General features: G+C 67.6%; 95 protein-coding genes, 1 tRNA gene, 1 other RNA gene and 2 pseudogenes. 44 read left to right on the plus strand and 55 right to left on the minus strand.

The window, feature by feature from the left end:
• From ACFV4K_RS00580 to ACFV4K_RS00630, 11 genes are all read right to left on the minus strand, one after another.
• Positions 1-123: glycerate kinase (locus tag ACFV4K_RS00580; RefSeq protein ID WP_379271047.1), on the minus strand; the 123-nt coding region annotated here is incomplete at its 3' end.
• Between the two features lie 9 nt (positions 124-132).
• Positions 133-1,911 carry a glyoxylate carboligase gene (gcl, locus tag ACFV4K_RS00585; RefSeq protein ID WP_379270905.1) on the minus strand — a complete coding sequence of 593 codons (1,779 nt, stop codon included), beginning with the start codon at positions 1,909-1,911 and terminating at the stop codon, positions 133-135.
• 2 nt (positions 1,912-1,913) lie between these two features.
• Entirely contained in the window at positions 1,914-2,879 is a 966-nt protein-coding gene (locus ACFV4K_RS00590) for a 2-hydroxy-3-oxopropionate reductase (protein WP_379270907.1), read from the minus strand.
• The gene (locus ACFV4K_RS00595) at positions 2,846-3,667 is read right to left on the minus strand and encodes a hydroxypyruvate isomerase family protein (protein WP_379270908.1); all 822 of its coding nucleotides are present in this window, start codon (positions 3,665-3,667) and stop codon (positions 2,846-2,848) included. The genes ACFV4K_RS00590 and ACFV4K_RS00595 overlap by 34 nt, the downstream gene beginning before the upstream one ends.
• A gap of 182 nt (positions 3,668-3,849) precedes the next feature.
• Complete coding sequence (locus tag ACFV4K_RS00600) at positions 3,850-5,256, minus strand: nucleobase:cation symporter-2 family protein (protein WP_379270910.1); 1,407 nt, start codon at positions 5,254-5,256, stop codon at positions 3,850-3,852.
• 46 nt (positions 5,257-5,302) lie between these two features.
• The gene (gene pucL, locus ACFV4K_RS00605; RefSeq protein WP_379270912.1) at positions 5,303-6,208 is read right to left on the minus strand and encodes a factor-independent urate hydroxylase; all 906 of its coding nucleotides are present in this window, start codon (positions 6,206-6,208) and stop codon (positions 5,303-5,305) included.
• Positions 6,209-6,215: 7 nt separating this feature from the next.
• Positions 6,216-6,551, minus strand: a complete 336-nt coding sequence (gene uraH / locus ACFV4K_RS00610) for a hydroxyisourate hydrolase (protein WP_379270913.1) — start codon at positions 6,549-6,551, stop codon at positions 6,216-6,218.
• Positions 6,548-7,045, minus strand: a complete 498-nt coding sequence (gene uraD / locus ACFV4K_RS00615; RefSeq protein ID WP_379270915.1) for a 2-oxo-4-hydroxy-4-carboxy-5-ureidoimidazoline decarboxylase — start codon at positions 7,043-7,045, stop codon at positions 6,548-6,550. Before uraD ends, uraH begins: the two co-directional genes overlap by 4 nt.
• Positions 7,046-7,173: 128 nt before the next feature.
• Positions 7,174-7,302, minus strand: a complete 129-nt coding sequence (locus ACFV4K_RS00620) for a hypothetical protein (RefSeq protein WP_379270917.1) — start codon at positions 7,300-7,302, stop codon at positions 7,174-7,176.
• Positions 7,303-7,322: 20 nt separating this feature from the next.
• Complete coding sequence (locus ACFV4K_RS00625; RefSeq protein ID WP_357278960.1) at positions 7,323-7,712, minus strand: helix-turn-helix domain-containing protein; 390 nt, start codon at positions 7,710-7,712, stop codon at positions 7,323-7,325.
• On the minus strand, positions 7,705-7,944 hold the full coding sequence (locus ACFV4K_RS00630; RefSeq protein WP_213559929.1) for a thiamine-binding protein: 240 nt from the start codon (positions 7,942-7,944) through the stop codon (positions 7,705-7,707). Before ACFV4K_RS00630 ends, ACFV4K_RS00625 begins: the two co-directional genes overlap by 8 nt.
• A 49-nt stretch (positions 7,945-7,993) precedes the next feature.
• Between ACFV4K_RS00630 and ACFV4K_RS00635 the strand changes: the two genes are divergently transcribed.
• Positions 7,994-8,758 (plus strand): IclR family transcriptional regulator, encoded by a 765-nt coding sequence (locus ACFV4K_RS00635; protein ID WP_379270919.1) that lies wholly within the window; start codon positions 7,994-7,996, stop codon positions 8,756-8,758.
• A 47-nt stretch (positions 8,759-8,805) separates the two neighbouring features.
• Here the strand turns inward: ACFV4K_RS00635 and ACFV4K_RS00640 are convergent, their stop codons facing one another.
• Positions 8,806-9,225, minus strand: a complete 420-nt coding sequence (locus ACFV4K_RS00640) for a hypothetical protein (protein WP_379270921.1) — start codon at positions 9,223-9,225, stop codon at positions 8,806-8,808.
• A gap of 125 nt (positions 9,226-9,350) precedes the next feature.
• Here ACFV4K_RS00640 and ACFV4K_RS00645 point away from each other — a divergent pair, with 125 nt between their 5' ends.
• Both ACFV4K_RS00645 and ACFV4K_RS00650 read left to right on the plus strand, forming a co-directional pair.
• Positions 9,351-9,749, plus strand: coding sequence for a CD225/dispanin family protein (locus ACFV4K_RS00645; protein ID WP_379270922.1), 399 nt, complete (start codon positions 9,351-9,353; stop codon positions 9,747-9,749).
• A 133-nt stretch (positions 9,750-9,882) separates the two neighbouring features.
• Positions 9,883-10,518 carry a hypothetical protein gene (locus ACFV4K_RS00650; RefSeq protein WP_379270923.1) on the plus strand — a complete coding sequence of 212 codons (636 nt, stop codon included), beginning with the start codon at positions 9,883-9,885 and terminating at the stop codon, positions 10,516-10,518.
• A 179-nt stretch (positions 10,519-10,697) separates the two neighbouring features.
• Here the strand turns inward: ACFV4K_RS00650 and ACFV4K_RS00655 are convergent.
• Positions 10,698-10,793: pseudogene (locus tag ACFV4K_RS00655) on the minus strand (hypothetical protein); the annotation flags it as partial.
• 216 nt (positions 10,794-11,009) lie between these two features.
• Between ACFV4K_RS00655 and ACFV4K_RS00660 the strand changes: the two are divergent.
• Positions 11,010-11,537, plus strand: coding sequence for a phenolic acid decarboxylase (locus ACFV4K_RS00660; RefSeq protein ID WP_379270924.1), 528 nt, complete (start codon positions 11,010-11,012; stop codon positions 11,535-11,537).
• Between the two features lie 84 nt (positions 11,538-11,621).
• Entirely contained in the window at positions 11,622-12,311 is a 690-nt protein-coding gene (locus ACFV4K_RS00665; RefSeq protein ID WP_379270925.1) for a DUF899 domain-containing protein, read from the plus strand.
• 323 nt (positions 12,312-12,634) lie between these two features.
• On the opposite strand, the gene ACFV4K_RS00670 is transcribed toward ACFV4K_RS00665, so the two are convergent.
• A complete protein-coding gene (locus ACFV4K_RS00670) occupies positions 12,635-13,630 on the minus strand; it encodes an alpha/beta hydrolase (protein ID WP_379270926.1) in 996 nt (331 codons plus the stop codon).
• Positions 13,631-13,986: 356 nt separating this feature from the next.
• Positions 13,987-14,637, minus strand: a complete 651-nt coding sequence (locus tag ACFV4K_RS00675) for a fasciclin domain-containing protein (RefSeq protein WP_379270928.1) — start codon at positions 14,635-14,637, stop codon at positions 13,987-13,989.
• Positions 14,638-15,146: 509 nt separating this feature from the next.
• On the opposite strand from ACFV4K_RS00675, the gene ACFV4K_RS00680 reads away from it, so the two are divergent.
• Complete coding sequence (locus ACFV4K_RS00680) at positions 15,147-17,309, plus strand: MMPL family transporter (protein ID WP_379271049.1); 2,163 nt, start codon at positions 15,147-15,149, stop codon at positions 17,307-17,309.
• A 534-nt stretch (positions 17,310-17,843) separates the two neighbouring features.
• Here the strand turns inward: ACFV4K_RS00680 and ssrA are convergent.
• Both ssrA and smpB read right to left on the minus strand, forming a co-directional pair.
• Positions 17,844-18,216: a transfer-messenger RNA gene (gene ssrA, locus ACFV4K_RS00685) on the minus strand.
• 103 nt (positions 18,217-18,319) lie between these two features.
• The gene (gene smpB / locus ACFV4K_RS00690; protein ID WP_040860814.1) at positions 18,320-18,796 is read right to left on the minus strand and encodes an SsrA-binding protein SmpB; all 477 of its coding nucleotides are present in this window, start codon (positions 18,794-18,796) and stop codon (positions 18,320-18,322) included.
• A 170-nt stretch (positions 18,797-18,966) separates the two neighbouring features.
• Between smpB and ACFV4K_RS00695 the strand changes: the two genes are divergently transcribed.
• Positions 18,967-19,251 (plus strand): putative quinol monooxygenase, encoded by a 285-nt coding sequence (locus tag ACFV4K_RS00695; RefSeq protein ID WP_379270929.1) that lies wholly within the window; start codon positions 18,967-18,969, stop codon positions 19,249-19,251.
• A gap of 40 nt (positions 19,252-19,291) precedes the next feature.
• Here the strand turns inward: ACFV4K_RS00695 and ACFV4K_RS00700 are convergent, their stop codons facing one another.
• The 10 genes and pseudogenes from ACFV4K_RS00700 to ACFV4K_RS00745 all read right to left on the minus strand — a co-directional run bounded on the left by ACFV4K_RS00700 (position 19,292) and on the right by ACFV4K_RS00745 (position 28,042).
• A complete protein-coding gene (locus ACFV4K_RS00700) occupies positions 19,292-19,969 on the minus strand; it encodes a slipin family protein (protein WP_379270930.1) in 678 nt (225 codons plus the stop codon).
• Between the two features lie 362 nt (positions 19,970-20,331).
• Positions 20,332-20,404: transfer RNA gene (locus tag ACFV4K_RS00705), tRNA-Glu, on the minus strand.
• A 115-nt stretch (positions 20,405-20,519) separates the two neighbouring features.
• Positions 20,520-20,828: a MazG nucleotide pyrophosphohydrolase domain-containing protein gene (locus ACFV4K_RS00710; protein ID WP_379270932.1), complete on the minus strand. Its 309-nt coding sequence runs from the start codon at positions 20,826-20,828 to the stop codon at positions 20,520-20,522.
• Positions 20,829-21,277: 449 nt separating this feature from the next.
• A pseudogene (recQ, locus tag ACFV4K_RS00715) lies at positions 21,278-23,125 on the minus strand (DNA helicase RecQ); the annotation flags it as partial.
• Between the two features lie 84 nt (positions 23,126-23,209).
• On the minus strand, positions 23,210-24,115 hold the full coding sequence (ftsX, locus tag ACFV4K_RS00720; RefSeq protein WP_379270933.1) for a permease-like cell division protein FtsX: 906 nt from the start codon (positions 24,113-24,115) through the stop codon (positions 23,210-23,212).
• On the minus strand, positions 24,115-24,804 hold the full coding sequence (ftsE, locus tag ACFV4K_RS00725) for a cell division ATP-binding protein FtsE (RefSeq protein WP_379094462.1): 690 nt from the start codon (positions 24,802-24,804) through the stop codon (positions 24,115-24,117). The genes ftsX and ftsE overlap by 1 nt, the downstream gene beginning before the upstream one ends.
• A 57-nt stretch (positions 24,805-24,861) precedes the next feature.
• A complete protein-coding gene (locus ACFV4K_RS00730; protein ID WP_379270935.1) occupies positions 24,862-25,038 on the minus strand; it encodes a hypothetical protein in 177 nt (58 codons plus the stop codon).
• Complete coding sequence (locus ACFV4K_RS00735) at positions 25,016-25,864, minus strand: mechanosensitive ion channel family protein (RefSeq protein WP_379270937.1); 849 nt, start codon at positions 25,862-25,864, stop codon at positions 25,016-25,018. The genes ACFV4K_RS00730 and ACFV4K_RS00735 overlap by 23 nt, the downstream gene beginning before the upstream one ends.
• A gap of 138 nt (positions 25,865-26,002) precedes the next feature.
• On the minus strand, positions 26,003-27,121 hold the full coding sequence (prfB, locus tag ACFV4K_RS00740; protein WP_379270938.1) for a peptide chain release factor 2: 1,119 nt from the start codon (positions 27,119-27,121) through the stop codon (positions 26,003-26,005).
• Between the two features lie 63 nt (positions 27,122-27,184).
• Entirely contained in the window at positions 27,185-28,042 is an 858-nt protein-coding gene (locus ACFV4K_RS00745; RefSeq protein ID WP_379270940.1) for a helix-turn-helix transcriptional regulator, read from the minus strand.
• 144 nt (positions 28,043-28,186) lie between these two features.
• On the opposite strand from ACFV4K_RS00745, the gene ACFV4K_RS00750 reads away from it, so the two are divergent.
• Positions 28,187-28,783, plus strand: coding sequence for an NADPH-dependent FMN reductase (locus ACFV4K_RS00750; protein WP_379270941.1), 597 nt, complete (start codon positions 28,187-28,189; stop codon positions 28,781-28,783).
• 116 nt (positions 28,784-28,899) lie between these two features.
• Complete coding sequence (hisN, locus tag ACFV4K_RS00755; protein WP_379270943.1) at positions 28,900-29,685, plus strand: histidinol-phosphatase; 786 nt, start codon at positions 28,900-28,902, stop codon at positions 29,683-29,685.
• Between the two features lie 113 nt (positions 29,686-29,798).
• Here the strand turns inward: hisN and ACFV4K_RS00760 are convergent, their stop codons facing one another.
• On the minus strand, positions 29,799-30,053 hold the full coding sequence (locus ACFV4K_RS00760) for a hypothetical protein (RefSeq protein ID WP_379270945.1): 255 nt from the start codon (positions 30,051-30,053) through the stop codon (positions 29,799-29,801).
• A 234-nt stretch (positions 30,054-30,287) separates the two neighbouring features.
• Here ACFV4K_RS00760 and ACFV4K_RS00765 point away from each other — a divergent pair, with 234 nt between their 5' ends.
• The 5 genes from ACFV4K_RS00765 (at position 30,288) to ACFV4K_RS00785 (ending at position 34,589) form a co-directional block, all read left to right on the plus strand.
• Positions 30,288-31,676, plus strand: coding sequence for an acyl-CoA dehydrogenase family protein (locus ACFV4K_RS00765; RefSeq protein WP_379270947.1), 1,389 nt, complete (start codon positions 30,288-30,290; stop codon positions 31,674-31,676).
• A 27-nt stretch (positions 31,677-31,703) separates the two neighbouring features.
• On the plus strand, positions 31,704-32,930 hold the full coding sequence (locus tag ACFV4K_RS00770) for an acyl-CoA dehydrogenase family protein (RefSeq protein ID WP_379270948.1): 1,227 nt from the start codon (positions 31,704-31,706) through the stop codon (positions 32,928-32,930).
• A gap of 111 nt (positions 32,931-33,041) precedes the next feature.
• Positions 33,042-33,164 carry a VOC family protein gene (locus tag ACFV4K_RS00775; protein WP_379270950.1) on the plus strand — a complete coding sequence of 41 codons (123 nt, stop codon included), beginning with the start codon at positions 33,042-33,044 and terminating at the stop codon, positions 33,162-33,164.
• Positions 33,165-33,222: 58 nt separating this feature from the next.
• A complete protein-coding gene (locus tag ACFV4K_RS00780) occupies positions 33,223-33,747 on the plus strand; it encodes an O-acetyl-ADP-ribose deacetylase (protein ID WP_379270952.1) in 525 nt (174 codons plus the stop codon).
• Between the two features lie 110 nt (positions 33,748-33,857).
• Complete coding sequence (locus ACFV4K_RS00785; protein WP_379270954.1) at positions 33,858-34,589, plus strand: YdcF family protein; 732 nt, start codon at positions 33,858-33,860, stop codon at positions 34,587-34,589.
• On the opposite strand, the gene ACFV4K_RS00790 is transcribed toward ACFV4K_RS00785, so the two are convergent.
• Positions 34,590-35,102 carry a hypothetical protein gene (locus ACFV4K_RS00790; RefSeq protein WP_379270956.1) on the minus strand — a complete coding sequence of 171 codons (513 nt, stop codon included), beginning with the start codon at positions 35,100-35,102 and terminating at the stop codon, positions 34,590-34,592.
• A gap of 221 nt (positions 35,103-35,323) precedes the next feature.
• Here ACFV4K_RS00790 and ACFV4K_RS00795 point away from each other — a divergent pair, with 221 nt between their 5' ends.
• Entirely contained in the window at positions 35,324-36,271 is a 948-nt protein-coding gene (locus tag ACFV4K_RS00795) for a serine hydrolase (protein ID WP_379270958.1), read from the plus strand.
• Positions 36,272-36,280: 9 nt separating this feature from the next.
• Here the strand turns inward: ACFV4K_RS00795 and ACFV4K_RS00800 are convergent, their stop codons facing one another.
• The gene (locus ACFV4K_RS00800; protein WP_379270960.1) at positions 36,281-36,706 is read right to left on the minus strand and encodes an SDR family oxidoreductase; all 426 of its coding nucleotides are present in this window, start codon (positions 36,704-36,706) and stop codon (positions 36,281-36,283) included.
• Between the two features lie 172 nt (positions 36,707-36,878).
• Entirely contained in the window at positions 36,879-37,673 is a 795-nt protein-coding gene (locus ACFV4K_RS00805) for a LuxR C-terminal-related transcriptional regulator (RefSeq protein WP_379270961.1), read from the minus strand.
• A gap of 99 nt (positions 37,674-37,772) precedes the next feature.
• Here ACFV4K_RS00805 and ACFV4K_RS00810 point away from each other — a divergent pair, with 99 nt between their 5' ends.
• The 6 genes from ACFV4K_RS00810 (at position 37,773) to ACFV4K_RS00835 (ending at position 45,673) form a co-directional block, all read left to right on the plus strand.
• On the plus strand, positions 37,773-38,609 hold the full coding sequence (locus ACFV4K_RS00810; protein ID WP_379270962.1) for an SDR family NAD(P)-dependent oxidoreductase: 837 nt from the start codon (positions 37,773-37,775) through the stop codon (positions 38,607-38,609).
• 349 nt (positions 38,610-38,958) lie between these two features.
• Positions 38,959-40,614: an acyl-CoA synthetase gene (locus ACFV4K_RS00815; RefSeq protein WP_379270963.1), complete on the plus strand. Its 1,656-nt coding sequence runs from the start codon at positions 38,959-38,961 to the stop codon at positions 40,612-40,614.
• A 227-nt stretch (positions 40,615-40,841) separates the two neighbouring features.
• Positions 40,842-42,497 carry an acyl-CoA synthetase gene (locus ACFV4K_RS00820; protein ID WP_379270965.1) on the plus strand — a complete coding sequence of 552 codons (1,656 nt, stop codon included), beginning with the start codon at positions 40,842-40,844 and terminating at the stop codon, positions 42,495-42,497.
• A gap of 75 nt (positions 42,498-42,572) precedes the next feature.
• Positions 42,573-43,148 carry a hypothetical protein gene (locus tag ACFV4K_RS00825; RefSeq protein ID WP_379270966.1) on the plus strand — a complete coding sequence of 192 codons (576 nt, stop codon included), beginning with the start codon at positions 42,573-42,575 and terminating at the stop codon, positions 43,146-43,148.
• 199 nt (positions 43,149-43,347) lie between these two features.
• Positions 43,348-44,820 carry a PepSY-associated TM helix domain-containing protein gene (locus ACFV4K_RS00830; RefSeq protein ID WP_379270968.1) on the plus strand — a complete coding sequence of 491 codons (1,473 nt, stop codon included), beginning with the start codon at positions 43,348-43,350 and terminating at the stop codon, positions 44,818-44,820.
• A gap of 133 nt (positions 44,821-44,953) precedes the next feature.
• The gene (locus ACFV4K_RS00835) at positions 44,954-45,673 is read left to right on the plus strand and encodes a hypothetical protein (protein WP_379270970.1); all 720 of its coding nucleotides are present in this window, start codon (positions 44,954-44,956) and stop codon (positions 45,671-45,673) included.
• A 122-nt stretch (positions 45,674-45,795) separates the two neighbouring features.
• On the opposite strand, the gene galK is transcribed toward ACFV4K_RS00835, so the two are convergent.
• Complete coding sequence (gene galK, locus ACFV4K_RS00840) at positions 45,796-46,899, minus strand: galactokinase (protein WP_379271051.1); 1,104 nt, start codon at positions 46,897-46,899, stop codon at positions 45,796-45,798.
• Between the two features lie 282 nt (positions 46,900-47,181).
• Here galK and ACFV4K_RS00845 point away from each other — a divergent pair, with 282 nt between their 5' ends.
• Positions 47,182-48,699 carry a diguanylate cyclase domain-containing protein gene (locus ACFV4K_RS00845; protein ID WP_379270972.1) on the plus strand — a complete coding sequence of 506 codons (1,518 nt, stop codon included), beginning with the start codon at positions 47,182-47,184 and terminating at the stop codon, positions 48,697-48,699.
• 115 nt (positions 48,700-48,814) lie between these two features.
• Here ACFV4K_RS00845 and ACFV4K_RS00850 read toward each other — a convergent pair whose 3' ends face one another.
• Together ACFV4K_RS00850 and ACFV4K_RS00855 are read right to left on the minus strand one after the other, a co-directional pair.
• Entirely contained in the window at positions 48,815-49,573 is a 759-nt protein-coding gene (locus ACFV4K_RS00850; RefSeq protein WP_379270973.1) for a DUF6319 family protein, read from the minus strand.
• Between the two features lie 240 nt (positions 49,574-49,813).
• On the minus strand, positions 49,814-50,191 hold the full coding sequence (locus ACFV4K_RS00855) for a hypothetical protein (RefSeq protein ID WP_379270975.1): 378 nt from the start codon (positions 50,189-50,191) through the stop codon (positions 49,814-49,816).
• 215 nt (positions 50,192-50,406) lie between these two features.
• On the opposite strand from ACFV4K_RS00855, the gene ACFV4K_RS00860 reads away from it, so the two are divergent.
• On the plus strand, positions 50,407-52,371 hold the full coding sequence (locus ACFV4K_RS00860; RefSeq protein ID WP_379270977.1) for a molybdopterin-dependent oxidoreductase: 1,965 nt from the start codon (positions 50,407-50,409) through the stop codon (positions 52,369-52,371).
• Positions 52,372-52,375: 4 nt separating this feature from the next.
• On the opposite strand, the gene ACFV4K_RS00865 is transcribed toward ACFV4K_RS00860, so the two are convergent.
• Positions 52,376-53,260: an SGNH/GDSL hydrolase family protein gene (locus ACFV4K_RS00865; protein WP_379270978.1), complete on the minus strand. Its 885-nt coding sequence runs from the start codon at positions 53,258-53,260 to the stop codon at positions 52,376-52,378.
• A 94-nt stretch (positions 53,261-53,354) separates the two neighbouring features.
• The gene (locus ACFV4K_RS00870; RefSeq protein ID WP_379270981.1) at positions 53,355-55,772 is read right to left on the minus strand and encodes an MFS transporter; all 2,418 of its coding nucleotides are present in this window, start codon (positions 55,770-55,772) and stop codon (positions 53,355-53,357) included.
• Between ACFV4K_RS00870 and ACFV4K_RS00875 the strand changes: the two genes are divergently transcribed.
• Entirely contained in the window at positions 55,765-55,980 is a 216-nt protein-coding gene (locus tag ACFV4K_RS00875) for a hypothetical protein (RefSeq protein ID WP_379270983.1), read from the plus strand. The two genes, ACFV4K_RS00870 and ACFV4K_RS00875, sit on opposite strands and share 8 nt — an antisense overlap.
• 54 nt (positions 55,981-56,034) lie before the next feature.
• On the opposite strand, the gene ACFV4K_RS00880 is transcribed toward ACFV4K_RS00875, so the two are convergent.
• Positions 56,035-56,694: a phosphate uptake regulator PhoU gene (locus ACFV4K_RS00880; RefSeq protein ID WP_379270984.1), complete on the minus strand. Its 660-nt coding sequence runs from the start codon at positions 56,692-56,694 to the stop codon at positions 56,035-56,037.
• A 177-nt stretch (positions 56,695-56,871) separates the two neighbouring features.
• Between ACFV4K_RS00880 and ACFV4K_RS00885 the strand changes: the two genes are divergently transcribed.
• Entirely contained in the window at positions 56,872-58,041 is a 1,170-nt protein-coding gene (locus ACFV4K_RS00885) for an AI-2E family transporter (RefSeq protein WP_379270986.1), read from the plus strand.
• Position 58,042: 1 nt separating this feature from the next.
• On the opposite strand, the gene ACFV4K_RS00890 is transcribed toward ACFV4K_RS00885, so the two are convergent.
• Positions 58,043-58,921, minus strand: a complete 879-nt coding sequence (locus ACFV4K_RS00890) for a DMT family transporter (protein WP_379270988.1) — start codon at positions 58,919-58,921, stop codon at positions 58,043-58,045.
• A gap of 454 nt (positions 58,922-59,375) precedes the next feature.
• On the opposite strand from ACFV4K_RS00890, the gene ACFV4K_RS00895 reads away from it, so the two are divergent.
• From ACFV4K_RS00895 to ACFV4K_RS00910, 4 genes are all read left to right on the plus strand, one after another.
• Complete coding sequence (locus ACFV4K_RS00895; protein WP_379270989.1) at positions 59,376-59,960, plus strand: esterase/lipase family protein; 585 nt, start codon at positions 59,376-59,378, stop codon at positions 59,958-59,960.
• Between the two features lie 560 nt (positions 59,961-60,520).
• Positions 60,521-61,432, plus strand: coding sequence for a helix-turn-helix domain-containing protein (locus tag ACFV4K_RS00900; RefSeq protein WP_379270991.1), 912 nt, complete (start codon positions 60,521-60,523; stop codon positions 61,430-61,432).
• 6 nt (positions 61,433-61,438) lie between these two features.
• Positions 61,439-61,663: a DUF397 domain-containing protein gene (locus ACFV4K_RS00905; protein ID WP_379270993.1), complete on the plus strand. Its 225-nt coding sequence runs from the start codon at positions 61,439-61,441 to the stop codon at positions 61,661-61,663.
• Positions 61,664-61,713: 50 nt separating this feature from the next.
• A complete protein-coding gene (locus ACFV4K_RS00910; RefSeq protein ID WP_379270995.1) occupies positions 61,714-62,223 on the plus strand; it encodes a hypothetical protein in 510 nt (169 codons plus the stop codon).
• Positions 62,224-62,246: 23 nt separating this feature from the next.
• Here ACFV4K_RS00910 and ACFV4K_RS00915 read toward each other — a convergent pair whose 3' ends face one another.
• A complete protein-coding gene (locus ACFV4K_RS00915; protein WP_379270996.1) occupies positions 62,247-62,405 on the minus strand; it encodes a hypothetical protein in 159 nt (52 codons plus the stop codon).
• A 796-nt stretch (positions 62,406-63,201) separates the two neighbouring features.
• Between ACFV4K_RS00915 and ACFV4K_RS00920 the strand changes: the two genes are divergently transcribed.
• Complete coding sequence (locus tag ACFV4K_RS00920) at positions 63,202-63,723, plus strand: DUF2199 domain-containing protein (protein WP_379270998.1); 522 nt, start codon at positions 63,202-63,204, stop codon at positions 63,721-63,723.
• A 123-nt stretch (positions 63,724-63,846) separates the two neighbouring features.
• Here the strand turns inward: ACFV4K_RS00920 and ACFV4K_RS00925 are convergent, their stop codons facing one another.
• Together ACFV4K_RS00925 and ACFV4K_RS00930 are read right to left on the minus strand one after the other, a co-directional pair.
• Positions 63,847-65,358, minus strand: coding sequence for a multicopper oxidase family protein (locus ACFV4K_RS00925; protein WP_379271000.1), 1,512 nt, complete (start codon positions 65,356-65,358; stop codon positions 63,847-63,849).
• A gap of 94 nt (positions 65,359-65,452) precedes the next feature.
• On the minus strand, positions 65,453-66,388 hold the full coding sequence (locus ACFV4K_RS00930; RefSeq protein ID WP_379271002.1) for a MerR family transcriptional regulator: 936 nt from the start codon (positions 66,386-66,388) through the stop codon (positions 65,453-65,455).
• A 107-nt stretch (positions 66,389-66,495) separates the two neighbouring features.
• Between ACFV4K_RS00930 and ACFV4K_RS00935 the strand changes: the two genes are divergently transcribed.
• From ACFV4K_RS00935 to ACFV4K_RS00945, 3 genes are all read left to right on the plus strand, one after another.
• Positions 66,496-67,131, plus strand: coding sequence for a TetR/AcrR family transcriptional regulator (locus tag ACFV4K_RS00935; RefSeq protein ID WP_379271004.1), 636 nt, complete (start codon positions 66,496-66,498; stop codon positions 67,129-67,131).
• A gap of 88 nt (positions 67,132-67,219) precedes the next feature.
• Complete coding sequence (locus ACFV4K_RS00940; protein ID WP_379271006.1) at positions 67,220-68,353, plus strand: phosphotransferase family protein; 1,134 nt, start codon at positions 67,220-67,222, stop codon at positions 68,351-68,353.
• Between the two features lie 48 nt (positions 68,354-68,401).
• Entirely contained in the window at positions 68,402-69,490 is a 1,089-nt protein-coding gene (locus ACFV4K_RS00945; RefSeq protein WP_379271008.1) for a TIGR03857 family LLM class F420-dependent oxidoreductase, read from the plus strand.
• 33 nt (positions 69,491-69,523) lie between these two features.
• Here ACFV4K_RS00945 and ACFV4K_RS00950 read toward each other — a convergent pair whose 3' ends face one another.
• Positions 69,524-70,837, minus strand: a complete 1,314-nt coding sequence (locus ACFV4K_RS00950) for a family 1 glycosylhydrolase (protein ID WP_379271010.1) — start codon at positions 70,835-70,837, stop codon at positions 69,524-69,526.
• A 125-nt stretch (positions 70,838-70,962) separates the two neighbouring features.
• Here ACFV4K_RS00950 and ACFV4K_RS00955 point away from each other — a divergent pair, with 125 nt between their 5' ends.
• A complete protein-coding gene (locus ACFV4K_RS00955; RefSeq protein WP_379271012.1) occupies positions 70,963-72,285 on the plus strand; it encodes a DUF2252 domain-containing protein in 1,323 nt (440 codons plus the stop codon).
• On the opposite strand, the gene ACFV4K_RS00960 is transcribed toward ACFV4K_RS00955, so the two are convergent.
• Both ACFV4K_RS00960 and hrpB read right to left on the minus strand, forming a co-directional pair.
• Positions 72,269-73,252 carry a zinc-binding alcohol dehydrogenase family protein gene (locus ACFV4K_RS00960; RefSeq protein ID WP_379271014.1) on the minus strand — a complete coding sequence of 328 codons (984 nt, stop codon included), beginning with the start codon at positions 73,250-73,252 and terminating at the stop codon, positions 72,269-72,271. The two genes, ACFV4K_RS00955 and ACFV4K_RS00960, sit on opposite strands and share 17 nt — an antisense overlap.
• Before the next feature lie 241 nt (positions 73,253-73,493).
• Entirely contained in the window at positions 73,494-75,974 is a 2,481-nt protein-coding gene (hrpB, locus tag ACFV4K_RS00965; protein ID WP_379271016.1) for an ATP-dependent helicase HrpB, read from the minus strand.
• Positions 75,975-76,119: 145 nt separating this feature from the next.
• On the opposite strand from hrpB, the gene ACFV4K_RS00970 reads away from it, so the two are divergent.
• Positions 76,120-77,679 (plus strand): DUF4185 domain-containing protein, encoded by a 1,560-nt coding sequence (locus ACFV4K_RS00970; RefSeq protein WP_379271017.1) that lies wholly within the window; start codon positions 76,120-76,122, stop codon positions 77,677-77,679.
• Positions 77,680-77,833: 154 nt separating this feature from the next.
• Positions 77,834-78,913, plus strand: coding sequence for a HoxN/HupN/NixA family nickel/cobalt transporter (locus ACFV4K_RS00975; RefSeq protein WP_379271018.1), 1,080 nt, complete (start codon positions 77,834-77,836; stop codon positions 78,911-78,913).
• Position 78,914: 1 nt separating this feature from the next.
• Here ACFV4K_RS00975 and ACFV4K_RS00980 read toward each other — a convergent pair whose 3' ends face one another.
• Positions 78,915-80,288 carry a cutinase family protein gene (locus ACFV4K_RS00980; protein ID WP_379271019.1) on the minus strand — a complete coding sequence of 458 codons (1,374 nt, stop codon included), beginning with the start codon at positions 80,286-80,288 and terminating at the stop codon, positions 78,915-78,917.
• 267 nt (positions 80,289-80,555) lie between these two features.
• On the opposite strand from ACFV4K_RS00980, the gene ACFV4K_RS00985 reads away from it, so the two are divergent.
• The gene (locus ACFV4K_RS00985; protein ID WP_379271021.1) at positions 80,556-81,110 is read left to right on the plus strand and encodes a DUF1772 domain-containing protein; all 555 of its coding nucleotides are present in this window, start codon (positions 80,556-80,558) and stop codon (positions 81,108-81,110) included.
• Between the two features lie 197 nt (positions 81,111-81,307).
• Here the strand turns inward: ACFV4K_RS00985 and ACFV4K_RS00990 are convergent, their stop codons facing one another.
• From ACFV4K_RS00990 to ACFV4K_RS01000, 3 genes are read right to left on the minus strand one after another with little or no spacing between them, the layout of a single operon-like run.
• Positions 81,308-81,478, minus strand: a complete 171-nt coding sequence (locus tag ACFV4K_RS00990; protein ID WP_379271023.1) for a methyltransferase domain-containing protein — start codon at positions 81,476-81,478, stop codon at positions 81,308-81,310.
• 23 nt (positions 81,479-81,501) lie between these two features.
• A complete protein-coding gene (locus ACFV4K_RS00995) occupies positions 81,502-81,744 on the minus strand; it encodes a class I SAM-dependent methyltransferase (protein ID WP_379271024.1) in 243 nt (80 codons plus the stop codon).
• A 1-nt stretch (position 81,745) separates the two neighbouring features.
• Positions 81,746-82,318, minus strand: a complete 573-nt coding sequence (locus tag ACFV4K_RS01000) for a TetR/AcrR family transcriptional regulator (protein WP_379271026.1) — start codon at positions 82,316-82,318, stop codon at positions 81,746-81,748.
• 164 nt (positions 82,319-82,482) lie between these two features.
• Between ACFV4K_RS01000 and ACFV4K_RS01005 the strand changes: the two genes are divergently transcribed.
• Positions 82,483-82,881 (plus strand): DUF6463 family protein, encoded by a 399-nt coding sequence (locus ACFV4K_RS01005; RefSeq protein ID WP_379271027.1) that lies wholly within the window; start codon positions 82,483-82,485, stop codon positions 82,879-82,881.
• 422 nt (positions 82,882-83,303) lie between these two features.
• On the opposite strand, the gene ACFV4K_RS01010 is transcribed toward ACFV4K_RS01005, so the two are convergent.
• The gene (locus ACFV4K_RS01010; protein ID WP_379271029.1) at positions 83,304-85,925 is read right to left on the minus strand and encodes a cation-translocating P-type ATPase; all 2,622 of its coding nucleotides are present in this window, start codon (positions 85,923-85,925) and stop codon (positions 83,304-83,306) included.
• A 214-nt stretch (positions 85,926-86,139) separates the two neighbouring features.
• Between ACFV4K_RS01010 and ACFV4K_RS01015 the strand changes: the two genes are divergently transcribed.
• The 3 genes from ACFV4K_RS01015 (at position 86,140) to ACFV4K_RS01025 (ending at position 89,612) form a co-directional block, all read left to right on the plus strand.
• The gene (locus tag ACFV4K_RS01015) at positions 86,140-86,907 is read left to right on the plus strand and encodes an ABC transporter ATP-binding protein (protein WP_379271030.1); all 768 of its coding nucleotides are present in this window, start codon (positions 86,140-86,142) and stop codon (positions 86,905-86,907) included.
• Entirely contained in the window at positions 86,904-89,249 is a 2,346-nt protein-coding gene (locus ACFV4K_RS01020) for an ABC transporter permease (RefSeq protein WP_379271031.1), read from the plus strand. The genes ACFV4K_RS01015 and ACFV4K_RS01020 overlap by 4 nt, the downstream gene beginning before the upstream one ends.
• Before the next feature lie 87 nt (positions 89,250-89,336).
• Positions 89,337-89,612 (plus strand): hypothetical protein, encoded by a 276-nt coding sequence (locus ACFV4K_RS01025; RefSeq protein ID WP_379271033.1) that lies wholly within the window; start codon positions 89,337-89,339, stop codon positions 89,610-89,612.
• A 39-nt stretch (positions 89,613-89,651) separates the two neighbouring features.
• On the opposite strand, the gene ACFV4K_RS01030 is transcribed toward ACFV4K_RS01025, so the two are convergent.
• Both ACFV4K_RS01030 and ACFV4K_RS01035 read right to left on the minus strand, forming a co-directional pair.
• Positions 89,652-91,292, minus strand: coding sequence for an ABC transporter permease subunit (locus tag ACFV4K_RS01030; protein ID WP_379271035.1), 1,641 nt, complete (start codon positions 91,290-91,292; stop codon positions 89,652-89,654).
• Entirely contained in the window at positions 91,252-92,196 is a 945-nt protein-coding gene (locus tag ACFV4K_RS01035) for an ATP-binding cassette domain-containing protein (RefSeq protein ID WP_379271037.1), read from the minus strand. The genes ACFV4K_RS01030 and ACFV4K_RS01035 overlap by 41 nt, the downstream gene beginning before the upstream one ends.
• A gap of 966 nt (positions 92,197-93,162) precedes the next feature.
• On the opposite strand from ACFV4K_RS01035, the gene ACFV4K_RS01040 reads away from it, so the two are divergent.
• Entirely contained in the window at positions 93,163-93,873 is a 711-nt protein-coding gene (locus tag ACFV4K_RS01040) for a histidine phosphatase family protein (RefSeq protein ID WP_379271053.1), read from the plus strand.
• A gap of 712 nt (positions 93,874-94,585) precedes the next feature.
• On the opposite strand, the gene ACFV4K_RS01045 is transcribed toward ACFV4K_RS01040, so the two are convergent.
• The 4 genes from ACFV4K_RS01045 to ACFV4K_RS01060 are packed head-to-tail and all read right to left on the minus strand — an operon-like array spanning position 94,586 to position 96,829.
• Positions 94,586-95,080 (minus strand): hypothetical protein, encoded by a 495-nt coding sequence (locus ACFV4K_RS01045; protein ID WP_379271038.1) that lies wholly within the window; start codon positions 95,078-95,080, stop codon positions 94,586-94,588.
• 47 nt (positions 95,081-95,127) lie between these two features.
• Positions 95,128-96,336 carry a DUF6973 domain-containing protein gene (locus ACFV4K_RS01050; protein WP_379271040.1) on the minus strand — a complete coding sequence of 403 codons (1,209 nt, stop codon included), beginning with the start codon at positions 96,334-96,336 and terminating at the stop codon, positions 95,128-95,130.
• A 1-nt stretch (position 96,337) separates the two neighbouring features.
• Positions 96,338-96,625, minus strand: a complete 288-nt coding sequence (locus ACFV4K_RS01055; protein ID WP_379271042.1) for a hypothetical protein — start codon at positions 96,623-96,625, stop codon at positions 96,338-96,340.
• A 3-nt stretch (positions 96,626-96,628) separates the two neighbouring features.
• Positions 96,629-96,829 (minus strand): hypothetical protein, encoded by a 201-nt coding sequence (locus ACFV4K_RS01060; RefSeq protein ID WP_379271044.1) that lies wholly within the window; start codon positions 96,827-96,829, stop codon positions 96,629-96,631.
• Between the two features lie 325 nt (positions 96,830-97,154).
• On the opposite strand from ACFV4K_RS01060, the gene ACFV4K_RS01065 reads away from it, so the two are divergent.
• Both ACFV4K_RS01065 and ACFV4K_RS01070 read left to right on the plus strand, forming a co-directional pair.
• The gene (locus tag ACFV4K_RS01065) at positions 97,155-98,042 is read left to right on the plus strand and encodes an IS5 family transposase (protein ID WP_379271054.1); all 888 of its coding nucleotides are present in this window, start codon (positions 97,155-97,157) and stop codon (positions 98,040-98,042) included.
• Positions 98,043-98,092: 50 nt separating this feature from the next.
• Positions 98,093-98,410: hypothetical protein (locus tag ACFV4K_RS01070; protein WP_379271045.1), on the plus strand; the 318-nt coding region annotated here is incomplete at its 3' end.

Here is a 98,410-nt window from a genome sequence, read left to right on the forward strand (position 1 = left end):
GGGCACCACCGACACCGAGGCGTCGGGTCGCCCGCGCCGGATTCCGGCTCGCACGGCGGCCCCGACCTGCGCCGCGGTCAGCGAGCCCTTGAATTTGTCGGAGGCGATCAGCACACGAGCCATGGGAGTCCTCTAGTCCAGCGGAACGGTGGCGGTCGGGGCGTCCGCGAAGGCGGAGGCCAGTTCCTCGAACTCCGTGATCGCGTCGATCCCGGCCGCGCCCATGGACACATTGGTGACCCGCTCGAGAATGCACTCGACCACGACGGGCACCTTGTACTCGGCCATCAGCGATTTGGCCTTCTCGAACGCGGGACCGATGTCCTGCGGCTCGAAGACGCGAATCGCCTTGCAGCCCAGTCCTTCCGCGACCTTGACGTGGTCCACGCCGTAGCCGTTGACCTCGGGCGAGTTGATGTTCTCGAAGTCCAGCTGGACGTAGTAGTCCATGTCGAACGCCCGCTGCGCCTGACGGATCAGGCCCAGGTACGAGTTGTTCACCAGCACATGGATGTACGGGATGTTGAACTGCGCGCCGACGGCCAATTCCTCGATCAGGAACTGGAAGTCGTAGTCACCCGAGAGCGCCACGACCGGCTCGTCCCGCACCGCGGTGGCCACGCCCAGCGCGGCGGGCAGGGTCCAGCCCAGCGGCCCGGCTTGACCGGCGTTGATCCAGTGCCGCGGCTTGTAGACGTGCAGCATCTGCGACGCCTGGATCTGCGACAGACCGATCGTGGTGACGTAGCGGGTTTCCGGGCCGAACGCCTTGTTCATCTCCTCGTACACACGCGCCGGTTTCAACGGCACGTTCTCGAAGTGGGTCTTGCGCTGACCGGTCGCGCGCTTGGCGCGCACCTGCTCGACCCACTCGCGGTGGTCGGTCAGACCGCCCACCTTGTCGAGGGATTCAGCGACCGCGATGAACTGCTCCAGCGCGGCGCCGGCATCGGAGACGACGCCGTAGTCGGGTGCGAAGACCCGGCCGATCTGGGTCGGCTCGATGTCGACGTGCACGAAGGTGCGGTCCTTGGTGTAGACGTCGAGCGCCCCGGTGTGGCGGTTGGCCCACCGGTTGCCGATGCCAAGCACGAAGTCGGCGGCCAGCAGCGATTCGTTGCCGTAGATGTGGGAGGTCTGCAGGCCCACCATGCCCGCGTTCAGCTCGTGGTCGTCCGGAATCGAACCCCAGCCCATCAGGGTCGGGACCACCGGAACACCGGTCAGCTCGGCGAACTTCACCAGCAGCGCGTCGGCGTCGGCATTGATGACGCCGCCGCCCGCGATGATCAGCGGACGCCGCGCGGCGTTGAGCATCGCCAGCACCTTGGCGCCCTGCGCCGGGGTGGCGGCGGGGCGCACGACCGGCAGCGGCTCGTAGGTCTCGATGTCGAACTCGATCTCGGCCAGCTGCACGTCGATCGGCAGGTCCAGCAGCACCGGGCCCGGGCGGCCTTCGCGCATGAGCCAGAACGCCTTCTGGAACGCGCCCGGCACCTGCGCGGGCTCGAGCACCGTATGCGCCCACTTGGCCAGCGGCTTGGCGATGGAGGCGATGTCGACGGCCTGGAAGTCCTCCTTGTGCAGCTTGGCCACAGGCGCCTGGCCCGTGATGCACAGGATCGGAATGGAATCCGCGGAGGCGGCGTACAGGCCGGTCACCATGTCGGTGCCCGCGGGCCCCGAGGTGCCGACGCAGACACCGATATTGCCGGGCCGGGCCCGGGTGTAGCCCTCGGCCATGTGCGAGGCGGCCTCGACGTGGCGGGCCAGCACGTGCTCGAGGCCGCCGTGCGCCTTCATGGCGCTGTAGAAGGGGTTGATCGCGGCGCCGGGCAGGCCGAAAGCCTGTGTGGCCCCTTCCTTCTCCAGGATCAGGACCGCCGCGTCGACGGTGCGCATGCGCGCCATGCTCAGTTCTCCTTGTCCAGGGTGCCGCTCAGGCGCTCGATGCCGCGCAGCAGGGCGGAGTGGTCCAGGTGGCCGTCGCCGTTGGCGCGGGCCGAGGCGACCAGCTGCGCGATCAGCGACCCGGCCGGGGTCACCAGACCGGCCTCGCGGGCGGCGGTGGTGAAGATGCCCATGTCCTTGTGGTGCAGGTCGATGCGGAAGCCGGGCGCGAACTCGCGGTTGATCATCTTGTCGCGCTTCTGGTTCAGCACGGCCGAACCGGCCAGGCCGCCGCCCAGCACGTCCAGCGCGGGGCCCAGCTCGACGCCGTAGGCCTCGAGGAAGACCACGGCCTCGGCCACGGCCTGGATATTGGTGGCCACGATGAGCTGATTGGCGGCCTTCACGGTCTGGCCCGCGCCATTGGCGCCCACGTGCACCACGGTCTTGCCGACCTTGTCGAAAAGCGGCTGAGCGGAGGCGAAGTCCTCGGCCGAACCGCCGACCATGATGGACAGGGTGGCGTTGACCGCGCCCGGCTCACCGCCGGAGACGGGCGCGTCGAGCAGCCGGAAGCCGCGGTCGGCGGCCTGCTTGGCCAGTTCTTGGGTGACGTCCGGGCGGATGGACGAGAAGTCGATGATCAGCGCGCCGGGCTCGGCGGTCTCGAAAACGCCCTTCTCCCCGGCCAGGACCTCCTGCACGTGCGGGGAGTCCGGCACCATCACGGCGATGACGTCCGCGCCGCGCACGGCGTCGGCGATGGAGGTGACGGCCCGGCCGCCCGCGTCGACCAGCGGCTGCGCCTGGGCCGGGTTGCGGTCGAAGCCCTTGACCGAGTGGCCCGCGTTCTGCAGGTGGACGGCCATCGGGCTGCCCATGATGCCGAGGCCGATGAAAGCGATGTTGGTCATGATCTGTTCCCTAGAGTGGTTGTCTGTCAAGAGTTTTCGGTCTACTTGGCGGCGCGGCGCTCGCGCGGCAGCCATTCGAAGGCGTCCTCGGAACGGCCGGAAGGCTTGTATTCGAGGCCGACCCAGCCGCGGTAGCCGCGCGCGGCGAGGTCGGTGAGCTGGAGTTCGAGCTGGAGTTCGCCGGTGCCGGGCTCGTTGCGGCCGGGGTTGTCGGCGATCTGCACGTGGGCGATGCGGTCGGTGTGCTCGGCGATCACCTTGTCCACGTCGTCGCCGTTGACCGCGAGGTGGTAGAGGTCGGCGAGCAGGCCGATGTTCGACACCCCGGAGTGCGCCTGCGCCTTGTCGATGACGGCGAGGCCGTCGGCGGCGGTCAGCAGCGGGTAACGCGGTGCGCCGGAGGCGGGTTCGACGAGGACGGTGGCCCCGATGCGGGCGGCGGCCAGGGCCGCGGCGGAGAGGTTCTCGACGGCCAGCTCGTCCTGCTGCTCGGCGGTGGCGTCGTCGACGCGGTTGCCGTACAGGGCATTGAAAGCCTTGGTGCCCAAGCGTTCTCCGATGCCCACGGTGACGTCGATGTTGTCCTCGAGCTCCGCGGCGCGAGCCGGCCAGGAGACCAGGCCGCGGTCGCCGCCGGGCATGTCACCGGCGAAGAAGTTCAGGCCGATCAGCTGCACGCCGGCGTTCCGCACGGCGGCGACGAAGGCGTCCACGTCCCGGTCCGACGGGACGGCCTCGGCGAAGGGCCACCAGAACTCGATGGCGTCGAATCCGGCCTGGCGCACGGCTTCCGGGCGCTCCAGGACGGGCAGCTCGGTGAACAGCAGCGAGCAGTTCACGGCGTAGTTCAGCGTGTGGGTCATCAGGAATCCCTCCAGTCGTTCCCGCAGGTTCTCCGCTATTTTCCATAATGCGGAAATGTTTTTTCGGGATATGAAAATGCTAGAGCTCCCGGAACAAGCCCGTCAAGAGAGTTCCGGGAGCTACCGGCCGGTAGAGCGGGAAATATACGAAGTTGCGGAATCGAGCGCGGATCCCGCTCGACTCAGTCGCGGATGTCGTCGTCCAGGCGTTCGCCCAGATCGTCCTTCCGATCCTCGACCGCGGCGAATACCGAAGCGCCCGCCTTGTTTCCGCGCGTGATCTCGTTGAACACCAGGTTCAACATGATCGCTACCACGGCGGTGGCACTGATCCCGGAGTGCATGATCACCCCGAGCCAGGTCGGGAACTTGTCCCAGAACGTCGGCGCCGCAATGGGAATCAGGCCGACACCCAGGGCCACCGCGACGATGACCATGTTCAGGTTGTCGGTGAAATCCACCCGCGCCAGCGTGCGGATGCCGCTCGCCGCCACCGATCCGAACAGCACGATGCCCGCACCTCCCAGCACCGGATACGGAATCCCGGCCACCACCGCGCCCACCACCGGGAACAGGCCCAGCAGCACCAGCACCAAACCGCCCGCGGCGACCACGAATCGGCTCTTGATGCCGGTCAGCGCCACCAGCCCCACGTTCTGCGCGAAGGCGCTGCACGGGAAGCTGCCGAACACCGGCGCGACCGTGGTGGACAGCATGTCGGCCCGCAGGCCGGCCGCCACCCGCGCCGAATCCACCCCGGTGCCGACGATCTCGCCGATGGCGAGGATGTCGGCGGTGGTCTCGGTCATGATCACCAGCACCACGATGGTCATGGACACGATCGCCCCGACCCCGAAGGTCGGCCCGCCGAAGTGCAGGATCGGCGGCAGCGCGACGATTTTCGCCGTGCTCACCGCGCCGAAGTCGGCGTGATGGGTGAGCACGGCGATGACCGTGCCGACCGCCAGGCCCAGCAGGATCGACAGCCGCGAGATCGCGCCCTGGAACACCCGGCTGATCACCAGGATGATGAGCAGCGTGAGCCCGGCGAAGCCGATATTGCCCACCGATCCGTAGTCGGCGGCCTTCGGATTGTTGCCCATCGCCCACCGGAACGCGGTGGGCAGCAACGAGAGTCCGATCACCGTGATGATCGTCCCGGTCACCACGGCCGGGAACAGGCGCACCAGCTTGGCGAAGAAGCTGGACAACACCAGGCCGATCAAGCCGGCGACGATGATCGCCCCGAACACCGGCCGGAGTCCGCCGTCACTCGCGATGGTCACCATCGTCGAGACGCTCGCAAACGAAATGCCTTGCACAATGGGCAATCTGGAGCCGATCGGCCCGATGCCCAGGGTCTGGAGCAGGGTCGCCAGGCCGGAGACGAACAGGCCCGCTGTCACCAGCAGCGCCATGTCCGACACCGAGAGCCCGGCCGCACCGCCGACGATCAGCGGCGGCGCGATCACTCCGCCGTACATGGTCAGAATGTGTTGAGTTCCGTAGATCGCCAACTGCCCCAACGGATGTCGCGCATCCTCGGGTCGGGTGACGGTCACTGACACGCGGCTCTGGTCATCACCCATCGCCGCACCTCCTAGATCAGGAAGAGGGGGATCAGGCTCTGCCTGGTCAGCAAAAGCCGGGGGTGGCGAGCCAGGCGTTGCCGGACTCCCGAGCGTCGTCGCGCTCGACGGTGGCCTCGATGAGGCCGTAGGGGCGATCCGCGGCGATGAAGACCTCGCCCGGGTTCTCGACATTGAACGGGCTCAGGTCCACCAGGAAGTGGTGCTTGTTCGGTGCGGAGAAACGGATCTCGGCGACCTCGGTGAACTGCTCGAGCACGGCACGGCCCATCGAGTACAGGGTCTGCTGCAGCGCGAGGGAGTGCACCACGGCGAACTGCCGCAGGATGGTCTTGAGGATGGCGTCGTAGGTCTTGTCCCAGTCGACGTCGGTGTGGTTGTAGCGCCACTTGGCCACCAGCGAGGTCGCCATGATGCGGTCGTTGGTCGGCCGCAGGGTGGTGTACTTGTCCTTGAAGAAGCCGTGGAACTCCGAGCCCGTGGTCTTGAGCAGGGTCAGGTCGCGCACGCCGGACACCACGTGCGCCACCCGATCCGGGCCGACGCCGTCGATGTTCACCACGGTGGTGCGGATGCCCTGACCGGACTTCACGAACGAGTGGTCGTGGCCGGAGCCGTCGACCTCGATGCGGTCCCAGGCGTATTCCTCGATCTCGACGCGCGCGCCGGTGGCGGTGGGGGCGCGGGAGATGAAGTGGTCGGCGAGGGTGAGGCCGAACTCCTCGATGGAGTGCACGCCCTTCTCCTTGGCGAAGGAGAAGGCGGTGTTCTTCTGGGTGTCGGTCGGCAGCACGACGCCCTGATCGCCGGTGATGTGGGCGTCGGAGAAGTCGCCACGCAGCGCCGAGGAGACGTTCAGGTCGCGGATCTGGTGGCGCGGGGTGTCGCGGTAGACGCGTACGACCCGGTTCTCGGCCTTGCCGTACTGGTTCTGTCCCAGCTTGATTGCCATCTTGGGTTCAGCTTCCTCGATAGGTGGAATAGGCGAAGGGGCTCATCAGCAGGGGCACGTGGTAGTGCTCGCCCGGCTCGCCCGCCACGGTGAACGTGATCGACACCGTGGGATAGAAGTAGGTCTGTCGCGTTGCGGCGGAATAGGACTCGATGTCGAAGGTGAGCCGGTAGTGCCCCGCCTCCAGCCCCTCGGGGCCGAGGTCGCGGACGCGGCCATCGTCATCGGTCTTGCCCTCGGCCAGCACCCGGGTCTCGGGGCCGAGGTGTTCCAGTCGGACCGGGACGCCCGCGGCGGGCTTGCCGAGCGCGGAATCCAGGATGTGCGTCGTAATGGTGCTCATTGTTCGAAGACCTTTCGCAGGCGCAGGACGGCGATCTTGCGCAATTCTCCGGCCACCACGGCCGCCTCGGCGGCATCGTCGTTGGCGAGGCGCTCGTGCAGATTCGTGAGGATCTGCTCGGCCGACAGGCCGGTGGCGCAGATCAGGAAGACCCGGCCGAATCGCTTCTCGTAGGCGCGGTTTCCGTCCAGCAGCTGAGCGGCGATGGCCACGTCCTGCCCGACCCCGGCCTGTTCCTGGCGCGACCACGCCGATCCGGTGCCGGTGCCGGTGACCCGCTCGCCGATCCGGGGGTGGGCGGCCAGGGCGCGGTCCACATCGGCGCCGGACAGTCCGGCGGCCAGTTCGTCGGCTCGGGCGAGCACGCCGTCGATATCGGCGTAGGGCCGGTCCGCCAGTACGGCGTCGGCCCATTCGGGCACGTCGCAGCAGGTCAGCAGATCCGTCCGGAGTCGTTCACCGGCTGTCGAATTGAATTCGCTCAACGTCACCATCGGCGCTACCTCTCTCGGATGACGGAAGGGTGATTCCGCCACTCGGAGAAGAGTGTCACGGGCCACAACAACTCGTCAACAGTTTGTTGAAAATATACACGAGCCGCAGGTCAGAGCGCTGGTTCGACTCAGACCGAGGGGGCTGGCGCGGGGGTCGGGCGCGAGCGGAACAGCTGATGCAGCACCAGGGCCGTCAGGCAGCCCGCACTGATTCCGGACGCCATGATGATCGACACCGGACCCGGCAGACCGGCCATGACCCGAGCCGCGGGACCGATCAGGCGCGCTCGCGGTTGAGGTAGTTGTAGACGGTGAAGCGGGTGACGCCCAGCGCCGCCGCGACGGTCTCCGCGGACTTGCGGAAGGTGAACGCGCCGCGCTCCTCCAGCAATCGCACGGCACGCTGCTTCTCGGCGCGCGGCAGCTCGGCGAGCGGGCCGCCCAATTCACCGGCCACCTCGTCGAGCAGCCGTTCCAGGCCGCCCAGGGTGTCGGCCTCCGGCTGACCGAAACGCACGCAGGCCAGCGTCTCGCCCTCCCAGACCAGCGGGACGTCGTCGGCGGCGGCCTCACCGGCGGACACCAGACGGCCGCCGGTCTTCTCCAGCAGGGGCGCGAGGGTCACCAGGACCGGGTGCGACGCGTCCACGGGCGAATGTTCAGTCATCCTGCTCGACCTGCATGGTCACCCGGGTGGCGCCGTGCGCGAAGGCGGTCACCATGATCTCGCCCAGCACCGGCAGCAGCCGCTCGTCCGACCCGGCCACCGAGGTGCCGAGCGGACCGAAATCGCATTCCAGACCGGCCGATTCGGCGAGCTCGAGCGCCGCCAGGGCATGCGGCGGGGCCTCCCCTTCGCCGTGGAACGGTTCGGTCGTGAACTCCGCGCGTAGCCGCATGCGCCCCAGGCTACTATTCCGGCATTCGGAAAAACTAAGGAGGACCGGGGTGCCCGCAGCGAAGCAGCCGAAGGGCAGTTCCGGAGGTGTGCAATCCATCGAGCGCGCGTTCGGGCTGCTGGAACTGATGGCCGACGAGGGCGGCATGATGGGCCTGTCCCAGCTGGCCACCGAATCCGGGCTGCCGCTGCCCACCATCCACCGCCTGGTCCGCACCCTGGTCGATCTGGGCTACCTGCACCAGGAGCCGTCCCGCAAGTACGTGCTCGGCCCCAAGCTGATCAAACTCGGCGAGAGCTCCTCCCAGATGCTGTCCGTCCTCGCGCGCCCGCACCTGGCACGGCTGGTCGACGAGCTCGGCGAATCCGCGAACATGGCCATGCTCGACGGCGACCAGATCGTCTATGTGGCACAGGTACAGTCGCGCCACTCCATGCGCATGTTCACCGAGGTGGGACGCCGCGCCCTCCCCCACTGCACCGCCGTCGGCAAGGCGATCCTGGCCGGATCCCCGCCGGACCTGACCCGGGAGTTGTTGCGGCGCACCGGAATGCCCCGCTACACCGACACCACCATCACCGACCCGGAGGAATTCGCCCGCCAGCTCGACCAGGCCGCCCGGACCGGCTACGCCATGGACGAGGGCGAGCAGGAGCTGGGCGTGCGGTGTGTCGCCGTCGCCGTCCCGAAAGCCCCCGCCCGGCTCGCCATTTCGGTATCCGGCCCGGTAGGCCGCATGACCGAGGAGCTGGTCGAGCGCGCCGCGCCGCTGCTCACCGAAGTGGCGGCGGCGCTGTCCGACGACCTCCAGTAGCGCCCCGAAGAATTCAGGACCGTACCCGCCGGTTGCGCGCGGCGGTGTTATTGCACGTCGAATGTCGCGAAACCCGGTGTGTAGGTGCCGCCGGGCGCGAGCATCACCGCCACCCGCCCCGGGCCCGAATTGATCGTCGCGGCCGAGGGGATTCCGTTCAGGCCGTCGGACAGCACGACCACACCCGTCGCACCGGTCGACAGATTGATCCAGCGGACCGGCGTGGAAATCGTGCAGCCCCAACCACCGGGCTTGGCGCCGGTGATCACGACAGTCCCGGGCGTTCCGCCCAGTACAGCCGCGCAGCGCGCCGGGAAGGCGTCGAAACTGCCGTTCGGATTTCCGAAGGGCGCGGCATCGATTTGGAAAGGAATGGTGACGGTGTCGGCCGCGGCCGTCGCGACCGCCGGCAATCCGCACATCGCGAACGCGGCACCGGAAACAACAATCTTGCGAGCAAACGTCATCGTCGAATCTCCTACGCAGCGATCTCACCGATGGTTCACGGCCGATTACCAGACCGCGGTGTCGTAATCGACCGGACAGGGTCCGCGAAAACTCGTGGACCAGGCAATTCGAAAAGGATTCTGCCATGACGACACCCGACTCGGCCGCCACCCCGGAGGAGCCCCGGACCACCGAGCTCCCCACCCCGGCCACCGACACCGCGAACATTCGGAAACCCGCGACACGTCCGCCGCACAATATCGGCTGGGCAGTCGCCGCGCTGCTGTTCTTCTGGCCTCTGTCGTTCTCCGCATTCACCCACGCGCTCAATGTGTCCCCGCTGTGGAGCGACGGCGATGCCGAGGGCGCCCGGCACGCTTCCGGCCGAGCCCGCTATCTCGGCATCCTCTCGCTGTGGATCGGCGGCGCGCTGTTCGTCGTATTCGCCGTCCTCTACCTGCTGTTCCTGCTGGTGCTGATCCACCACGGCCATCACGGACACCACAATTGGGGCGGTCCCGGCCCGCGTATGCGGCGCGGCTGACGGGGCCGGGACCCGTGGGTGACGGGCGCGGGTCCCGTTCCGTTCCAAAAATCTTCGATCGAGACATATCCGAACAGGCTTCGGTTTCGAATTCAGATGCGGAATATCATCGAACTTCGGAATGAGGTTTCCCATGGGCCTTGATCAGCCCAAAAGTCCTGTTCGTCCGGGATTTCGGCGCGCAGCGTGGTTCGCCGTCGCCGGAGCCCTCCCACTGTCCCTCGCCCTGCTGGGCACGGGACCCGCACTCGCCGAGGAGGCGCCCGCGCCGGTCCAGCCCGCGGCCGACATCCCCGATTCGGCGATCCACATTGGCACGGTCCGGCTCGACCAGCCCTTCTTCCTGACCCCCGAGCAGACCCAGCAGATCAACACCGTCACCTCGGGCGCGGAATCCGTGCTGGTACAGGCCCTCGAGGCAGCGGGCGTCGACCATGCGCGTTCCACGCACGTGGCGAAGTCGGTGATCGGCGATGCCGCGATCGGTGCGGCCGTCGGCGCCACCGTCGTGAGCCCGATCGCCGGCACCGGTGCGGTGATCGGCGTCGTGGCGGGGCTCATCGCCGGGCTCCCCTTTGCTCCGATCGGGCTGGTGGTCGTTCCCGTGGTGGGCGCGGCCCTCGGCTACGCCTTTGTCGCCGCGCCGTTCGCGGCCCTGGGCGCGGCTGTCGGCGCCGTGGTCGGCGCGGCCGACGGCTTCATCAGCCCGGCTCCGGCGACCGGCCCTGCTCCGGCGACCGGCCCGGTCACGGCGGCACAGCCCGCCTGAATCTCGGCGCGAGCCGAATTCTCTCGAGACGCTACAAGTTCCAGAAGCGCGTACAGCTCGCGCCGCTGCCGGTCGTCCAGCACGGCGAGAGCGGGGACCGAGCCGAAAACCTCCTCGTCGAGCTGTGCGCGCAGCATCTCCCCCGCGGGTGTCAGCGTGACCAGGCGGACCCGGCGGTCCGTCGGGTGAATCCGCTTCCGCACCAGGCCCTGTGACTCGAGCCGATCGATCGAGGTCGCCGTATTGGACAGGTCCGCCCCGAGTCGAGCCGACAGCTCCTCTGGTCAGCGCCGGAATCCTCACCCTCGCCGCGGTTCTCACCGCCGCCGGATCACCGCGCCGGCCGGAACATCGCCGACCGGAAGCCCGCGGCCGGCCGACTGGGCGCGCGACCGGGAACACCTCTCGGTTTCCTCGGAACCGTGTGATCAGCGGATAGGCTGGCGGAGATCACCCGGGGCTCTACACAGGTCGGCCGAGAGGAGTTCACGATGAGCGCCGAAGAAGCCGCCACCGTACCGGCCTGGGCCGGCGACCTGACGGGCATCGTGGGGCAGCACCTGATCTACACGTACGAGAACGGCTGGAAGTACGAGCTGTACGTCCGTAATCCCCAGACCGTCGCGTTCCGCTGCCTGATGGGTCCGATGTTCGGTCGCTGGTCCACCGAGCAGGCGGCGAAGATCGTGCAGCTCGGTGACGACCTGTTCAAACTCGCCTGGGTGGAACCGACCGGTACGGTCACCGTGGTCATCGCCTGGCTCGCCGAGCGCCGGGTCCACACCACCATCTGCTATCCGCAATGGATGCTCGACTTCCCCGAATTCACCCTGGCCCGCTACGAGGACAACATCCCGGAGATCACCGCCGCCCGTAACCGCGGGCCCGTCTACCCCCAGACCATGGTCGCGGCCACCGGGCACATCACGTTTCTGGAGGCCCGCAGCCCCGATGACGACACCGTCATCGACCGTCCCCCGGGCAAGCTCCCCCACGATTACGCCAACCGCTCCAACTGACTTCGGCCGCCACCGATGAATTCCGCGCGCTGATCCCGTCCGCACTGTCAGCACGCAATCCGTGAGCCGGTCAGGAGGACCTCCGTGAGCACCCAGCCCTTGCCACCGATCGTCGACGCCGCCACCTGGCGCAAAGAACTCGAAGCCCTGCGCATCCGCGAGAAGGCCGCCACCCGTGAGCTGGACGCCATCGCCGCCCAGCGCCGCCACCTCCCCATGGTCGAACTCCCGACCTACACCCTCGAAGGCGAGGGCGGCCCGATCACCCTCGCCGAGATCTTCGACGGCAAATCCCAGCTGATCGTCTACAACCACATGTGGTTCGAGGGCAAGGAATGGCAGTGCCCCGGCTGCACTGGATTCACCGCCCAGTTCACCCGCTTCAACTTCCTCGACAACCACGACGCCCGCTTCGTCATCATCACCCAGGGCCCGATCGACGAGGCGCTCGCCTACAAGCGCCGGGTCGGCAACCAGATGCCTTGGTACTCAACGGCGAACAGCACCTTCGGCAGCGACGTCGACGCGCCTCCCGGCGGCGGCTTCGGCGTGAATGTCTTTCTGCGCGACGGCGATACCGTCTACCGCACCTGGCACACCAATGGCCGCGGGGTGGAACAGATCGCCCACACCTTCCCCCTCATCGACCTGCTCCCCTACGGCCGCCGGGAAGAATGGCAGGACTCCCCGGCCGGGTGGCCGCAGTCCCCGACCTACTCCGGCTGGATCCCCTCCGAGGACATCGCCGCCGCCTACGGCGACCCGAATCCCTAGGACTCCGCCGCGGTCGTGATCGAATGTGGTCATGTTGTTCCGGCAGCTCGAGTACTTCGTCGCCCTCGCCCGGGACAGCGAAACCATCAACGCGGCAACGGTATCCGCACGCCCCGGCGTGCAGTTCGGTCCCGATGATCAGGACGTAGCAGGTCAGGAGCCTCGAGGTGGGCCTAACGCTCCACAACGCGAACACACTGACGGCGGCGGGGCCGCATGCGACCCAGCAACTGCCATGAAGCACACGAGTGAGCGGTCGTTCACCCTCCCTACCGGCCGAGGCGAACGACCGCTCCCTGGTAGGCCGCCCGGGCCCGCGGCGCCTACGGTTCTGTGACGCTGATCGCGCCGGATGCGACCGACTGATCGAATCCCGCTGTGCCGGGATAGAACCCATCGGACTGCGACCCGGTGAGTTCGTCGCGAGTCCACGCGACCGCGAAATCTCGGGTGACAGCGGCATGGTTCTCGGTGACCGTGCCGCACAACAGACCAGCCGCACCCGATATCAACGCATCGCCGGTCCCCAGTGCGTCGGCGTGACTACCGCCGCTGACCCGTACACCCAGGAACCGGCCCGGCAGATACTGCCGCATCGACTGGGTGCCGCTCGCTCCGTTGTTGCACAACGACGGCGGCGTCGACACCGCCAGGATCGGCAGACCGGTCGGAGCGAGAGCCGCCAGCGCATCGTCGGTCACCGAGGGGTCGATCCCACGCACCGGATCCAATTGCACCAGCCCGGCCAGACCCGACGATCCGGGTGTGACGGCCAATCTCGTCGCGATCCGGAACGTCGCGTCGCCGCCCGCGGAATGACCCATCAGAACCAGCCGATCCGGCACGTCGATGTCCGTCCGGCCGGCCTGCTCGGTCGCCGCACGCAGGCTGGTTCGCAGTGCCCCCGCGGGGTCACCGGCGCCAGCGATCACATCGGCGAGGTTGTCCAGGAAGGCCTTGTTGCCGATCAGGCTCGACACCGCGCATCCACGAACGTCCACGGCCGGCAGCGTCGGTACGAGCACCAACTCACCGTCGGCGGACAGCGCGGAAGCCAGTTCACGGTACTGGTCCTTGGTCGCACCGAAGCCGTGCACCAGGACCACCATGCCGCGGGCCGGCCCGGCCGGCAGATACCAATCACTGTCCTGACGCAAAGTAGTTGTCACGCAGGGGATATCGAGAAAGCCGACCACCCTGGTGCCCGCCGGCGGCGGCTCGGCACCGGCCACGCCCATCGGCGCGACCGCCGCCAGAGCGGCGAACATCGAGGCGCACAACAACATGCGTCCAGGTGAGCGGGCGATGTTCGAGGCCATGGCGGTACCTCCGGAGAAGGAGCGGAATCGGGGCGCAGTTTCCTTTATGGAAATGACGTTTCCTGAGCATCGGGCCAATACCGCAGATCGCACCACACCTGTCAGCGACATACGACCACGCCCGCGTCGACCCCACCACCGTTCGTCAACGCCGCGATATCGCCGGCACCACCCGTGTTGCCGAGCCGCGTTGCGGATGCAGAGGTCGCCGTTCGACCTGATCCGCGCCGCCAACGCCACCCGGGCTCCCGCCGCGCCGCCGCCACGTCGGTCCCGGCAGCCTCTTGCGGTGACGGTGAACCGCAACGCTCGGTACGCCCAACCCTGAGATGAATACGGGCCGGCCCGCGCTCGGATCAGGCGGGCGGCATGAGCACGCTGTCGATCAGATAGACGGTAGCGTTCGCGGTCTTCACGCCGCCGCAGACAACGGTTGCCTCGCCGACCTTGATCGTGTCGCCGGAGCGAGTCACATCGACCGTGCCGCCTTCGACGGTCTTGTGGCCGCCGGCGATAGCGTCGGGTGCGATCTGCCCAGGCACCACGTGATAGGTGAGGATCTTGGTGAGCGTGGCGCTGTCGGTCTCGAGGCTGTCCACCGTGGCCGCCGGGAGTTTGGCGAATGCATCGTCGGTCGGCGCGAATACGGTGAACTGGCCACCATTGAGGGTGTCGACAAGGTTGACCTGCGGATTCAGTTTTCCCGACACCGCCGCGGTGAGAGTGGTCAATATCGGATTGTGCGATGCCGCAGTGGCCACCGGATCTTGCGCCATCCCTTCGACGGAGCCCTGACCAGAGGGAACCTTCTCCGCATAGGCCTTGCAGCCTGAGCCGACCAGACTCGCCGTCGCTCCGGAGGCCGCTGTGCTCGTGGAGGTCATTGTCACGCTGGAAGTGCCGGAATTCGAACTCGACGAGTTGTCCGACGAGCAGGCCGAAACCCCCAGCAGTGCCGCCGCTGAGACAATTGCGGCCGTAGTCGCGGCGCGGTTGATGGTTGTCATGGTTGCTATCTCCTTTGCTTCGGAACGACCACGAGTGCGCAGTCGTCCGCGATGTGACTGGACGGCGTTCGGTCCGGATCGAGACCGACTCGTGCCTCCTTTTTCGCCAGGCGCAAACGGTGAGCGGTGCTGGCCAACCGCAAGTGGACGGGGCTTCGTGGGCACGTCCGTCCCCTCGCAACGGCGAGGCGGAGTGGTCTATATCAGGCATCGACCCATCTGAGCGTTCCTCTTGCGGTGACAAATCGATTCTACCCACAATCGATGCGTAAACGATGCGCCAATTGATGAAAAATCGGACAAGAAGATGCGGCATGACCGACATGCGGTTGCCTTTCGGCGCGCCGACGCTTACCAGCCCGAATGACGCCGAATAGCGTCTCGCGCCGAAGTCCGACCAACCCAAGGTTACGCATCAATAGTGCATCGCTAATGGAGGGTTTCGGTAAGCTGGCTTTGTGGATGGTTGGGATCGTTACGCCCGGTTCGTCACCGGTCGCAAGAGCTGGATGCTGCTGCTCGCGGTGATCGCATCCGCCGTCGCGATCCTGGGATTGTCCGGCCCGAACGACTCCAGCGGTGCTGGACCGAACTCGCTGCCGGACAACGCCGAATCGGCACAGGTCCAGCGCCTACTCCCCCAATTCCCCGGCGGCGACACGGCCACCGTCGTACTGATCGTCACCCGCGTCGATGGAGCCGCACTGACGCCTGCCGACCGAGACCGGGCACAGGACGCGGTCGCACGGCTACAAGAAGGCGCCGCAGGAACACCTGTCATCGCCTCGCCTGACGGGTCTGCTGTGCTCGGCCGGGTGCCGATCCCGTCGGATCTCAACGGGTTCGCGCTGACCGACAAAATCAGCCAACTGCGGACCGCGGCGAAGTCCGGGGAACCAACGGACCTGAGGTTCCAGGTCACCGGCGGGCCGGCGTTCGGTGCCGATATCGCCGATTCGTTCTCCGGGGCCGACACGCTGCTGCTCGGCGTCACAGCCGCCGTTGTCATGGTGCTCCTGATCGGCACCTACCGATCACCCCTGCTGTGGCTGATCCCCTTGACAGTGGTCGCTGCCGCGGACCGTGTCGCGGCAGCGGTCGGCAGCATGCTCGCCCATATGACGGGCCTCACCTTCGACGGCTCGACCGCCGGCATCACCAGCGTGTTGGTGTTCGGCGCGGGAACCAACTACGCACTGTTGCTGGTGTCTCGGTACCGCGACGAGCTGCATCGCAGCGTGCACCACCGCGACGCACTACGAACCGCGGTGCGGCGTGCGGGTCCCGCGATCTTGTCGAGCAACCTCACCGTCGTTCTGGCATTGCTGACATTGCTGCTCGCAGCACTGCCGAACACTCGCGCCCTGGGAGCCTTCGGTGCGGCAGCCCTGTTGAACACCGTGATCTTCGTACTGACAGCGCTACCGCCGGCGCTGGCGATGTCGGGCAGAAAAGTGTTCTGGCCCTTCACCCCCCGTACCGACGGACGCGATGCCGCGCAAACCGGCGCCTGGCACACTGTCGCCGACCACGTCACGCGGCGCCCAGCTCTGGTTGCCACTGTCGCGCTGGTCGCGCTGGTGGGATGCGCGAGTACGTTGCCGTTCGCGAATGTCGGACTCGCGCAGGCAGATCAGTTCCGGGTTCGTGCGGAATCGGTCGGCGGACTGCACACCCTCGCCCAGCACTTCCCTTCCGGTGCAAGCGATCCCGCGATCGTACTGGCGCGCGCCGAAACCGCGCAGCAGGTGCAGACCGTTCTCGACAGAACTCCCGGCGTCGTTCGCGCGACACCGGCCGGGACGTCGAGTGCCGGCCTGGCGCGCTGGTCGGTGGTGCTCGACGCACCACCCGCCTCACAACAAGCCTTCGACACCATCACTCGGATCCGCGGCGCGACGGCATCCGTTCCGAACTCCGAGGCTCTCGTCGGAGGTTCCGACGCCGTGGCGCTCGATACCCGCAACGCCGCCCGACACGATCAGTACCTGATCATCCCGCTCATCCTCGCAGTCGTGCTGATTGTGCTTCTGACACTCTTGCGCGCGTTCCCGGCTGCGATTGTGCTGGTAGGAGTGACAGCGCTGAGCGCAGTCGCGGCACTGGGCATCGGTAGCCTCATCAGCGCACACGTCTTCGGATTCCCCGCGCTGGACACGAACGTCCCACTGTTCGCTTTCCTGTTTCTCACCGCCCTCGGGGTCGACTATACGATCTTCCTCGTCACTCGCGCCCGCGAGGAAACGCCCCACCACGGAGTGATCCAGGGAATGGTGCGCGCTGTAGCGTCCACCGGAGCTGTCATCACCAGTGCGGGCATAGTGCTCGCAGCGGTATTCGCCGTCCTGGGCGTGCTGCCACTGATCACGTTGACCCAACTGGGCATCGTGGTGGGAGTAGGCATCCTCCTGGATACATTCGTCGTGCGCACAGTCGTCATCCCCGCCGTGTTCGCTCTCGCCGGACCACGCATCTGGTGGCCGAACCGCTGGGCCTGCACAGGCTCGGACAACGCTGAGTCGCCGATCCCCGCCGGCCTCGGGAAAGATCACCCCTCACCGTCGCGCCACGATCAGCTTCCACCCTCGCCGGCCGCGGGCGCGACAACCCTCCGCGCAGCGAAGGCGGGTAACCACGTCCGCCGTGCGACTGGGGCTTGGCGGGTGCGATGAGTGCTGGTCACCGCAAGTCGAGCTGGTGACAATCCACAAGTCGCATACCCGCATCACCACCCCCGCAATGGCGATCCGACGAGCAGGGCATGCGCCGCACCGGCATCCGTGTCGCGACGGTCGGCCGATGTGGTCGCCGCGCCGGCGGTCCCTTTCGGCAGTCAAGGTCTCGTTGGCTTGCCACAGCAGGGCATTCGAGCTCGAGGATGCGCCCGATCCCGGCGAAGTTGATCCCTTGCCCAACCAGAGTGTGTGAGCCGGAGGTGGCCACCATGCCGATACGCACCGACCCGATCCGCGACCTGGACCGTCTGGCTCAACAGGTGTTCGGTACACCTGCCCTGCCGTGATGCCGATGGAGACCTGACAACAACCTGACACAATCACGCCACGGTGAGGCGCGGCCCGGAAGGGTGGCGCATCGTGGCGTGGCGTCAGGAGGTCACCCATGAGCTGGGCACGTATGAGGTGTTCGGCCGCGGATAGCGAGGGCACGAAAAAGGCTCCCGACCTGTGATCAGGTCGGGAGCCTCGAGGTGGAGCTGCCGGGAATCGAACCCGGGTCCTCCGCCGCATCTTCAGGGCTTCTCCGTGTGCAGTTCGCTATGCCTCTACTTGGATCTCCCGGTCACGCGAACAAGCCGAGATGACGATCCCAGTCGCTGTTGGATGTCCCATCCGGCGCCGCGACCGCGCCGGACAGTAAAGCCCTCTAGCTGATGCCAGGGACCGGGTCGAGGGCGAACCCGGGCTGACAGACACGCTTCGTTGCTTAGGCAGCGAGAGCGTAGTCGCGCTGATGAGAATCGGCGCTTATAGGGTTACAGCGACGCTTATACGGTGGTCTCCTGCCTGCACCGACACGCTTCCCCTGAATCAACGCACGCAGTCGAAACCGTTCAGCCCCGTCTGTGTTCACCGATTCAGATGAACTTCCCGGCTCTCACCGGGCTACCTATCCTAACACCGCACAAACCTTGGTTCATTCCATTAACGCGCGGGCGAGCTGCTCAGCCGCGCATGCCCTTGATGCGGCGGCCGAGTTCGCGGGTGACTTCGCGTTCGGCGTCGCGTCGGGCCAGGTCCTGGCGCTTGTCGTAGTCCTGCTTACCCTTGGCGAGAGCCAGTTCGACCTTGACCTTGCCGTCGGAGAAGTACATGGACAGCGGGACCAGGGTGAGGCTGGACTCCTTGGTCTTGCCGAGCAGCTTGTCGATCTCGCGACGATGCAGCAGCAGCTTCCGGGTGCGACGCGGAGCGTGATTGGTCCAGGTGCCGTGACCGTATTCGGGCACGTGCAGGCCGCGCAGCCACACCTCGCCGTCGTCGATCGAGGCGTAGGCGTCGACCAGCGAGGCCTTGCCCTCGCGCAGGCTCTTCACCTCGGTGCCGACCAGCGCCACGCCGGCCTCGAACGTCTCGAGGATCGCGTAGTTGTGCCTCGCCTTCTTGTTGCTGGCGATGACCTTGCGCCCCTTTTCCTTCATGTCTCCTCTATCGTCCCGTCGCCGGTCGGAATTCCCAACCAGCTTACGGATGGTCCGGCCGGGTTCCGGTGGCCGGGACGCGCCCGGTCCGGACCGAGCGGCCCGGTGTTACTCATGAAACCGGTGCTGGCGTGAGTCAGCTCACAGCGACTCTCCTCGAAAGGACCTCCGTGCATACGGCTTTCATCCGCATCAAAGTCGATCCCGCCGCCGCCGACCAGGTCGCGCAGGCCATGCTGACGCTCACCGCACCCACCCTGGCCGAGCCCGGCTGCCGCACCTATGAGTTCTACCGCGACAACGACGACCCATCGCTGTTCCTGTGCTTCGAGCACTGGGATTCGCGCCAGGCCCTCGACGATCACGGCTCGACCCCGCATGTACGAGCCTTCCTCACCGAGTTCGGGCCACACATCCAGGTGTGGGAACAGAACCACACCTCCGCGTTGGCCTGAGGCGGTTCCCGGCCGGAACACACCGTTCCGGCCGGAAATCTCAGACGTTCTCGCGCGAATCGAGCACGACCTTCGCGCCCGGGGACGCCGCGACCTGCAGGGTGCGCAGGCGCAGCAGGACCGGGTTGTCGGTGAGCAGCTTGGCCGTGTTGGCCAGTGAACGCAGCGCGGCCGCCTCGGCGCGGGCTCGTTCGAGCTCGGCGCGGCCGCGCTCACGGGCCAGGACCGTCTCGAGGGCCGCCTTGCGGAGCTCGCCCGGGAGCATGAGGTCCTTGGCTCGCACGGCGTCGACCCGGATACCGAGTCGCTCAACCGCGGCCGCGACCGTCGCCGTCCCGGAACCGAGCAGTACGCGATCGCCGACCAGCTCGTCGAGGGTGTGCGCGGCCACCAGGTCGCGCGCGACCTCCTGGACCGCGCCGTACAGCACCACCTCGGCACTCTGCGCCGCGACCGTGAACGCCACGGGATCGGTGACCGCCCAGTCCGCGGCGAAGCTGACGCGCAGCGACAAGCCGTCCGAGGTCAGCAGCTCCTGGCCGACGACCTGGAGCATGCGCGGGCGCATATCGACGGTGACGAGCTTGCAGCGCTTCTCGTCGTAGCGGTGGCGGCCCGGCTCCAGCGTCCGCTCCAGGACACCGTCGCGGTACAACAGGGTGCGCTGCCAATCCATGACAGTCGCATACGTCTTCGTGAACATCGTCTTCGTGAACATCCCAATCTCCTTCCCTCGCTTGGCATCAGGCACGACCGGACACGCCCTGACCGATCACGGCACGCAGCGGGAGCCTCCCCCGTCCGGGAACGGGGAGCTCGCAGAGCCGCGATACCGCCCACGACCGGTCAGGGCGCATCACGTCAAGGAGTCGAACCTCGGCAGATGGAATCTGCGTCACCAGGGAGTAGCCACCCCCGATGCGGGGAACGCGGTCCGGAGATTCCGGTGCGCCCCAGGGCAGTGGCCGAGATCAAAGGTAGCCAGCGCATCGCGATGTGCGCCAACGATTTTCCGGGGGCGGGAGAATGGTCGTGAAATGCGAAAAGGCCCTTCAGTTTTCACTGAAGGGCCTTTCACAGTAGTCCCGACGGGATTTGAACCCGCGCTACCGCCTTGAGAGGGCGGCGTCCTAGGCCGCTAGACGACGGGACCAGGTCGCTCGCTGCGATCCGTGGACCGCGGCAGCTCCGAAAGCTTATCGTGCCGCCGCCCAGCAACCAAATCGCCTGTTGACAGGCCTGCGAAGCGCTACGGGACCCGCCCGAGATCAGCTCTCCGGGACCTCGTCACGCCAACCGCGATCGAAGATCACCGCGAGCTTGTCCGCGATCGCGGCGTCGAGATCGATGCCCAGCTCCTCGGCGGTCAGCCACGCGCAGATGACCACGTCCGCCAGCTCGGCCCGCATCTCGTCGAATGTGCCTGTGCGGCGGGCCTGTCCGGACCAGCGGCGGTACGCGCCGACGAACTCACCCGTCTCCTCGGCCAGGGCGAGCACCTGCCGGTTCTGCGAGCCCTCGACCGGGAAGCCGGCCGCCCGCAGGTGCGCGAGGATCTCGGCCGCGACCTGCGGCATGTCGTGTCTCATCGGAACCCGCCCGATCAGTAGTCCGGCGGCAGGTCGTCGAAGTCCGGCGGGGCCTCGTCGGGCCAGGGGATGTCGTCGACCGGAGCGAAGGCGGACGGCGCGGGATTCGAGCCCCTACCCGCGCCGGTCGGCGCACCGGAGCCGGACGTACGCCGCGATTCAGGCGTGGTCGCGCGCTGCGCGGGACCGCGGGTTGCCGCCCCCGCCTGGCGCGTGCCGCTGCCCCGTGAACCGGCATCCGGCGTGGAGCCCGTGGCGAACCTCGAACCGCTCGCCGCGGCCTTGGAAGCCGTTGCAGAACTTGCCGTTTCCGTCACACCCGAGGAACGGCCGCCATCCGCGGCAGCACCCGTCACGCCGCCCCCTGCCGAGGCATCGGCGGCGATCCTCGGCGAATCATCGTGGGCGGCACCGGCAGAGCCGCTCGCGCCACCATCGGCTGCCACCACCTCGAGCACGCCCTCGCCGTACTTGGCGCGTTTGTTCTCACCGATGCCGGAGATGCTCGCGAGATCGGACATCGTGGCGGGTTTGCGGGTGGCGATGTCGCGCAAGGTCGCGTCGTGGAAGACGACGTAGGCGGGCACACCCTGTTCCTTGGCGGTGGCCGCACGCCACGCCCGCAGCTTCTCGAACAGGTCCGTATCGGACTTGCTGAGGTCGCCGGTGGCGAGGCGGGAACCCTTGGCGGGCTTCGAAGTTCGGGCCGCCTTGCTGCGTTCGGGCTCGCGCCGCAGCATGACCTGCCGCTTCTCGAACAACACCTGGTTGCTGGATTCGGTGAGCGTCAGGACCCCGTAGTCGCCGTGCACGGCGAGCAGCCCCTGCGCCAGCAGCTGGCGGATCACTCCGCGCCATTCGATATCGCGCAGCTCGGTGCCGATGCCGAAGACCTTCAGCTCGTGGTGGGCGTGCTGCTCCACCTTGGGATTGCGCTTGCCGATCAGGATGTCCACGATGTGCCCCGCGCCGAAGCTCTGCCCGCGTTCCCGCTTGAGCCGCAGCACGGCGGAGAGCACCTTCTGCGCGGGCACGGTGCCGTCCCACGCCTCGGGCGCGTTGAGGCAGGTGTCGCAGTTGCCGCAGCGCTCCCCCGGCTGGCCGAAGTAGGCGAGCAGCTGGACCCGGCGGCACTGGACGGTCTCGCACAGCGCGAGCATGGCCTCCAGGTGCAGTTGCAGCTGACGGCGGTGCATGGCGTCGCCGTCGGAGGAGTCGATCATCTTGCGTTGCTGCACAACGTCACTGAGGCCGTACACCATCCACGCGGTGGACGGCTGCCCGTCACGCCCGGCGCGGCCGGTCTCCTGGTAGTAGCCCTCCACCGATTTGGGCAGGTCCAGGTGGGCGACGAACCGCACGTCCGGCTTGTCGATACCCATGCCGAAGGCGATGGTGGCGACCACGACCAGGCCGTCCTCGCGCAGGAACCGCGACTGGTTGGTCGCGCGGGTCCGGTTGTCCAGACCGGCGTGGTACGGCACCGCTTCGACACCGTTGGCGGTCAGGAACGCCGCGGTCTTCTCCACCGAATTGCGCGACAGGCAGTAGACGATGCCCGCGTCGCCGGCGTGCTCGTTCTGGATGAACGAGAGCAGCTGATGTTCGGCCCGGTTCTTGCCCTCGATCCGGTACTGGATATTGGGCCGGTCGAAGCTGGCCACGAAGTGCTTGGCCCCGCGCCCCTCGAGCAGGTCCAGCCGTTCGGCGATCTCCTTGCGGGTGGCCTCGGTGGCGGTGGCGGTGAGCGCGATGCGCGGCACGTCCGGCCAGCGTTCGTGCAGCATGGACAGGCCCAGATAGTCGGGCCGGAAATCGTGGCCCCACTGCGACACACAGTGCGCCTCGTCGATGGCGAAGACCGAGATCTTGCCCCGCTCCAGCAGCTGGGCGGTGGACTCCAACCGCAGCCGCTCGGGTGCGAGGTAGAGCACGTCCAGCTCCCCCGCCACGAATTGCGCCTCGACCGTGCGCCGTTCGTCGGGGAACTGTGTGGAGTTCAGGAACCCGGCCCGCACGCCCACCGCGGTGAGCGCGTCGACCTGGTCCTGCATGAGGGCGATGAGCGGCGAGATGACCACGCCGACGCCCGGCCGCACCAGCGCCGGGATCTGATAGCACAGCGACTTGCCGCCACCGGTGGGCATGAGCACCAGGGCGTCGCCGCCGGAGATCACCTGTTCGACGATCTCCCGCTGCGGCCCGCGAAAATTGTCGTACCCGAACGTCTTCCGCAAAACCTGGTGTGCCGGATCGCTTCCGGCATCACCCAGGTTCCCGTCAATGGTCTCGACCTCCGGCGCACTCACGACGGCAATCCTACGGACACCATCCGACGACCGGTGCCCGCTCGAGAACTTCGCACCCCGTCACTCGCGCACGTAGTACCGCAAGGCGACATACGCGGTGAGAGCGGCGAATCCGATACCGATCGGTGTGACGACCATGGCCACGGCCGCGATGTCGTCGCCGGTGATCCGCGGCAGCACCTGATCGTTGAACAGCGACCCCAGCGCCCGGTTGATCACCAGCGGCTGCGCCACGAACAGACCGCCCACGGCCAGCACCGATCCCACCAACGCGGCCAGCACGGCTTCCAGCAGGAACGGCAGCTGCGTGTACCAGCGCGTGGCGCCGACCAGTCGCATGATCCCGACCTCGGTCCGCCGGGCCAGCGCCGCGACCTGCACCATATTGGCGATCAGCATCAAAGCGGCCAGGGCCTGCAGCGCCGCCAACCCGAAGGCGGCATTGCGCAATCCGACGAAGAAGCTGACCAGCCGGTCCACGATGTCCATGTCATTGAGCACGGTCATGACGCCGGGCCGCTTGGAGAAGTCGTCGTAGATGGACCGGTACTTGGTGACGTCGTCGAGCTTCACCCGGAACGAGGCGGGCAGTCCGTCCTTGCTCACCTCGTCGGCGAGTCCCGGCTGATCCTTGAAGGTGGTCTCCTTGACCTCCTTCACCGCGTCCGTGCTATTGATGAACTGCACGTTCGCCACATAGTCGTGCTTCTTCAGATCCGCCATGAGGGAGGCGCACGGCTGCCCGGTGCAGTCCGGATCCGTCTTCGACACCTGGTCGTCGAGGTACAGCCGGATCTCCACGCGCTGGACGTAGTAGTCCTGGATCTTGTCCGCCATCCGGACCGCGAGCAGACCGCCGCCGAGCATGGTCAGCGACACCGCGGTGGTGAGGATCATGGCGATGGTCATGGTGACGTTGCGGCGCAGGCCGGTGAAGACCTCGCCGAACAGGAATCCCGCGCGCATTATCGGCCCACCCCGTAGACGCCCATCTCGTCGTCGCGCACGATGCGTCCGCGATCGAGTTCGACCACGCGCCGGCGCATGGCGTCGACGATGGTGTTGTCGTGGGTGGCCATGACCACCGTGGTTCCGGTGCGGTTGATGCGTTCGAGCAGCATCATGATGTCCTGACTGGTCTCCGGGTCGAGGTTGCCGGTCGGTTCGTCCGCCAGCAGCACCAGCGGCCGGTTCACGAAGGCGCGGGCGAGCGCGACGCGCTGCTGCTCACCACCGGAGAGTTCACCGGGCAGCCGGTCGGCCTTGCCCGCGAGTCCCACCATGTCGAGCGCCTCGGGCACCGACCGATTGATGAATGCTCGCGATTTGCCGATCACCTCCAGCGCGAAGGCGACATTCTGTTCCACCGTCTTCTGCTGCAGCAGCCGGAAGTCCTGGAAGACGCACCCGATGCGCTGGCGCAGCTTGGGAACCTTGCGCCCCGGCAGCCGGTCGACCCGGAAGTCGGCGACCCACACCTCACCGGTGGTCGGTTTCTCGTCCTTCAACAGCAGCCGCATGAACGTGGACTTTCCGGAGCCCGAGGGCCCGATAACGAAGACGAACTCGCCTTTTCCGATATCGACGGAGACATTGTCCAGCGCCGGCCGCGTCGAGGTCTGATACGACTTGGTGACGTTGCGCAGGGTTATCACGGGGAGCCAGTGTAGCCAGCACGACCGCGCGGCCGACTACACCGCGCGGACGCGGGGTCAGCGCTGGGTGTGCTCCGATGTGTTTGGCAGATAGTTGCTGAGCACGGTGTTCACCATCGGCGGAGCGCTCTTGGGCTCGTGTCCGGCGGGCTTGACGACCACGTAGAGCACGAAGGTGGCGACCCACACGGCCATCAGGATCGCGGTGGACTTACGGATTCGCTTGATCGGCACCGACACTCATACCCTCCCGGCGCAGTGCCGCGGCCACCCGCACACGGAGCTCACGCCCGACTTCGAACTGTTTGCCCGGGAGCGTCCGGGCCACCATCTTGATGTTCATCTGATTGACGGTGAGATCTTCGACACCCATCACACTGGGCTGGTCCAGCAGCAGGGCCTTGAGCTTGCGATCGGAGAACGCCTTGGCCCCGACATCGCGCAGGACTTCGTTGACCTTGTTGATGTCGGATGTGGCGGGCACCGGCACATCGATGGCGGCGCGCGCCCAATCCTTGGACAGGTTGGTCACTTTCACGATCTGACCGTTGGGAACGATGACCACTTCGCCGTCCGCGCTGCGCAAGGTGGTGATGCGCAGCGTGACGTCCTCCACCGTACCCTCGGCCTCCGCGGAGTTCCCGCTGACCGCGATCCGCACGACATCGCCGAAGCCGTACTGCCTTTCGGTGATGAGGAAGAATCCCGCGAGCAGATCCTGCACGATGCGCTGCGCGCCGAAACCCAGCGCGGCACCCAGCACGGCGGCCGGGGCGACCAGTCCGCCCAGCTCGAAGCCCAAGCGCCGCAACACTTCCAGCGAGACCAGGAAGTAGACGATGGACAGCACCACCCAGGTGATCACCTGGGCCAGCGCGTGCCGATGCTTGGACGCCTCCGAGCGCACCAGTGAGTCACTGCTGCGGAATCCGGCGTCGATGCGCCGGGTGATCCGGTCCCGCACGTAGTTCGCGCCGCGGCTGAAGAGCATGGTGCCCACGATGAGCAGCACGATCTCCAAACCGCTGGACCGCAGCCAATTCCCGAATTCTGTGTCCAATTTGCCTCCGCTCCGCTCCGGCGGTTCGCGGCCCTCGTAACCCCGGTCTTCCCTCCTCCGCTCCTCCGCTTCGCTCCCCCGCTCCGTCAGTCCAGACCGGGGCGGGCCGCGAACACCGAAGGAAGCAGCAGGATCGGCCTAATTCGCCGACTGCTCTCGCATGCGCCAACGAATTCCGGCTTCGATGAAAGCATCGATGTCGCCGTCGAGTACGGCGGAGGGGTTGTTGACCTCGTAGTTGGTGCGCAGATCCTTGACCATCTGATACGGGTGCAGCACGTAGGAGCGCATCTGGTTGCCCCAGGAGGCGCCCTCGTTGGTCTTGAGCGCGTCCATCTGAGCGCGTTCTTCCTGCCGCTTGCGCTCGAGCAGCTTGGCCTGCAGCACGCGCATCGCCGAGATCTTGTTCTGCAGCTGCGACTTCTCGTTCTGGCAGGTGACCACGATGCCGGTCGGGATGTGGGTCAGGCGGACCGCGGAGTCGGTGGTGTTGACCGACTGGCCGCCCGGGCCCGAGGAGCGGTACACGTCGACGCGGATCTCGCCCTCGGGGATCTCGATGTGGTCGGTGGTCTCGACGACGGGCAGCACCTCGACCTCGGCGAAGGAGGTCTGGCGGCGGCCCTGGTTGTCGAACGGGCTGATACGGACCAGTCGGTGCGTGCCCATTTCGACCGACAGCGTGCCGTACGCGTAGGGCACCTTCACCGCGAAGGTCGCCGACTTGATGCCCGCTTCCTCCGCGTAGGAGGTGTCGTAGATCTCGACCGGGTACTTGTGTCCCTCGGCCCAGCGCACGTACATGCGCATCAGCATCTGCGCCCAGTCCGCGGCGTCCACGCCACCCGCGCCGGAACGAATGTTGACCAGCGCCTCACGCTTGTCGTACTCGCCCGAGAGCAGCGTCCGGACTTCCATCGCCTCGACGTCGACGTGCAGGCCGGCCCGCTCGGCGTCGGCGTCGGCCAGCGCCGCGACCTGGTCCGCGCCCTCCTCGGCCTCGGCCAGCTCGTAGAGCACCGGCAGGTCCTCGAGCCGCTGCCGCAGATCGCGCACCCGACGCAGTTCGGCCTGGGCGTGCGACAACTCGCTGGTCACGCTCTGCGCGTGCTCCTGGTTGTTCCACAGCTCCGGGTCGGCCGCCTGGTGTTCCAGCTCGTCGATGCGGCGAGCCAGCTCGTCGATATCGAGCACCGACTCGATGGTCTTCAGAGTGGTGTCGAGTTCGGCCAGATCAGCGGAGACGTCAGGATGCACGGTGTTCCAATCTACCGGGGCGGTCCATTACTCCGAAACTTCGGCGGCTCGTGGCCGCGCTGCTCACCCCGCGACAGCGCGCAGGCCGCCGGGGCGACGGCCGACGAGGCGGTCCACGGCGGTCGCGGTGGCGTCGTCGGCGGGGAGGTAGACGATGAGGGTCTGGTCGTCGTCCGCGGAGAAGTGCAGGGTCTCGTAGGCCAGGCGCAGCGACCCGGCGTCGGGGTGTTCGAGGCGGCCGACGCCATTGGTGTCGGGCAGGCCGGGGATGGTGTCGAGCCGGTCGGTGAATTCGGGGCCGAGGGTTTCGGCGAGTTCGTCGAACAGGGCGTTCACGTGCGGGTCGGCGCGGCCGGGCCCCTGTTTGAGGGTGGCGACCACCTTGTCCGCCTTGTGTTCCCAGTCTGGGTAGAACTCCCGGGCGCGCGGATCGGACAGCACGTAGCGGGCGTAGTTGCCGGGCAGTCCGTCGTCGAGCATGCCGATCGGCCCGAACAGGGCGCGGTAGCCGTCGGTCACGGCGAGGATCTCGGTCAGGCGGTTCATCACCGCGGCGGGCGCGGGTTCGAGCTGATCCAGCATGGCCTGCACAGCCGGGCGGATGCGGCGGTTGGGTCCGGAACCGCCGCGGCAGTTGAAGTTCGAGTCCCCGGCCTTCGCGAAACCGAGCAGGTGCACCCGCTGCGCCGGAGTCAGACGCAGCGCGTCGGCCAGTGCGATCAGCACCGGCGAGGACGGATGCCGATCTCTGCCCTGCTCGAGCCGGGTCAGGTATTCCACCGAAACTCCCGCGAGCGTGGCCAATTCGGCCCGGCGCAGCCCAGGCGTGCGCCGCCGCGGCCCGGTCGGCAGACCCACCTCGGCGGGTGTGACGGCCTCGCGGCGCAGGCGCAGGAACAGTCCCAGCTCGTTCTCACTCACGTTTTCGACGGTAACAACCAGGACGGCCGCCGAGGGTGTCCCTGCCACTACCACCCTCAGCGTGGTCTCCCTACCGGTCTTGCGAACTCGCAGAGTTGATCCCGAGCGGCTGACCGGCCGCACCGGATCCCCAAGGAGACCATCATGACCAGCACGTCCCTGCGCCTCGCGGTGATCATCGGCAGCGTCCGGGAGGGACGCTTCGGACCGGTGGTGGCCGACTGGTTCGCCGCGCGGGCCCGCGTCCACGGCGCGTTCGAGGTGGATGTGATCGATCTGGCCGCCTACGACCTGCCGCACGAACTGCCCGCGATCCCGCTGGCGATGGAGCCGAATCCGGCCCGCCCCGGCAAGGGCGACGAGCTGGCCGCGCGGCTGGCGGCGGCGGACGCGTTCGTGGTCGTCACGCCCGACATCAACCGCAGTTTCCCGTCGTCGCTCAAGACGGCTATCGACTGGCATGTCACCGAATGGGATCGCAAGACGGTCGGATTCGTCGGCTACAGCGGCGGGTCCGGCGGGCTGCTGGCGATCGAGGGTCTGCGCGCGGTGTTCAACGAGTTGAACGCCCACACGGTGCGGCACTACCTCTCGTTCTCCCGCTACTACCTGCTGTTCGACCAGTCGGGCGCACTGATCGAGCCCGCCGAGTACGAGGAAGCCGCCGACCGGCTGCTGACCCAGTTGCACTGGTGGGCAACCGCACTCAGCACCGCCCGGCAGGACGCGGTCAGCGCCTGACCGACCGGGTGGCACACCGACCGGCGAATTCGCGGCCGCTCCCGGCACCGGTGTGCCACCGGTCGTTGGGGATGTGGGACACCCGGTGTTAACGGGGGAGGACTAACGTGCTCGGGGTGACCGGATACTCCGCTGACCTGGAACTTGCGCTGAGGCTGGCCGACGCGGCCGATGTGATCACCCGTGAGCGGTTCGGGGCGCTCGACTTGAAGATCGATTCGAAACCGGATCTGACGCCGGTGTCGGACGCGGATCTGGCGGTCGAGCGGATGGTGCGGGAGGTGCTCGCGGCCGAGCGCCCGGACGATCTGGTGCTCGGCGAGGAATTCGGAGGGGACGCCGAGTTCACCGGGCGGCAGTGGGTGATCGATCCGATCGACGGGACCAAGAACTTCGTGCGCGGCGTGCCGGTGTGGGCCTCGCTCATCTCACTGCTCGAGGACGGCGTGCCGGTGGTAGGCGTGGTGAGCGCGCCCGGCCTGTCGCGGCGCTGGTGGGCGGCGGCGGGCCACGGCGCGTGGAGCACCTTCGAAAAGGGTGAGCCCAAGGCGATTTCGGTGTCCGCGATCGCGGAGCTGGGGGCGGCCAGCCTGGCGATCTCGAGCCTGTCCGGCTGGCGGGCCATCGGCCGCCGCGCCAAGCTCATCGCGCTCACCGACGAGGTGTGGCGGGTGCGCGGGTACGGCGACTTCTACGGCTACGCACTGCTGGCCGAGGGTGCGGTGGACATCGTCACCGAGCCGGAGCTGTCGCTGTGGGACATGGCCGCGCTCGACATTCTGATTCGCGAGGCGGGCGGCACCTTCACGTCGCTCGACGGCAATCCGGGGCCGCACGGCGGCAGCGCGGTGGCGACCAATTCGCATCTGCAGGACCAGGTTCTGGCGGCACTGCAGGCCTGATTCGAAGTTCTTCGAGGGGTACCCGGCGCGGGCTGCGGTCCCGCCACCGGGCGCGTGGCTGCACCTGAACTTCGGGTGCGGCTACGCCTTATCGTGCTGCGTTGCTACGGGTTTCAGCCCAGCGGGATGCAGACCGAGCCGGCGTCGATGTAGGGGCCGCCGAGAGCGGAGGAGCCCACACCGACCGAGCCCAGGCCGATCTCGGTGTTCAGCACGCCGCTGCCACAGCCGGGGCCGCTGCTCGAGCCGAGGCTGGAGCCGGTGATGCCGATGTCGATGTTCTGCAGCGGCACTTCGGCATTCGCGGCGGGGGCGGTGAGGAAGAGACCGGCGGCGACGAAGCCGACCGTTCCGAGCGCGATCTTCATTATGTACGAGCCTCCATCAGGATCGGGTTATGCGCCGACACCTTAGCCCAGCTCGCCGTCGTTTGAAGTGTATTTGTTTCACTAGATTCGGGTTACGTCATCGGCACGTTCGAGCCACCGCTCCGACCTCGCGATTCGACAACACTCGACGGCAGTTCTTACTCTGAAGTAAGATCGTCTTACTCAGGAGTAAGATTGCTGGGCGGGATCACCCACCTCCTCGATAGAAACTTGGTGATTATGAGCACTCGAGACACCGCAACGAAGCGGGATACCTCCGCCGTTGGCCTCAACCCGGTCAAACGTGACTGGATGGGCGCGGCGATGCGGGTCATGACGACCATCACGGGGTCCGACCTGGCCGAGAAATACCACCTGCGCAAGCCGATCGAGCGTCTCACCTATGAGGGCACCAAGACCGGATTCCGCACCCTCGGTGCCGCGACCCGCGCGTTCGAGAAGGTCGCCGGCGGTGGCGCTCCGAAGCGTCTGCCCGCCAACGAGTCTCGTAAGAAGGACTACTTCGACCTGACCCCGACCGACGAGCAGCAGATGATCGTCGAGACGGTGCGCGACTTCGCCGGCGAGATCCTGCGCCCGGCCGCGTACGAGGCCGACAACTCGGCCAAGACGCCGCGCGACCTGCTGGAGCGGGCCGCCGAACTGGGCGTCACGCTGATCAACGTGCCCGAGGAGCTCGAGGGCGCGGCCTCCGAGCGCGGCGCGGTCACCAACTCGATGGTCGCCGAGGCGCTGGCGTACGGCGACATGGGCCTGGCGCTGCCGATCCTGGCGCCGAGCGGTGTCGCGGTCGCGCTGTCGCAGTGGGGCACCGACGCGCAGCAGAAGAGCTACCTGGGCGCCTACGCGGGCGAGAACGTGCCGCAGTCCTCGGTAGTCATCGCCGAGCCGCAGGCGCTGTTCGACCCGTTCGCGCTGAAGACCAAGGCCACCCGCTCCCCCAGCGGCTTCCGCCTCAACGGTGTGAAGACCCTGGTCCCGGCCGCCGGTGACGCCGAGCTGTTCATCGTCGCCGCCGAGCTGGACGGCCGCCCGACCTTCTTCATCGTCGAGTCCGACACCGAGGGCCTGGTCATCGAGGCGGACCCGAGCATGGGTATGCGGGCCGCGGGCCTGGGTCGCCTGATCCTGAACAATGTCGCGGTTCCGGCCACCGCCCTGCTGGGCGACTCCGAGGGCGCGGTGCGCGCCGAGGAGTACGCCGACGCGGTGCGGCTGGCCCGTCTGGGCTGGGCCTCGCTGGCCATCGGTACCGGTCAGGCCGTGCTGGACTACGTGATTCCGTACGTGAAGGAGCGGGAGGCGTTCGGTGAGCCGATCGCCCACCGGCAGGCGGTCGCGTTCATGGTCGCGAACATGGCGATCGAGCTGGACGGTCTTCGTCTCGTGACGCTGCGGGGTGCGTCTCGCGCCGAGCAGGGTCTGTCCTTCGCCCGCGAGGCCGCGCTGTCCAAGAAGCTGGCCACCGACAAGGGCATGCAGATCGGCCTCGACGGCGTGCAGCTGCTCGGCGGCCACGGCTTCACCAAGGAACACCCGGTCGAGCGCTGGTACCGCGATCTGCGCGGTGTGGGCGTCGCCGAGGGCGTCGTCCTCCTCTGACCCGACTTCTCAACGGAGAGACCACTCATGATCAATCTCGAACTCCCCAAGAAGCTGCGGGCCAGCGCCAACCAGGCCCACCAGGTCGCGCAGGAGATCTTCCGTCCCGCGTCGCGCAAGTACGACCTGGCCGAGCACGAATACCCGGTCGAGCTGGACACCATGGCCGCCATGGTCGAGGGCTTGTCCGACTCGGGTTCCGCCGACGTCTCCGGCGCCACCGGCGGCCGTAAGGCCGGCGAGGGCGACAAGCACGCCACCGAGCTGCTCGGAAACACCAACGGCGGCAATATGTCCGCGTTGATGAACGCGCTCGAGACCTCGTGGGGCGACGTCGGCCTGATGCTGTCGATCCCCTACCAGGGTCTGGGCAACGCCGCCATCGCCGCGGTCGCCACCGACGAGCAGCTGTCGCGTTTCGGCAAGGTGTGGGCCGCCATGGCCATCACCGAGCCGTCCTTCGGCTCCGACTCCGCGGCGGTCACCGCCACCGCCACCCTCGACGGTGACGAGTGGGTCCTCAACGGCACCAAGATCTTCGTGACCGCGGGCTCGCGCGCCACCCACATCGTGGTGTGGGCGTCGGTGGACCGGTCCCTGGGCCGCGCCGCCATCAAGTCCTTCGTGGTTCCCCGCGATGCCAAGGGCCTCACCGTGTCCCGCCTCGAGCACAAGCTCGGCATCAAGGCGTCCGACACCGCCGAGATCCGCTTCGAGGACTGCCGCATCCCGAAGGACAACATCCTCGGTTCCCCGGAAGTCAACGTGGAGAAGGGTTTCGCGGGCGTCATGCAGACGTTCGACAACACCCGCCCCCTCGTGGCCGCCATGGCGGTCGGCGTCGGCCGCGCCGCCCTCGAGGAACTCCGCACGGTGCTGACCGACGCGGGCGTCGAGATCTCCTACGACACCCCCGCCAACAACCAGCACGCCGCCGCCGCGGAATTCCTCCGCCTGGAAGCGGATTGGGAAGCGGCCTACCTCCTCTCCCTCCGCGCCGCCTGGATGGCCGACAACAAGAAGCCCAACTCCCTCGAGGCTTCGATGTCCAAGGCCAAGGCCGGCCGCATGGGCACCGACGTCACCCTCAAGGCAGTCGAGCTGGCCGGCGCCACCGGTTACTCCCAGCGCACCCTGCTGGAGAAGTGGGGCCGCGACTCGAAGATCCTCGACATCTTCGAAGGCACCCAGCAGATCCAGCAGCTCATCGTCGCCCGCCGCGTCCTCGGGCTGTCCAGTGACAAGCTGAAGTAAGTTCTGGCACAACGGATAGCCGGTGCGGGCCACGCAGGTGGCCAGCACCGGTTTTCCGTTTCCGCACCCGAATTCTGCTTGGTTCAGTAAATCTGACGTCCGAAGCACGGGATGACGCAGGTGATCGCGCTCTGGGGCAGGTATACGGGCGAGCGGCACGATCATGCCGGAGGAGTGGTCGTTGTGATGGCAGACCCTGAGGGCCACGAATTCTGCTTGGTCCAGTACTTCTGAATCACGGCCCACGTTGCTCGGCCCTTGCCGCCTCGGTGGGGGTGGGGACAATGGGGCCATGGTCGAACTTGCGCTGGTTCAGGGGGATATCACCGAGCAGGAGGTTGATGCCGTGGTGAATGCCGCTAATTCTTCGTTGCTCGGGGGTGGGGGTGTCGATGGGGCCATTCATCGAACGGGGGGTCCGGCGATTTTGGCTGCGTGTCGGGAATTGCGGGCGTCGCATTACGGGAAGGGGTTGGCGACCGGGGCGGCTGTCGCGACGACCGGTGGGAATCTGCCGGCGCGGTGGGTGATTCACACGGTGGGGCCGGTGTGGTCGGCGCAGGAAGACCGGTCGAGGCTGCTGGCGTCGTGCTATCGCGAATCGCTGCGGGTGGCCGATGAGCTGGGTGCGCGGACGGTGGCGTTCCCGGCTATCTCGACCGGCATTTTCGGGTGGCCGATGGATGACGGTGCCCGGATCGCGATCGAGGCGGTGCGAGCGGCCGACACCGCGGTGCGGGAGGTGCGTTTCGTGCTGTTCAGCCAGGATGCTTACGACTCATTCGCCAGCTCACCGGGTTATCGGATGTACGGGTAGTCGGCGAACGCGCGGGCCAGGGTGTCCACCGCGGTGGGGACATCGGCGTCGGTGATCGGCCGCACGATGCTCGTCGATGAGGTCATGTTCTGCCAAGGCGCGCCTCGGCGATGCCGTTCCTGCTGGGAGGATTGCGATCGATCGAGGCGATCGGCCAGGTAGAGGAGGTGGGCATGCTTGTGCGGCTGCCCGAGGAACATCGGTCGGATGTCGAGATTCTCTGGGAGTTCAATCAGATGGGGCACGAGGTGCGGCCGGTTGACGTGGGGATCGGGCTCGGTGGGCATGACATGGGCGTTGCCACTTACGCTGTCGAGCTCTATCACGCCGGTATGTTCCCGCTGGCCGTGTTCACCGGGGCGAACGCTCCGACGACCACGGAACGGTTCCCCCGTGGCGAAGCTGTTCACTTTCGAGAGCACGCTATAGCGCTCGGGGTGCCGACCGAGGCGATTCTGGTCGAGCCGATGGCTACGAATACTGGGGACAACGTCGATTTCACCCGCGTCCTGCTGGAAGAGCACGGGCTACTCGAATCGATCCGCTCGGTCATGCTGATCTCGCGGCCGTATCAGCAGCGGCGGAGCCACGCCATCTGCCGAAAGCGCTGGCCTGGAGTCGATGTCACGTGTGCGTCGCTTCCGCTCGCGTTGGACGACTATGTGACGAGCATCGGCGACGTGGATCGGGTGATGAACATGCTTGTCGGGGATACCCAGCGGGTGTGGGCCTATCCGGCGAAAGGGTGGGCGATCGAGCAGGAGGTGCCGAGCCAGGTTATGGCGGCGTACCAGAGGCTCGTTGAAGCCGGATACACACGCCGACTGTTGCGCGACGGGTGATCAGATTCCGGAGCCGGTGATTCGGAGTTGCGAGTTCACGTACTCGACTCTCAGCCACCGTTTCTCGGTCTGGGTTTTGCCGGTCGTGTAGGTGTAGGTGAGGGTGGCGGTGCTGGTTCGGTAGTCGGTGTTGGTGATGGAGCCGACTTGGACCGTGGTGACGGTGGACCAGAATTTGGTGTAGCCGGAGTAGCCGCCGCTCTGGGATTGGTAGGACGAGGAGAGCTGGGCCCAGGCGGATTCGGTGCCTGACGGGAGTTGGGCGTAGTAGCTGCGGATGAAGCTGGCGATCTGGTCAGCGGAGGGACCCTTCGAATCCTGTTTGCCCACGTCTTTTCCGGATCCCACTTCATTGCCGTTGCCGGTTACGACGATGGTGGTTTCCGCAGGCTTGTCGGAACCGGTGCCGAAGTGGATGTTGCCGAAGGCTCCCACCGCGATGAACGCCGCGGCGATGGTGGCGGCGGCCCCGATGACGGCTACTGCGATCGCTACGCCTGCCCGTTCGGACATGCGCGCCTCCCCTGGTCGATCACGCACGATGGCCGCTCGCCCGGAGACGGCAGGATCAGGATACTGCTGGGAATCTGGGAATCACAGGCAATTCTCGAGGTTGGCCAGCGGGCGGGCTACCAGCTGATTCGGCTGGGGCGGGCCAGGCGGGGACGGAAGCTCAGTTGCCGAAATGTGATCTGCGCGGATAAGTTTCGGCGGTGCGCGGATTCAGTAGGCGAATGCTATTGGGGGCGGGGGCTCTTACGGCGGGTGCGTTGCTCCCGGCGGCGGTCGGCCGGGCCGGGGTGCCGGTGGCGGGGCCCGCGTTCGACGTGCAGTACCGGGCGATCACCAGAGTGGCCGGTGGGCGCTGGCATAGCCTGGTGACCGATCTGGGGTCGGGGGCGCCGGTGCCAATCGTGGAGGAGGACGCCGACTTCGTGATCGAGGGCGCCAGCGTGCAGAAGCTGGCGGTGATGGCGGCCCTCATGAGCGAGGTCGACGCGGGTCGGGTGAAGCTGTCGGACACCACCACGCTGGACGCCGATATCGTCGCCGAGGGCAGCGGGCTGTATCTGAACCAGGCCGCGTTCGGGGATCAGCTGACCGTCGCGAATCTGCTGACCACCATGTTGCAGGTGTCGGACAACACCGCGGTGCGATTGCTGTCGCGGTTCGTGTCGGGTGACCAGGTCAACGAGACGCTGGATCGTCTGGGGTTCAAGCAGACCCGCGTGGAGCCGCTGCCCGGGGAGAGCCGCTTCTATCTGGGCGTCACCACGGCGCGCGAGAACAACGATCTGCTGTACCGGCTGGCCTCGGGGACGCTGCTGTCGAAGGAGTCGACGCAGGCGGTGCTGCGGATCATGACGTGGTCCTCGGTCGGCTACACCGACGGTGTCCGGCGCAATATGTCCTCGGACGAGCGGGCCCGTTTCGCCGTCAAACACGGTGCGTCCGACGACAAACGGCACGAAACGGGCGTCATGTTCGACCCGGCCGGGGCCCCGTCGGTGGTGTTCTCGTTCCTCGCCGATCAGGCTCCCGACGCCGACAATTACGGGGCCACGAATCCGGTGGTGGAAGCGCACGCCGCGCTGGGACGGGCGCTGCTCGACACGTACACGCATCTGTCGCCCTTGCAGTCGTTCATCGATCCGAAGAAGATCGCGGCGGGCGGGCACTGAGCGGGACGCTCAGCCCGCCAGCATGTTTCGCATGGCGGTGAACACCTCGGACGCGCCGCCCAGGGACCAGCCGCCGTCGACGGGGATGATCGCGCCATTGACGTAGGCGGCGTAGGGCGAGGCCAGCCACAGGCAGCAGTCGGCGATCTCCTGGGCGGTGCCGTAGCGGCCCATGGGCACTGATCGGGTCACCAGATCTGCCATTTCGGGCGTGGGCGCCAGGCGCGCCATGCCCTCGGTGTCCTCGATCGGCCCCGGCACCACCGCGTTGACCCCGATCGAGTCGACGGCGGCGCGCACCTTGTCCGGCGAGCGCGACAGCACCCCCACCGAGGCCCCCGCCCCCGCGAACGCTCGAGCCACGCCGAGATTGATACCGCTGGTGCCACCGGCCACGAATACCGTCCGGCCGGAGTAGTCGAAGAGGTCACTCATCTCCCGATTCTGCGGCGATTCCCCCGCCCCGGGGTCGGGTTCACGCGGTTCGATGCAGGCTCGCGACCGGTTCGGGCCGAGACGTCGAGACGCCGGGCGCCGACACGCGGCGACATCCGGGCGCGGGCCATCCACCGCCACGCCGGAGATCCAGGCGGACCACGCAGTCCGGTCAGGCGGCGGCGAAGCGGACGGCCAGTTGGGTGCGGCTGGTGCACGCCGTCTCGGCCAGCACCCGGCTGAGGTGTTTCTTCACGGTATCCACACCGATGAACAGCCGTTCGGCGATCTGCCGGTTGGTCAGCCCGCGCGCGGCCAGGTCGGCGACCTCCCATTCGCGCGGGGTGAGCTGCCAGGTGGCGGTGGCGGCCCGCCGTTCGCGGTCGCGGGCGAGCTGTTCGCCGACCAGCGGCGCGAGATGGCGGCGCAGCGCGTGCAGCAGCGCCACATCGCGTTCGGGCACGCTCGGCGACTCCGCGACCGCCATGCCGACGCACAGCACCCCCGCGGGTCCGCCGTCGACCAGCATGGCCGCTTTGTCGGTGATTCCGTTGGGGTGCAGGAACTCCGCGCGGAACGCGTCGGAACCGGGCACCTCGCTGAGCCGGATGACGCCGCGAGCGCGCAGCAGGTCGGGGACCAGCGGGTTGCGCAGCGGGTCCACCGCCGCCCAGCGTTCGGCGTAGTCGGCCATGAATTCCGCGGTGTATCCGCCCTGTACGCCGCAGCCTTCACGGATCGCCTCGTCGAGCGTATCCCCGTGCAGCACAGCGACTCCGACGAACCCGAACCAGCTCTGCAGGGCGAGCACCAGCCGCTCCCGGAACTCGCTCAGGTCCACGGCCCGATCGACGGCCTCCAGCACGCCGATCAGCCGCCGGTGATCCTCGGCGGTCAGCGGTTCGCCGTCGGGCAGCGGCCGGGGGCGGCGGTGCGGATCGAGCAGGGCTCCAGTCACTCCAGCCATTTTCCACCTTTGGGCCATACCGGGCGATGCCGCGCGCCGCGACACTGGACGCGACCGCCCCCGGTGAATTCGCCGGGGGCACAGCGACGAAGGAATGGAATGAGTGCACAGAACCCCCGCCGCTGGCTGATCACCGGCGCGAACAGTGGTTTCGGCGCGGCCATCACCGCGGCCGTGCTGGCCGCCGGGGACGAGGTGGTGGCTGCGGTGCGCCGCCCCGAGACGATGGCGGAAGTCATTGCGACGCATCCGGATCAGGTGCGGGTGGTGACGCTGGACGTGCGCGACGGCGAGGCAGCCGAGCGCGCGATCAAGGAGGCCGGTCGCATCGACGTGCTGGTCAACAATGCCGGGTACGGAATCGTCGGCGCGATCGAGGAGACCAGCGAGGCCGATCTGCGGGACGCCATGGAGGTCATGTTCTTCGGCCCGCTGCGCCTGACCCAGCTGGTGCTGCCGCAGTTGCGGGAGCGTCGCTCCGGCGTGATCGTGCAGCTGACCAGCATGGGTGGCTTCATGTCCTTCGCGGGCGTGGGCGCGTACAGCGCCGCGAAGGGCGCGTTGGAGCTGGCCAGCGAAGCCCTGGCGGCCGAGGTGAATCCGCTGGGCATCCAGGTCCTGATCGTCGAACCGGGCGAGTTCCGTACCGGTTTCGCCCGGCCGGCCGCCCTCACGTTCGGTTCGTCGATCCCCGACTACGCCGGGACCGTCGGCGCGATCCGCGACGGCCTGCCCGCCTCCGATCAGCAGCAGACCGGTGATCCGGCCAAGGCCGCGGCCGCGGTGCTGGCCACGGTCGGTCAGCCGGACGCCCCGCTGCGCCTGGCCCTGGGGCCGGACGCCGTGGGCGCGATCCGCGCCAAGCTGGCCACCGTCGCCGCGGAGCTCGACGCCACCGCGGCGCTCGGTCTGAACACCGCCTTCGACGAGGCCTGAGCACCCCGGAAACGCGAACAGCCCGCCGGTCCCCTCGGCGGGCTGTTTCATGCGTTCTGACTACAGCGCGGTCAGCGCGGCGCTCCCGGTGCCCATGGCGGTGACGATGTTGGCAAGCACGGCGAGAAGTTCCATTTGAGTTCCTCATCATTCGAGAGCGGGAAACACGCAGCCTGGGCGATGAGAGTGACGTCCGCGCGACGGCAGGGTTAACAATTCGGGGAATTTCGCGAATCATACCGATGCCCGATGTGACCGAAAATGTGTAACCTACGTCACATGCCCCTGCTACGGTGGCGCTACCGTCGTCGGGTGGGCGGCGAGCGTCTCGTCAACGGAGGTGGTCCACATGGCCTCGGTTCTGCATTCGACTCGGCAGCGCATGGTGCACACCGGCGAGGCGCTCAGGGGACTGCGGCGGTTGCGAGAATTGGGGTTGAGCGACCCGTCGGATCCGGTGGAGACGGTGCGATTGATCAGGGACGCACGGGTTTTCGGGCCGCCCGCCACGGCGGTGCGCCGCGCGGCCCGCATGTTCCCGGATCAACCCGCCCTGGCCGACGAGCGGGGTGAACTCACCTACCGCGAGCTGGATCAGCAGTCCAACGCGCTGGCCCGCGGACTGCAGCGCAATGGCGTCCGCCCCGGCACCGTGGTGGGCGTGCTGGCCCGCGACCACCGGGGACTGATCCTCACCATGGCCGCCCTGGGCAAACTCGGGGCACGGCTGGCGCTGATGAACACCGGTCTCGCCAAACCCCAGTTCGCGCAGGTGTGTGAGCGCGAGAACGTGCGGGCCGTCTTGCACGACAGCGAATTCCTCGGCCTGCTCGACGCCCTGCCCGAGGAGCTGCCCCGCATCCTGACCTGGGTCGACGATGGCACCGAAATACCTTCCAACGCAAAGACTCTGGACGATCTGATCGAATCCAACGCGAAGACTCCGCTGCCCGCGCCGAAGAAGCCGGGCGGCTTCATCATCCTCACCTCCGGCACCACCGGCCTGCCCAAGGGCGCGCCGCGCGAGCGCACCGGACCGCTGTCGACCGTGCAGGTGGTGGACCGCATCGACTTCCCGCAGCGGGGCACGATGGTGATCGTCTCCCCTATTTTCCATTCCACCGGTTTCGCGACCTGGCTGGCCGGGTGCGCGTTCGGCAACAAGGTGGTGACCGCCCGCCGCTTCGACGCCGAGCGCACGCTGCGCCTGATCGCCGAGCACAAGGCGGACATGCTGGTGGCGGTGCCGACCATGCTGCATCGAATGGTGGAGCTGGACAAGGAGATTCGCCAGAAGTACGACACATCCTCCCTGCAGGGGATCGTGATCGCCGGATCGGCGCTGTCGCCGGAGCTGTCGATGCGCACCGCCGAGGTGTTCGGGCCGGTGCTCTACAACCTCTACGGCTCCACCGAGTGCGCGATCGCCTCCGTCGCGCGGCCGGAGGATCTGACCCTCGCCCCGGGCACGGCCGGGAAGGCTCCACTGACCTGCGAAGTGGCCCTGTTCGACGAGGACGGCCGGCGCGTGCTGGCCAAGAATGTCACCGGCCGCGTCTTCATCCGCTCGGGTTCCCCGTTCAAGGGCTATACCGACGGGCGGATGAAAGAGGTCATCGACGGATACATGTCCAGCGGCGACGTCGGACATTTCGACGACCGCGGACTGCTGTTCATCGACGGCCGCGACGACGACATGATCGTCTCCGGCGGCGAGAACGTCTTCCCGCTGGAGGTCGAGAACCTGCTGCTGGAGCGACCCGACATCTTCGACGCGACCGTGGTCGGCGTGGACGATGTCGAGTTCGGTAAGCGGCTGCGCGCGTTCGTGGTTCCCGAGCCGGGCGCGACGCTCGACTCCGAGGAGATCAAGGCGCACGTGAAGGCCAATCTGGCCCGGTACAAAGTGCCGCGCGACGTCTTCTTCCTCGAAGATCTCCCCCGCAACGCGACCGGAAAAGTGCTGCGCAGCGTCCTGGTCGAATACGAGCCGCCCACGGCCTGAAACACGGGAGCCGCTGACACACACCCCCCGGTCCCGATCACCGCGACACGGTGGCAATCCTGGGATTCACACCACGAGCTGCGAGGTTTATTTGTAACCGCGAGTAACGGAGACCTCGGCCACATCCTCGCTGCCTGTGCTTGCTAGGGTTAGCACCGCACTGGATCTCGATGTTGTGGTCCGTCGGCGGACTCGTCCGGCCAGGGGGATCGCGGAAGGTTGTACCCATGTCACTTCCATCGGCGGGCACGGTTCTACGCAAGGCCGGCGATACCGCACTGAGCGTCAACGCCATGGTCCGAGGGGGACTGTTCAATCCGCTGCGCCCCGATCACGCGGTGCGTTCGGCGATCAATGTGTTGAAGTTCGGTCCCTTCGCGGGCGCGGTCGTGCACGCCGCCAACACCAATCCGAAGTCCGCGGCCATCGTCGACGAACGCGGCGAGCTCACCTTCGAGCAGCTCGACAAGCAGTCGACCGCGCTGGCCCGCGGCCTCGCCGCGCGGGGCCTGGGCCCCGGCGATGTGATCGGCGTGCTGGCCCGCGACCACCGCGGCATGGTGCTGAGCCTGGTCGCCGCCGGCAAGCTGGGCGTGCGCGCGGTGCTGATGAACACCGGCTTCGCCAAGCCGCAGTTCACCGATGTCGCCGCCCGCGAGAACGTCAAGGCGGTACTGCACGACAGCGAGTTCTTCGACCTCATGTCGGCCATCCCGGCCGAGATTCCGCGCATCCTGACCTGGGTCGACGAGAAGGACGATGCCGACCCGTCGATCCCGACCATCGAGTCGGTCGCGGCCGGTCAGTCCACCGCGCCGCTGGCGCCGCCGGAGAAGCCGGGCGGCATGGTCATCCTGACCTCGGGCACCACCGGCACCCCCAAGGGCGCGCCGCGCGACAAGGTCTCACCGTTCATCACGGCCCAGTTCCTGGATCGAATCCCGTTGCCGCGCAACAGCACCGTGGTGATGGCCGCCCCGATCTTCCACGCCACCGGTCTGTCGCAGTTCACGCTGTCGATCGCGCTGGGGAACCGGGTGGTGTTCCAGCAGCGCCGCTTCGACCCGGAGACCACCCTCGCCAACCTGGTGAAGTACCGAGCGCAGGGCCTGACCGTGGTGCCGACCATGCTGCAGCGCATCCTCGACCTGCCGCCGGAGACCCTCGCCAAGTACGACCCGAAGCAGACCCTGCGCGTCATCTTCGCCGCCGGCTCGGCCATCCCGCCGGACGTCGTCACCCGCACCCTCGACTACTTCGGCGAGACCCTCTACAACGTGTACGGCTCCACCGAGTGCGCGGTCATGACCGTGGCCACCCCGAGCGAGCTGCGCAAGGCCCCGACCACCGCGGGCAAGGCGCCCGTTGGTATCCGGGTCGCGCTGTACGACGAGAACCGCAAGCGCATCAGCGCCCCGAACGTGACCGGCACGATCTTCATCGAGAACGGGCACTCGTTCAAGCAGTACACCGACGGCCGCACCAAGGAGTACGTGGACGGGCTGATGTCCTCCGGCGACGTCGGCCACTTCGACACCGACGGGCTGTTGTTCATCGACGGCCGTGACGACGACATGATCGTCTCCGGCGGCGAGAACGTCTTCCCGCAGGAGGTCGAGAACCTGCTGTCCAACCGACACGACATCCTCGAGGCCGCCGTGGTCGGCGTCGACGACCGCGACTTCGGCAAGCGGCTGCGCGCCATCGTGGTCCCCGGCCCCGAGTCCAAGCGCGACGTGCAGGAGATCAAGGACTACGTCAAGGAGAACCTGGCCCGGTACAAGGTGCCGCGCGAGGTCATCTTCCTCGACGAGCTGCCGCGCAATGCCACCGGCAAGCTGCTGCGCAAGCCGCTCATCGAGATGGAGGTCACAGAGAGCTAGCCGAATCCCCACGTGCCCCAGCGCTTTCGCCCGGGGCTGGGAATTCGCTGGGAATACTGTGGCTATTATCAGCGCGTGAGTTTCGAGTCCGGCCGCCGTACGGCGCAATTCCGCAGTGATGCTGCGGTATTGCGCGGTGGGGCGGCCGGTTCGGTTTCCGGGGCGCTCGCGATGGCCGCGCACGGCTGGATCTCGGGGGCCGCGCCCCTGGAATCGGGGCCGTTGACGCTGCTGGTCGCCGCCTCGGCCGCGGTCGGCGCGGCGGTGGCGAGCGTGCACGCGCTGCGCTCCACCGTCGCGGGCCTGGTGGTCGCGCTGATCGGCGGGCAGCTGTTGGGTCACTTCGCCATGATGTGGGGTTCGCCGGGCCGCATGCACCACACGCATCACAACGCGTCGATGTGGAGTCCGGCCATGCTGGCCGCGCACGTCACGGCCGCGTGTGTGGCGGCGGTGGTCATTCTGGGCGCGGAGGCGGCCTATCGGATCGGCACCACGGTGCTGGCCCGCGTGCTGCCGCTGCCGGTTTCACTGCCGGTGCTGTCGGGGCCGCCGCGGCTGCCCATCGCGCACCGGGATCTGGTCGTGCTGCGGATCTTCGCGGCCGACGTCTTCCGTACGCGCGGGCCGCCCGCGCTCGTTCGAGGCTGATTCCTTACTTTCACCCGGGCACACGGACTTTCGCGTTCGTGTGATTTCGCCGTGCGACCGTGTCCGGTCGCGGTGGTGTCCGGCATTCCCATGACCGTTGTGCGCGCCTGCGCGCCGTGAGGGGGTCATGGGTGCCGTTTCGACGCCGTCGACAGGTCCTTCGCGCCCCGGGTGTTCCCTCGAACCCGAAAGACCTTTGGTGACAATCACTGACAGCGGTGTCGCGACGACACCGCCACCCTCCCCTGCCCCGACGCCGGAACCGGTGTCCGGGAAGGCCGCGAAACGTGGTGTGGGCAATGCCTTCCAGGCGCTCATGCTGCGGCTGCACTTCTATGCGGGCGTCTTCGTGGCGCCGTTCATCCTGATCGCGGCCGTGACCGGTGCGCTGTACGCGATCTCGCCGACGCTGGAGAACATCACCTCCAGCGGGCTGCTGCACACCTCGTCGACCGGGCCCGCCAAGCCGTTGAAGGAACAGATCGCGGCCGCGCAGGCCGTCGAGCCGTCGCTGGCGCTGGTGGCGGTGGCCCCGGGCCAGAACACCGGTGACACCACGCGGGTCATCTTCAGCGATCCGTCGCTGGGCGAGTCCGAGCGGCGCGCGGTGTTCGTCGACCCGGTCACCGCGCAGAGCGTCGGCGACAGCGTCGTCTACGGCAGTTCGGGCGCGCTGCCCATGCGCACCTGGATCGACCAGCTGCACAAGAATCTGCACCTGGGCAAGGTCGGCCGCTTCTACAGCGAGATCGCGGCCTCCTGGCTGTGGCTGGTCGCGCTGGCCGGGCTGGTGCTCTGGTACCGGCGGGTGCGGGCGCGACGCGAGAAGCGTTCGGCCGGTTGGCTGCTGCGCCCGGATCGGTCGCGGCCCCGCGCCCGCACGCTCAATTGGCACGCGGCGGTGGGTGTCTGGATCCTGCCGGTGCTCCTGCTGCTGTCGGTGACCGGTATGACCTGGTCGAAGTACGCGGGCGAGAACGTGACCGAGCTGCGGCAGGCGCTCAGCTGGACGACGCCCGCGGTGAGCGCCAAGCTGCCCGGCTCCACCGGTCCGGCCGTGACCGCCGGTGGCGATCACGCGGGCCACGGCGGCGCTCCGGCCGGCACTCCCCCGGCGGGCAAGGCGGCGCTGGCCGACACCGTGTACGGCGTCGCCCGCGCCAATGGGCTGACCGGGCCGCTGGAGATCAGCATTCCGGCCAAGGAGGGCACCGCCTTCGTCGCGCAGGAACTGCGCCGCCCCGGCCAGTTCACCCGTGACGCCATCGCGGTCGACGGCGCGACCGGCAATGTCACCGACAAGCTGCCCTACGCCGACTGGCCGCTGACGGCCAAGCTCACCAACTGGGGCATCCAGCTGCACATGGGCCAGCTGCTCGGCCTGCCCGATCAGCTGTTGCTGCTCGCGGTGATGATCGGCCTGGGCACCGTGATCGTGCGCGGCTACCTCATGTGGTGGCGGCGTCGCCCGACCAAGGAGTCGACGGTCGGTGTGGGCAAGGCTCCGCGCCGCGCGCTGGCCCAGGCCCCGCTGGTCGTGGTGCTGCCGTTGGCGGCCGCGGCCGCGGTGATCGGCTGGTTCGCGCCGATGATCGGCCTGCCGCTGCTGGCCTTCCTGGTGATCGACGTGCTCGTGGGCGTGGGATCCCGCATGCGCGCCAAGACCGCCTAGACACCGAAATCCCCTGAGCGACATGGCCTCCGGGCCGCGCCGCCGACCTACTGCACCCTTTCGCAGCTCTCGCGACCGCGACCTGCGCCTCTCACGCGGCCTCCGGCCCGCACCGAAGAAAGATCGAAACCTGATGAAGCTCAACAAGTTCGCCGTCTCCGCCGCCCTCGTGACCTCCGCCCTGGCCGTCACCGCCGGAACCGTGAACGCCGCGCCCGCCCCCGCGGACGCGGCCATCAACTACACCGCCACCGCCGGCGAGAAGGACGTGGTCATCCGTACCGACGCCGGTTCGATGGGCGTCGAGAACGGCGTCTTCAAGATCAAGGGAGCGGACGGCACCACCGTCGCCGGCACCGAGCTGTCGGTCCGCGTGGACGATTTCGTCTTCCCCGTCGCCACCGAGATCAAGGACCGCGTCGCCACCCTCACCCCCCAGATCGACCTCGCGCACGCCACCTACCAGCCGGTCGCCCTCCCCTTCGAGAACAGCGCCCCCTGGAAGACCGACTACGAGCGTGAGCAGGCCGCCTGGAGCCGCATGACCAGCACCCTGTCCATGGGCGCCACCATCGGCACCCTCACCGGCGGCCTCGGCGGCGCGGCCCTCGGCTGCCTCATCGGCGGCGTCGCCGGCGCGAGCCTCATCACCATCGGCTCCGCCGGCCTCCTGGCCGCCCTCTTCGTCCCCCTCCTGGGCGCGGCCGGCACCGGCTGCCTCATCGGCGCCAGCGCCGTCGGCTTCCTCGGCACCATCGCCGGCCAGGTCCTCGTGACCGCCCCGTTCGCCGTCGCCGCCGCCGTCCAGTACTTCACGACGATCAACCAGCCGTCGATCCAGTCGGTGAAGTAGCCCGAAACCCGCTGCCCGCCATCCGATCACCGCATCCGGGATCGGATGGCGGGCAACAGCCCTCCCCGCGTTCACGGCCTCAGCCCCTCCTCGACCGCCTGATCATCGCCATGCGGATCCGGTCAGGCCAGGCGGTGGGCACCGGCGGAAGGAATGGCGGTGAAGATATGAGGGCTGGGGAATCGCTTGGCGAGCAAGGCTTCTCGAATCCGGTGGGAGACCGGGGCAACGCGGTTCTCGTCGATGAGGGCGAGGATGCTGCCGCCGAAGCCGGCGCCGGTGAGGCGGGCGCCGTGGGCGCCGGCGGTGAGGGCTGCGGCTACGGCTGTTTCGAGAGGTGGGGCGGAGACTTCGAAGTCGTCTCGGAGGGAGGTGTGGCCGGCGGTGAGGAGGGGGGCGATGGTGCGGGGGTCGGTGGTGGAGCGCAATTGTTCGGCTATTCGCAGGACACGGGCGTTTTCGGTGATCACGTGGCGGGCGCGTCGGCGGAGGACCGGGTCGGGGAGGCGGTCGATCTCGGCGGCGGTGGGGACGTCGCGGAGGGTGGGGACGTCCAGTTGGGCTGCGGCGGCGGCGCATTCGGCTCGGCGGGTGGCGTAGGCGCTGTCCATGAGGCGGTGCGGGGCGCCGGTGTCGACGATGAGCAGGGTGAGGCCGTAGCGGCCGAGGTCGAAGGGGATGTGTTCGGTCTTGCCGGTGCGGGTGTCGAGGAAGAGAAGGTGACCGGGGGTGCAGAGCAGCGCGGCGGATTGGTCGAGGACGCCGGTGGGGACGCCCGCGTAGACGTTCTCGGCGGTGCGGGTGATGTCGACGAGGTCGGCGGTGGAGACGCTGGGGGCGAACAGGTCCCGCACGGCGATGGCGACCGAACAGGTCAGTGCGGCCGAGGAGGACAGGCCCGCGCCGATCGGGACGGTGCTGTCGAGGTCGATGTCCATGCCGGGGATCTCGTGGCCGCGGCGCTCGAATTCCCGGATCACGCCCAAGGGGTAGCGGGACCACGCCGGGAAGTGGGACCAGCCCGCGGTGGACAGATCCGCGGTTGTCGTGTCGACCGTGTCACCGGGCGCCTGCGCAGATCTCAGGCGCAGCACACCATCCGGTCTGGCCCGCGCGGTGCAGGTCGTACCCAGCGGCAGCGCGAAGGGCAGGACATATCCGTCGTTGTAGTCGGTGTGCTCGCCGATCAGGTTGACCCGCCCGGGTGCCCACCAGCGTCCCGCCATCGATTCCACGTGTCGGGCTCCTCTTCACCGGGGCGTGCGGGGCGTACGGTTCGATCTGCGGGGAGCATAGCGAGTCTCCCGAAAGCGGCCCTGCGGGTTCGCCGAACTCCCATCCGGACCGCCCGCTTTCGTGTCATGATCGGTTCGGTTGCCCAATAAGTGGCAGCGCCTTTCTCGACCGGGCACTCTGCCACCGCAGTGCGGGGACCTATGCTCGTACCGCAACACACACGGTTGATGATCGGCGGTGTCTTTTCGAGTACTGCTCGGACAGGGGGGCTGGTGGGAACAGGAGTACAACCGGCCGAACGGCCGAAACGCTTCAACATCTGCTGGCGCACCGTCCTGTTCATCTGCGGCGTACTGATTCTCGGCCTACCCCTGGTGATCAACTCCAAGGCGGTGGCGCTGGGCACGCTGTTCGTGTCGGTGGCCATCAGCCTCACCATGATCGGCATGGGGGTGCGCAAGTTCCGGCCCCGCCATCCGCTGCCGTGGTACCTGCTCTCCGCGGCCGCCGTGCAATTCGCCATCGGCACCGCGCTGCGTCACATCTCCGACTCCCAGCGGCACCCCTTCGACGACCTGTTCACCCTCAGCGGCTACTGCTGTGTCGGGGTGGCCGCGGTGCTGTGGTTGCGCCCGCGCCAGAACAGCACCGACCACGATCTGCTGCTCGATTCCGGGCTGATCGGGCTGGGCGCGCTACTGCTGTCGTGGACGTTCCTCATCTCGCCGGTGCTGCACATGTCCCGGGACCTGGACTTCACCACCGTCACCTGCGTCGCGGACCCGATCGTGGACGCGCTGCTGCTCACGGTGATCGTGCATTCGGTGATCACCTCGGCGCGTTCGGAAACCTCACTGCGCCTGGTGCATCTGGCCATGCTGGTGATCCTCGCCGGTGACCTGGCCTACAACCTGGAGACCGCGGGCTCGGCGGTGATCGGCCGCCAGATCCAATTGCTGCCGCTGCAGCTGGGATTCACGCTGATCGGCGCGGCCGCGCTGCACCCCAGCATGGTGGTGCTCGGCGGGCCGCGCGACATCCACCCGCACCGGTCCCGGCAGCGGGCCAGCATCATCGCGATCGTCATGATCGTGGCCTCGCTGGTGCCGGTGGTCGGCTCCAGCCTGGACGCCTTGGACCGCATCGTGGTCTCGTCGCTGTTCGCGCTACTACTAGCCGGAGTGCTGCTACGCAGCGAGCGCGCGATCGAACGCAGCGCCCGCAGCGAGCGGCGCGCGCAGTATCAGGCAGACCACGACATGCTCACCGGACTCCTGAACCGCGCCGCCCTGCTGCGGGCGCTGCATCGTAATCGGGACCGGTGGGCCGGGCAGCCCCTGGCGCTGCTGTTCATCGACCTGGACGGATTCAAGCGAGTCAACGACAACTACGGGCATGCGGTGGGTGACGAACTCATCGCCAATGCGGCGGCCCGGATCCGCCGGGTGATCCGCCGTGACGACGCGGCCGCCCGCTACGGCGGAGACGAATTCGTGGTGCTGGCCCCACTGGCCCGGCCACACGCTCTGCAGCTGGCCGAACGCCTGCTGGCCACGCTGGGCGAACCGTTCGAGTTGAGCGCGGCCGAGGTGCGCATCGCGGCCAGCATCGGCATCGCGTGCTCCAAACCGCGTGAGTCCGAGACCACCGTCTACGAGCTACTGCGCGAGGCGGATTCGGCCATGTACCACGCCAAGGAATACTCCCTCGGCTACATCTTCCACGACGACTTGCGCCGCAACCGCCCCGAGGCGGGCCCGCGCACCTGGCAGCGCGAATCCGCGGTGTGAGCACGCGGTAGAAGTTGTGGCCCAACCCACACGAAAGGGGTTGGGCCGTCGGCCTTCAGGCCGGAATCCGGACGATCGGGCCCGAACACGGATGCTCGAGCCGGTCGGACGCCGCTCAGGCCAGGTCTTCGAGAAGCCGGCGGGCCGACTCGAGTTCGGCCTGTAACTGCTCCACCTTGGCCTGCTGGGCGGACCGGACCGACTCGTGGATCGAGTCGACGACCTCGGCGAATTCGGGATGCAGGATCTTGGCGGCCTGGGCGACAGCGGAACTGGTGACCACCAGGCCCTTGATGGCGCGCTTCTTGCCGTTCACGACATCGAGGGTCCACTCGCCTTCGGCGGTACCGCTGAGGGTGACCGTCACCTCGGGCGTCTTCGGCTTCTTCGCGGTGGCGGCGGCATTGCGGGCCGGGCGCGAGGCCTTCTTGGCCTCGGCGGCGGGCTCGCCCGCCGGCTGCGGGGTGGCTTCCGGAGCGGGCGGGGTGCTCGGCGCGGCGGCCGGCATCGTCGCGGGGGACGACATCGTCACGGTCGGTTCCTTCCTGGTTGCCGTTCTGGGGGTTGCACTCGCCGGTTTGGCGGCGGCGGCCGGCGCGGCGGCCGGTTTGGCCGGGTTCTGCCGGGCCGGCTTGGACAGGGTCACCTCGGTGGGACCGAAGGACAGCACGTCCTTCGAGCCCGTCGGCTTCACCTGCAGGAAATCGCCCTCGGACGGATCGCCGAGGGACATCACCTTGCCGGAACGACCTTCCGGGACACCGACCGCCGCCGCGGTGAACCACACCATAGGCGGTCTGCCAGCGTCGATTTCCGCGGCGATCTCCCGAATCTCGGTATCCGACAAGGGCTGTGGCTTGGTACGGGTCGACATGGGCACTCCGGGGCGGACGGGGCGGACAGCTGCGTGCCAAGAGCATGCACCATGGCACCGACAAATCCACATCCGGAGAACGCGCCTGGTCACCCACGCACGGTCAGTGATCCTTCAGCTATTCCTACTGGTGCGGCCCACGGAGCATGGCCGGCGCTGGTGATCCTAGGCGTCCGCCCCTGTCCCCGCGCAACTTTCGTGACGGACCCATCCGTCCCGCGCCCGAATAGCGAGTATCGATCAGAACTGTTCGACACCGCGCAGCACACACCGCACGGTCTGTGGCCGGGCCACCGGATCCAGCAGTGTCTCGGTGGTGAAGTCCTGGGTCGCGCCGGGCGCCACCAATACCTCGGTGCGCGTGCGTTCCAGATCCGCGGACTCGGGCGTCTGGAAGCTGATCACCACCAGATACCTGTGCTCCACCACATCCCGGTTGCTGACCACGGCGGTCGCCTGCCAGCCCGCGGAGGTGCCCGCGCAGGCGGTGACGAAGGCGCTGCGCTGCATTTCGGCGGTATCGCCGACCGACTGCTCGGCATTGGACTGGTGCGCGTGCGCGGGTTCACCGTGTCCGCCGTGCGCGCAGCCGGTCAGCAGCGCCGCGCATCCTGACACGACACCGACTAGACCTCGGCCGGGGGTGATCATGAATCTCCCATTCCACCGCGCACTTCCGCCCCCGCACTCCTGTTGCGGCTGATTAGCCGCGGGCCGAGACTACCCCAGCTCGACCGCGTGTCGTCACATGACGGCATAGGCGTGTCGCGCTGGAAAACCGGCCGTATCCTCGCCTTTCGCGGGTGTCGGACCCCCTGCATACGATCCAGTACGTGAAGGTACTGGGAGCATGCCCCCTCGACTGCCCCGACGCCTGCTCCTGGGTGGTGGACGTCCAGGACGGCAAGGCCGCCGGCCTGCGCGGCAACAAGGAGCATCCGGTCACCCGGGGCGCGCTGTGCGTCAAGGTGAACCGCTACCTCGAGCAGGTCTACTCCCCCGAACGCCTCACCCGCCCGCTGCGCCGCGTCGGCCGCAAGGGCGAGGGCCGCTTCGAGCCGATCAGCTGGGACGAGGCGCTCGACGAGATCGCCACCCGCCTCACCTCGATCATCGCCGAGCACGGCGGGGAAGCGGTGTGGCCGTTCCACGGCACCGGCAGCCTCGGTTTCATCCAGGGGCTGGAGGGTTTTTCCGGGCGGCGCTTCTTCAATGCGCTGGGCGCGTCCGGGCACGACCCGACCATCTGCTCGGTGGCGGGCACGGTCGGGTTGCGGTACACGCTGGGCACCTCGGGCGGCATGGATCCCGAGGATCTGGCGAAGTCGAAGCTGATCCTGTTGTGGGGCACCAATCCGCTCACCTCCGGCCATCATGTGTGGAAGTTCATCCAGGACAGCGGCGCGTACACCGTCGCCATCGACCCGGTGCGCACCAAGACCGCCGAACGCTGTGACGAACATCTGGCTCCGCTGCCGGGCACCGATGCCGCGCTCGCGCTCGGCCTCATGCACGTGATCGTCGGGCTGGGCGCGCAGGACGAGGAGTTCCTGGCCGACCGCACCGAGGGCTGGCCCGAATTCCGGGCCCGCATCGCCGAGTACCCGCCCGAGCGGGCCGCCGCCATCACCGGCGTGCCGGTCGAGCGCATCGTGGCGCTCGGTGAACGGATCGCCACCACCCGCCCCACCGCCATCCGCGCCTCGCAGGGCATGCAGCGGCACGCGGGCGGCGGCATGGCGCTGCGCACCCTGGCCTGTCTGCCCGGCGTCACCGGCGACTGGGCGATTCCCGGTGGCGGGCTGCACTACTCGACCAGCGGCCACTTCCGCCTGGACGTCGACGCCCTGACCCGTTTCGATCTGCTGCCGCATCCGGTGCGCACGCTGTCGATGACCCGGATGGGTGAGGCGCTGCTGGACCCGGACGGTCCGCCGGTGCACGCGTTGTTCGTGATCGGCGCGAATCCGGTGGGCTCCAACCCCGATCAGCGCCGGGTGGTCGAGGGCCTGTCGCGCGAGGATCTGTTCACCGTGGTGTTGGAACACTTCCCGACCGACACGGTCGACTACGCCGATATCGTCCTCCCGGCCACCATGCAGCCCGAGCACCTCGATGTGCTGGCCGCCTACGGCAATCTGTATCTGGTCTGGAACGAGCCCGCCGTGGCCCCGCCCGGCGAATGCCTGCCCACCACCGAGACCTTCCGGCGGTTGGCCCGGCGCATGGGGATGACCGAGCCGGCGCTCTACGAGTCCGATGAGGAGCTGGCGAACCAGCTGCTGAAACAGTACGACGTGGACCGGCTGCGCGCGGACGGGTTCCTGAAGATCGAGCCGGGCCCGGTGCCCGACGGCAAGCTCCGCTTCGTCTCGGACCAGGTGGCCGCGGTGGGACACGATCCGGTGGCCGGATACACCCCGCCCGCGGATCCCGGTGATGGCTTGGTGCTCATCTCGGCGGCGTCACACTATTTCCTCAATACCGGGTTCGGTTCGAATCCCGAATTGCGCCGCCGCGCAGGCGAACTGCGCGTCACCATCCATCCGGACGACGCGGCCGCGGGCGGTATCGCCGACGGTGATCCGGTGACCGTCGGCAATGATCGCGGCAGTTTCGAGGCCCTCGCCGAGATCTCGGACATGGTCCGCCCGGGTGTGGCCGCGACCCCGAAGGGCCGCTGGGCCAAGCATTCCGGCGGCGCGACCGTCAACGCCACCGTCGCCGAGCGGGATTCGGATTTCGGCGGCGGCGCGGTGTTCCACGACAACCGGGTGTGGATCCGCCCTCGGAACTGAGCGGTCAGGACGCGGCGATCTGCTCCAGCACCCGCCGGGCCTGATAGTCCGCGCCCAGCTGGTTGGGGTGGAAGGGGACGGCGAGCCCGACCGGGTTGCCGGAGAACGGCAGCAGCCCCTCCACCCAGCGGGTGCCGACGGGCCGGCAGGCGTCGTGGCCCGCGCTGCCCGCGTAGGTGTCGACGAATTCGACTCCCGTGCTCGAGGCGACCCGTTCGAGCATGGTGTGCAGTTCGATCAGCTTCTGCCCCAGCCAGACCGCGTCGCCGTCGGAGATCGGGATGACCGGCCAGCAGCCGCCGTCGAGGCCGATGCCCTCGAAGTAGTCGAGCAGCAGGATGCGGGCGCGCGGCGCGCGCTCCCGAATGCCCGCGATGGTGGCGGCCACGCGCGGCTCGGTCCGGGCGATGTTCTGCGACATCCGGTCGACGCCGTCGGCGACCATCGAGTTCAGGCAGGGGCTGATGGCGGGGTCGAGGGTGATGCAGTCGGTGACGATGGCCGCCAGATTCGCGTCGTTGCCGCCGATTTCGAGGGTGACCAGGTCGGTGGATTCGGTCAGCGAGTCGAACTGCGGCGCGTTGGACCCGAGCACGGTCTGCTGCGACTGGGTCATATTGGCGGTGACCGCGCCGCCACAGGTGGCGTCGCGGAAGACCGGCACGGCCAGCGCCGCGGCCACCTGTTTGGCGTAGTTGTGGGCGCTCTGCGCGCAGGGCGCGGGGGTGAAGGCGGTGCTGAGCTGGCTCAGGGTGGCGTCAGCGGCCCAGGAGTCGCCCAGGGCCACATACTCGTTGACCGTGGTGGCGGGTGGTTCGGCGGACCCGGCCCCCGCGGGCAGGACGGCGGCGAGGGCGGCGGCGGTGAGCAGTGCGCGCGAGGTCTTCATGTCTGGTCTCCCCTGGATCAGTCCCAATACCGAAGAGGGGACTGTTTTCACTGCGGAACCTAGCAGTTGGACCCTCGTCCTGCTCGCCGAAATCTCAAACCCGGTCCGCCACCTCCCGCAGGTCCGCGCCCACCATCTCCCGGCGGTCGACGCTCGCCGCCTCCATCCGCTCATACCCGAGCAGGACATCGTGCGCCACTTCGCCGTCCGCCACGGTGACCCGGCTGAAGGCGGCCGGATAGCCGCGGGCCATCACGGTGTAGCGACCCTCGGCCAGATCCGACACCACGTAGCGGCCGGTGCCATCGGTGCGGGTGACGGCGATCAGGTCGCCTGCCTCGTCGAGCACCGTGATCTGGGCGTCGGGGATGCCGTCGCCGCGCTCGTTGCAGGCCGATCCGGCCAGGACCGCGCGCGGCGCGAGTTCGATGTCGTGGCGCAGCATTCCGCTGTCGGGCACGGTGAGGGTGACCGCGGACGGCCGCATGTGCTCGGCCACCGCGACCAGCGTGTAGGTCCCGGCCAGCACGCCGCGGCAGGTGAAGTCGCCGTCGGCGGTGGTGACGGCCGAGCCGACCACGTCACCGAAGTGGTCGGTCAAGGTGATGGTCGCGTCGCCGAGCGGCGCGCCCCGGCCCGCCGACCGCACCACGCCCGACACCTCGCCGGAGCCGAGCAGGGCGACGTCGAGCCGATGCGGGCGGCTGCCGACCGAAATGCTCACCGCGGCGGGCTGATAGCCGTAGGCGGACACGATCAGCACGTACCCGCCCATCCGCGGCGCACCGATCAGGTACTCCCCGTCCGCGTCGCCGACGGCCCGCGAGACCTGGCGTCCGCGCTGGTCGATCAGGGTGAGCACGGTGTCGGGCACCGACTGCCCGTCCTCCCGGTGCACCCGGCCCGACACCGACAGCCCCGGCGCCGTCTCCTCGAGCACGAACTCCGGCTCCGCGTCGAACTCCTGCTCCGGTTCGAGCTCCGGCTCGACCAACTCCTCCTCCGCCACCGCGACCGGTTCCGGGGTGTCCTGCAGCGGAATCTCTTTCATGAACGTCAGCACGACCGCCGCCACCACCGCCACGGCGGCGGCCACCGCGAACACCCCGCCCATAGCGTGGGTGAATCCGGTCAGAATGGGTGTGCGCACCTGCTCCGGCAGGTCCGCGATGCCGCTGGTATTGGCCTCGATCCGCCCGAGTTGCGCGGCGTCGAAGCCCGGCGGCAGCTGACCGCCGAAGGCCGCCAGGATCTTTCGCGGCAGCAGGTTGAACAGGATGGTGAGGAACACCGCGACCCCGAGGGTGCCGCCCATCTGCCGGAAGAACGTGGCCGACGCGGTCGACACGCCCATGTCGGCGCGCGGTCCGGCGTTCTGGGCGGCGATGATCAGCGTCTGCATGCAGCCGCCCAGGCCGAAACCGATGACGCCGCAGTACAGCAGCGGCTGCCACAGCGGGCTGTCGAAGCGGACCAGCGCGAACAGCACCGATCCGGCGGCGATGATCAGCGAGCCCAGGATCGGCAGCGCCTTGTAGCGTCCGGTGAACTTGGTGACCAGCCCGGACAGTTGCGCGCCCAGCATGATGCCCAGCACCAGCGGCAGCATGAAAAGCCCGGAGCGCGTGGGCGAGTACCCGCGCACCACCTGGAAGTACAACGGCACCAGCACGATCGCGCCGAACATGGCGACGCCGACGATGAACCCGCCCAGGATGGCGATGCTGAAGGTGCGACTGCGGAACAGCCGCAAAGGAATCAGCGCGGAGTCCTTCATGAGCAGTTCGACGATGAGGAACGCGGTCAGCCCGGCGGCCGCGATGCCGTAGCAGAGCAGCGCGTGCTGCGACCTCCACCCCCATTCGCGTCCCTGCTGGGCGACGATCAGCAGCGGAACCGTGCCCGCCGCAAGGGTTATCGCCCCGAGCCAGTCGGTGCGGTGGCGGTGCCGTTCGAACGGTACGTCGAGCACCCTGCCGACCACCACCAGCGCGAGCGCGCCGATCGGCACGTTCACCAGGAACACCCAGCGCCAGCCGACCAGTCCGAGGATGTGGTCGGCATTGGAGAAGAAGCCGCCCAGGACGGGGCCCAGCACCGTGGCGATGCCGAAGACCATCATGAAATAGCCCTGGTACCTAACCCTTTCGCGGGGCGGCACGATATCGCCGATGATGGTGAAGGCCAGCGACATGAGTCCGCCCGCGCCGACGCCCTGCAGCGCGCGGAATCCCGCCAGCTGGTACATGGAGGTGGCGAAGGTGCAGGCCACCGAGCCGAGCACGAAGACGCCGATGGCGATGAGGTAGCAGGGTTTCCGGCCGTGGATGTCGGCCAGCTTGCCGTAGAGCGGCGTCGAGATGGTGGCGGTGATCAGGTAGGCGGTGGTGGCCCAGGCCTGTTTGTCGAAGCCGTGCAGGCTGTTGGCGATGCGGACGATCGCCACGCTGACGATGTTCTGGTCCAGCGCCGCGAGGAACACCCCGAGCAGCAGGCCGGACAGGATGGTCATGATCTGGCGGTGCGAGAGCGTTCTCTCGGCCGGCGCCGAGGGTTCGCTCGGCGCTGATTTCTCGGTGGACGGTGCGACCCGGACCGGCGCTGCCACCCGCGACAGGGTGGATACCGATGCCTGGGTAGAGCTGTTTGGCATGTTTGGGGCCCTTGTCGGATTTCGGCTTGCCGTGCGTGCGGTGCTACTCGAAAAGACCTCGCCATGAAGCAATTCGGGCAGCTTACTCCCGCCGATCGGGGCCCCTCACAGGAGGTGGTGGTTACCCCTCCGTTTGCGCGTAGAGCGGAATGCCGGTGTGGAAGAAGCGAATGAGGCGGCCGATGCGCACGCAGTGGTCGGCCGCGCGCTCGAAGTGATGGGCCAGCAGGGCGATGTCGATGGCCATGGCCGAGCCGTGCGCCCAGCCGTCGTCGGCGGCGAGCTCCACCAGGCGGCCGCGCAGGCGTTCCAGGTTCTCGTCGCGCGGGATCAGCACGCGGTCGCGCGGCGGGTTCTGCGCCGCAATGACTCTCACCGAGCTCGCGGCGAGATGCGTGACCGCGCCGGACATCTCCCCCAGCAGGTCCAGGACGTGCTGGGGGGCCACCGGATCCGGGTAGCGGCGCACCACCACGTCGGCGACGCGGCTCAGCGATCGGCTCACGGCCAGCAGGTCGTCGGCGATCTGCATGGCGGTGATGACCTGGCGCAGGTCACGGGCCACCGGAGCTTCCAGGGCCAGCAGGATGACCGACCGGTCCTCGCATTTGGCGTGCTCGATCTCCACCTGCTCCTCGAGCGCGAACACCTCGTACGCGGCCGTCAGGTCGGCGCGCAACAGCGCGGCCGTGGCCCGTTCGGAGGCCTCCTGTGTCAGCTGCGCCATATGCGCGAGCTCCTCGGTCAGCGCCACCAGTTCGCTGGAGAATTTCGTGCGCACTCGCATATCTTGGCTGCCCTCCCGCATACCTGCACACTATCGCGGGAAAACCTTTCTCTCCGAATGGGTCTCGGTTCCGTTCACCAGAAGTAAACAGACCGTCCAGATTTGTCTGATTTGTCCACCGGTTGTTCGATTTCACCTGCCTCGGTGGGTCGTGACCGGAAACCCCCGCCGGTGACCGAGACTGGCCCCGTGGCCGCCGACAACCCAGACTCGCCGCAGCGGGCCGCCATGCCCGCCTGGCTCCCCCGCGCCATGGTGCTCGCGCTGGCCCTGCTCGGACTGTTCGAACTCGCCAATTGGGCCGCGCACCAGCTCATCGGGATCGCGATCATGATGACGGTGGCGTTCTTCGTGTCGCTCGCCATGGAACCCGCGGTGGACGGGATGGCCGGGCGCGGCGTGAATCGCGGGCTGGCCACCGCGGTGATGTTCATCATCGTATTCGCCTGCACCGCGGGGTTCCTCGCGACGCTGGGCGTGCTCCTGGTCGAGACCGTCTCCCACGTGGTGAACGAACTGCCGCGGCTACTCGACGAATTGGTGGACTGGGTCAATCGCGTATTCCACCAGAATTTCACCCTGGGCCAGTTGCGCGATCGGCTGTTCAAGGACTCCGACATCATCAGCTCCTACGCCGAGCGGGCGGCCAACAATGTGTGGGGGCTGTCGAGCACGGTGCTGGGCGGGCTGGCGCGGTTCGTGACCATCGCGCTGTTCAGCGTGTACATAACCGCCGACGGTCCCAAACTGCGGCGCTCGGTGTGCTCGCTGCTGCCGCCCGACAAACAGGGTGCGGTGCTGCACGCCTGGGATCTGGCCATCGACAAGACCGGTGGGTATCTCTATTCGCGGGCGCTACTCGCGGTCATCTCGGCCGTCGCGCACGGGGCGTTCCTGGCGTTGCTCGGCCTTCCCAACGCACTGGCGCTGGGCATCTGGTTCGGTGTGGTGGCCTCGTTCGTGCCGACCATCGGAACCTATATCGCGGGGGTGCTGCCGATCCTGGTGGCGCTCACCATCAGACCGCTCGACGCGGTGTGGATTCTGTTGTTCGTGGTGGTCTACCAGTGGGTTCAGGACTATGTGCTGCAGCCGCGCATCACCGCGCGGACGGTGGACGTGAATCCGGCGGTCGCGCTGCTGTCGGTGATCATGGGCGGGGCGCTGCTGGGGGCGGTGGGGGCACTGCTGGCCATTCCGGCCACCGCCACCTTGCAGGCGTTTCTCAGGGAGTACGTGAAGCGGTACGAGGTCAGCGAGGACCCGCGCATCGAGCGCAAGGGCGGAGCTCGCAAACAGCGCAAGCTGGATGAGGCCGCGGCCAAGGACTCCGAGGACTGAGTCAGGCGCGGACCGGGACGGCGTCCTCGGGCCGTTCGGCGCGGGCGGTGCCCAGGATCGAGCCCAGGATCACCAGCGGGAAGCCGATCGCCATGCCGGCGGTGAGCGGCTCGTTCAGTAGCGAGACGCCGATCAGCAGGGCCACGGCCGGATTGATGTAGGTGATGACCGTCGCGCGGGACGGGCCGACCTCGCCGATGAGGGCGAAGAAGACCACGAACGCCAGCGCCGTGCACAGCAGTCCCAGCCCGACCACCGACCAGGTCGCGCCCGCCGGGAAATGGGACGGCATGCGCCACAGCGTGAACGGCAGGTACAGGGTGGCCGCGAAGACCAGCGACGCGGTGACCACGCCGATCGGCGGCAACTCTTTCAGCTTGCGGTCGATGATGATCGGGCCCAGGGCGTAGCCGATCACGCTCACCCCGATGGCGGCCGGCGCACCCAGATTCGACATATCGATATCCAGACCGACCAGTGCGGTCACACCCGCGAAGCCGATCACCAGGCCGAGGATCCGGCGCGGATCCAGACCCTCGTGCCCGAGGCGGGTGGTGATCACGATCGCGATCAGCGGGACCGCGGCGATGAGCAGCCCCACCGTCGAACTGGTCAGCCGGGTCTCCGCGTGCCCGATGAGCAACCACGGCCCGGTGATCTCGACGAGCGTGTAGACCAGCACCCACCGCCACTCCCGCAACACGGGCCACAGCACCTTCGTGAACAACGCGACCGGCAGCAGCACCAGCGCACCCAGCAGGGTCCGCCCGAACGCCACGAACACCGGATCGAACTCCCCCACCGCCACCCGGATCATCGCGTACGGCACGCCCCAGATAACACCCATACCCAGGAACAACAGCCATCCGCGCTTACTCACCGCATACTCCTTCCGATCCCCGGGAGCGTAGGGCACGCCGCCGACACGCTGAACCAGTCGTCCGAACACGGCCGCCCGCCGAAGTATTTCGGTGAGGAATGCGAGACGGGCAGCGTCGGAGGCAAACGGGGCGCCGAGAGCGAGACACTCGTGGATTCGAGTCGGCACCGTCGTCGCGGTCACCGCGGCCGCGATCGGCTCGAGCGTCACCCCGGCCTGGGCAGCCCCCGGACCCGCCCCGATCGACGGGCCACCACAGTCCATCTCCGGGCCGGCCCAGCACAGCGGGACAGGGCAAGTCTCCGAGCCGCGACATCGCCTCGGAGCCGCCCGGACCTCGACCACACTCGAACCACCGCTGGACTGCGTTCCATCACCGGAACAACCGAATCCCGTTGTGGTGCTGGGCGGATTCGGGGCAGTAGGAGACATTCTCGGCACACTGGAAAGACAGATGTCCGGAATCACCACCGGCATACGAGATCTCGGCGGCTGCCCCTTCATCTTCGGCTACGGCATCATCGGCCCGATGCAGGCAGCGGCACCCGTAGCGGAGTCAGCAAGCCAACTGGAGTCGTTCGTCACGAAACTGCGCGCCGCCACCGGAGCGACCCACGTCGACATCGTCGCCCATTCCTCGGGCGCCCTGGTAGCGAACTACTACCTGAAATTCCTCCACGGCGGCCCCCACGTCGACCGCGCAATCTACCTCGCACCGGTCACCACAGGCACAACCGCCGCCACCCCGATCGGCGGCCTCGACCTCCCAGGCGCCCTCGACTGCCTCGCCGGATCCCAAGTCACCCAGGCCCTCCTCGCCGACGGGGTAACCGTCCCCGGAGTCATCTACGCGGTCCTCGCCACCCACGGCGACCAGGTCCTCACCCCACCCGGCCCAGCCTCCTTCATCAACGACCCCCGCGTAGAAAACGACTACTTCGAAGACCTCTACCCCCAAGCGGGCCTGTCCAGCCACGCCACCCTCCCCATGCAACCCGAAGCAGCGCAATGGGTCATCGCGCAGCTCCTCGCCGAGTAGCCACCACCAGCCGACCACGCTCACTGATCAGCCAAAGACCGTGGCGACCCCCACGAACGACAAGTCCGCGAGCCGCCAACTGCGCCAGCGCATTCCGCGTACTCCACCCGGTCAGCGCCGCAGCCCGCTGAATCTCCACAGCCGACAACCTCCCCTCAGCGCCGCTCAACACCCTCAACACGACGAACTCCGCGCTGGTCATGCCGCCCGATGCCTCCCCTGATGCCACCATCCCGCCTGCCCCCGGGCCGGGAGCTCGAGGTGTCCTCCACCTCCGAGCAGCGCGAGCCGAAGAAACCGGGCACCACCACCCCGATGACCCTCGCGATAGAAGCCCCAAACCGACCACGCGATGACGCCGAGGCAGAGTCCGAGGATCGACAACAACGCCCATGTGTCCCAGTGCATTACGACACCTCCCAGAGTTGATTCGGTCGATGTCACAAGCACACCTCCGCCACCAGGAGTTGGCATTGCCATTGCGGCAGAACCGCGAAACCCCTCCGAAAGCCCAGGATCATTGCCAAAATGGCCTGACATCGTTGCCAACGCTCGTGAGCATGGGGGTGGACGTCGTGGCAGAGACCAGCCAACAACCGACATCGGTGGCACGTAAGCAAATCGGCATGCGGCTACGCGAGGCGCGGCAGCAGGCGAACCTGGACCTGGCGGACGTCGCGAACGCCATGGGGCCCGGTTGGAGCACCAGCAAGGTCGGTCGCATCGAGCGCGGCGAGTCAGGCCGGATCAGCCTTCCGGAAGCCGACGCGCTCGCCGAGATCCTCGAGATGGACGCGGACACCCACGCGAACGTGGTCGCCTTGATCAAGCAAGCCGCATCGAAGTCCTGGTGGTACGAGTACCGCGATGTGATCCAGGGCGGATTCCGCATCTACGCCGACATGGAAGCGTGCGCCCTCCGATTGACCATGTACCACAACAACATCGTGCCCGGACTCCTCCAAACCACGGACTACGCACGCGCACTGGATCGCGTCTACTTCGCAAGCGAACCCGACGCCACCCTCGATCGCCGCCTCCGGCTCAAATTGGAGCGCCAGACGTTCATTACCCGGAAGACCAAGCCGATCGTCGTCGATGCGGTCCTGCACGAATCGGCCATCCACACCCAGGTGGGCAACACCGCCGTGATGGAAGGCCAACTCGCGCACCTCGTGGAGATGAGCAAACGCCCCAACATCACACTCCGAGTGCTCCCCTTCACCGCAGGACATCCGCTGGGAACAGCGACAGGCTCGTTCACGATCATCGACATGAAACCCATGGCGGGCACCGAGACCCATCCGGTCGTCTACTTCGACTCTCTGGTCGGCGCAGCCTGCCTCGAGGATCCCGACGAAGTCGAAACCCACCGATCCGCAATAGTTTCCATCCACCACGCCGCCCTGGATGAAGTCAGCACCCGCACCCGGCTTCGCCAGATAGCCAAGAACACCAGTAGAAAGGCCTAGCCACCTATGCACAACCTATCCGGCACCGACCCCCGCCTCCGCGACGCCAATTTCCGCAAGAGCACCCGAAGCGGCAACGGTCCCGACTGCGTTGAAGTCGCCTTCCTCCCCGACGGCGACATCGCAGTCCGACACTCCCAGTCCCCCAACGGCCACGTCCTCATCTACAGCCCGAGCGAGTGGAACGCCTTCACCATCGGCGTCAAAGACGGCGAGTTCGACCGCCCGTAAGCTGCCGCCGACTCAGGCCACCAGGCCGGTCACCACTTGGGAGAGGCTCAATGATCATCTTCGAGTTCTCGCGCCATGAAGACGATCCCGACGAACTGGGGCCGACCGGGTTCGACTTCGGCGACATGGAAGTCGTCGGCGATCTGGGTGATGCCTCGTCCAGAGACGACGGCGCCGGGTCCATGATGATCTTCGTATCTGTCTCGATGTTGCTCGACGAGCTGAGCTCGCTGATCGACCGGAGACGTGGCGGATTCGACTACCTGGGAATGTCCTCGGGTTTCCGGCTCAACTTCACACTCATGAAACGGAGGATGCGCGTTCGCGCTCGCCGCGTCGAGATCACCGACACGGACGCCACGCAGGTCCTGGACGCTGTCTGGCAAGCCGTCACCGAGTTCGCCACCCAACAGCTGCCACTACTCGCCCCGGACGACATCGGGCGAACCGACTTGGAGTACTCCATGGCGAAGTACTCACGGGCCCTCCAGCGGTACGCAGAAGCCGAGCCGAACCCCAAAGCGCGCAGAGCATCCGCTCATGTCAAGTTCCGGACCTGACCAGCAGCCCTGAACCTACTCGCCTAGGTCTGCTCGTCGAGCAGAGCGGCGACGAGAGCGCCGCCGAGAAGCCCGGCGGCGGTCGCCATCGACCAGGCCTTGTTCGTCAGTGTCGGCGGTAACTCGCTGCGGTTGCGCGCGATTGCGGCGAGCTCGACAACTTCGATCGCGGTGCCGATCACGAACCAGTGGCGAATGGGCTTGCCGGTCGCCAGGGCCCAGAGTCCACCGACCCCGAGAACCGCGTCGCGGACTGCGAAGGCGGGACGTAGCACTGTCGCGGAACCGGTCCCGGTCGGGCCTACCCAGGTGTCCGCGACGGAAGGGCTCGCGAGAGCGCCGATTCCGATCGCGGTTCGGGTTGCCGCGTGTGACCACGCGGTGGCCCGGACCAGCGGCTGCACTCGCTGTCGAAGATTTCGGTTGCTGTTGATTGTCACTCCCCAGGACGGACGCAGTATCTACTACTGATCGCAGTACGCCACCGCGTCCACCGCTATCGCTCAGCAGAAGGGCAAGAAATAGCGACAGCCACAACCCATCTCGGGATGATCTACCACTCCATATGGCCGACGCCGTGCGCACCGCCGAAGCCCCCGAGCCCGCGCCGCGACGGCCTGCGGCGCGTCGCCCGGGAATTCCTCACCGACGCCCGGCCCCGGCCCCGCGACGTAGCGCTGCCACCCGCGAACGCATGGCCGTGGCCAAGTCTGCTCAACTCGCGGCCCTGCGCGCGAAACATGCCACCAAGGGCCATGAGTTCAACGATCACGAGCCGTCTGCGACTGCCTGACGAGACTCCTTCGACATACGACCGTGTCGCAGCCGCACGGCACATCCGCGGCGCACTCACATCCCGCAAACCGCGCTGACCGAACCGGCCAGCGTGGGGTGCCCGCGGCCGGAACCTGCTGCGGTGCAGAACGTCCGCACATACCGAAGACCATCCGCTTTGTCTGCGTCAGTACGCTTCCGTACATGAAAGCCGGCTCCACCTTTATCTGCTCCCACTGTGCCGAACCGCACGACGGCCCCCCGCTCAGCTACGGCACCTCGGCCCCCGCGTACTGGAATGCCGAAGTCGCGGATCAGCCCGGCAGCGTGCTCGGCGAAGAACAATGCGTGATCGCGGGATCACACTTCTTCATACGAGCACGGGTCGTCATCCCGGTCACCAACCTCGATGCCGAATTCGACTGGGGTGTTTGGGTATCGGTCAGCGAGGCCAGCTTCGAGCGGATGACGACTCTGTGGAACAGACCCGAAAGAGTCGAGGAGCCACCGTACTTCGGATGGTTGTCCACAATCCTGCCCCTGTACGAACCGACCACCGTGAACCTGAAGACCAAGCTGCATACCCAGCCCATCGGCGACCGACCACTCGTGGAGCTGGAACCCACCGATCATCCGTTGGCCGTCGAGCAGCGAACCGGGATCACCTCGGCCCGGGTGCAATCGATCGCCGAACAAATCCTGCACACGAACCCACCTGCAAGCTGAGCCTTGACCACGACCCGAAACAACCGCGACCGAATGCGCGCTATTGCCGAATTTGAGTATGTGCAGGGTCTCGGGCGGGACTGTCGGAGGCGAAGATCTCTGTGCGGGGATTCGGACCCGCTGTCAGTGTCCGCTGTGCTGAGGTGTTCCGGGCTGTTGTCCCGGGTCCACGACCACGAACTGGCCCATCATTCCCAGGTCCTCGTGCCAGAGCAGGTGGCAGTGGAACATGTACGGGGCGTTGGGATCTGCGGGGCCGTCGAAGCGGACCAGCAGTTCGACGGTGGAGCCCGGGGCTACGAAGACGGTGTCCTTCGGGCCGCGTAGGGATTCGGGCGGTTGGCTGCCGTTGACCTTGGCTACCGCGAATTGGGTGTCGTGGATGTGGAAGTTGTGCGGGGTGCCGTCGCCGTTGTGGACGATCCAGGTCTCGGTGGTGCCGCGCGTGACGGTGGCGTCGATGCGGCTCATGTCCATTGCCTTGCCGTTGATCTTGCCGAATTCCAGCTCGAAGGACCGCTCCCCCACCGAGTCCGCGGCCTTCGGCGTCTGCGGGATGACGAGGTGGTCGGGCAGGGGCGGCGCCGGTCGGAGGGTGGCGGCGGCTCGTAGTTCGAGGATGTCGAAGCGGTCGTCGCCGCCGCTGAATCGGTTGGTGAACATGTCGAGTCCGGCGTCGAGGCGGTCGCTGCGCAGGGTCACTCGTTCGCCGGGCTTCATGCGGACCACGATTTCCGCGCGCTCGCCCGGGGACAGCTGCACGTGCTTCAGCGGGGCGGGGCGCTCGAGCAGCCCGCCGTCGGTGCCGATGAGCGCGAAGTCGCGGCCGTCGGAGAGGCCGAAGTTGTAGATGCGCGCGGGGGACGCGTTGACCAGGCGCAGTCGCACCAGTTCGTCGCTCACCTCGCGGTACGGCGCGAGGGTTCCGTTCACCAGTACCTCATTGCCCTGGAATCCGGCGTCGCGGAACGCGCCGTGCCCGAAATCGAAGCGCCCGTTGCGGAATCGGACGTCCTGAACTATCACCGGGAGATCGTCGACGCCGTAGGTGTGGGGCAGCGCGAGCGCGTCGCTGGCATCGTCGTCGAGCAGGAACATCCCTGCCAGACCACGGCTGACGTGAGTTTCGGTGGTGCCGTGCGGGTGCGGGTGGTACCAGAGGGTGGCCGCGGGCTGCTCGACCGTCCACTCCGGCTTCCACTCCGCACCCGGTTCGACCATCTGATGCGGTCCCCCGTCCATCGCGGCGGGCACGTGCATGCCGTGCCAGTGGACGGTCGACGCTTCCGGCAGGGCATTGCGGACCCGCACCCGAACCTGCTCGCCGCGGCGCGCACGCAGGGTCGGTCCGAGATGGTTCCCGTTGAACCCCCAGGTATCGATTGCCTGTCCGGGCCGGAATTCCGTACTGCCGGACCGCATGTCGAGCTCGAACTCCCGCGCACCGTCGGCCGCCACGGTCGACCGCGCGAGCGGCGGGATGGCCAGCGGACGCACGAAATCCACCTTCCCCACGGTGGATACCTCGGCCGAGGTGTACACCCAGGCCGTCGCACCGCTGAGCCCGACGAGCACCACCAGCACCGCCACGCCCAGCCGGACCAACACTCGCCGTATCCGAGACCTGTCACTCATGCCTCGAACGCTAGGGAAGACCCGCCGTTCCCCGGATCCGGCGGATCCCCCAAATCGCTCCCTGATTCACCCGGGGGCATCCCCGGTGGATCCCCTAGGCCGGGTGGGCGCGGAGAGCGGCGGCGAACCAGCCGAACACCGGACCCATGTCGGGCAGTTCCGGCCAGCCGTTGATGGCCGACACCAGCCGCCAATAGCGTTCCACCCGTGCGTCATCGGCCACTTCGAGCCGTTCCAGGATCCAGCGGCGCAGTCGCGCGTCGTCGGGTCTTCCGAAGGTGTCGGCGTAGCGTGCGGTGAGTCCGTCGACCACCGCGGCGGCAGCCTCGGAATCAGTGCTCACTCCGTCGGCGAGAGCCTTGCCGACATCGGCGCGGACGGCTTCGGTCAGGTCGTGGTGCAGGCCTGTGGTGTCGCCTTCGGCGCGTTCGCGGGCCTGGTACTCGGCCATGGCCCGGACCGATTCCCGGAAGTCGTTGTCCCGCACCAGTTCCACGAGTTCCATCCACGCCGTGATCTGCGCGACGGTCGGATCGTCCGGCAGTTCGGGCATGCTGGTGCGCACCAGCTCCACCATGGCGGGATTGGCGTCCACGCCGCCGTACGCGGCGTCGATGAAGTCGTCGATCAGGCGGCGGCGTTCGGCCTCGGACAGGCGCATCAGATTGTGCATGAGTTCCATTTCCTCTCGGTGGGAGCCCCGCTCGGCCACGGCTCGCAGCACCGCGCGCCGCATCCGCAGGATCCGGATCTGCACGTCGAGCGCGTCGGCGTGGGCCGCGGCGACCGCGCTCAGCGAGGTCTCGCGGGCCAGCACCCGCGCCACGGTGGGCAGGTCGATGCCCAACTCACGCAGGGTGCGGACCAGTTCCAGGCGGGTGGCGGCCTCGGCGTCGTAGAGCCGGTAGCCGGTCGGGCTGTGATCGGTCGGCGGCACGATCCCCTTGTCGGAGTAGAACCGGATCGTCTTGACCGTCAAGCCGGTCCGTTCGGCCAGAGCCCCGATCGTGAAGAGCGTGTCGTCGTCCATGCCCCAACCTTCCTGTCTCCCCCGGATGGAGACTCAAGTCCTCCAGCTATCGTCGGACCGATAATCGGAGATTCCGAGATTTCGGGACATGCGAAACGGAAGCGGCGATGACCGAGACGAGTTCGACAATGCAATCCGCGGCCGGAACTCGCCTCAACCGGAAGGGGCGGGAGACCAGGCAGCGGCTGCTCGAGGTGGCCATCGGCTGTCTCGCGACGGGGTCCGGGGAACCGCTGTCGGCGAATCGGGTCGCCAAGGAGGCCGGGGTCAGCTGGGGGACGCTGAAGCATCAGTTCGGCGATATCGACGGACTGTGGGCGGCCGTGCTCGCCGAATTGACCGATCGCACCGGGGCGAACAGTCCCGAGAGCTGGCCGCAGGTGACCGGCACGATCCGCGAACGGGTGTGGGAGATGGTCGATGCCATGTGGACCATCCTGGGCACGGCCGAGGGACGGGCGGTCGAGACGCTGCGGGCCGGACTGCCGAACGGCCAGGAAGAACGGCTCGAGGACTTCCCGCTGACCACCGCGGCGATGGCCGGGTACGAGGACGCCTGGCTCCGGGCCTTCGAGTACTTCCTCGCGGACCTGCCGCTCGACGCGGACAAACTGCATCGCGTCCAGGCGCTGATCCCGATGGCCATGCGCGGCATCAATAACGAGCGCCGGCTGTCCTCCCCCGCCGAACTGACCGAAGCCCGCCACTGCCTGGTCGACTCCATAGCGGCTTACCTGCAATAACCCACATTCTTTGAGAACCCTCGTTGACAATTGCGATGGGGAGGTCCACTGTTACCTCCAGCCTTCGCAATCCAGTCAGGAGTGACTCATGTCTCCGTCTCCCGATGATCAGGGCATGCGCCTGCAGCGCAGCAGCCGTGACACCGCCGCCCTGATTCCGCGCCTCACCGAATGGCTGGCCACGCAGCTGCCCGACGACGCGAATCCGGAGCTCACGCTGGGGTCCGGCATCGACAGCAACGGCATGTCCGCGGAGACGCTCACCCTCACGTTGCGCTGGCACGAAGCCGGGGCGGAGCAGGTCAACGACCTGATCGCCCGGGTCGTGCCCGCCCCCGGCGATTTCCCGGTCTACGAGCACTACAACCTGCGCGACCAGTTCGACGTCATGCGCATCGTGGCCGAGGCGAGCGACGTCCGCGTCCCCCTGGTGCGGTTCCTCGAGCCGACCGGCGAGGTGCTGGGCACGCCGTTCCTGCTGATGGATCGGGTCGAGGGCCTGGTGCCGCCCGATGTCATGCCCTACACGTTCGGCAACAACTGGCTCTTCGACGCCGACCCGGCACAGCAGCGCAGCGTGCAGGAAAGCACCGTCGAGGCGCTCGCGAAGATCCATGCGATCCCGGACGCGGCAACCACTTTCGCGTTCCTCGATCCGCGGCAGCCCGGCGCCAGCCTGCTCGAGCGGAACCTGAATCGCGCTCGGGCGTGGTACGAGTTCGCGGCCCGCGATATCGGCCCGTCACCGCTGGTGGAGCGAATCCTGAAGTGGCTCACGGACAATCTCCCGGAGTCGTCGTCGTACGAGACCGTGCTCTCGTGGGGTGACGCGCGGCTGGGCAACTGCATGTACCGGGACTTCGCGCCGGTCGCGGTGCTCGACTGGGAGATGGCGACGATCGGACCGCGCGAACTCGACGTCGCCTGGATAACTTTCGGGCACCGCGTCTTTCACGCGATCGCCGAGAACTTCGGATTCCCCGGCATGCCGGACTTCATGCGCGTGGAGGACGTGCGCGCGAGCTACGCCCGGCATTCGGGCGTCGAGCTCGCCGACCTCACCTGGTACACGATGTTCGCCGCCCTCAACTACGCCGTCGTCTTCCTGCGCGCGGGCGGCCGGCAGATCCATTTCGGCGAGATGGAGCGCCCCGAGGACATCGAGGTGCTGCTCCACCACCGGGCGATCGTCGAGGAACTGCTCACCGAGCTCGGCGCCTGACACTCCGGCGTCACCATTCTCGAAACCTATTAGGAAAGTACAACTCTCGTGACCGACCAACTGAACGAACTGGCCTACTACTGCATCACCCGGCACCCCGCCGACGCCCGCGTCCTGCTGCCCGAGGCCCGCGACGCGGAGCGACTCGGACTCGGCTCCTGCATGATCGGCGAGCGGATGACGGTCAAGGACTCCGCGGTCCTGTCCGGCGGCCTCGCCGGATGCACCACCGACCTCGGAATCGCCGCTGCGGCGACCAATCACCACACCCGGCACCCCATGGTGACGGCGACCATCGGGTCGACCATGCGGGCGCTGACCGAGGGCCGCTACGCCATGGCCTTCGGGCGCGGCATGGCGGCGAACTGGAAGGCCATCGGGCTGCCCGCCGTCACCGAAGCGCGGTTGCGGGACTTCGTCGGCATCCTGCGTCGTCTCTGGGACGGCGAGACGATCGTGAATCACGATGGGCCCGCGGGCAAATGGCCCGTGCTGTACCACCAGAACGGACTCGACGAAGCGCCCCCGATCGGCTTCGTCGCGGTCGGCCCGAAGACCATGGAACTCGCCGGTGAGATCGGTGACTTCGTCGTCCTGCACACCTTCTTCTCCGACGAGGCCACCGCGAACTCGGTCGCGGCGGTGCGGCGGGGCGCGGAGCGGGCGGGTAAGGACCCCGATAGCGTCCGCATCTGGTCCTGCCTGGCGACCGCGAGCGACGCGCTCACCCCCGAGGACCAGCTGCGGCGGCGGACCGGTCGCCTGGTGACCTATCTGCAGGCGTACGCGGACATCCTGATCAGCGCCAATGGCTGGGATCCGCAGGTGTGGGAGCGTATTCGCAGCACGCAGCTGTTCCAGGACGCCGCGGCGGCGGGCCCCATCGACGCGTCTGCCTCGGTCGACGTGCTGGAGCAGCTGGACGCGCTCATCCCGGACGAGTGGCTGGCCTCGGCCGCCTACGGCACGCCGGAGCAGTGCGTCCGGAAGATTTCCCGCGAGTACGACCTCGGCTGCCACTCGGTGATCATGCACGGGGCCAGCCCGCACGAGCTGGAATCGGTGGTGGACGCCTACCGCGCCGACCGCCCCACCCTGCGCCGGGCCGTGGCCGCCAACCCCGGAAAGTTCGCCTGAGACAGGGGTTCTCGCTGTGCCTCGAACCGATGATCAGCCATCGGCTCGGGGTGCGGCGACCGGGGTGGCGCAACTGGCGGGTGGATCGATCAAACGACAGTCGGCGACCGGACGCAGGGGCAGGTAGTCGGCGGGGACGCCGTCGTGCGCGATGATGGCGCGGTAGGTGGCGACGGCGCCCGTGGGGATTCTGCTCAGGGTCGGATCGGTGCGCACGTTCACCGTGTAGAGCCCGAATCTTGGTGTGTAGGAACTCCATTCGTAGTTGTCGGTCAGGCTCCAGTAGTTGTAGCCGATGAGGTTCACGCCTTCGGACTTCGCACGCTGGAGCCAGTAGACGGTGTCGCGGAGGTGATCCGAACGGGTGTAGCCGTCCGCACGGGGTCGGGCGTTCTCGGTGGGCATGCCGTTCTCGACGATCCACAGCGGCTTGCCGGGGAAGCGCTGTGAATAGTGCTGCAGCGCAAAGTAGATGCCCTCGGGACGGACGGGCAGATCCCACATGCCCGAGGGTGCGTTCGCGGCGCCGAGGTCCGGCGGTTCGTAGCCGAAGTAGTAGTCGACGCCGATGAAGTCGAGCCGGTCGCCGATACGGTCCATCAGGGGTCCGTTGACCTGCGACTCCGCCCCGGCGACATAGCCGACATTGCTGGTCACCAACGCGTTCGGCTGGACCTGGTGGATGTAGTCGTAGATGGCGTCGTGCGCCCGCGCCACGCCGTCGAGCATCTGATCGGCGTCGGTTCCGTTCTGGCGGACCTCGTGCATGATGTAGGCGACCGGCTCGTTGACGGTCACCCACACCGGATTGCGGGCGGCGTAACGGTCGACCACCTTGCGCATGTTGGTGAGCCAGTCCGAGACCATGCCGGGATCGCGCCAGCCGCCGCGGTCGGCCGCCCAGCCGGGGTACACCCAGTGGTCCAGCGTCAACATCGGGCGCATACCAGCGGCGACGATGGTTCCGATCACGTCGTCGTAGTAGGCGAAGGCAGACGAATCCCACACTCCCGGTTGGGGTTCCAGCCGGGCCCATTCGATCCCGATACGGAAGACCTTGACGCCGAGACCCTTGGCCAGGGCGATGTCGGACCGGTAGCGGGTGCGGAAATCGACGGAACCGCCGAGGCGATCCCAGCCCGGATTCGCGTCGATATAGCGCGTCCAATTGCTGTCGGGTGACTGTCCCTCGGATTGGAACCCGGACGCCGCCACTCCCCAGAGGAAATCATCGCCCAGCACACCGGCGCGTTCCTCCGACGCGGTACCGGACACACCGGGGACCAGGAGTAGTGCGGCGGCCGTGACGAGGGCGGACGCGACGAGACAACGAAATCGAGTGCGCATGAGCACTTCCCCGGGACCAGTACTCGAAATGAGTGAATGCGGCTACTTACTCCTGGATAGCTGGGAATTGTTTCGAGCGAGCAGCGGGTCGATAGTGGTTTGGCACAATCCATTAGAGTCAGCGCATGTCGAGATCGAAGGCGGGGCGGGCGGTGCGCAAGCGGGTGCCGCGGCGGTCGCTGGGTGAGTGGAAAGCCGCGGTGGATCGGCCGGATCCGGTGGCGGTACTGGAGCGGCAGGCCGCCACGCGACTGCCCGAACTGATCGGAATCCGGTACGAGCGGATGGCGGCCGGACGGCTCCCGTTCTTCCGGGGCGCGCCCGCCATCATGGCGGTGGACCTGGCCAGCGGCGCGAACACCGGCCTGCACGTCCAGTTGTGCGGCGATGCGCACCTGTCCAACTTCGGGCTGTTCGCCTCGCCGGAACGGTCACTCGTGTTCGACGTCAACGACTTCGACGAGACGCTGCCCGGGCCCTTCGAATGGGATGTGAAGCGGCTCGCGGCCAGCGTGGCGGTGGCGGCACGGGCCAATGGCAGCGACGACGAGGAGGCGGGCGAGGCCGCGGTCTCGGCGGCGCGGGCCTATCGCGAGGCCATGAACCGGCTGGCCGAGCTCGGCGAGACCGACGTCTGGTACGAGATGGTCGACGCCGACAAGGTCGCCGCCCTGATGCGGCCCAAACATCGCAAGCTGACCGCCAAGGTGATCAGCCGGGCGCGGACGCGCACCAGCCTGCACGCACTGGACAAGCTCACCGAACTCGGGCCCGACGGCGCGCCGCGTATCAAGGCCGACCCGCCCTTGCTGCTGCCTGTGCCGAAAAATGCACAGCAGCAACTACTTTCGGTGCTGGCGGACTACCGGGACACGTTGCCCGAGGAGCGCCGCGTCCTGCTGGACCGCTACGAACTGCGCGATATCGCCATGAAGGTCGTTGGCGTGGGCAGCGTCGGCACCCGCTGCTACATCGCGCTACTGACCGGACGCAATACCGGCGACCCGCTGTTCCTCCAGGTGAAGCAGGCCGAGCCCTCGGTGCTGTCAGCGCACCTGAGCCACAGCCAGTTCCTCCATCAGGGCCACCGCGTCGTGCACGGACAGCGGCTCTCCCAATCAGCCGGTGACATCTTCCTCGGCTGGGCCACCGGCCCAGACGGACGCTTCTACTACTGGCGACAACTGCGAGATATGAAGGGCTCCTTGAGCATCGACGACATGTCTCCCGCGCAGCTGCGCGAGTACGCCGCCCTGTGCGGCCACACCCTGGCCCGCGGGCACGCCCGGTCCGGGGACCGGGCGGCCATCGCGGCCTACCTGGGCGGCAAGGACACCTTCGACCGGGCGATGGGCGAATTCGCGTTGGCCTACGCCGACCAGACCGACGCCGACCACGAATCCCTGCTCGCGGCAATCGAATCCGGCCGGATCACAGCTGGGAGTTGACCGCCAGGACCAGCTTGCCCGTCGAGGAGCGGCCCGCCATCAGCCGGTGCGCGTCGGCCGCCTCGGCGAGCGGGAACTCGGCGGTGATCGGCAGCCGCACCTTGCCGGAGGTGGCCAGATCGAAGGCGTGAGAGGAGATCTCGCGCAATACATCCGGGGCGGACGCGCTCAGGCCCATGATGGAGAAACCGGCCACCGAACGGCCCTGCGGGAACAGTTCGGGGGCACCGACCTGCCACGGGGCCTCGCCGCCGGCATTGCCGAAGGAGACCAGGCGACCGAAGCGGGCCAGCGACTCCACGGTGCGGCGGAAGGTGTCGCCGCCGATCGACTCCAATGCCAGGTCCACCCCACGGCCACCGGTGGCGGCGCGGACGTCGGCGTCGAAGGATTCGCTCGAGAACGCGTCGTCATAACCGTATTCGCGCGCGTACTCGGCCTTGGCCGGGCTGGAGACCACGCCGTACACCGCGCCGGCACCCGCCAGCTTGGCGATCTGCGCGGCCACCGTGCCGACGCCACCGGCGGCGGCCTGCACCAGCACCGTCTCACCCGGCTGCAATCGGCCGACCGTGTGCAGCAGGGCGTAACCGGTCGGCAGCACCGTGGGAAGCGTTGCGGCAGTGCGCAGATCGACATCATCGGGCACCGGGAAGACCGTCGCCGCGGAGACGACGACGACCTCGGCATACGCGCCGCCGTCCGAGATCGCCGCCACCGCCTGCCCCACACTCAGCCCCTCGACGCCGGCGCCGACCGACCGCACCCGCCCGGACAGCTCCAGTCCCGGCACATACGGCAAGGCCGGAACCCGATACCCGACCGAACGGGCCTGCAAGTCAGCGAAATTCACCCCGACATACGCCACCTCGATGGACACCTCCCCCGCGCCCGGCTCCGGTACTTCCAGCTCCACCGACCGCAGCACCTCGGGCCCGCCGTACTCGTCGAATCGAATCGCGCGCATACCGCCACACTCCCTCTCCGCCTGTTCACCAGACGCGTCGCCACATCGTCCGAACCCGGACGCACGAGTGCAGCATGCGCGACGAGCCGACTATTCCGCGGGCCGCGCGGGTGTCCCATGTCGGCCACAGGTCAGGTTCGGCGCTACGGACTCTCCTCATGTCGAGGCCGTAGCGCTTGTGACCGTAGGGGTCTCGGAATCACGAAGGTCCCAGCGGAGGCGGAGGTGCCTCCGGCCCTGGCTAGCCGTGCCGGTTGGCGTTGCGGGCGGTGCCGCGATGGGCGACAACGGTGGTGGGGTCCTCGGGCCAGGCATGCTTCGGGTAGCGGCCGCGCAGGTCGGCGCGGACCTGGAGCCAGCCGGTGCGCCAGAAGGACGGCAGGTCGGCGGTGACCGCCACCGGGCGTTGAGCCGGGGAGAGCAGGTGCAGGACAGGCGAAACGCGGCCGTCGGCGAGGCGTGGGGTTTCGGTCCAGCCGAAGATCTCCTGGACCTTGACGGCGAGGACCGGCGGGTCGGTGGAGTAGTCGAGGCGGACATTGCTGCCGGAGGGGACCTCCAGGCGTTCGGGGGCGAGTTCGTCGAGCCGGGCGGCCTCGGGCCAGGGCAGTAGGCGGCGGAGGGCTTGACCGGCATCCACGCGCTCGAGGTCGGAGCGGCGTCGGGCGGTGGAAAGTTCTGGGGCTAGCCAGGTTTCGGCGTCGGCGAGCAGCGTGTCGTCATTGACGGCGGGCCACGGCGCGCCCAGGGTGCGGTGCAGGAAGTCCAGGCGCTGCCGCAGGCTGCGGGCATCATCGGTCCAGCGCAGAAGGTCGAGGCCGGTGGCGCGCAATCCCCGTAGCAATGCCGCCGAGACCAAGTCAGCGTTCGGATCTCGCAGGGACTGTTCGGACAATACGATCGCGCCCAAGCGGCGCACCCGGCGAGCCACGAGGTCGCCATCGACCCAGTCCACTTCGTCCACTGTGGTGAGCAAGTTGGCGGCAGCCTGGCGGGCCAATTCCTCATCCGCCGTGGCCGCCAACCGGATTCGCCCCTCGGATTGGCCCGGATCGCGCCCGGCCACAGCGATCGCCAACCATTCGGCATCGCCCAATCCGCTCCCGGGTGGCAAGGTCACCGCGGTCCCACCCGCCATCAGATAGCTGGCCGATCCGGATGCGCGGCGACGCGCGAGCCGTTCCGGATATGCCAGTGCCGCAACGAGAGCCGGATCATCGCCCCCTGCGCCAGGCGTGGAGCCCCGGCCACTGTCGACGTCGTCGCTGACGAGGCGCGCCAGGCGCTGCGCCTCTTTCTGCCAGCGGGCCGGGCGGTCGCTTCGGAGGGTGCGCAGGGCGGCGACCAGATCCACGCCGGGGGCCAGCGAGTCGTCGTCGAGCAGGGCCACTACCTCGGCGGCCGCGCGGGCTCCGACCACGCTCGCGCCGTCGAGAAGGGCTCGGGCCAATCGGGGGTGGAGGCCGACCGCTGCCATGCGGCGGCCTCGATCCGTCACCGCGCCATGGTCGTCCACGGCGTCGAGGGCTCGCAGGACCGCGCGACCCGCCGCGAGGCCGCCCGCCGGGGGCGCGTCCCACCAGGCCAGGCCCTGGCCGTCGACGGTGCCCCAGCAGGCCAGTTCGAGCGCCAGCCGGGTCAGGTCGGCGGTGCGAATCTCCGGTTCGGGGTAGGCGGGGAGGGTGGTGTGCTCGTAGTCGGGCCAGCAGCGCCAGGCGTGGCCGGGGCCTTCTCGGCCCGCGCGGCCCGCGCGCTGTTCGGCGACGGCGGCCGAAACACGGACGGTGGCGAGGCCCGACAGGCCGCGGCGGTGGTCGATGCGCGGGACGCGGGCCAGTCCGGAGTCGACCACGGTGCGGACCCCGGGGACGGTGAGGCTGGATTCGGCGACCGCGGTGGACAGGACGACTCGGCGGCGGGAGCCCGGGCTCAGGGCGGAATCCTGTGCGGCGGCGGGCAGTCTGCCGTGCAAGGGGACGACGTCGACGTCGGGCAGGTCGGAGAGCAGGGCGGCGGTGCGGCGGATCTCGCCCGCGCCGGGGAGGAAGACCAGGACGTCGCCCGGGCTGCCGGTGAGGGCCAGGCGGGTCGTGCGGGCCACCTGCTGCTCGATGCGTTCGCGGGGCAACGGTGGCACGTAATCGAATTCGACGGGGTAGGTGCGGCCGTGCACCTCCAGCACAGGGGCGGACGGTTCCGACTCGCCGCCCAGCAGGGTCGAAAGGCGGTCCGCCGCAACGGTCGCGGAGGTGGCGAGCACGCGCAGGTCGGGGCGGAGTCCGGCGCGGGCGTCGAGGAGCAGGGCCAGCAGCAGGTCCGCGTCCAGGTGGCGTTCGTGGCATTCGTCGAGGACGACCACGGCGACTCCGGCGAGTTCGGGGTCGTTCTGCAAGCGCCGCACCAACAGTCCCGAGGTCACCACCTCGATGCGGGTGCGGGATCCCACCTTGCGGTCGCCGCGCACCGAGTACCCGGCGGTCTCCCCGACCCGCTCCCCCAGCAACGCGGCCATGCGCGCGGCGGCGGCGCGCGCGGCCAGCCGCCGCGGCTCCGCCACCACGACACGCCCGGAGGTGGCGGCGGCCAGGGCCAGCGGGACCAGCGTCGTCTTACCGGTGCCCGGCGGGGCGACCAGGACGGCGGTGCCGTGCTCGGCCAGCGTGTCGGTGATCTCCCCGAGCGCGGCGCGCACGGGGAGGTCGGGGAGATCGGGCAGTTTCATTACCGTTCAGTCTGCCGCGTGCGCCGGATCGCGCCGCGACCACCTCACACGCGACGGATCTCGCCACCGGTTCACGGTGGTTCACCCCGCGACAAGATCGGTCTAAGGTGGTCGGGTCGATCGCGAACGAGGAGCCGCCTACCCCATGGGAATTCGATCCCGCCGTCGCTCGAACCCTGCCGAAATCCCTGCGGCGCTGTCGCTATCGGCCCCTGCGGCGCTGTCGCTATCGGCCGTGGTCACGCTGGGCGCGATGCTGCTGCCCGCGACCCCCGCCGCCGCCGCGCCGCGACCGTGGGCGCCCGCTCCCGTGAACAGCTGCGGAGAAACGGGATTCGACCCGGTCAACCGGCAGGCCGACCCGAGCGGATCGACCTCGCAGCCGCCGCAGACCATCAAGGTGCCCATCCCGGTGCCGCAGATCGTGACGGTCAGCCAGTACGCGCAGAAGCCGGACGCCACTCGGGTGGACGTCGCGCTGCCCACGGACCCGTGCGCCAGCCCGTGCCCGGACGTCCGCGACACCGTGGCCCCGACCCCGGCCCCGCCGGGCGGCGGCAGCGCGTCGCTGCCGCAGATCGAGATCGCCCCCGATCCCGAACCCATCCCGATCATGGTGCCCGGCGGTGAACCGCCCGAACCGCAGCCCGCGCCCACCCCGGCCGTCCAGCCGTCGGTGCCCGCACCCGCGGCCGCCGCGGTGGCCGCGCCGCAAGTGGATTCGGTGGAACTGGTCAATCAGGTGACCGGGCGCGGGTCGGTCAACCGCACCGACACCCGCTGGTCGGTCGACGGCACCGACCTCGGGCTGATGTGGGAGAGCAAGCCCGGCCAGGTCGCGGTCGTCTTCGGCGACACCTTCGGCAAGGGCTGGAAGCCCGGCGGCGCCGGCACCGACACGCAGGACTGGCGCAGCAATGTGATCGCCTACAGCAGCACCCGCGATCTGTCGCAGGGCCTGGTCCTCGACGACTTCGTGCAGAACACCCGCTGCCACGCCACCGAGATCCTCGACAGCCGCAAGGTCAAGAACTACGAGACCACCACGATTCCGACCTCCGGCTTCGCGGTCGGCGATCGCCAGTACCTGACCTACATGTCGGTCAATCGCTGGTCCAAGATCCCCGGCATGTGGTGGACCAACCTCGGCGGCATCGCCTGGTCCGACGACCACGGCCGCACCTGGACCAAATCCCAATGGGCGCGCTGGGACAACCTGTTCGGCGCCGGGCGCTTCCAGGTCGCGACGATGGTGCCGCACGGCGACTACGTCTATATGTTCGGCACTCCCAACGGCCGGCTCGGCACCATCGGGCTCGCCCGGGTGCCCGCGGATCAGGTGCTCAACAAGTCCGCGTACCAGTACTGGTTCAAGGACGCCTGGATTGCCGCCGACGGCGCCAACGAACTGCTCGCCACGCCCCTGATCTCCGGCACGGCCAGTGAGCTGTCAGTCCAGTTCGACGCCGAGTCGAACCTCTGGCGGCTGGTGTATCTCGACACCGTGCGCGGGCAGATCGTCTTGCGCACCGCCGCCGATCCCCAGGGCACGTGGACCGAACCGGTCGCGCTGATCAACACCGAGGACTACCCGACCGCCTACGGCGGGTTCATCCACCCCTGGTCCACCGCCAAGGACCTGTATTTCACGATCTCCACGTGGAACAGCTACAACGTCTACCTCATGCACGCGAAACTTAAGTAGCGCAGTTGTTTTGTGTCCGGGCCCACCCCGCGCGGGCCCGGACTGATCGAATCTATGCGCGATCACATCGTGGTGCGGGTGGTCGATCACGCCGGTCGGGGAACTTTCGACGCCATCGGGCACCATGAGTGGTCGTGGAGAGGTGCGTGGATCGATGCGGGTGACTCGGCAGGAATGGGTGCGGCTCGGGGCGATGGCCGGGATCATCGTGGCGCTGCACATCGTGGGATGGGTGACGCTGGTGGTGCTGGTCGCGCCGCAGCAGCTGAGCGTCGGGGACCGGACGCTCGGCATCGGGGTCGGGCTGACCGCGTACACGCTGGGGTTGCGGCACGCGTTCGACGCCGACCATATCGCCGCCATCGACAACACCACGCGCAAGCTCATGGGCGAGGGGAAGCGGCCGCTGTCGGTGGGATTCTTCTTCTCGCTGGGGCATTCGTCGGTGGTGTTCGGGCTGGCGCTGCTGCTGTCGCTCGGGGTCAAGGCGATCGCGGGACCGGTGGAGGACGACTCCTCGTCGCTGCACCGCTATACCGGGCTGATCGGCACCACGGTGTCGGGGACCTTCCTCTACGTCATCGCGCTGCTGAACATCGTTGTGCTGGTCGGCATTCTGCGGGTGTTCCGGCGGATGCGGAGCGGGGACTTCGACGAGGCCGAGCTGGAAGCCCAGCTGGCGCAACGCGGTCTGGTGAATCGGCTACTCGGGCCGATCATGAAATCGGTGACCAGGCCGTGGCAGATGTACCCGATCGGGCTGCTGTTCGGGCTCGGATTCGACACCGCCACCGAGGTCGCGCTGCTGGTGCTGGCCGGGACCAGCGCGGCGGCGGGACTGCCCTGGTACGCCATCCTGTGCCTGCCGGTGCTGTTCGCGGCCGGCATGAGCCTGCTCGACACCATCGACGGGACGTTCATGAACTTCGCCTACGGGTGGGCGTTCGCGAATCCGGTGCGCAAGATCTACTACAACCTGACCATCACGTCGCTGTCGATCGCGGTCGCGCTCATCATCGGCACGATCGAACTGCTCGGTCTGCTGGCCGAGGAGTTCGGCTGGACCGGCGGGCCGTGGGACACGATCAGCGGGCTCGACCTGAACCTCATCGGATTCCTGATCGTCGGACTGTTCGTCGTCACCTGGGCCGCCGCCCTGCTCACGTGGCGGTACGGCCGGATCGAGGAGAAGTGGGCGGCCGGATTGCAGCCTCGGACCGAGACTCTCGACTGAGTTACGAAACCGCCTGGGAGCCCAGGTAATCCAGCAGCAGCTCGGTGTCGTCGCCGTAGTCGACGTGGGCCTTGGAGGCGTAGAAGTTGGCCAGGTCGACGCCCTGGCGCGTCATCTCCAGCAGATTGTTGAGGCTGTCCGGATCGCCCAGGCTGATCAGGGTGCGGGCGGACGCGCGCAGGTCACTGCGGATGGCTGAGGTGAAGGGGCCGACCACCGAACCCGCCAGATCCAGGCCCGCCGGGGTGAGGTTCACCAGTTCCGCCGCGGCGGCCAGCGCGTTGTCGCGGGCGAGGGCATCGGCGGCGCGGAACAGGCTCTCCTCCACACGGCCCACATTGGCGGCGATCCGCACGATGTCGATCTGGGTCAGCGCGTCGGCCAGGACACTCGCCGCGGCGGTCCAACCGGTGGGGTCGACACCGCCCGCCGCCCGGATCACCGAGGCGACCAGCGGCAGGTCCACCCCGGCGGCGGCCTGGACGAGCGGGGCCAGGGCGGCATTCAGGTCACTCGCGATCTGATGCGCGGCAGGGATATTGCCCGCCTCGATCAGGCCCTGCAGACCCGTGAGCTTGGTGAGGATGGCGGGGATGTTCGACGCGGTCGCCGACCAGCCCGCGCCCACCTTGATCGCCTGCGCGAAGATCGGGCCGGGATCGGTGCCCGGCGGTATCACCGACGCGATGGCATCGGGGTTACCGACCACCACCTGGCCGAGCGCCGAAAGGAACGGGGACGCCACGGCATTGAGCGAGCAGTACAGGTCGCCGTCGGCGCACATGGTGCGCACCCGGTCGGTCAGCGCGCCGAAATCCTGGGTCCGGATGCCGGCGATGCCGTGGCCCGGCTGCGGAGTCCCCAGCGGGAGAGCGGTTCTCGGGTCGCGGTGCGGGTCCGCCACCAGGCCGACGCCCACCACCCGGTCGGGGGTGATCGGGCCCTCGCCATTGCCGATCTCGGTGGCGAAATCGCCGACGCCGTCCGCGCCCTGGCTGTATCCGGCGAGCATGACGCGTGTCTTCGCGCACAGGCCGCTCACCATCTCACGTAGTCGGGCTTCGAGGGTGCCCAGCGACTGGGCGTAGGTCAGCCCCTGGTCGAAAGCGCTTGCGGCATAGGGGGCGTAGAGGACGGTGATATCGGATCCGAACTGCCGTTGCAGGCCGTCGCCGATCGGCCGGAGCAGGCCGACGGGGACGGTCGGATCGGCGTCGGGGTGGGTCTCCCAGGTGCCCGGCGCGAGAATCGCGGTGTAGCGAGTGCACGGCTCCGCGGTAGGCGTATCCGCCCGCGCCATGCCGATACCCGGGGTCCCGACGGTGACGGCCGCGGTGACCAAGATCGCCGCGCACGAGGTCGCCAGCCTGCTCATCGTTCCGATTCCTCTGCCGCCGAAGGGGTCCCGTTCCCGCGCTGCGAAGGACAGATCCGCAGCACAGTCATAGCTAATTCTCGCCGCTCGGCAGCGATTTCGCAGGGTTTTCAGACACATCGGCGTTTCAGTTGATTGGCAATTTCCGCCATGCCGGATTGCTATCAATCAAGCGGGCTAATCCGACCATGCACGAATCGCCGTTGATCGAATCCCCGGATCGACCGACGCTGAGTCGAACTCGAATCCGAACTGGAGTGAAACGACATGCAGCACAGCACATTACTGGCCGACGAAGTCCTCGACCCGCCGCACGCGCCCCCGACGTTCGGGGTCATCTCGCTGATCGCCGCGACGGCGACGACCGGGCTGCTGGCGGGCGTGTTCTACGCCTACGCCTGCTCGGTGATGATCGGCCTGGGCAAGTTCGACGACAAGACGTACGTCGAGGTGATGAACAAGATCAATGTGGTGATCGTGAATCCGGTGTTCATGCTCAGCTTCCTCGGCTCGCTGGGCTTCTCGGTGCTGGCCGGGGTGTTCTATCTCCGCGCGGACCTGCGCTCGGTGCTGACCTGGGTCGCCGTCGCCGCCGCGCTCAACCTGCTGAGCCTGATCATCACCTCGGGCTTCAACGTCCCCCTGAACGACAACCTGGCCACCGCCACCGACGCCGCGCCCGGCCTCGCCGATTACGCCGCCCTGCGCAAGGACTTCGAAACCCCCTGGCTGACATGGAACATCGTCCGCGCCCTGGCCAATACCGGGGCCCTCACCGCTCTCGCCTGGGCACTGGTCCAACACGGTCGCCTGACCAGGTGAAACCGGCTCCACCAGGCGATCAGCGCCTGATTGGGATCTCGTTGGTGGGCGGCGCGACCGTTGGGCCACTCCGCTCACACACCGAGCGATCATCTCGACAAGAACCTCACCCGAGTCGGCGTCTCCGTCATTACAAGGACAACCGCCAGCACTGGACGGCGACCTTCGCCAGCTGACCCGAGCGGCGCGGGAGCTGTTCAACGCGCCTTGGCGGCGCGCAGCACCACTTCGAGGTCTTCGACATTGCGCAACAGGTAGCCCTCGGTGATGGCGTCGAACGACTCGTCGCCGAAGGGCAGGTGGGCGGCGTCGGCCTGCCGCCACCGGATGGCGTCGGCCCCCGGCTTGGTCCTGGCGTGCGCCAGCATCCGCTCGGAGAAGTCGGCACCGGTTACGGTGACGGTGGGGTGGGGTGGATACGAGCCGCCTCCAGCGCGATCACGCCGGTACCGGTCGCGAGATCCAGCAGGTCCCCGCCCGCGGGTGGCGCCGCGCACTCGGCGACCTCACGACACCACCGGCGATGACGGCCGAGGGTCATGATGAAGTTCATCCGATCGTAGTACCCGGCGATCTTCTGGAAGATTCCGTGCACCTCAACGCTTTTGCCGTGCGGCATGCTGTCGGTCGTCATCTCACAAACCCTCCGACGGCTTCGGGCGGTTCAGGATCAGATCACCGGCGCGGGCGATGACCTCTTCGCGGGTACGGCCGAAATGGTCGGCGGCGAGGAAATGGCTGCCGATGGCCGCGCAGAAGGCGAGCAGGCTGCGGGCCTCGACCTCGTCGGGGTCCGAGCAGACAGTGCCGATCGCGTCACGAAGGAGGTCCATGCGCCGGTTGTCCACTCGGCGTAGGCGTTCGGCCACACCCGCGTCGCGGCGGGCCCAGTCGCGAATGGCCAGATCGACCGGGAGCAACCGGTCACTGGAGAACGTGAGCCGACCCGCCAGCCGAGCCTTGTCGAGCGCATTGCCGTCGGCCCGCTCGACCTCGTCGAGGACATCGTCGACCGCCTCCCGCTCCCAGGTGTCGAGCATTGCCGTCAGCAGTGCGTCGCGATCGGCGAAGTAGCCGTAGAACCCGCCCTTGGTCACTCCGAGCGCCTTGGCCAGCGCCTCGACGCGCACGGCATCGACGCCGCCGGCCTCCAGCGCCCCCAGCCCCGCGTCGATCCACTTCTCGCGCGGTGTGCGCAACGCGCCCATGCCGTGATTCACCTCACCTCGATGTTGTACGGAACCGTATAACGGATCTAACCTCGCATTATACGCAACCGTATAACAGCAGAGGACAGTGCCATGCCCAACCGACTCCCCCACTCCGCACACGCGACTTCCGCAAAGCCCTCGCACCGAATCGAGGTGGTCCGGTGATCGCGTGGGCAGGTCGGCTCATCGTCTTCTTCGGAGCCGCCCACACCATCCTGGCCCTGACCCTGGAAGGCGCCGCGCGATACGCCGGCGACTGGTTCAGCGGCGCGCTGTGGCACGACGACCTCTCCGCGATGAGCCCCGCGAACAGCGCACTATGGCTGTCGTTGGACAGCTTCGGGATTCCGCTCGTCATGGTCGGACTGACCGTACTGTGGCTGGACCGACGCGACCTCACCCCACCACCGTTCTTCGCCTGGATGCTCGGGGCATGGACCGTGCTGGGTGCGTTGATCATGCCACTCACGCCATGGCCGATCATGGCGATCGCCACCGGCCTGCTGGTGGCCGGGGCCAGACGTGCCGTCCCCGCTCCAGAAACAGCGAAAACCGTGTAGTAACCACTGCGAGAGAGGGTTCGAGGACAAATCGAACCCCTCCGTCAGGTTGCTCATTCAGGCGGTCGGCGCCCGCCCGACATCGTTGCCATGAGCCCGGCGGCCCAGCACGCCGGACAACCACGCAAGGCGATCACGCCGACCGCGGCGGGCAACAGACCCACCGGCCCAACGAAGGGCGTCGCCACCAAAGCCCCTATAAGGCTTCCGAATCCGATCGCACCGCGAAGCAGATGGCCGGTCAGCGATGCGCTCGCAAGGCTCCGATCGGACGTCATTGCCGTTCTCCTTCCGCCATTTCAGGACATCCACAAGAGGCGCCCGACCCGCAGAAGGATTCAGCCGATACCTCTGCTCGGATCAGTATTGCTCGGCCGAGTGCGATACTCCTTGGGCTGGTTCGGTGTCAGACCCTGACACCGTCAGGCGGGCGGCACCCGCGTCGTGACGGTCGGCCCGGCGTGGAGGATGCGGTCGAGCCGCACCGCGATGTAGCCGAGAGCGGACACGCACCCCACGACCAGCAGGTCGGTCACTGTCGGTGCTCGCGTGCCGAGCAACTCCTGCAGGAAGGGCACGTACAGCGCTGCGGCCTGGAGAGCCAAGGCAACGGTGACGGCGACCAGCAGCATGGGGTTCGCCCAGGAGCGGGGGCGGGCGCGAGAGCCGAGGGCCGCGCCGAGTTGTGTTGCGCCCAAGGTGAAGAAGGCCAAGCTCTGCCAGGGACGGCCGGTGTGGTCCGCCCAGACCGCCACCGCGAGGGTGACGCCGGTCAGCACGACGGCGATGCGCAGCACCCGCTGCCACAGCCCGCCACCGAGGATGCTCTGCGCCGGTGGTCGAGGAGCCAGGTGCATGAGGTCCGCGGCGCCGGGCTCGCCGCCGAGAGCTACGCCCGGTAGTCCATGGGTGAGCAGGTTGATCCAGAGGATCTGAGCCGGCAGCAGCGGCAGCGTCAGGCCGAGGAAGGGAGCGAGCAGCATGACCGCGATCTCGGCCGTGCCGCCGGCCAGCCCGTAGACCAGGAACCGGCGGATATTGGCATAGATTCGCCGACCCTCCTCCACAGCCGCGACGACGGTACCGAGATCGTCGTCCGCGAGGACGAGATCGGCTGCCTGACGGGCGACTTCGGTACCTCGACGGCCCATCGCCACACCGATGTCGGCGCTGCGCAGGGCGGGCGCGTCGTTGACCCCGTCACCGGTCATCGCCACAACCTGCCCCGCACTGCGCAGGGTCCGGATGATGTCGAGTTTCTGGGCCGGAGTGGCGCGGGCATACACCGCCGCATCCGGTAGATCCCGCCCGGATTGAGCCCGGCAGTCGACGACCGTGTCATCGGCCCGCGAGATACCGACAGCGGTCGCGATCGCGCGCGCGGTGCCGACATGATCCCCGGTAACGAGAACCGTGCGGATTCCGGCGCGCCGACAGGCGGCAATGGTGTCGGCAGCGGCGGGGCGGGACGGGTCCACGATGGCGATGAGACCGAGCAGACCGAGTCCCCGCTCGGGGTCCGCACCGGCCCGCGGGCACCGGTCCAGATCGGCCTGCGCTATCGCCAGCACCCGGAATCCGTTGTGCGCCAACTGATCCGCCCGCCCAATCGCTCGCCCCAACGATACCGGGCCGTCGGCCAGAACTGCGGGGTCCAGTATGGATTCCGGCGCGCCTTTGCAGATGATCCGATACCGTCCGCTGGGAAGCCGATGGACGGTGCTCATCCGTTTCCGATCGCTGTCGAACGGTCTCTCGCCGACCCGCCGGTAGCGCACGTTCAAATCGTCTCGGTGCAGGCCGAGTTTCGCAGCCGCCGCCAACAGCGCCGCCTCGGTCGGATCCCCGAGCGCCGTCCACTCGGCTTCGGCGCCATCGGCTTTCGCAACGGCCGCGGGCGGGGACAGCCGTGCGTCGTTGCACAGCGCCGCCGCCGTCAGCAACTCGGTGAGTGCCGGCAGGTCGGATGTCCCGAGTACGCGGTCCGCCACCCGGATTTCACCGTTCGGGCCGTAACCCGCGCCGGTGACGTCGGCCTCCACCGTGGGAGTCCACAGCTGCCGCACGACCATATGGCCCTCGGTGAGAGTGCCGGTTTTGTCGGTGACCAGTACCGTGACCGCACCGAGTGTCTCGACGGCGGGAAGCCTGCGGATCAGCGCATGTCGCTCGGCCATGCGCCGGGCTCCCAGTGCCATGCTCAGTGTGACCACCGCGGGCAGCGATTCCGGGACAGCGGCGACGGCGAGGCTGATCGCGGTGACGACCATCAGTTCCACCGGTTGCCCGCGGATCAAGCCCAGCGCGAGCACGATCACGCACAACACCACCGTCACCGCCGCCAGCCACCGGCCGATACCGATCAACTTGCGCTGCAGCAGCGTCAAACCACTGCCGTGCTCCATGAGCCGTGCAATGCGGCCGGTCGCACTCGCCACGCCGATCGCTCCCACGACGGCGAGTCCCCGCCCTTTGACGACGACGGTGCCCGCCCACAGCTGGTTGTCACCGGCCGCGCTCTTGTCCACCGGCACCGACTCGCCGGTCAGCGCCGACTCATCGACCATCAGTGCCGCAGCCTCGGTCACCGTCGCGTCGGCGGCGACGATATCGCCCTCGGCCAGCACCAGCACATCACCGACCACGACCTGCGCCGCCGGAATCTCTCGTTGTCTCCCATCCCGAGTCACCCGCGCTGTCGGCGCGGTCAGCCGCGACAATGCCGAAATCGCATGTTCGGCACGGACTTCCTGTCCCACACCCACAGCCGTGTTGACGACCACCACGAGCAGGATCACCGACATGTCGGTCCAGTCGGCGGTGGCCGCGGTCAGAGCCGACGCCGCCAGCAGAACCAGGATCAGCGGATCGCGCAGCTGCACCGCCACCCGCCGCCACCACCGCACCGGCACCGGTTGCGGCAGCACATTGGCACCATCACGGGCCAGTAGGAGAGCGGCCTCGCCCGACGTCAGCCCGGACGAGGCCTCGGCAAATTCGGTTCGACAGTCGTGCATCTCGCTGCCCGCGACCTGATCCCGCACACTTCAACCGTCCCCGATGACGGCGACGCCCGATGCGCCCAGAGGTCACCAAAACGGGAGTCGTTATGCCTGTGTGCAGGCTTCCCGCCGCGGCGGAACGAGCGCGGTGCGATCCAGGACGGTATGACGGGGTCAACGCTCCTGCCCTTGGGCGCCGTCAGTCTGTGACAACCGACCCTTCCGCTGTCGGGTGCCAAGCGGTGACGCTGGGTTGATGAGCCGGCACACGCATGTCGATCCCCTGCTCGCCGCCGAAGCCGCCGCGGCGTCCGGTGCTCCCGCACTGCGGATGACCGGGGTCGGGAAGACCTACGGGTCCGGTCCCGGGCAGGTGGTCGCACTGCACGGTGTGGATCTGGAGGTACGCCCCGGCGAGTTCGTGGTGCTGCTTGGTCCGTCGGGATCGGGCAAGACCACGCTGCTGAACCTGGTGGGCGGCATCGAGGAGCCCTCGGCCGGTCTCATCGAAGTCGCCGGCGTGGATATCGGCGCGCTGAAGGACAGGCAGCGCACCGCGTTTCGACGGGATCGGGTCGGGTTCGTCTTCCAGTTCTTCAATCTCGTCCCGACCCTGACCGCACAGGAGAACGTGGAGGTCCTGGCGGAGTTGACCGGGCCGAACGCCGCCGCACGCAGTCGTGGCGCGCTCGAACTGGTCGGGGTCGGTGATGTCGCCGACCGGTTTCCGGGTCAGCTCTCGGGTGGCCAGCAGCAGCGGGTCGCCATCGCGCGGGCGATCGTGAAGGAACCGCCGCTGCTGCTGTGCGACGAACCCACCGGCAGTCTCGACCTCACCACGGGCCGACAGGTGCTGGGTGTGCTGCGCGAGCTTGCACGGGAGGGCCATCACACGGTTCTGCTCGTGACCCACAATTCCGAGATCGCCCGCATGGCCGATCGCGTGGTGTGGTTGCGGTCCGGTGCGATCAGCAGTTCGCAGACCGTGGCACATCCGGTCGAGGCATCGGAGTTGCAGTGGTGAGCCGGGTGCTGCTGCGCAAATTGCGCCGCGACCTGCGGCGGCAACGCTGGCAGTTCCTGGCCATCGCCACGGTTCTGGCCATCGGTGTGGCCGCCTTCGTCGCGGCCACCGACGCCTACCGCAACCTCGACCAATCCTTCGCCCGCGCCTACAGCGAGCAGCGACTACCGGACGCGGTCATCTCCGGTCCCGGTGCCGCCCAACTGAGTTCGACACTCGAGCGGCTTCCCGGGCGAGCAGCCGTCGAGGTCCGCCATCAGAGCGAGGTCGGCATCCGCGTGCACGGGCGGGCATTCCTCGGACGCGCGATCGGCGTCCCGGAGGCGGACCAGCCCAGTGTTTCCCAGCTCGCGATGAAATCCGGCGCACTGCCGGCCGCAGGTCGGGTCGTGGTCGAACAGCACCTCGCCGACCACTACGGCCTGCAGCCGGGCGACAGCGTCGAGTTGCTGACCTCTCGTGGCTGGCAGACGGTTCCGGTGGCAGGTTCGGCGCTGTCGGCGGAGTATTTCTGGCCCGCCCGCTCCATCCAGGAAATCATGACCACTCCCGAGCACTTCGGCGTCGTGTTCGTTCCCGACGGCGACCTGGTCGCGAATCTGCCCGACCCGGTCGAACAGGTGGCGCTATACGCGCGCGATCGCGCGGCGGTCGGGGACCTGCTTCGAGCAGCCGAGCAGACGGCGCGAGAACACGGCCTTCAGCTCGTTCCGCGCGATCAGCAACCCTCATATCGGGCACTCCAAGATGATGTGGACGCGTTCGGAACCTTCGCCAACCTCCTGCCGTGGCTGTTCCTGACCGCTGCGGTGCTCGGGACCTACGTCCTGTTGTCACGCGTGGTCACCGCGCAGCGCGCGGTCATCGGGACCCTTGCCGCCAACGGGTTCTCCCCCGCCCGGCTGCGTCGGCACTACCTCGGCTACGGTCTGGCCTGCGCCCTGCTCGGCATCGTTCCCGGCCTCGCCGGGGGCTATCTACTCGGCGGCTGGATCACCACCCGCTATACCCAGGCGCTCGGACTGCCGCTGCACGTGACCGCACTGCATCCGCTCACCCTGCTCATCGCTTCCGCCGCCACGCTCGCCGCCGCCACTGTCGCGGCATGGGCGCCCGCGCGCGCCGCCGCTCGGATGCGACCCGCCGAGGCCATGCGGGTCGCCCCACCGGCGCGACGTGGAGGCCGCAGCCTCATCGAACGCCTGGTGCCGCCGCTGAAACGCGCACCCGCACGCTGGCGGATGACGCTGCGCGCCGTACTGCGCAATCGCCGCCGCGCCGTGTTCACCGTGACCGGTGTGGCCGTCGCGGTGAGCCTGGTGATGGTGTTCGCCGGACTGCGCGACACCGTCGCAACCCTCATCGACCGGCAGTACGGCCGAATCACGGTGCAGGACGCCGAAATCGCCACCACACCCGGCACCACCGATACGGTGCTGGCCCGCGTCCGGCAAGACCCCGACGTCACCGCGGCCGAGCCCATAGGCCGCTACGACATCGTGCTCTCAGCCGGCGAGCGACACTACGACACGCTGCTGATCAGCCTGCCGCCGACGACCCAGATGCACCGATTCAGCGCGAAGTCCGGCTCGAATCAATTGTCCGGCAATGGGTTGCTGCTCGGCTCCGGGCTGCATGACACACTGGGAGTATCGGTCGGAGACACCGTCGATGTCTCCGACACCGGGACAGGACAGCGTGTCTCCGCGCCGGTGGCCGGGTTCGTCGACGAGCCGTTGTCCCCGGTGGTCTACGTTTCTTCCGACCTTCTACGGCAAGCGATCGGACCCGTGCCCGACACGGGCGTGCTGGTGAAACTGCGCCCCGGTGTCACCGACGAGCAAGCCGTCTCCAGTCGGCTCACGGCGATACCCGGTGCGGTCGCGTACCTTTCCACGGCGACGCTCGCCTCGGCGATGCGGCAAGCGTTCGCCATGTACAACACGCTGGTCGGGATCATGCTGGTCTTCGCCGCGGTCATGGCGGCCGCGCTGCTGTTCAACGCGATGTCGGCCAATATCGGCGAACGCCTCGGTGAGCTCGGTACGCTGCGCGCGGCGGGCATGGGTTCCGGAATGCTGTCGCGCCTGATCGCCGCCGAGAACCTCGCCCTGGCCGTAGCCGGCATACCCGTCGGGGTGGGCTGTGGAATCCTGCTGGCCCGCTGGCTGATGTCCACCTACGAAAACCAAGGCGCCCACCTCGAACTCGCCATGCGCTCCCCGACCCCCACGCTCGTCGCTCTCGCAATCCTCCTCGCCGCGCTCATCGTTCAGCTCCCCGCACTGCACCGAGTGCGCGATCTGGACATCGCCCGCATCGTCCGCGAGCGCTCACTGTAGAACGACGATCGGGAAACCTCGGATATCGGTCATCGAAGGAGTTCGCGTGCCGCGCGATCGAATCCCGCTCGACGACAACTGATTCCGGTGACGAACGTCGGCACCACAGTCACTCCGCCCGCCGTCACCGAATGCCGAGCCGCGGCAGGTAGCCAGGTAGCCAGGGAATACCGCGGCTTCGCCGGTGTCGTCGCCCGTCCGCCCGACCTGCGGACCCGGCTGCTGGTCCGCCTGTTCGGTTGTCCCTTCGGCGACCTCCGCGATTGGACCGCGACAGCCACCTGGATCGATGACATCACCGCCTCGATCGGCAGAGCCCTGCCGACCACCCACTTCCCGGCTACCGGCAACCCCGGCGAGTAGAGCGCACGACACTGCAAGCCACGCCGCATCGGCGTGTCATCACGCCGCCGTCATAGCTCGGGTCGCGGTCGTTGCGGCGAGAGCGAATCCCGCTGCCGCCAAAGCCACCAGGAAAAGCGGCCCACCCCAAGGAGGAACCTCCAGATAGGGGTGGCCGATCGCGCCGAACAACGACAACCTGGTGATCCAGGATGGCCAGGCGAACATCGGCACCAACAGCGCCAGCAGGTAGGACAGGCCGAGTACGATCGCCAGTCCCCCAACGGCGTAGCGCGGAATCCAGGTGACGAGCCAGGCGGACACCGTGCCCAGCGCAGCGGCCAGCAGCAGCGCGCTGAGAGCGACTCGGATCGTCCCGGTGGCGTCGAGGCCGACATCGACGACCGTCGCCCCGATCAGCAGCCCGGCCAGAGTGGCGGCTGTCAGGGTCGCCGTTCCGGCGAGCAGGGTGATCAGCCGTTGCCCGATGAGCGCGCTGCGGGGCAGTGGTGTCGACAGCAGCATGGCCGTGCGGCCCTGTTCGAGGTCACCGACCCAGCCCGCGGCCTGAGTGACGACATAACCGGCCACGATGGGACCGGTGAATTCGGAGACGAAGCCCAGGTATTGACTACCGGCGCTGAACCCGGGATCGACCTGCAGCATCCGCCGGGTGATATCGAACTTGTCCCACATGTCGATCACTTCGGGCTCCAGCCACGCCATCAACCCGAGCGCGACCGCCGCAGCCGCCGACCACACCATCAGACCGGAGCGCTCCCGCAGCAGGGCCGCCGACCACAACCGATTCAGTATCGGGCGCTGCACTCGCACAACAGTCTCCACGTGTCGGACCGGATGTGCCCGCAGCGAACTGCCGATGTCACGGTGCCCGAACAGCCACCCCGCGATCCCGGACAGCACTGCGGCCGACAGCAGCAGGCCGACCAGTGAGAACACATCGCACCCCGCACCCGGAACCAGCACACGACACCGCGCGAAGTAATAGAACGGCGAGACGAATCGCAGGATCACCAACGGCCCGAAGCGGTCCCACACATTCGTGTAGAGATACAGCGCCACCACGATGAGGGCCGCGGCCGCGCTCGCCGAGCGCGAGCTCACCCCCAGCTGCGCGACGACCGCACCGATTCCGTAACCGGCGAAAGCGCATACCGCCGTGGCGAATGCGATTCCGATCGAGCCTGCTGGATCCGGATCCCCGCCGACCGACATCGCCAGCGCCAGCCCGGCGCCGACGCCGAGCCCGATCAGCGCCAGCACCATCGCGAACCCGAGAGCGCGGTCGCGCACCAACTGTGCCCGTGTCCGCCCCGTGGCCAGGATCAGCTCGATAGAATGCCCCGCCTCGGCTCCGCGCACCGCAGTGACTCCCTGTACCGCCGCATACAGGGTGAGGAACAGCACCAGCAAGGTGACATTGTGATAGGTCAGGTAGCCGCCGAGGGTGTCGAGCCGGTCCGCGGGCCAGCGCAGCAGCCGCATGGCTTGCACACCCGCTTGCATGCTGTCGGCCATACCTTTGGGGCCGCCTGCGAACCGCTGCGTCTCACTGCGGAATCCGGCACCGATCGCGGTCATGGCGACCGCGCTGCCCAGTATCCAGCCGAGGATGCCGCGGCGGTGAACGCGGACGGTGTCAGCGGCCAGTCGCAGACTCGGGGGTGGTTTCGAACTCATGGAGGAACACCTCCTCCAGCGACAACTCGTGACTGTCCAGTTCGACCACACCGACCGTGGTCAAGACCTCCAGCAGCGGCCCGATCGAGCCCTGGACCGCACAGGTGAGCCGATCACCGGCAACCCGGGGATCAGCCACACCCGGGATATCGCGCAGCCGCACCGGATCCAGCGTTCCGGAAACGATCGCCTCGACACGATGGATCCGCTGGGCTCGCAACTCGTTCAGCGAACCGACCTTCCACACCCGACCGTCGCGGATCAGTCCGATACGGTCGCAGACCGATTCGACCTCCGAGAGCACATGCGAGGACAGCAGTACGGTCGCGCCGCCCGCGACGGCCTCGTTCAGCAGTTCGTGAAAGACTCTCTGCATCAAGGGATCCAGTCCCAGCGTCGGCTCGTCCAGGATCAACAGTTCGGGCCGATGCATGAAAGCTTGAATCAATCCGACCTTCTGCTTGTTGCCGTGGGACAGCTCGTCGTAGCGGCGGCCGAGATCCAAGCGCAGGCGTTCCGCGAGGGCCTGGAGGTAGTCCTCGTCCACACCGCCGCGCAGGCCCGCGAGCATGCCGAGCACGTAAGCCGCGGTGACCCGCGGCCATTGGACCAATTCACCGGGCAGGTAGCCGATCCTGCGTTTGATCTCCACGCTGTCGACGTGGGCGTCGAGCCCGAAGATCGTCGCGCTCCCCCGATCCGGACGGGCGAGGTCCATCAGCAGCCGGATCGTGGTGGTCTTCCCTGCGCCGTTGGGTCCGATGAAACCGAACGTCTCCCCGCGGTCGACGGTCAGATCGAGGTCGAAAACACCACGACCCGAGCCGAAATCCTTCGTCAGCCCCGTGCAGGCCACCAGCGGTTCGGTGGACGGGCGGGCATCGGTATCGGCGTCGGTGGTCATATCTCATCGTCACAAGCCGCGTCACCGACCGGCAGGGCACTTCGGCCCCGACCCGTGAGCCTCTCGCCACCGGCGACCGATGCCACTCGCCAGGCCACACCGACCGTGATCACGCTGATGTCAGGAGAGGCATCGCCGGCGCGTTGGTGCGCGGTCTGCGGCAGGCCGGATACACGGTCGAGCGCGTCCACACCGGGCGGGGTGGTGCACACCCGTGATGGTCGGGCGATCCTGATTCCCGACTGAGCTCCGCCGAGAAACAAGGGCTTCCGGGCGCGCCCCGTGGTCAATGCCTGACCTCTACGCCTGCAATCGACCCAAATCTGTACAACCGTCCAGGAACAATGGGTGAGCAACCCAGCGATCACGGTTCCATCCGTTCCGCCACATCCGCTGGTAGCAGTGCATTTCACCGCACGTCGGGCTCCAACGGCAGAGGAGATCCGGGATGATGCCAAATCCGTTGCCAAGAACCTCGACAAAGATTGAGGGCGGTCCTGAAAGCTACCGGCCAGGACCGCCCGCGTTCGTAGCGGGGACAGGATTTGAACTGCGACCTCTGGGTTATGAGCCAACAGGTTGCCGTCCCGCATATGCCGACAGGTAGCGCCACGTCCCATCCGCCCGTAACCAACCGCATCCGTGGGCAACGAAAGAAGATTCTGTTTCCAGGTCGTCACCACGGGGCGGAATGCCCTGCCCGCAATAGGGTTCGGGATCAGCGTGGGTTCGGGGCCGCGTGGGCCACGCTGCAGCCAGCACCTCCGCTACCGGTGGTTTCGTCTGCGCGCGGTCCGGTGCGCGAAGGATCCCGATGAATGGGATACCTCGTAGTCGATTCGGACAAATAGCTGCTTCTGTGAGACGCGACACCCCAATTCTTCGGCATACCTGAAGTGGCGTTCGCCACGATGAAAGGCATTCCCACCCATGCGAATCCGATCTCTTCGATCATTCATCGCGGTGATGGCGACCGCGGTCGCGGCCACAACCGCTACCACCGGCATCGCGTCCGCCGATATCGACTTCGGAAACTCCGGCAGCAGCTCCGGCAGCGGCAACCGCGAAATGACCATCACCCTGGTGCGCCACGCCGAATCCGCCGGTAACGTCTCCGGCCTGATCGACACCAAGGTGCCCGGACCCGACCTGACCGCACGCGGCCGGACACAGGCAGACAACTTGGCCCTCCAGTTGGCCGACAAGAAATACGACTGCGCCTTCGCGTCCAATATGGTGCGTACCGAGCAGACTGCGGCACCGACCGTCGCCAAGCACAACCTGAGCCTCAACATTCAGCCCGGTGTCCGGGAGATCGAGGCAGGCCAGTACGAGGGCACTCCGGAGGCCGAGGCGATGTCCGGGTACCTACAGGCGCCGCTCAAGTGGCTCTCCGGCGACCTGAACGCACGGATTCCAGGCTCCATCGACGGCAACGAGTTCGACAGCCGCGTCGATCAGGCACTGCTCGATGTGCAGCGCCGCAACTGCACCAACCCGGTGATCTTCTCGCACGGCGCCACCATCATGTTCTGGTCCATGCTGAACGCCGGCAACGCCGACAAGAGCAAACTCGGCACCGATCCGATGCGCAACGGCGGCCACGTCGTCCTCAAGGGCAGCCCGCAGAAGGGCTGGACGATTGTCGAATGGGTCGGCCACCCGGACCTCGGCTGATTCAGCCTTCCGCGCCCCGGATGTCACCGACACAATCGATGGCACCGGGGCGCAGTCGTATCTCCGCCCAGAGTCCCCATGGCAACATCGGCAACAGCCGTTGGTTCGTCGCGTCCCGACTCGAGCCTTAGCTGCTGGTTCGCTGGCGCTCTGAGATCTGCCTCGGCTCGACGCTGCACCCGCTGAACAATCCCCCGGACGGCCTTGTCGTCGATGAGATCTCGTCGTGCGAAAGATATTTTCTACCAGATGATTCGATGCAGTCGCTCCGTAAACCTGTTGCAGCACAACAGCACCTGCGTGCGAGTGGGCCCCACGAACTCCCTGTGACAGAACTTCATCCAGAACACCGAGTTGGCTGGCGGTGCCACGGCGACTCCACCGCAGCATTGTCATCTTGATCACCATCGTCGCTATCCCGCGCACCCTCGCGCCGGGAAGACCGCACCGCGCCGAGGTACAACACGCCCATACCGGAGGCCGCGATGCCCCCGTCGCCGCGATACCCGCAGCGACATCGAAGTCGCCGTAACTCATCAGAGCGAAACCCGTGAAAATCACCTCAGCAAGGGCCCGGGCAACCACTCGCCCCTGATGGTGTCCCACTCGGACGCCATCACGCACAACCTGATCTGGTTGGAAATGCCTACATTGCAAGGAGTTTCAGGATGATCGACGCCCATCCCACGCCATGATTGAGAACCGGAAAAGTCTACTGCGGCTTGAGTTTCGAACCGTAGTAGACCAGCACGGTCTCCTTGGTCACCACTGCACCTCGTACCATCAGAATCGGATCTTCACTGATCCGGTACCGGACGAATTGGACTGGTCGGTTGTCGCGGATGAACAGGTAGAACCCGTCCGACGGCCGGCCCGACATCACCGACGACGGCGGGAGGTTCTTCCAGCAGTATCCCGGCGTTTGAGCCCGAGAATTCAGTTCGGCCCGATCGGTATTCTCCCAGACGCTGACCATCCGGTCCCACTCGTCGGACCAAGCTGCAGTGTGCGCGATGTCCAACATGGAGATCGTCTGCATCTTTGCCCGTGCATCCAGAATCGTCTGATAGAGACGTTCACTGGATCCCAAAGGCTGATCACCGGTCCATGGACCGAAGTCAAAGGTGGCGCTGCAGTCTTTCGGCTCCTGCTTCCTCGCCGGACCATCCTGCGGGGCAAGAATTCCGCAAGCGGTTGCCAGAGTCATCAGAGCAGCCAAAACCCCAACACGAACAGACGTTTTCATCGCAGCCCTCATTTCGTCCCCGGTAGCGGAATGCCCACACCCGGGCCGACGATCGTTTGATCGGTCGGAGTGTCCCTGCTCCACGCGAGCTGTGGCGTCTTTCCCTCGGAACCGGTGCCCACGATGACGACAGCCTTACCGTTGTCGATCGCGTCCTGCACCCGCGCGCGGATCGTGGAGTCGTCCGCATTCTTGTCCTGCCCGATGTCACGACCGATCGAATTGTTGTAGAGATCCATCGCTTCACGAGCCGCGACGTTGCCGCCCGTCTTCTCATGCGCGGTGGTATACCGCTCGGTCCAGTCGGTACCGAACTCCTGCGTCATCCTTGCGTTCCAGTAGATATGGCGGGCAGCATCACCCTTCCCATCCTGCTCGGCCTGGCTGTACACCTCGGTGTATTTGTTGTGCTTGCCGAAATCTCCCGCAGCCATCTGAATCTTCAAGAACTTCACCTGTTCCCCAAGGCTCAGCTCATTGAGCACAGCAGCCTCTTCCGCGGTAACAAATTTCGGCTGGAACGTGGGATCGACATTGTCCCGAATGTACTGGAGCTGTGTCGCGTTGGGCCACATCACCCCGTCCTTGGTCGAATCAGGGGTTTGATACTTCTTGAGGATGTCCAGCAGGTCTTTGTCGGTATAGACGCCGGCCATCTCCGTTTTCACCGAATCGGCCAGCTTCTCGATGCATTGGGATACGCGCTCCGCGACCCGCTCATCCTCCTGTGCAACCGCCCAGAGCGCGTTCCTCAGCTTGAAGTCCAGGTTGTTGATTTCACTCTGCTTCAGGTAGAGGGAGACGATTCCCCAGGGTGGCGCGGCAGTTTCCCAGTTCGATACACGCGACTTGACCGAACCGTCATCCTCGTAGAACAGGTCGTAGTCTGAGTTCTGGACATCGGAGACCAGGTCACGGACCATATCGATCTTCTTCCCGATGGTGCCGCAGCCGTCCTGGATCGCCTTCGCCATTGCCACGTACACACCGGCGGTCGCTTCGCCGTCCGTGCGATACCCCTTCGAGAGGGTCCGGGCGCTGGCCCCGGCTTGCTCGCCGAACCATGGTTCAGCCTTCTGAACCTGATCGTCGGCGTCCGTCAGCTCCTGTTTCAACTTCTTGGCAGCCCGGCCAACGAGCTCCGCAACCTTGATCGGCTGCACCAGGTCCCATGAGAGCACCATCGATATGGTGAGGTTCTCTTCGTCGCCAGCCACGTCACCCCCCGAACTTCACGGCGTTGTCGTCGTCCATCTGATCCGCCTCTGCCGCAGCACCGTCTATCAAGTCGGCGAATGAGCGAAGTCGTTTGCCGTGTAAGTCGGTAACTCCGTCCATCGCTGTCAAGCACTCCTCGATGCGGACAGCGAAGACCGACTTCTTCATCTTGGGCCGTACGAGTTTCACCTCTTCACCGGCGACCGGCGTGAGAGCCTCGACCGCGTCCGCATGGCCGCGATGATCTCCGGCCATCCCGCGCATCCGCCCGGTATCGAACTCGACCATGGTTCAGATGCTCGACGTGTAGCGAACAGGCGCAAGGTCTTCCCAGTCGTCGCCCGGCGGTGGAGCCGTATTCGTGGCCCGCACGGATAGGCGGCTCTGGATCGCCTTGAAGACCTCGGCCCCGTTGGCTTTGGCCTCTTCGTAGGCGCGCCGATGCAATTCGACGATGACGGCGGCGAGCCGGCTGGGCTCAACGCTGGTCACGTGCGAGGAGAGGTGCAGGCGGTGATGGAACCGTAGGGGTTGGTTTCAACCATCACCGATCCGTCGGTGGTTTGCGCCCGTCCGCGTACCCGCGAGATCTCCGCGTCGATTCGCTCAGCGTGCTCGGCCATTTCTGCGTCACCACTCACAATGCCCCCCGGTTGTTCATAGCGTGACCCTACCAACGCGAAAGCGGACCGGAACCAATGGGTTCCGGGCCGCTTCTCAGACCGTGTCTCATGTCGTCGTGATTCGTTTACCGCGTATCGGATTCGATTGCGCGGCATGATTTCCGGCCGTGATCGACGAGTTGTCGCGTCGGCTGGTGCCGGACGAGTTGTGGGAGCTGGCCGAGCCGCTGCTACCGAAGTTCACCCCGCGAACCCAAGGAGGCGGCACCGCGCCAACCGATGAGCGGGCTGTGTTCACCGCCGTGGTGTACGTGCTGACCAGCGGTTGCGCGTGGCGACTGCTGCCGCCGTCGTTCGATGTCACCGTGCCCACCGCGCATCGCCGGTTCAGCGTATGGACCAAGGCTGGATTGTGGCGGCGCCTACATCGGGCGGTGCTCGACGAGTTGGGTAGCGAAGGCTTGATCGACTGGTCGCGGGCGGTGATCGACGCGGCGTCGGTGCGAGCGAAAAAAGGGGGCGATCTGACCGGCCCGAATCCGGTCGATCGCGGCAAATCCGGCTCGAAGATCCACGTTCTGTCCGACGGTGCGGGAATCCCTCTGGCCGTATGTGTTTCGGCCGCCAACACCACCGGCACAATCGATGGCACCGCGGCGCAGTCGTATCTCAGCCCAGAGTCCCCATGGCAACGAAGACTGCTGGAGCCCAAGGGCTGGAAGGTCTCCCAGGTGCCGAGGTCGAAGGTACCGCGACCGTGGTGCCCCCAGCTGAACACGAAAGCGGCCCGGAACCAGCTGGTTCCGGGCCGCTTCGAACTCGCCGCCGTACCGGATGGCGGCCCTCAGCGAGCACATCGCCGATATCACCCGACGGCGGCGCGTCCGATGCCACCACGACCGTGGACCTGGCCCTGCTCGGCCGCTATTACGAACGCTTCGCCGACCACGGCGCACTGGTCGGACCTTCTTCATGGTCACCAGCGAATACCCGAACCACAGAGCATGAACGGCCGCAAGGGCCTCACCACCTGGCGGCCCGCGGCGGCCATTCGTCTCTCGGACGCGCGGGATACTCGTTAATCTGTCTCACGGGTGCATCCCTCCGCGGAGGGGATTGTGGGAGGTGTCGCGTGGTCGTGGTTTTGGATACCGGTCTGCTTCCGGTGGGCGAGCGCATCGAGGCGGCACAGGATCTGCTGGCCGACACCGAGATTCCGTCGATCAACCAGTTCGAGGGGGTTGCCGGTCAACTGTGGCACCGGTTCGCCGTGCGGGAACTGGGCGCCGGCGTGCACGTGACGCAGGTCGTCGGCACCGGCATGAGAGTGCTGCGCGGCGCCAAGCAGTTGCGCACCGCCGCGCCCGAACGAGTCGGCATCGGTGTACAACTGGCCGGATCCAGTACTTTCTCGCACTGCGGCGCGGACCAGATCATTGCCGTCGGTGAG

The sequence above is a fragment of the Nocardia sp. NPDC059764 genome (assembly GCF_042732555.1).
In the GTDB taxonomy this organism is placed as follows: domain Bacteria; phylum Actinomycetota; class Actinomycetes; order Mycobacteriales; family Mycobacteriaceae; genus Nocardia.

Excerpts from the sequence above, each read along its gene's own strand:
- ACFV4K_RS00905 (WP_379270993.1), top strand. The coding sequence starts at position 61,439 with ATGCACAACCTATCCGGCACCGACCCCCGCCTCCGCGACGCCAATTTC.
- uraD (WP_379270915.1), bottom strand. The coding sequence starts at position 7,045 with ATGGTGACGTTGAGCGAATTCAATTCGACAGCCGGTGAACGACTCCGG.
- ACFV4K_RS00995 (WP_379271024.1), bottom strand. The coding sequence starts at position 81,744 with ATGACGACCGACAGCATGCCGCACGGCAAAAGCGTTGAGGTGCACGGA.
- ACFV4K_RS00975 (WP_379271018.1), top strand. The coding sequence starts at position 77,834 with ATGCGGGTGACTCGGCAGGAATGGGTGCGGCTCGGGGCGATGGCCGGG.
- ACFV4K_RS00820 (WP_379270965.1), top strand. The coding sequence starts at position 40,842 with ATGTCACTTCCATCGGCGGGCACGGTTCTACGCAAGGCCGGCGATACC.
- ACFV4K_RS00865 (WP_379270978.1), bottom strand. The coding sequence starts at position 53,260 with ATGAAGACCTCGCGCGCACTGCTCACCGCCGCCGCCCTCGCCGCCGTC.
- ACFV4K_RS00590 (WP_379270907.1), bottom strand. The coding sequence starts at position 2,879 with ATGGCTGCCGCGCGAGCGCCGCGCCGCCAAGTAGACCGAAAACTCTTG.
- ACFV4K_RS00790 (WP_379270956.1), bottom strand. The coding sequence starts at position 35,102 with ATGTCCGAACGGGCAGGCGTAGCGATCGCAGTAGCCGTCATCGGGGCC.
- ACFV4K_RS00990 (WP_379271023.1), bottom strand. The coding sequence starts at position 81,478 with ATGCTGGCGCACGCCAGGACCAAGCCGGGGGCCGACGCCATCCGGTGG.
- ACFV4K_RS00625 (WP_357278960.1), bottom strand. The coding sequence starts at position 7,712 with ATGACTGAACATTCGCCCGTGGACGCGTCGCACCCGGTCCTGGTGACC.
- ACFV4K_RS00645 (WP_379270922.1), top strand. The coding sequence starts at position 9,351 with ATGACGACACCCGACTCGGCCGCCACCCCGGAGGAGCCCCGGACCACC.
- ACFV4K_RS00980 (WP_379271019.1), bottom strand. The coding sequence starts at position 80,288 with ATGAGCAGGCTGGCGACCTCGTGCGCGGCGATCTTGGTCACCGCGGCC.
- ACFV4K_RS00985 (WP_379271021.1), top strand. The coding sequence starts at position 80,556 with ATGCAGCACAGCACATTACTGGCCGACGAAGTCCTCGACCCGCCGCAC.
- ACFV4K_RS00940 (WP_379271006.1), top strand. The coding sequence starts at position 67,220 with ATGTCTCCGTCTCCCGATGATCAGGGCATGCGCCTGCAGCGCAGCAGC.
- ACFV4K_RS00815 (WP_379270963.1), top strand. The coding sequence starts at position 38,959 with ATGGCCTCGGTTCTGCATTCGACTCGGCAGCGCATGGTGCACACCGGC.
- smpB (WP_040860814.1), bottom strand. The coding sequence starts at position 18,796 with ATGAAGGAAAAGGGGCGCAAGGTCATCGCCAGCAACAAGAAGGCGAGG.
- ACFV4K_RS01035 (WP_379271037.1), bottom strand. The coding sequence starts at position 92,196 with ATGACCACCGACGCCGATACCGATGCCCGCCCGTCCACCGAACCGCTG.
- ACFV4K_RS00875 (WP_379270983.1), top strand. The coding sequence starts at position 55,765 with ATGGTCATGATCTGGCGGTGCGAGAGCGTTCTCTCGGCCGGCGCCGAG.
- ACFV4K_RS00800 (WP_379270960.1), bottom strand. The coding sequence starts at position 36,706 with ATGAGTGACCTCTTCGACTACTCCGGCCGGACGGTATTCGTGGCCGGT.
- ftsX (WP_379270933.1), bottom strand. The coding sequence starts at position 24,115 with ATGCGCGCGGGATTCCTGTTCGGCGAGGTCTTCACCGGCCTGCGCCGC.
- ACFV4K_RS00670 (WP_379270926.1), bottom strand. The coding sequence starts at position 13,630 with ATGGCCTCGAACATCGCCCGCTCACCTGGACGCATGTTGTTGTGCGCC.
- ACFV4K_RS00950 (WP_379271010.1), bottom strand. The coding sequence starts at position 70,837 with ATGCGCACTCGATTTCGTTGTCTCGTCGCGTCCGCCCTCGTCACGGCC.
- ACFV4K_RS00920 (WP_379270998.1), top strand. The coding sequence starts at position 63,202 with ATGAAAGCCGGCTCCACCTTTATCTGCTCCCACTGTGCCGAACCGCAC.
- ACFV4K_RS00850 (WP_379270973.1), bottom strand. The coding sequence starts at position 49,573 with ATGTCGACCCGTACCAAGCCACAGCCCTTGTCGGATACCGAGATTCGG.
- ACFV4K_RS00935 (WP_379271004.1), top strand. The coding sequence starts at position 66,496 with ATGACCGAGACGAGTTCGACAATGCAATCCGCGGCCGGAACTCGCCTC.
- ACFV4K_RS00750 (WP_379270941.1), top strand. The coding sequence starts at position 28,187 with ATGACCAGCACGTCCCTGCGCCTCGCGGTGATCATCGGCAGCGTCCGG.
- ACFV4K_RS00780 (WP_379270952.1), top strand. The coding sequence starts at position 33,223 with ATGGTCGAACTTGCGCTGGTTCAGGGGGATATCACCGAGCAGGAGGTT.
- ACFV4K_RS00930 (WP_379271002.1), bottom strand. The coding sequence starts at position 66,388 with ATGGACGACGACACGCTCTTCACGATCGGGGCTCTGGCCGAACGGACC.
- ACFV4K_RS00810 (WP_379270962.1), top strand. The coding sequence starts at position 37,773 with ATGAGTGCACAGAACCCCCGCCGCTGGCTGATCACCGGCGCGAACAGT.
- ACFV4K_RS00955 (WP_379271012.1), top strand. The coding sequence starts at position 70,963 with ATGTCGAGATCGAAGGCGGGGCGGGCGGTGCGCAAGCGGGTGCCGCGG.
- ACFV4K_RS00680 (WP_379271049.1), top strand. The coding sequence starts at position 15,147 with ATGCTGCTGCTCGCGGTGATCGCATCCGCCGTCGCGATCCTGGGATTG.
- pucL (WP_379270912.1), bottom strand. The coding sequence starts at position 6,208 with ATGGCAATCAAGCTGGGACAGAACCAGTACGGCAAGGCCGAGAACCGG.
- ACFV4K_RS00650 (WP_379270923.1), top strand. The coding sequence starts at position 9,883 with ATGGGCCTTGATCAGCCCAAAAGTCCTGTTCGTCCGGGATTTCGGCGC.
- ACFV4K_RS00900 (WP_379270991.1), top strand. The coding sequence starts at position 60,521 with ATGGGGGTGGACGTCGTGGCAGAGACCAGCCAACAACCGACATCGGTG.
- ACFV4K_RS00640 (WP_379270921.1), bottom strand. The coding sequence starts at position 9,225 with ATGACGTTTGCTCGCAAGATTGTTGTTTCCGGTGCCGCGTTCGCGATG.
- ACFV4K_RS00870 (WP_379270981.1), bottom strand. The coding sequence starts at position 55,772 with ATGACCATCCTGTCCGGCCTGCTGCTCGGGGTGTTCCTCGCGGCGCTG.
- ACFV4K_RS00895 (WP_379270989.1), top strand. The coding sequence starts at position 59,376 with ATGTCCGGAATCACCACCGGCATACGAGATCTCGGCGGCTGCCCCTTC.
- ACFV4K_RS00835 (WP_379270970.1), top strand. The coding sequence starts at position 44,954 with ATGAAGCTCAACAAGTTCGCCGTCTCCGCCGCCCTCGTGACCTCCGCC.
- galK (WP_379271051.1), bottom strand. The coding sequence starts at position 46,899 with ATGGCGGGACGCTGGTGGGCACCCGGGCGGGTCAACCTGATCGGCGAG.
- ACFV4K_RS00595 (WP_379270908.1), bottom strand. The coding sequence starts at position 3,667 with ATGACCCACACGCTGAACTACGCCGTGAACTGCTCGCTGCTGTTCACC.
- ACFV4K_RS00700 (WP_379270930.1), bottom strand. The coding sequence starts at position 19,969 with ATGTTCACGAAGACGATGTTCACGAAGACGTATGCGACTGTCATGGAT.
- hrpB (WP_379271016.1), bottom strand. The coding sequence starts at position 75,974 with ATGAAACTGCCCGATCTCCCCGACCTCCCCGTGCGCGCCGCGCTCGGG.
- ACFV4K_RS00630 (WP_213559929.1), bottom strand. The coding sequence starts at position 7,944 with ATGCGGCTACGCGCGGAGTTCACGACCGAACCGTTCCACGGCGAAGGG.
- ACFV4K_RS00805 (WP_379270961.1), bottom strand. The coding sequence starts at position 37,673 with ATGGCTGGAGTGACTGGAGCCCTGCTCGATCCGCACCGCCGCCCCCGG.
- ACFV4K_RS01000 (WP_379271026.1), bottom strand. The coding sequence starts at position 82,318 with ATGGGCGCGTTGCGCACACCGCGCGAGAAGTGGATCGACGCGGGGCTG.
- ACFV4K_RS01030 (WP_379271035.1), bottom strand. The coding sequence starts at position 91,292 with ATGAGTTCGAAACCACCCCCGAGTCTGCGACTGGCCGCTGACACCGTC.
- ACFV4K_RS01055 (WP_379271042.1), bottom strand. The coding sequence starts at position 96,625 with ATGGTCGAGTTCGATACCGGGCGGATGCGCGGGATGGCCGGAGATCAT.
- ACFV4K_RS01045 (WP_379271038.1), bottom strand. The coding sequence starts at position 95,080 with ATGACTCTGGCAACCGCTTGCGGAATTCTTGCCCCGCAGGATGGTCCG.
- ACFV4K_RS00910 (WP_379270995.1), top strand. The coding sequence starts at position 61,714 with ATGATCATCTTCGAGTTCTCGCGCCATGAAGACGATCCCGACGAACTG.
- ACFV4K_RS00710 (WP_379270932.1), bottom strand. The coding sequence starts at position 20,828 with ATGCCGCAGGTCGCGGCCGAGATCCTCGCGCACCTGCGGGCGGCCGGC.
- ACFV4K_RS00795 (WP_379270958.1), top strand. The coding sequence starts at position 35,324 with ATGCTATTGGGGGCGGGGGCTCTTACGGCGGGTGCGTTGCTCCCGGCG.
- ACFV4K_RS00970 (WP_379271017.1), top strand. The coding sequence starts at position 76,120 with ATGGGAATTCGATCCCGCCGTCGCTCGAACCCTGCCGAAATCCCTGCG.
- uraH (WP_379270913.1), bottom strand. The coding sequence starts at position 6,551 with ATGAGCACCATTACGACGCACATCCTGGATTCCGCGCTCGGCAAGCCC.
- ACFV4K_RS00775 (WP_379270950.1), top strand. The coding sequence starts at position 33,042 with ATGACGCAGGTGATCGCGCTCTGGGGCAGGTATACGGGCGAGCGGCAC.
- ACFV4K_RS00925 (WP_379271000.1), bottom strand. The coding sequence starts at position 65,358 with ATGAGTGACAGGTCTCGGATACGGCGAGTGTTGGTCCGGCTGGGCGTG.
- ACFV4K_RS00770 (WP_379270948.1), top strand. The coding sequence starts at position 31,704 with ATGATCAATCTCGAACTCCCCAAGAAGCTGCGGGCCAGCGCCAACCAG.
- ACFV4K_RS00960 (WP_379271014.1), bottom strand. The coding sequence starts at position 73,252 with ATGCGCGCGATTCGATTCGACGAGTACGGCGGGCCCGAGGTGCTGCGG.
- ACFV4K_RS00660 (WP_379270924.1), top strand. The coding sequence starts at position 11,010 with ATGAGCGCCGAAGAAGCCGCCACCGTACCGGCCTGGGCCGGCGACCTG.
- ACFV4K_RS00675 (WP_379270928.1), bottom strand. The coding sequence starts at position 14,637 with ATGACAACCATCAACCGCGCCGCGACTACGGCCGCAATTGTCTCAGCG.
- ACFV4K_RS00785 (WP_379270954.1), top strand. The coding sequence starts at position 33,858 with ATGCCGTTCCTGCTGGGAGGATTGCGATCGATCGAGGCGATCGGCCAG.
- gcl (WP_379270905.1), bottom strand. The coding sequence starts at position 1,911 with ATGGCGCGCATGCGCACCGTCGACGCGGCGGTCCTGATCCTGGAGAAG.
- ACFV4K_RS00760 (WP_379270945.1), bottom strand. The coding sequence starts at position 30,053 with ATGAAGATCGCGCTCGGAACGGTCGGCTTCGTCGCCGCCGGTCTCTTC.
- ACFV4K_RS01015 (WP_379271030.1), top strand. The coding sequence starts at position 86,140 with ATGAGCCGGCACACGCATGTCGATCCCCTGCTCGCCGCCGAAGCCGCC.
- ACFV4K_RS00620 (WP_379270917.1), bottom strand. The coding sequence starts at position 7,302 with ATGGCCGGTCTGCCGGGTCCGGTGTCGATCATCATGGCGTCCGGAATC.
- ACFV4K_RS01040 (WP_379271053.1), top strand. The coding sequence starts at position 93,163 with ATGGCGACCGCGGTCGCGGCCACAACCGCTACCACCGGCATCGCGTCC.
- ACFV4K_RS00600 (WP_379270910.1), bottom strand. The coding sequence starts at position 5,256 with ATGGGTGATGACCAGAGCCGCGTGTCAGTGACCGTCACCCGACCCGAG.